At 69.5% G+C, this 114,095-nt stretch carries 93 protein-coding genes, 1 tRNA gene, 1 pseudogene and 1 riboswitch (1 of these 96 running past the window's edge); of the genes and pseudogenes, 29 read left to right on the top strand and 66 right to left on the bottom strand.

Annotation, left to right across the window (positions count from 1 at the left end; translation table 11 throughout):
* The 4 genes in view from ACSFBC_RS00475 to ACSFBC_RS00460 are tightly spaced (at most 4 nt apart) and all read right to left on the bottom strand, a layout consistent with a single transcriptional unit that may run on beyond the window.
* Positions 1-203, bottom strand: the 5' end (the start) of a protein-coding gene (locus tag ACSFBC_RS00475; RefSeq protein ID WP_435508356.1) for a histidine phosphatase family protein. 412 nt of this gene lie to the left of the window's left edge; 203 of the gene's 615 nt are visible here — the first part of the coding sequence; it begins with the start codon at positions 201-203; the stop codon falls past the left edge of the window.
* Positions 200-976 carry an adenosylcobinamide-GDP ribazoletransferase gene (gene cobS, locus ACSFBC_RS00470; RefSeq protein WP_435508355.1) on the bottom strand — a complete coding sequence of 259 codons (777 nt, stop codon included), beginning with the start codon at positions 974-976 and terminating at the stop codon, positions 200-202. The genes ACSFBC_RS00475 and cobS overlap by 4 nt, the downstream gene beginning before the upstream one ends.
* Positions 973-2,022: a nicotinate-nucleotide--dimethylbenzimidazole phosphoribosyltransferase gene (gene cobT, locus ACSFBC_RS00465; protein ID WP_435508354.1), complete on the bottom strand. Its 1,050-nt coding sequence runs from the start codon at positions 2,020-2,022 to the stop codon at positions 973-975. Before cobT ends, cobS begins: the two co-directional genes overlap by 4 nt.
* Before the next feature lie 4 nt (positions 2,023-2,026).
* Entirely contained in the window at positions 2,027-3,496 is a 1,470-nt protein-coding gene (locus ACSFBC_RS00460; RefSeq protein ID WP_435508353.1) for a cobyric acid synthase, read from the bottom strand.
* Between the two features lie 150 nt (positions 3,497-3,646).
* On the opposite strand from ACSFBC_RS00460, the gene ACSFBC_RS00455 reads away from it, so the two are divergent.
* Positions 3,647-3,865 carry a hypothetical protein gene (locus ACSFBC_RS00455; RefSeq protein ID WP_435508352.1) on the top strand — a complete coding sequence of 73 codons (219 nt, stop codon included), beginning with the start codon at positions 3,647-3,649 and terminating at the stop codon, positions 3,863-3,865.
* Here ACSFBC_RS00455 and ACSFBC_RS00450 read toward each other — a convergent pair.
* From ACSFBC_RS00450 to ACSFBC_RS00435, 4 genes are all read right to left on the bottom strand, one after another.
* On the bottom strand, positions 3,793-5,277 hold the full coding sequence (locus ACSFBC_RS00450) for an efflux transporter outer membrane subunit (protein WP_435508351.1): 1,485 nt from the start codon (positions 5,275-5,277) through the stop codon (positions 3,793-3,795). The two genes, ACSFBC_RS00455 and ACSFBC_RS00450, sit on opposite strands and share 73 nt — an antisense overlap.
* 35 nt (positions 5,278-5,312) lie before the next feature.
* Positions 5,313-8,585 carry an efflux RND transporter permease subunit gene (locus ACSFBC_RS00445; RefSeq protein WP_435508350.1) on the bottom strand — a complete coding sequence of 1,091 codons (3,273 nt, stop codon included), beginning with the start codon at positions 8,583-8,585 and terminating at the stop codon, positions 5,313-5,315.
* A gap of 37 nt (positions 8,586-8,622) precedes the next feature.
* Positions 8,623-9,876: an efflux RND transporter periplasmic adaptor subunit gene (locus ACSFBC_RS00440; RefSeq protein WP_435508349.1), complete on the bottom strand. Its 1,254-nt coding sequence runs from the start codon at positions 9,874-9,876 to the stop codon at positions 8,623-8,625.
* A 160-nt stretch (positions 9,877-10,036) separates the two neighbouring features.
* Positions 10,037-10,933 (bottom strand): alpha/beta hydrolase, encoded by an 897-nt coding sequence (locus ACSFBC_RS00435; protein ID WP_435508348.1) that lies wholly within the window; start codon positions 10,931-10,933, stop codon positions 10,037-10,039.
* A 186-nt stretch (positions 10,934-11,119) separates the two neighbouring features.
* Between ACSFBC_RS00435 and ACSFBC_RS00430 the strand changes: the two genes are divergently transcribed.
* The gene (locus tag ACSFBC_RS00430; RefSeq protein WP_435508347.1) at positions 11,120-12,034 is read left to right on the top strand and encodes a LysR family transcriptional regulator; all 915 of its coding nucleotides are present in this window, start codon (positions 11,120-11,122) and stop codon (positions 12,032-12,034) included.
* A gap of 10 nt (positions 12,035-12,044) precedes the next feature.
* Here ACSFBC_RS00430 and ACSFBC_RS00425 read toward each other — a convergent pair whose 3' ends face one another.
* The 5 genes from ACSFBC_RS00425 to ACSFBC_RS00405 form a co-directional block, all read right to left on the bottom strand.
* Positions 12,045-12,671, bottom strand: coding sequence for an RNA polymerase sigma factor (locus ACSFBC_RS00425; RefSeq protein WP_435508346.1), 627 nt, complete (start codon positions 12,669-12,671; stop codon positions 12,045-12,047).
* 21 nt (positions 12,672-12,692) lie between these two features.
* Positions 12,693-25,136 carry a filamentous haemagglutinin family protein gene (locus ACSFBC_RS00420; RefSeq protein ID WP_435508345.1) on the bottom strand — a complete coding sequence of 4,148 codons (12,444 nt, stop codon included), beginning with the start codon at positions 25,134-25,136 and terminating at the stop codon, positions 12,693-12,695.
* 249 nt (positions 25,137-25,385) lie between these two features.
* On the bottom strand, positions 25,386-26,372 hold the full coding sequence (locus ACSFBC_RS00415; protein ID WP_435508344.1) for a FecR family protein: 987 nt from the start codon (positions 26,370-26,372) through the stop codon (positions 25,386-25,388).
* Positions 26,373-26,406: 34 nt separating this feature from the next.
* Entirely contained in the window at positions 26,407-26,922 is a 516-nt protein-coding gene (locus ACSFBC_RS00410; RefSeq protein ID WP_435508343.1) for an RNA polymerase sigma factor, read from the bottom strand.
* 2 nt (positions 26,923-26,924) lie between these two features.
* Positions 26,925-27,593 carry a TonB family protein gene (locus ACSFBC_RS00405; protein ID WP_435508342.1) on the bottom strand — a complete coding sequence of 223 codons (669 nt, stop codon included), beginning with the start codon at positions 27,591-27,593 and terminating at the stop codon, positions 26,925-26,927.
* Between the two features lie 618 nt (positions 27,594-28,211).
* Between ACSFBC_RS00405 and ACSFBC_RS00400 the strand changes: the two genes are divergently transcribed.
* Positions 28,212-29,111: a universal stress protein gene (locus ACSFBC_RS00400; RefSeq protein WP_435508341.1), complete on the top strand. Its 900-nt coding sequence runs from the start codon at positions 28,212-28,214 to the stop codon at positions 29,109-29,111.
* Positions 29,112-29,189: 78 nt separating this feature from the next.
* Positions 29,190-29,366 carry a hypothetical protein gene (locus ACSFBC_RS00395; protein ID WP_435508340.1) on the top strand — a complete coding sequence of 59 codons (177 nt, stop codon included), beginning with the start codon at positions 29,190-29,192 and terminating at the stop codon, positions 29,364-29,366.
* 10 nt (positions 29,367-29,376) lie between these two features.
* Here the strand turns inward: ACSFBC_RS00395 and ACSFBC_RS00390 are convergent, their stop codons facing one another.
* The 16 genes and pseudogenes from ACSFBC_RS00390 to ACSFBC_RS00315 form a co-directional block, all read right to left on the bottom strand.
* A complete protein-coding gene (locus ACSFBC_RS00390) occupies positions 29,377-29,865 on the bottom strand; it encodes a GlcG/HbpS family heme-binding protein (protein WP_435508339.1) in 489 nt (162 codons plus the stop codon).
* 134 nt (positions 29,866-29,999) lie between these two features.
* Positions 30,000-30,596 (bottom strand): response regulator transcription factor, encoded by a 597-nt coding sequence (locus ACSFBC_RS00385; protein WP_435508338.1) that lies wholly within the window; start codon positions 30,594-30,596, stop codon positions 30,000-30,002.
* On the bottom strand, positions 30,593-32,164 hold the full coding sequence (locus tag ACSFBC_RS00380; RefSeq protein WP_435508337.1) for a sensor histidine kinase: 1,572 nt from the start codon (positions 32,162-32,164) through the stop codon (positions 30,593-30,595). Before ACSFBC_RS00380 ends, ACSFBC_RS00385 begins: the two co-directional genes overlap by 4 nt.
* Before the next feature lie 49 nt (positions 32,165-32,213).
* Positions 32,214-33,224, bottom strand: a complete 1,011-nt coding sequence (locus tag ACSFBC_RS00375; protein ID WP_435508336.1) for an aminotransferase class I/II-fold pyridoxal phosphate-dependent enzyme — start codon at positions 33,222-33,224, stop codon at positions 32,214-32,216.
* Positions 33,225-33,249: 25 nt separating this feature from the next.
* Positions 33,250-34,188: an adenosylcobinamide-phosphate synthase CbiB gene (gene cbiB / locus ACSFBC_RS00370; RefSeq protein ID WP_435508335.1), complete on the bottom strand. Its 939-nt coding sequence runs from the start codon at positions 34,186-34,188 to the stop codon at positions 33,250-33,252.
* Positions 34,185-38,216 carry a cobaltochelatase subunit CobN gene (cobN, locus tag ACSFBC_RS00365; protein ID WP_435508334.1) on the bottom strand — a complete coding sequence of 1,344 codons (4,032 nt, stop codon included), beginning with the start codon at positions 38,214-38,216 and terminating at the stop codon, positions 34,185-34,187. The genes cbiB and cobN overlap by 4 nt, the downstream gene beginning before the upstream one ends.
* Entirely contained in the window at positions 38,216-38,569 is a 354-nt protein-coding gene (locus tag ACSFBC_RS00360) for a DUF2149 domain-containing protein (protein ID WP_435508333.1), read from the bottom strand. The genes cobN and ACSFBC_RS00360 overlap by 1 nt, the downstream gene beginning before the upstream one ends.
* 187 nt (positions 38,570-38,756) lie before the next feature.
* Positions 38,757-39,230 carry a MotA/TolQ/ExbB proton channel family protein gene (locus ACSFBC_RS00355; RefSeq protein ID WP_435508332.1) on the bottom strand — a complete coding sequence of 158 codons (474 nt, stop codon included), beginning with the start codon at positions 39,228-39,230 and terminating at the stop codon, positions 38,757-38,759.
* Positions 39,230-39,913: a 5,6-dimethylbenzimidazole synthase gene (bluB, locus tag ACSFBC_RS00350; RefSeq protein WP_435508331.1), complete on the bottom strand. Its 684-nt coding sequence runs from the start codon at positions 39,911-39,913 to the stop codon at positions 39,230-39,232. The genes ACSFBC_RS00355 and bluB overlap by 1 nt, the downstream gene beginning before the upstream one ends.
* 127 nt (positions 39,914-40,040) lie before the next feature.
* A complete protein-coding gene (gene cobO / locus ACSFBC_RS00345) occupies positions 40,041-40,610 on the bottom strand; it encodes a cob(I)yrinic acid a,c-diamide adenosyltransferase (protein WP_435508330.1) in 570 nt (189 codons plus the stop codon).
* Between the two features lie 30 nt (positions 40,611-40,640).
* Positions 40,641-41,348, bottom strand: a pseudogene (locus ACSFBC_RS00340) (ABC transporter ATP-binding protein); the annotation flags it as partial.
* Positions 41,349-41,407: 59 nt separating this feature from the next.
* Complete coding sequence (locus ACSFBC_RS00335; RefSeq protein WP_435508329.1) at positions 41,408-42,412, bottom strand: FecCD family ABC transporter permease; 1,005 nt, start codon at positions 42,410-42,412, stop codon at positions 41,408-41,410.
* Positions 42,409-43,269, bottom strand: coding sequence for an ABC transporter substrate-binding protein (locus tag ACSFBC_RS00330; RefSeq protein WP_435508328.1), 861 nt, complete (start codon positions 43,267-43,269; stop codon positions 42,409-42,411). The genes ACSFBC_RS00335 and ACSFBC_RS00330 overlap by 4 nt, the downstream gene beginning before the upstream one ends.
* Positions 43,266-43,823, bottom strand: coding sequence for a bifunctional adenosylcobinamide kinase/adenosylcobinamide-phosphate guanylyltransferase (locus ACSFBC_RS00325; RefSeq protein WP_435508327.1), 558 nt, complete (start codon positions 43,821-43,823; stop codon positions 43,266-43,268). The genes ACSFBC_RS00330 and ACSFBC_RS00325 overlap by 4 nt, the downstream gene beginning before the upstream one ends.
* Positions 43,813-45,159: a cobyrinic acid a,c-diamide synthase CobB gene (locus tag ACSFBC_RS00320; protein ID WP_435508326.1), complete on the bottom strand. Its 1,347-nt coding sequence runs from the start codon at positions 45,157-45,159 to the stop codon at positions 43,813-43,815. The genes ACSFBC_RS00325 and ACSFBC_RS00320 overlap by 11 nt, the downstream gene beginning before the upstream one ends.
* A complete protein-coding gene (locus ACSFBC_RS00315) occupies positions 45,144-47,099 on the bottom strand; it encodes a TonB-dependent receptor domain-containing protein (protein WP_435508325.1) in 1,956 nt (651 codons plus the stop codon). The genes ACSFBC_RS00320 and ACSFBC_RS00315 overlap by 16 nt, the downstream gene beginning before the upstream one ends.
* Before the next feature lie 81 nt (positions 47,100-47,180).
* A riboswitch (cobalamin riboswitch) is annotated at positions 47,181-47,421 on the bottom strand.
* A gap of 21 nt (positions 47,422-47,442) precedes the next feature.
* Between ACSFBC_RS00315 and ACSFBC_RS00310 the strand changes: the two genes are divergently transcribed.
* The 4 genes from ACSFBC_RS00310 (at position 47,443) to ACSFBC_RS00295 (ending at position 49,910) form a co-directional block, all read left to right on the top strand.
* Positions 47,443-47,667: a DUF904 domain-containing protein gene (locus ACSFBC_RS00310; RefSeq protein WP_183023534.1), complete on the top strand. Its 225-nt coding sequence runs from the start codon at positions 47,443-47,445 to the stop codon at positions 47,665-47,667.
* On the top strand, positions 47,664-48,008 hold the full coding sequence (locus ACSFBC_RS00305) for a cell division protein ZapA (RefSeq protein WP_435508324.1): 345 nt from the start codon (positions 47,664-47,666) through the stop codon (positions 48,006-48,008). Before ACSFBC_RS00310 ends, ACSFBC_RS00305 begins: the two co-directional genes overlap by 4 nt.
* Before the next feature lie 292 nt (positions 48,009-48,300).
* A complete protein-coding gene (locus tag ACSFBC_RS00300) occupies positions 48,301-49,116 on the top strand; it encodes a sulfite exporter TauE/SafE family protein (RefSeq protein WP_435508323.1) in 816 nt (271 codons plus the stop codon).
* 80 nt (positions 49,117-49,196) lie between these two features.
* Positions 49,197-49,910 (top strand): YebC/PmpR family DNA-binding transcriptional regulator, encoded by a 714-nt coding sequence (locus tag ACSFBC_RS00295; protein WP_435508322.1) that lies wholly within the window; start codon positions 49,197-49,199, stop codon positions 49,908-49,910.
* Positions 49,911-49,958: 48 nt separating this feature from the next.
* Here the strand turns inward: ACSFBC_RS00295 and ACSFBC_RS00290 are convergent, their stop codons facing one another.
* From ACSFBC_RS00290 to ACSFBC_RS00275, 4 genes are all read right to left on the bottom strand, one after another.
* A complete protein-coding gene (locus tag ACSFBC_RS00290) occupies positions 49,959-50,120 on the bottom strand; it encodes a hypothetical protein (RefSeq protein ID WP_435508321.1) in 162 nt (53 codons plus the stop codon).
* A 210-nt stretch (positions 50,121-50,330) separates the two neighbouring features.
* A complete protein-coding gene (locus ACSFBC_RS00285; protein ID WP_435508320.1) occupies positions 50,331-51,191 on the bottom strand; it encodes a cupin-like domain-containing protein in 861 nt (286 codons plus the stop codon).
* 124 nt (positions 51,192-51,315) lie between these two features.
* A complete protein-coding gene (gene dnaE, locus ACSFBC_RS00280) occupies positions 51,316-54,834 on the bottom strand; it encodes a DNA polymerase III subunit alpha (protein ID WP_435508319.1) in 3,519 nt (1,172 codons plus the stop codon).
* 57 nt (positions 54,835-54,891) lie between these two features.
* Positions 54,892-55,953: an Ldh family oxidoreductase gene (locus ACSFBC_RS00275; protein ID WP_435508318.1), complete on the bottom strand. Its 1,062-nt coding sequence runs from the start codon at positions 55,951-55,953 to the stop codon at positions 54,892-54,894.
* A 139-nt stretch (positions 55,954-56,092) separates the two neighbouring features.
* Between ACSFBC_RS00275 and ACSFBC_RS00270 the strand changes: the two genes are divergently transcribed.
* Positions 56,093-56,878, top strand: coding sequence for a sulfurtransferase (locus ACSFBC_RS00270; protein ID WP_435508317.1), 786 nt, complete (start codon positions 56,093-56,095; stop codon positions 56,876-56,878).
* Between the two features lie 184 nt (positions 56,879-57,062).
* On the opposite strand, the gene ACSFBC_RS00265 is transcribed toward ACSFBC_RS00270, so the two are convergent.
* The 4 genes from ACSFBC_RS00265 to ACSFBC_RS00250 form a co-directional block, all read right to left on the bottom strand.
* Positions 57,063-57,980 carry a pirin family protein gene (locus ACSFBC_RS00265; RefSeq protein ID WP_435508316.1) on the bottom strand — a complete coding sequence of 306 codons (918 nt, stop codon included), beginning with the start codon at positions 57,978-57,980 and terminating at the stop codon, positions 57,063-57,065.
* A gap of 13 nt (positions 57,981-57,993) precedes the next feature.
* Positions 57,994-58,548: a flavodoxin family protein gene (locus ACSFBC_RS00260; protein WP_435508315.1), complete on the bottom strand. Its 555-nt coding sequence runs from the start codon at positions 58,546-58,548 to the stop codon at positions 57,994-57,996.
* A 31-nt stretch (positions 58,549-58,579) separates the two neighbouring features.
* Entirely contained in the window at positions 58,580-59,017 is a 438-nt protein-coding gene (locus ACSFBC_RS00255; protein WP_435508314.1) for a DoxX family protein, read from the bottom strand.
* 74 nt (positions 59,018-59,091) lie between these two features.
* Positions 59,092-59,793: a pirin family protein gene (locus tag ACSFBC_RS00250; RefSeq protein ID WP_435508313.1), complete on the bottom strand. Its 702-nt coding sequence runs from the start codon at positions 59,791-59,793 to the stop codon at positions 59,092-59,094.
* 144 nt (positions 59,794-59,937) lie between these two features.
* Between ACSFBC_RS00250 and ACSFBC_RS00245 the strand changes: the two genes are divergently transcribed.
* The 4 genes from ACSFBC_RS00245 (at position 59,938) to trmB (ending at position 63,748) form a co-directional block, all read left to right on the top strand.
* Entirely contained in the window at positions 59,938-60,891 is a 954-nt protein-coding gene (locus tag ACSFBC_RS00245; protein WP_435508312.1) for a LysR family transcriptional regulator, read from the top strand.
* An 89-nt stretch (positions 60,892-60,980) separates the two neighbouring features.
* Positions 60,981-62,051, top strand: a complete 1,071-nt coding sequence (locus ACSFBC_RS00240; protein ID WP_435508311.1) for an NAD(P)/FAD-dependent oxidoreductase — start codon at positions 60,981-60,983, stop codon at positions 62,049-62,051.
* 24 nt (positions 62,052-62,075) lie between these two features.
* Positions 62,076-62,972, top strand: coding sequence for a tRNA glutamyl-Q(34) synthetase GluQRS (gene gluQRS / locus ACSFBC_RS00235; protein WP_435508310.1), 897 nt, complete (start codon positions 62,076-62,078; stop codon positions 62,970-62,972).
* A complete protein-coding gene (gene trmB, locus ACSFBC_RS00230; protein ID WP_435508309.1) occupies positions 62,969-63,748 on the top strand; it encodes a tRNA (guanosine(46)-N7)-methyltransferase TrmB in 780 nt (259 codons plus the stop codon). Before gluQRS ends, trmB begins: the two co-directional genes overlap by 4 nt.
* A gap of 13 nt (positions 63,749-63,761) precedes the next feature.
* Here the strand turns inward: trmB and ACSFBC_RS00225 are convergent, their stop codons facing one another.
* Genes ACSFBC_RS00225 through ACSFBC_RS00215 form a run of 3 tightly spaced genes read right to left on the bottom strand, consistent with a single transcriptional unit; the run spans position 63,762 to position 66,203 of the window.
* Complete coding sequence (locus ACSFBC_RS00225) at positions 63,762-64,241, bottom strand: energy transducer TonB (RefSeq protein WP_435508308.1); 480 nt, start codon at positions 64,239-64,241, stop codon at positions 63,762-63,764.
* A 31-nt stretch (positions 64,242-64,272) separates the two neighbouring features.
* Positions 64,273-65,463: a sensor histidine kinase gene (locus tag ACSFBC_RS00220; protein ID WP_435508307.1), complete on the bottom strand. Its 1,191-nt coding sequence runs from the start codon at positions 65,461-65,463 to the stop codon at positions 64,273-64,275.
* Positions 65,448-66,203 carry a response regulator gene (locus tag ACSFBC_RS00215; RefSeq protein WP_435508306.1) on the bottom strand — a complete coding sequence of 252 codons (756 nt, stop codon included), beginning with the start codon at positions 66,201-66,203 and terminating at the stop codon, positions 65,448-65,450. Before ACSFBC_RS00215 ends, ACSFBC_RS00220 begins: the two co-directional genes overlap by 16 nt.
* A 187-nt stretch (positions 66,204-66,390) precedes the next feature.
* On the opposite strand from ACSFBC_RS00215, the gene ACSFBC_RS00210 reads away from it, so the two are divergent.
* From ACSFBC_RS00210 to ACSFBC_RS00170, 9 genes are all read left to right on the top strand, one after another.
* Positions 66,391-67,839, top strand: coding sequence for an efflux transporter outer membrane subunit (locus tag ACSFBC_RS00210; RefSeq protein WP_435508305.1), 1,449 nt, complete (start codon positions 66,391-66,393; stop codon positions 67,837-67,839).
* Positions 67,836-68,969 (top strand): ABC transporter permease, encoded by a 1,134-nt coding sequence (locus ACSFBC_RS00205; RefSeq protein WP_435508304.1) that lies wholly within the window; start codon positions 67,836-67,838, stop codon positions 68,967-68,969. The genes ACSFBC_RS00210 and ACSFBC_RS00205 overlap by 4 nt, the downstream gene beginning before the upstream one ends.
* Positions 68,966-69,718, top strand: coding sequence for an ABC transporter ATP-binding protein (locus ACSFBC_RS00200; RefSeq protein WP_435508303.1), 753 nt, complete (start codon positions 68,966-68,968; stop codon positions 69,716-69,718). Before ACSFBC_RS00205 ends, ACSFBC_RS00200 begins: the two co-directional genes overlap by 4 nt.
* On the top strand, positions 69,715-70,644 hold the full coding sequence (locus tag ACSFBC_RS00195) for an HlyD family secretion protein (RefSeq protein WP_435508302.1): 930 nt from the start codon (positions 69,715-69,717) through the stop codon (positions 70,642-70,644). The genes ACSFBC_RS00200 and ACSFBC_RS00195 overlap by 4 nt, the downstream gene beginning before the upstream one ends.
* Positions 70,637-71,359 (top strand): MtnX-like HAD-IB family phosphatase, encoded by a 723-nt coding sequence (locus ACSFBC_RS00190; protein WP_435508301.1) that lies wholly within the window; start codon positions 70,637-70,639, stop codon positions 71,357-71,359. The genes ACSFBC_RS00195 and ACSFBC_RS00190 overlap by 8 nt, the downstream gene beginning before the upstream one ends.
* Positions 71,360-71,426: 67 nt before the next feature.
* Entirely contained in the window at positions 71,427-72,326 is a 900-nt protein-coding gene (locus ACSFBC_RS00185) for an alpha/beta hydrolase (protein ID WP_435508300.1), read from the top strand.
* Positions 72,323-72,697, top strand: a complete 375-nt coding sequence (locus ACSFBC_RS00180; protein ID WP_435508299.1) for an EamA family transporter — start codon at positions 72,323-72,325, stop codon at positions 72,695-72,697. The genes ACSFBC_RS00185 and ACSFBC_RS00180 overlap by 4 nt, the downstream gene beginning before the upstream one ends.
* Before the next feature lies 1 nt (position 72,698).
* Positions 72,699-73,148 carry an EamA family transporter gene (locus tag ACSFBC_RS00175; protein WP_435508298.1) on the top strand — a complete coding sequence of 150 codons (450 nt, stop codon included), beginning with the start codon at positions 72,699-72,701 and terminating at the stop codon, positions 73,146-73,148.
* A complete protein-coding gene (locus ACSFBC_RS00170; protein ID WP_435508297.1) occupies positions 73,141-74,373 on the top strand; it encodes a DegT/DnrJ/EryC1/StrS family aminotransferase in 1,233 nt (410 codons plus the stop codon). Before ACSFBC_RS00175 ends, ACSFBC_RS00170 begins: the two co-directional genes overlap by 8 nt.
* On the opposite strand, the gene ACSFBC_RS00165 is transcribed toward ACSFBC_RS00170, so the two are convergent.
* The 5 genes from ACSFBC_RS00165 to ACSFBC_RS00145 all read right to left on the bottom strand — a co-directional run bounded on the left by ACSFBC_RS00165 (position 74,363) and on the right by ACSFBC_RS00145 (position 79,900).
* Positions 74,363-75,616, bottom strand: coding sequence for a class I SAM-dependent methyltransferase (locus ACSFBC_RS00165; RefSeq protein ID WP_435508296.1), 1,254 nt, complete (start codon positions 75,614-75,616; stop codon positions 74,363-74,365). The genes ACSFBC_RS00170 and ACSFBC_RS00165 overlap by 11 nt on opposite strands.
* 30 nt (positions 75,617-75,646) lie before the next feature.
* Complete coding sequence (locus ACSFBC_RS00160; RefSeq protein ID WP_435508295.1) at positions 75,647-76,567, bottom strand: hypothetical protein; 921 nt, start codon at positions 76,565-76,567, stop codon at positions 75,647-75,649.
* Positions 76,564-77,622, bottom strand: coding sequence for a GNAT family N-acetyltransferase (locus tag ACSFBC_RS00155; RefSeq protein WP_435508294.1), 1,059 nt, complete (start codon positions 77,620-77,622; stop codon positions 76,564-76,566). Before ACSFBC_RS00155 ends, ACSFBC_RS00160 begins: the two co-directional genes overlap by 4 nt.
* 16 nt (positions 77,623-77,638) lie before the next feature.
* Positions 77,639-79,006: an aspartate aminotransferase family protein gene (locus ACSFBC_RS00150; protein WP_435508293.1), complete on the bottom strand. Its 1,368-nt coding sequence runs from the start codon at positions 79,004-79,006 to the stop codon at positions 77,639-77,641.
* Positions 79,007-79,192: 186 nt separating this feature from the next.
* A complete protein-coding gene (locus tag ACSFBC_RS00145) occupies positions 79,193-79,900 on the bottom strand; it encodes a Crp/Fnr family transcriptional regulator (protein WP_435508292.1) in 708 nt (235 codons plus the stop codon).
* A 126-nt stretch (positions 79,901-80,026) separates the two neighbouring features.
* On the opposite strand from ACSFBC_RS00145, the gene ACSFBC_RS00140 reads away from it, so the two are divergent.
* The 4 genes from ACSFBC_RS00140 (at position 80,027) to yghU (ending at position 83,357) form a co-directional block, all read left to right on the top strand.
* The gene (locus tag ACSFBC_RS00140) at positions 80,027-80,635 is read left to right on the top strand and encodes an HD domain-containing protein (protein WP_435508291.1); all 609 of its coding nucleotides are present in this window, start codon (positions 80,027-80,029) and stop codon (positions 80,633-80,635) included.
* A 17-nt stretch (positions 80,636-80,652) separates the two neighbouring features.
* Positions 80,653-81,420 (top strand): class II aldolase/adducin family protein, encoded by a 768-nt coding sequence (locus ACSFBC_RS00135; RefSeq protein ID WP_435508290.1) that lies wholly within the window; start codon positions 80,653-80,655, stop codon positions 81,418-81,420.
* Between the two features lie 7 nt (positions 81,421-81,427).
* On the top strand, positions 81,428-82,339 hold the full coding sequence (locus tag ACSFBC_RS00130) for a bile acid:sodium symporter family protein (RefSeq protein ID WP_435508289.1): 912 nt from the start codon (positions 81,428-81,430) through the stop codon (positions 82,337-82,339).
* 157 nt (positions 82,340-82,496) lie between these two features.
* A complete protein-coding gene (gene yghU, locus ACSFBC_RS00125; RefSeq protein WP_435508288.1) occupies positions 82,497-83,357 on the top strand; it encodes a glutathione-dependent disulfide-bond oxidoreductase in 861 nt (286 codons plus the stop codon).
* Positions 83,358-83,389: 32 nt separating this feature from the next.
* On the opposite strand, the gene ACSFBC_RS00120 is transcribed toward yghU, so the two are convergent.
* The 8 genes from ACSFBC_RS00120 to urtA all read right to left on the bottom strand — a co-directional run bounded on the left by ACSFBC_RS00120 (position 83,390) and on the right by urtA (position 90,439).
* Complete coding sequence (locus ACSFBC_RS00120) at positions 83,390-83,731, bottom strand: FmdB family zinc ribbon protein (RefSeq protein ID WP_435508287.1); 342 nt, start codon at positions 83,729-83,731, stop codon at positions 83,390-83,392.
* Between the two features lie 16 nt (positions 83,732-83,747).
* Complete coding sequence (gene fmdA / locus ACSFBC_RS00115) at positions 83,748-84,980, bottom strand: formamidase (protein ID WP_435508286.1); 1,233 nt, start codon at positions 84,978-84,980, stop codon at positions 83,748-83,750.
* A gap of 175 nt (positions 84,981-85,155) precedes the next feature.
* On the bottom strand, positions 85,156-85,845 hold the full coding sequence (gene urtE / locus ACSFBC_RS00110; protein WP_435509234.1) for an urea ABC transporter ATP-binding subunit UrtE: 690 nt from the start codon (positions 85,843-85,845) through the stop codon (positions 85,156-85,158).
* A 215-nt stretch (positions 85,846-86,060) separates the two neighbouring features.
* Entirely contained in the window at positions 86,061-86,804 is a 744-nt protein-coding gene (gene urtD / locus ACSFBC_RS00105; protein ID WP_435508285.1) for an urea ABC transporter ATP-binding protein UrtD, read from the bottom strand.
* Between the two features lie 19 nt (positions 86,805-86,823).
* Positions 86,824-88,002 carry an urea ABC transporter permease subunit UrtC gene (urtC, locus tag ACSFBC_RS00100; RefSeq protein WP_435508284.1) on the bottom strand — a complete coding sequence of 393 codons (1,179 nt, stop codon included), beginning with the start codon at positions 88,000-88,002 and terminating at the stop codon, positions 86,824-86,826.
* The gene (locus ACSFBC_RS00095; protein WP_435508283.1) at positions 87,999-88,142 is read right to left on the bottom strand and encodes a hypothetical protein; all 144 of its coding nucleotides are present in this window, start codon (positions 88,140-88,142) and stop codon (positions 87,999-88,001) included. The genes urtC and ACSFBC_RS00095 overlap by 4 nt, the downstream gene beginning before the upstream one ends.
* An 8-nt stretch (positions 88,143-88,150) precedes the next feature.
* Positions 88,151-89,065 carry an urea ABC transporter permease subunit UrtB gene (gene urtB / locus ACSFBC_RS00090; RefSeq protein WP_435508282.1) on the bottom strand — a complete coding sequence of 305 codons (915 nt, stop codon included), beginning with the start codon at positions 89,063-89,065 and terminating at the stop codon, positions 88,151-88,153.
* Between the two features lie 126 nt (positions 89,066-89,191).
* Positions 89,192-90,439 (bottom strand): urea ABC transporter substrate-binding protein, encoded by a 1,248-nt coding sequence (urtA, locus tag ACSFBC_RS00085; RefSeq protein ID WP_435509233.1) that lies wholly within the window; start codon positions 90,437-90,439, stop codon positions 89,192-89,194.
* Positions 90,440-90,737: 298 nt separating this feature from the next.
* On the opposite strand from urtA, the gene ACSFBC_RS00080 reads away from it, so the two are divergent.
* From ACSFBC_RS00080 to ACSFBC_RS00070, 3 genes are all read left to right on the top strand, one after another.
* On the top strand, positions 90,738-94,124 hold the full coding sequence (locus ACSFBC_RS00080) for an ATP-binding protein (protein ID WP_435508281.1): 3,387 nt from the start codon (positions 90,738-90,740) through the stop codon (positions 94,122-94,124).
* Positions 94,102-95,001, top strand: coding sequence for a response regulator (locus ACSFBC_RS00075; protein ID WP_435508280.1), 900 nt, complete (start codon positions 94,102-94,104; stop codon positions 94,999-95,001). Before ACSFBC_RS00080 ends, ACSFBC_RS00075 begins: the two co-directional genes overlap by 23 nt.
* 84 nt (positions 95,002-95,085) lie before the next feature.
* Positions 95,086-95,850 carry a transporter substrate-binding domain-containing protein gene (locus ACSFBC_RS00070; RefSeq protein ID WP_435508279.1) on the top strand — a complete coding sequence of 255 codons (765 nt, stop codon included), beginning with the start codon at positions 95,086-95,088 and terminating at the stop codon, positions 95,848-95,850.
* 13 nt (positions 95,851-95,863) lie between these two features.
* Here ACSFBC_RS00070 and ACSFBC_RS00065 read toward each other — a convergent pair whose 3' ends face one another.
* From ACSFBC_RS00065 to ACSFBC_RS00005, 13 genes are all read right to left on the bottom strand, one after another.
* A complete protein-coding gene (locus ACSFBC_RS00065; protein ID WP_435508278.1) occupies positions 95,864-97,438 on the bottom strand; it encodes a phospholipase D-like domain-containing protein in 1,575 nt (524 codons plus the stop codon).
* Between the two features lie 24 nt (positions 97,439-97,462).
* Entirely contained in the window at positions 97,463-100,087 is a 2,625-nt protein-coding gene (alaS, locus tag ACSFBC_RS00060) for an alanine--tRNA ligase (RefSeq protein ID WP_435508277.1), read from the bottom strand.
* A gap of 142 nt (positions 100,088-100,229) precedes the next feature.
* Positions 100,230-100,769, bottom strand: a complete 540-nt coding sequence (locus ACSFBC_RS00055; RefSeq protein ID WP_435508276.1) for a hypothetical protein — start codon at positions 100,767-100,769, stop codon at positions 100,230-100,232.
* Complete coding sequence (locus tag ACSFBC_RS00050; protein WP_435508275.1) at positions 100,766-101,191, bottom strand: hypothetical protein; 426 nt, start codon at positions 101,189-101,191, stop codon at positions 100,766-100,768. Before ACSFBC_RS00050 ends, ACSFBC_RS00055 begins: the two co-directional genes overlap by 4 nt.
* A 270-nt stretch (positions 101,192-101,461) precedes the next feature.
* Positions 101,462-103,150 (bottom strand): AGE family epimerase/isomerase, encoded by a 1,689-nt coding sequence (locus tag ACSFBC_RS00045; protein ID WP_435508274.1) that lies wholly within the window; start codon positions 103,148-103,150, stop codon positions 101,462-101,464.
* Complete coding sequence (locus ACSFBC_RS00040; protein ID WP_435508273.1) at positions 103,137-104,201, bottom strand: hypothetical protein; 1,065 nt, start codon at positions 104,199-104,201, stop codon at positions 103,137-103,139. Before ACSFBC_RS00040 ends, ACSFBC_RS00045 begins: the two co-directional genes overlap by 14 nt.
* The gene (locus ACSFBC_RS00035) at positions 104,198-105,598 is read right to left on the bottom strand and encodes a UDP-N-acetylmuramoyl-tripeptide--D-alanyl-D-alanine ligase (RefSeq protein WP_435508272.1); all 1,401 of its coding nucleotides are present in this window, start codon (positions 105,596-105,598) and stop codon (positions 104,198-104,200) included. The genes ACSFBC_RS00040 and ACSFBC_RS00035 overlap by 4 nt, the downstream gene beginning before the upstream one ends.
* Positions 105,599-105,606: 8 nt before the next feature.
* Positions 105,607-106,293 carry an aspartyl/asparaginyl beta-hydroxylase domain-containing protein gene (locus ACSFBC_RS00030; RefSeq protein ID WP_435508271.1) on the bottom strand — a complete coding sequence of 229 codons (687 nt, stop codon included), beginning with the start codon at positions 106,291-106,293 and terminating at the stop codon, positions 105,607-105,609.
* A gap of 250 nt (positions 106,294-106,543) precedes the next feature.
* The gene (locus tag ACSFBC_RS00025) at positions 106,544-106,891 is read right to left on the bottom strand and encodes a hypothetical protein (protein WP_435508270.1); all 348 of its coding nucleotides are present in this window, start codon (positions 106,889-106,891) and stop codon (positions 106,544-106,546) included.
* Positions 106,892-107,268: 377 nt separating this feature from the next.
* Complete coding sequence (locus tag ACSFBC_RS00020) at positions 107,269-107,661, bottom strand: helicase SNF2 (RefSeq protein WP_435508269.1); 393 nt, start codon at positions 107,659-107,661, stop codon at positions 107,269-107,271.
* A gap of 203 nt (positions 107,662-107,864) precedes the next feature.
* Positions 107,865-110,417: an ATP-binding protein gene (locus tag ACSFBC_RS00015; RefSeq protein ID WP_435508268.1), complete on the bottom strand. Its 2,553-nt coding sequence runs from the start codon at positions 110,415-110,417 to the stop codon at positions 107,865-107,867.
* An 18-nt stretch (positions 110,418-110,435) separates the two neighbouring features.
* Positions 110,436-113,585 (bottom strand): cytochrome P450, encoded by a 3,150-nt coding sequence (locus tag ACSFBC_RS00010; RefSeq protein WP_435508267.1) that lies wholly within the window; start codon positions 113,583-113,585, stop codon positions 110,436-110,438.
* A 287-nt stretch (positions 113,586-113,872) separates the two neighbouring features.
* Positions 113,873-113,946, bottom strand: a tRNA-Gly gene (locus ACSFBC_RS00005).
* Between the last annotated feature and the right edge of the window lie 149 nt (positions 113,947-114,095).

Raw genomic sequence — 114,095 nt, 5'->3', positions numbered from 1 at the left:
GGCCGCAAGACTTCGACCGCCGCGGCGAGTGCGCGACAGCGCTGCAAGGGCGAACAGTGCAGCGCGATGCCGTCGGGCAGTTGCGCGGCGATGGCCTGCGCAGCCGCCAGTGTCGGCTCGGCATGGACCGCGAGATCGGTCGCGCCGTAGCAAAGGCCGGGCTCGGCCACGACCGGTGCATGGCGCAGCAGCCAGAGCTTCACAGCCGTGCCGCCAGCGCGAGGTAGATCGCGAGTTCGCTCAATTGCTGGGTCGCGCCCAGGCCGTCGCCGGTGAAGCCGCCCAGGCGGCGCCGCAACAGCCGGACCATGAACAGCGCGACCAGTGCCGCCGCGACCAGGGCCGCCGCGCCGTTGAGACCGCCCACGACCACCAGCAGGGCCGCGGCCGGCAGCGACCACAGCAGCGCGATGCCCACCGACGCGCCGCTCACCGCATCGGCCAGCGGCTTGGCCTTGCCGCCGTCGCCGCCCACGTAGGGCGCCGCGCGCATCACGGCCAGCGGCGCGAGCCGCGACAGCACGTGCGCGGCCAGCACCACGGCACAGGCCGTGAGCGCGCCCTGCCCCGCCAGCGTGGCGAGCAGCGCGAACTTCAGGCCCAGCGCGAGCACCAGCGCGATCGCGCCGAAGGCACCGATGCGCGAGTCCTTCATGATCTCCAATGCGCGTTCGCGCGAGGCCGAGCCGCCCAGGCCGTCGACCACGTCGGCCAGGCCGTCTTCATGGAAGGCACCGGTCACGAGCACCGTGACGACGGTGCACAGCACCGCGGCCACGATCGGCGGCCACAGCGCGAGCGCGCCCGCCAGCGCCAAGGCGCCGATCAGCCCCACCACCCAGCCGACCGCCGGAAAGTGCGCGGCGCTGGCGCGCAGCATCGCAGGGCTGTAGCCCACCCACTGCGCGAGCCGGCCCGTGACCGGGATGCGGGTGAAGAACTGCAGGGCCAGCAGGAAGTGGCGCAGGCCGTTCACTCGGCATCCTGTCGCGACACATGGGCGGATTCGAAGCTCGCCATCTCGCGCAGGATCAGGCACGCCGATTCCAGCAGCGGCCAGGCCAGCGCCGCCCCCGAACCTTCACCCAGGCGCAGCCCCATGTGCAGCAGCGGTTCGAGCCCCAGGTGCGCGAGCAGCAGCGCATGGCCAGGCTCGGCCGACACGTGCGCCGCCACGCAGCGCTGCACCACGTGCGGCCGCAGCGCCTGCGCCACCAGCACCGCGGCGCTCGCGATGAAGCCGTCGAGCACGATCACGCGGCGCTCCTCGGCGGCCTGCAGCACCGCGCCGACCAGCGTCGCGAGCTCGAAGCCGCCGAACGCGGCCAGCGCGTCGAGCGGCGCGGTGGCACCGGCATGCAGGGCCAGCACCTCGCGCAGCACCTGCGCCTTGCGCGCGCGGCCCGCGGCGTCGAGCCCGGTGCCGGCGCCGGTGCAGGCCTCGATGTCGTGGCCGACCAGGCGCGCCAGCAGCATCGCCGCGGTCGAACTGTTGCCGATGCCCATCTCGCCCAGCAGCAGCGCGTTGCCGGGCAGTTCACGCACGACGGCCCGGCCGTTGGCGATGGCCTCGGTGCATTGCGCGGCGCTCATGGCCGGGCCCGCCGACGCGTCGGCCGTGCCCGGCGCGATCTTGCGCAGCAGCAGCCCGTCGCGGGGAGTGAAGTCGCGGCGCACGCCGCAGTCGACCACGGTCAGCGCCAGGCCGTGCTGGCGCGCGAGCACGCTCACCGCCGCGCCGCCGGCCAGGAAGTTCTCGACCATCTGCCAGGTCACATCGCTGGGATAGGCCGACACGCCGCGCGCCGCGAGGCCGTGGTCGGCCGCGCACACCAGCATCTGCGGCTGCGCCAGCACCGGCGCCTCGCTGCCCAGGATGGCACCGATGCGCAGCGCCAGCGCTTCGAGCTTGCCCAGTGCGCCCAGCGGCTTGGTCTTGTTGTCGATCAGGTGCTGCAGCCGCGCCGTCAGCGACGCGTCGTGCAGATCGGAAATGACGGGGATGGCCGGAAGGGAGGTCATGGAATCACGCGATCAGAGAGGAAAGCACACCGGGCGCGAAATGCGCGTCGATGAAATCGGCGAGGCCGTCGAACACGGCGTCGAGCGTGGGCACGGTGGCGCCGAACAGCGCCTGCAGCGCGGCAGGGTCCTCGAACAGGCCGTGCAGGTAGAGGCCCAGCACATTGCCGGCCTCGTTCTGCCAGGCCAGGCCGTCGGGCATGGCGACGCGCGCGTGGTCGCCGGCCGCGGCCATCGCAGGATGCGCGTCGGTCTGGCCGTGGTGGATTTCGTAGCCGCGCACGGCCACACCCGAGAGCGCCGACCAGGCGCCGGTCAGCGCGCCGAAGCGGGCTTCGCGCTGGCGCACGGTCTTGTCGGGTGCGAACACCGTGACCAGCGGCAGCAGCCCCAGGCCGGGCGCGTTGCCGTCGATGCCGTGCGGGTCGATCAGCGCCTCGCCCAGCATCTGCAGGCCCCCGCAGACGCCGAGCACGCGGCCGCCGCGCGCCGCATGCGCAGCCACCGCGCGGTCCAGGCCCTGCGCGCGCAGCCAGGCCAGGTCGCCGCTGGTGTGCTTGGAGCCCGGCAACACGATCCAGTCGGCATCGGCCACGTCGGCGGGGCTGCGGGCCCAGCGCAGGCGCACGCCCGGCGCGTTCTTGAGCGGCTGGAACTCGTCGAGGTTGCTGATGCGCGGATAAGCGATCACCGCGACCGTGCAGCGCACCTCGCCGGTGGCGGTGCTTCGATCATCAAATACACCGTCTTCCTCGGGCAGCCCGTGCTGCCACCACATCGGCAGCACGGCCACGGTGGGCACGCCGGTGAGTTGCTGCAGCATCTCGGGGGCCGGGGCGAGCAAGGCGGCATCACCGCGAAAGCGGTTGAGCACGAAACCCGCGAGCAAGGCGCGATCGGCCTCGGGCATCAGGGCCCAGGTGCCGTAGAGGTGGGCGAAAGCGCCGCCGCGGTCGATGTCGGTCACGAGCAGGCAGCGCGCCTCTGCGTGGCGCGCCACGCGCAGATTCACGATGTCGCTGCTCATCAGGTTGATCTCGGCCGGCGAGCCCGCGCCTTCGATCACCACCACGTCGTTCTCGGCCCGCAGTGCGTCGAGCGATTGCGCGATCTGCGGCCAGACCCGCTCGCTGCGTCCGCGCCACGACAGGCCCGTGAGTTCGGTGCTCACCTGCCCCAGCAGCACCACCTGGCTGTGCGTGTCGCGCTCGGGCTTGAGCAGCAAGGGGTTCATGCGGACCTCGGGCATCGCATGCGCGGCGAGGGCCTGGAAGTACTGTGCGCTACCGATCTCGCCCCCCTCCACCACCCGGGCGTTGTTGCTCATGTTCTGCGCCTTGAAGGGCGCCACCTTGAGCCCCTGGCGCGCATACCAGCGGCACAGCGCGGTGGTCACCCAGCTCTTGCCGGCGCCGCTGGTGGTGCCGAGCACCATCACGCATCGGGCGTTTGTGCCTGTGTCCCGTTGATTCATGCCCGCATTGTCGCGGAGGACGCCATGAAGGCGCCGCCGCCTACAGCGGACAGGGCATGCGGGTCACATCGATCCGGCGCAGTATGAGACGCGGCACATGCGCACTGCCCGCTACCTTCGAACATTCCCCGATCCCGACCCCGCTCATCGATGCCGATCCTCCGCGACATGGCGCTCACCATCCAGGAGCGCGCACCGGGGCAGTTCCACTGGGTGCTGCTCGAGGCGTTCGAACGCCACAACTCCGACGCGTTGCACTACCGCCTCTGGCGGATCGCGCCGGCGCCGCAGCGCAGTTATTCCAGCGCCTTGGCGCTGGGCGTCGCCGAGCTCAAGCGGGTGGCCGACACCGAAGACGCGACGGCCTGATCGCCGCCCCAGCCGCCACCCAGTGCGCGGATCAGGCCCACGGTCGCCTGGTACTGCGCCGACTTGACCTGCAGCGCCTGCCGGCGGTTGCGCAGTTCGCTGCGGCGCGCGTCCAGCAGGTCGAGCTGGCTCACCAGCCCGTTGCGATAGCGCGAATCCGACAGCGAAGTCGCGCGCTGGGCCGAGGTCACCGCCCTGCCCTGCACCGTCGACTGCGCGTCGAGCAGGCGCAGGGAGGCCAGCTGGTCTTCCACTTCGCGGAAGGCCGTCAGCACCTCGGTGCGATAGCTCGCGAGCGCACCGTCGAGCTGGGCCGAGGCGCTCTGCACGCCGGCCTCGCGCCGGCCGCCATCGAGGATCGGCAGCGACAACAGCGCGCCGATGCCCCATGAGCGGGCCGACCACTTGAACAGGTCGCCCAGGTCGGTCGAGGCGTAGCCACCCCCACCGGTCAGCGCGATGTTCGGGAACCAGGCGTTCTGCGCCACGCCCACGCGGGCCTGCGCCGCCATCACGGTCCGCTGGGCCGCGGCCACGTCGGGCCGGCGTTCGAGCACGGTCGACGGCAGGCCGGCCGGAATGCTGGGCAGCGCGCTGGTCCACGCGGTCGGCGGCAGGCTGAAGTCGGAGGCGACTTCGCCCAGCAGCACCGCGAGCGCGTGCTCCGCCACCGCGCGTTGCCGATCGAGCGCCAGCGCGTCGGATTCGGTGGATGCGAGTTCGGTCTGCACGCGCGCCACGTCGAGCTCGGCCAGATCACCGGCGCGTTCGCGACGCTCGGTCAGGTCCAGCGTGCCGCGGTAGGCCTCGACGGTCTCGCGCACCAGCGTGCGCTCGTCGTCGATGGCGCGCAATGCCAGGTAGCTCTGCGCCACCTCGGCCTGCACCAGCAGCTTGGCGCTCTGCAGCAGCGCCTCGCGCGATTGCGCATCGAGCGCGGCCGCGTTGCTCGCGCCGGAGAGCTTGCCGAACAGGTCGAGCTCGTAGGACACGCTGGCGCCCGCGTTGAGCAGCGTGGACGGGCGGTTGCTCTGGTTGCGGTCCAGGCCCTGGCCACGGCTCGCGCCGCCGTTCAGGCCGACCTGCACCGAGCGGTCCGCATCGACCGTGCGGGCCAGCGCACGCGCTTCTGCCAGCCGGGCCGCGGCCTGCTGGATGCTGGTGTTGCGGGTCGCGGCCCGGTCGACCAGTTCGTCGAGCACCGGGTCGTTGAACACCCGCCACCAGGCGCCATTGGCCTGGACCGGTGCGCCGGCGCGGGTGGCGGCGGCCTGTTCCTTGAACTGCAGCGGCGGCACCGTGGAAGGCGCCTGCACGGCGCTCGATGCGCAGCCGGCCAGCACCAGGGCCGCGACCAGCGGCAGCCAGGCGGCGCGCAGCGCCCCCGCTGCAAGAGAAATGGAGCTTGTCATGATGAAGATTCCTGTTTCCTGTGAGGAGACCGTGCTCACTCGTGGGGATGGCGCGGTGCCGAGGGCTGCGGATGCAGCGCACCGCCGCCACCGACATGGGACACCGAAAGGTCGCCTGCCGGGGCGAAGGCCTCGACGTCGTGCGGCACTTCGCCGTGCTGCTTGAGCGGCTTGTTGCCCGCCAGGCGGCGCAGCACCACGTAGAACACCGGCGTGAGGAACAGGCCGAAGGCCGTCACCCCGATCATCCCGGCGAACACCGCCACGCCCATCGCGCTGCGCATCTCGGCGCCGGCACCGGTGGAGAGCACCAGCGGCAGCACACCCATCACGAAGGCCAGCGAGGTCATCAGGATCGGGCGCAGCCGCAGGCGGCTGGCCTCGATCGCGGCCTGGATCGGCGTGCGCCCGGCAAATTCGAGTTCGCGGGCGAACTCCACGATCAGGATCGCGTTCTTCGCACTCAGCCCCACCAGCACGATCAACCCGATCTGCGTGAAGACGTTGTTGTCACCCCCCGATATCCATACGCCGGTCATCGCGGCCAGGATGCCCATGGGCACGATCAGGATGATGGCGATCGGCAAGGTCAGGCTCTCGTACTGCGCGGCCAGCACCAGGAACACCAGCAGGATCGCCAGCGGGAAGACCAGGAAGGCGGAGTTGCCGGCCAGGATCTCCTGGTAGGTGAGCTCGGTCCACTCGAAGCTGATGCCCTTGGGCAGCGTCTCGGCGGCGATGCGCGCGATCGCGTCCTGCGCCTGGCCCGACGAATAACCGGGGGCCGGGCCGCCGTTGATGTCGGCCGCGAGGTAGCCGTTGTAGCGCATGGCGCGTTCCGGGCCGAAGGTCGAGTTGACCTTCATCAGGGCCGACAGCGGCACCATCTCGCCGGTGGTCGAGCGCACCTTGAGCAGGCCCACGTCTTCGGCGCGTGCGCGGTACGGCGCATCGGCCTGGACGCGCACCGAGTACGTGCGGCCGAACTTGTTGAAGTCGTTCGCGTACAGGCTGCCCAGATAGATCTGCATGGTGTCGAAGATGTCGGTCACCGGCACGCCGAGCTGGCGCGCCTTGGTGCGGTCGATGTCGGCGTACAGCTGCGGCACGTTGACCTGCCAGCTGGTGAACATGCCGGCCAGCTCGGGCGTCTGGTAGGCCTTGGCCATGAAGGCCTTGACCGCCGAATCCATCTGGTCGTAGCCCAGCGAGGCACGGTCCTCGATCTGCATCTTGAAGCCGCCCGTGGTGCCCAGGCCCGCCACCGGTGGCGGCGGGAACATCACGATGAAAGCGTCCTGGATGCTCGCGAAGGCACCGTTGAGCTGGCCCGCGACCGCACCGCCGCTCTGGTCGGCCTTCTTGCGTTCGGCGAAGGGCTTGAGCGTGACGAACACCACGCCCGAGTTCGAGCTGTTGGTGAAGCCGTTGATCGACAGGCCCGGGAACGCGATCGCGTCTTCCACGTTCGGGTTCTTCTTGACCAGCTCGCCCATGCGATGGATCACGTCCTCGGTGCGGTCGAGCGTGGCGCCGTCGGGCAGCTGCGCGAAACCGATCAGGTACTGCTTGTCCTGCGCCGGCACGAAGCCGCTGGGCACGGCCTTGAACAGGCCGAAGGTCACGCCGATCAGCGCGAGGTAGATCACCAGCATCAGCGCCTTGCGCCCGATCACGTTCTTGACGCCGCCGCTGTAGGCCTCGGAGCCGCGATGGAACAGCCTGTTGAAGCCGCGGAACAGCCAGCCGAGGTAACGGTCCATGAAGCGCGTGAGCGCGTCCTTGGGCTGGTCGTGGCCGCGCAGCAGCAAGGCGGCGAGCGCGGGCGACAGCGTGAGCGAGTTGATCGCCGAGATCACGGTCGAGATCGCGATGGTCACCGCGAACTGCTTGTAGAACTGGCCGGTCAGGCCGCTGATGAAGGCGAGCGGCACGAACACCGCGACCAGCACCAGCGCGATGGCGATGATGGGCCCCGACACTTCGCGCATCGCGCGGTAGGTCGCGTCACGCGGACTCAGGCCGGCCTCGATGTTGCGCTCGACGTTCTCGACCACCACGATCGCATCGTCCACCACGATCCCGATCGCCAGCACCAGCCCGAACAGGCTCAGCGCGTTGATCGAGAAGCCCAGCAGATGCAGCACCGCGAAGGTACCGACCACCGACACCGGCACCGCCAGCAGCGGGATGATCGAGGCGCGCCAGGTCTGGAGGAACAGGATCACCACCAGCACCACCAGCGCGATGGCTTCGAGCAGCGTGTGGACCACCGATTCGATCGAGGCGCGCACGAACTGCGTCGGGTCGTAGGCGATGCGGTATTCCACGCCCTCGGGCATGTTCTTGGCGAGGTCGTCCATGGTGGCACGCACGTCGCGCGAGATGTCCAGCGCGTTCGAGCCGGGCGACTGGAACACGCCCATGCCGACGGCCGGGTCGTTGTTGAGCAGTGAACGCAGCGAGTAGTCGGCCGCGCCCATCTCGAGGCGGCCGATGTCGCGCAGCCGGGTGACCTGCGTGGAGGCGCCGTCGGTGCCGGTCTTGACGATGATGTCGCCGAACTCTTCCTCGCTCTGCAGCCGGCCCTGGGCGTTGATCGACAACTGCATGTCGACGCCCGAGAGGCCCGGCGAAGCGCCGACCACGCCGGCCGCGGCCTGGATGTTCTGGCCGCGGATCGCCGCCACCACGTCGCTGGCCGACAGGCCGCGCTGCGCCACCTTCTGCGGGTCGAGCCAGACGCGCATCGCGTAGTCGCCGCCGCCGAAGATCTGCACCTGGCCCACGCCCTGGATGCGCGCGAGGCGGTCCTTGACGTTGAGCACCGCGTAGTTGCGCAGGTAGTTGATGTCGTAGCGGTTGTTGGGCGAGACCATGTGCACGACCATGGTCAGGTCGGGCGCGCTCTTGATGGTGGTGATGCCCAGACGGCGCACCTCCTCGGGCAGACGCGGCTCGGCTTGCGAGACGCGGTTCTGCACCAGCTGCTGCGCCTTGTCGGGGTCGGTGCCCAGCTTGAAGGTCACGGTCAGCGTCATCACGCCGTCGGTGGTCGCCTGGCTGCCCATGTAGAGCATGCCTTCGACGCCGTTGATCTGTTCCTCGAGCGGCGTCGCCACCGTCTCGGCGATCACCTTCGGGTTCGCGCCCGGGTACTGGGCCCGCACCACGACCGAGGGCGGTGCCACTTCGGGGTACTCGGAGATCGGCAGCGCGCGCATGGCGATCAGACCGGCAATCAGGATCAGCACCGACAGCACGCCGGCAAAGATCGGCCTGTCGATGAAGAATTTGGAGAGATTCATGATGTTCTTTCTTCTACGAAGCGTCGCGGGTCCGGGCTCAGCCCGCCGCGACCTTGGCGCTGGCCTGGGCCTTGGCCTGGGCCGCGTCCATCGGCACCGTGGCCGGCGCCACCAGCGCGCCGGGGCGCACGTGCTGCAGACCGTTCACGACCACGCGCTCGCCCACCTTGAGGCCCGTGGTCACCACGCGCAGGCCGTTGGCCGGTGCGCCCAGGGTGACTTCGCGGTACTCGGTCTTGTTGTCGGCATTCACGACCATCACGAACTTCTTGCTCTGGTCGGTACCGATGGCGCGTTCGCTCACCAGCATCACGCTGTGGGTGTGGGCCTGGCCCATGCGGATGCGGGCGAACTGGCCGGGGATCAGCGCACCGTCCTTGTTGTCGAAGGCGGCGCGCACGCGCACCGTGCCGCTGCGGGCGTCGACCTGGTTGTCGATCAGCTGCAGCTTGCCTTCGAAGGGCGTGCCGGTGCTCGCGGCCGTGCCCATCTGCACCGGGATCTGCTCGATCGGCATGCGGCCGTTGGAGCCGCCGGCGATGTCCTTGAGCGCCTTGCCCACGATCTGCTCGTCGGCGTCGAAGCTCGCGTAGATCGGGCTCACCGAGACCAGCGTGGTCAGCACCGGCGCGCCGGGACCCGCGGCCACCAGGTTGCCCACCGTGACTTCGAGCCGGCCGATGCGACCCGCCACCGGTGCCCGCACTTGCGTGTAGCCCAGGCTCAGCCGCGCCGTCTGCAGCGCGGCCTGGGCGGCGCGCAGGTTGGCTTCGGCTTCGCGGCCGGCGTTGGTGCGCTCGTCGAGTTCGCGCTGGGCGATGGCCTTCTCGTCCCACAGGCGCTTGGCGCGTTCCTGCTCGCTGCGGCTGAAGGCCGTGCGGGCCTGGGCCGAGGCGACCTGCGCTTCGGCGCGCTCGACCTCGGCCGCGTAAGGCGCGGGGTCGATGGTGATCAGCAGGTCGCCCTTCTTCACCAGCGTGCCTTCCTTGAAGTGCACCGACTGCACGGCGCCCGCGACGCGGGAGCGCACGTCGACCCGCTCGACGGCTTCCAACCGCCCCGAGAACTCGTCCCAGGCCGTGATGTCGGTCTGCACCACGGCGGCGACGGACACCGGCGTGGCCTGCGGCGCAGCCGCGGGCGTGTTGGCCTCGGCTTCGAGCGGGCGCAGGCCGAACGCGGCGGAGACGATGGCGGCAGCCGCCGTCAGCGCGGTGACGGCAGGCCAGACATCGCGGCGTGTGACGGCGGAAAGGGGCTTGGCGGAGGGGGTGGCGAGTGGCTTGGTCATGATGATTTCCGTCCTCTTGGGATGTTTCTGGAGATGCGAAGCGCCACCCGGCGCGGTACGTCGGGCGACAAAGGGGTTGGCCGCCGGGGTCGCCGGCTGCCGAAATCGGGTCAGTGGGGTTCAGAGCCGGTGTCTTGCGTCAGCAATCACCGGCCAGCGCCTAGTGCGGCGGTTGCGGCGTGACGGGTGCGCGCGTTGCCTCGAAGAAGTCGCGGAACTGCTGCGTCACCGCGGCGGCACACGGACATTCGCAACCGGTGGCGGGATCGGCCAGCGCATCGGGCCAGCCCTCTGCGCCGCTCAGCACCTCGAAGCGCACCGGAATGCCGGCGCCTTCGAGCCGCTTCGCATAGGCCACGGCCTCGTCGCGCATCGGATCGTCCTTGCCCACCAGCACCAGCGTGGGCGCCAGGTCGGCCAACCGGCGCGACGAACCCGGCACGGCGTACGGATGCTCGGCATCGCGCGGACAGCGCAGGTACTGCTGCCAGCCCTCGGTGTACTTGCAGCCGGTGGCGTCGCCGGTGGCCTCGCGCAGCGACGCGGTGCCGGCGCAGGGGTCGAGCATCGGCGACAGCAGCACCTGGCCCGCGAGCGGCGGATGGGCCCGGTCGCGGGCGATCAATGCCAGCGACGCCGCCAGGTTGCCGCCGGCCTCCTCGCCCGCCAGGTAGACGCGGGCGCCCTTGCCGGCCAGCTTGGTGCGCTGCTTGTAGAGCCATTCCAGGGCCTCGTAACCCACCTCGATCGCATCCGGGAACGGGTGCAGCGGCGCCAGCGGATAGGCCATCGACACCACGGTCGCGCCCGCGTCCACCAGCATCCGCGCCACGCTGCGGCCGTCGTCGAGGTCGCCGCAAGCGAAATTGCCGCCGTGCAGGTGCAGCACCAGCGGGCGATCGGCCTCGGCCGCCGCGCCGCGCTGGCTGCGCACGCCATAGGTGCGGGCCGCTACCGGCTCGCGCCCCGGCAACTCGATGCTGATATCGCTTTCGACCGCCTGCAGTGCAGCAGTGGCCGGCAGTTCGGTGGCGCTTGGCGATGAACGGGTGGACATGATGGACCTGTAGGCGGAGGTGGAAGAACGATGGGATTGAATGTACCGGCCAATGGCCAGCTTGAATCAGGCACTTTGCCACCTCACCGTTTCCATCGGAACAACAATGAGGGCTCGTGTGCGTGTGAGAATTCCCCCACGCAGCGGGGGCTGCGCCCCCATAAGTAAGACAGAAGAGGAAGTCCAATGGATCAGATCCAGGCCATGCGGGTGTTCTCGCGCGTGGTGGAAACCGGGAGCTTCACGCGCGCGGCCGATTCGCTGGCACTGCCCAAGGGCACGGTCACCAAGCAGATCCAGGCGCTGGAGGCGCGCGTGCGCGTCAAGCTGCTCAATCGCACCACGCGCCGCGTCACGGTCACGCCCGACGGCGCCGCCTACTACGAGCGCGCCTCGCAGCTGCTGACCGACCTCGACGATCTCGACGCGAGCATGACCAATGCGCAGGCCAACCCCTCGGGCCGGCTGCGCATCGACGTGGGCTCGTCGACCGCCACCCTGCTGCTGATTCCCGCGCTCGACACCTTCTACGCGCGCTTCCCCGAGATCCAGATCGACATGGGCGTGAGCGACCGGGTGGTGGACCTGCTGACCGACAACGTCGACTGCGTGATCCGCATCGGCGAGATCACCGACCAGTCGCTGGTGGCGCGCCGCATCGGCCAACTGCCGCTGATCACGGTGGCCTCGGCCGCCTATGTAAAGCGCTATGGCGCACCGCAGCATCCGCGCGACCTGGAGCGCAGCCACCGCGTGGTCAACCACTTCTTCGGCAACACGCGGCGCATGTTCCCGATGGAGTTCAACAAGGACGGCGAGAACTTCGAGCCGGCCGCCCCCTACAGCCTGGCGGTGAACGAGAACATCGCCCACACCGCGGCCGTGGTGGCCGGCCTGGGCGTGGCGCAGATGGCGACCGTCATCGCGCAATCCTATCTGGACAGAGGCGAACTGGTCGAGGTGCTGCCGGACTGGACCCGCGATCCGATGCCGATCTACGTGGTCTACCCGCCCAACCGCCACCTGAGCGCCAAGGTGCGCGCCTTCGTCGACTGGGCGGCCGAGCTGTTCGCCAAGAACCCGCAGATGCAGCGCGGCTGAACTGCTCCCGTCAGCGCGGCGCCCGCAGCGCACGCCGGGGCGTGCTCACGCCGGCCAGCACCGCGCGGCCGCTGCCTGCCGCGCAGTGGTCCAGCGCCTGGCGCAGCGCGGTGTCCACGCTGCGCAGCGAGATGGCCTGCCGGCGCGCGACCTCGTCGCGGCTCAGTTCGTCGATGCGCAGCGCGACCAGCACCGCGCGATGGCGGCGCGGCAGCCGTGCCATGGCCCGGTCCACCGCGGCCAGCTCGGAGCGGTCCGCCGCAATGTGCTCCGGACCCGGCGCCTCGTCGGCGACATGGTCGAGCGCATCGTCCGCGATGCCGGCGTACTGCCAGGGCCGGTGGCTGCGCATGCGGTCCATCGCGACATTGCAGGCCACGCGGTAGACATACGCCTCCGGGTTCTGCACGGCCGCGCGCACGTCCATCTCGCCCAGGCGCAGCCACGCGTCGTGCAGGCATTCGCTGGCCAGCGCCGGGCAGCCCAGATGGCGCACCAGCCGGTGCCGCAGCCGCTCGTAGTGGCCCGCGATGAAGGCCTGCAGCGCGACGCGGCGCTGCGCTTCGTCCAGCGGCTCGTTGGCCGCCTCGTCGCCGCCGGAAGGCGCCGCCGGCGCGTGCAGGATGCTCGATGCCATGACGTTGCACCTTCGCCGGGCTCAGCGTTCCTGCCGCAGCTGGCGCCGCTGGTCGGCGCTCAGTCGCGCCAGCTGGGCGGCATCGAAGTCCTGGCCCACGCCGACGAACTGCACCGGGCTCGCGGGGTCGTAAGGAAGGCCGCGCGAGGGTTGCAGCGCAGCCCGGGGCGAAGCCGGGGCCTGTTCGGCACCCGGGGCCGGCTCGTTGCCGAAGCCCAGCACGCGCACGGTGAACACCGAGGGCAGGCTCTGGCGCGCCGCCACGCGTTCGCGCTGCAGCACTTCCTGTGCCGCGCCCGCGGCCTGCGCGGCGGCGGCACTCGCGTTCGTCAGCGCGCCCACGTTCACCGCCGCCACGGTCGGGATGCCGGTGGCCTCGCCCTTCACGGCGACGTTGGCCGCGTTCACCACCTGCAGCGCCGCGAGGTTCACGTTGCCCGAGACGCGAATGCCCGCCTCCCCTGCGTCGATGGTGCCCAGCGGCGCGATCAGGTCGATGTCGCCCGCCGGCACTTCCGGAATCGGCGCCAGCGTCGCGATGCCCGCGCCCGTGCTCGGCACCACCGATGACACCGTGACGTTGCCCCACTGGTCGTACACGCGCTTGGGCGGCGTGTACACCACCGTGGTCTTCGAGCCCCGGCCGGCGTTGATGTCGCCCGCGGCCGACCAAGCCTGGATGCCGCCGCCGAAGGTGGTCATGATCCGGCTCTGGCCCAGCAGGATGCTGCCCAGCGAGTAGACCGCGATGTCGCCAGCCCCCTGGGTGATCACGCCGGCAGTCGACGGTGGCGCTGCGCCTTCGATGCCGAAGGTCTGGGCGCCGCCCGGCGTGAGCATCTGGATGTCGCCCCCGAAATCGGTGTGCACGCCGGCGCCGCCGAACAGGGTGATGTCGCCCTTGTAGGCGAGGGGGCTGCCGGCCACGTCCTGGTCGGGGAACAGCGCGGCGATGGCCGCCCTGCCGCGCACATAGCTGCCCTGGCGCACGCCGCCGTCCTGGGTGTACTCGCGGCCGGCGGCCTTGAGTTCGGCGAAGTACACGTCACGCGCGAACACGCGCTGCTGTTCGGCGGGCAGCGCGGCGTAGTAGGCCCGCGCTTGTCCGCTGTCGCCGACGAAGCCGAAACGTTCGGCCAGCCAGGTGACCAGCTCGTTTTCATAGGTCTTGGCGACTTTGCTGCTCTGAAGCGACAGCGGCTCGCCCGCCTGCACCACCTTGGCCGGGTCGAGATAGCCCTCGACGAAGCGCCGGTAGTCGGGGCCCTGTGTGCCCGCGCCCGCCTGCATCACGATGCTTGCGCCGGGCCGCTTGTCCCCAGAGGCCACGGCGCCGAGGCTGGTCACGCCCACCTTGTCTTCCATGCGGATGTCGCGGCCCGCCGTCAGTTCCAGGGTGCCCGGCCCCGCGACGTTGAAGGCGCCGTAGATGATGTCGCGTCCGGCGCTGACGATGGAAATGTCGGTAAGGCTGTTGTGGACGAACAGGTTGCCGGCAACCTTGTACTGATTCCCGACGGCACCGACGCTGGTGCCGCCCAGTCCGGTGCCGCTGCTGACGATATCCCGGCCAGCCAGCATCCATACCGGACCGGCGCCTTCGTGAAGGGTCTGTCCGACACGAGGGTTCTCCGGGTTGATGATGTTCACCGTACGTCCACTGTTGACCCCCAGCAGGTCACCGCTCAGCGCATAGAAGCGCGCCGGATCCAGCACATCGCCCCCCGACAGGCTGGCGCTGTTGGGCCCGAAGGCGAACAGCGGCGAGAGCCCTAAATCGGCCATATTGCCGTCGCTGGAAACATTGCCGCTGCCCGCGATCAGGACGCCGCTGGCGAAAGCCTGGAAGGCGGGATGCAGGATGGTCGCCAGCGACTCCGGCGCCGCACTGGAACGGCTGACGACCAGCTCACCGCCGTAGATCGAACCCCCGGCCAGGAATTCCAGCTGACCGTTGGCCGACGGCGCCAGCACCAGCGCGCCGTGCGTGGGAAAGGTGCTGGGATCCATGGCCGCAGCGCGGCCGTAGTACAGGTTGCCGCTGGCGGCGACCGCGCGCAGTGTCGCGGGGTAGACCATCGCCATGTCGGTTGCCGTGCCCTCATCGCTCACCGGCGTGAGGTTGCCCCCCAACGACATCAGGTCGATCGCCGTGCGCCCGGTCCAGAGACTGAACCAGCTTTGTCCCACACCGCTGACGCCAGCGTCGCTCACATAGAGCGAGCCATTCGTCTGCTCTGCGCGCCCGGGATCGGCCACCTCCTGCACCACCAGATCCCCGCGGGTGGCCAGGCTGACGGTGGCGTCGCCCGGCAGCAGGCTCAGGCCGCCGGCTGCGCGGGCCGTGCCGGAGCCGATCGGATCGAAGGCACGGACTTCGCTGGGGTTCTTCTCCCCATTGCGGATGCCATAGCGCAGGGTCAGGCTGCCGAGGGCGCCGCCCGTCAGCTGCACATGTCCCCGCACATCGACCAGCGCGCCATTGAGATGGCCGCTGGTGATCTGGCTGCCAGGGTTCACCGCGCCGCCGACCCGCAGGTTCAGGTCGCCGCCACCCGTCAGTTGCAGGCTGCCATCGGCCGCGACCCTTCCGGTGCTGCCCACCGCCAGCACCAGCCCCTGGCTGCGCGCGTTGACGTTTTGATCCGCGTAGCCCGATGCCAGTGGCCGGACGATCCCGGCATCGCCTCGGACATCCACATCCAGATTGCCGCCGCCCAGGGTGCCGAAGCCGGTGAAGCCGACCATCTGGTCGGCGCCACCGGTCAGGCTCGCGGTGTAGGAACCGAAGTTGATCCACCAGGCGGTGGCTTGCGCCTGGTCGCCGCTCAGGCCATTGCCTTGGCGCCACAGCCAGTTGCCGACGTTGGCGGTGTCGTGTCCACGGTCGGTCGCCACCGGACGTCCGAAGGGGCTGAATGAAGGACTGACGATGTTGCCGCTCAGGTTGCCGCCCACCTTCAACAGCAGGTTGCCACCGCCCTCGGGATACCACGCGCGGTACAGGCTGTCCGGCCCGCCGTTGACCAGCTTCTCGTTGCCGCCGGCGTTGGCCAGCACCTTGCCATTGGCGCCCAGAGCCCGACCCAGGTTGTACGGATCGTTGGCCGAGGTGGCGCTGGAGGAACTGCCGGCCGTGTAGACGCCGTACAGCGACTCCATGCTCAGATTGCCCGCGGCCAGCAGGTCCAGGTCGGCCGCGCCGGTGCGGACCACGCTGAAACGGGTGCTGGCCCCCGCCACCAGGGTGTACGCATCGCCGCTCAGGACGCAATGAGTAGGCGCGTCATCACAGACACCGGGGTAGGCGTCGGCATCCCGGACCGGCTGGCCCACCATGCTGTCGTCGCCGAACCAGTCGAGGGAACCCTCCTCGGTCCACACCATCATCCCCTTGCCGAAGGAGCCGTAGTGGCTGTCGGCCAGCCGCAGGTTGCCGGACACCGGGTGCGGCTGCAGCTGACGGCTGTCGGCCGCCTGGGTGTCGGCGCCGGCCACCAGCCGGATCGACCAGGACTGGGCGCCGTCGGCCAGCATGGGCGCGACCGCCCAGTTCTGTCCCTGGCGGCCGGCCTCCTCCACCCGCAGCTGGACGAAGGCCGCGCCACCCGGCAGCTTGACGTTGGTGCGCGTGGGCAGGATGGCGCCGCGCGGCAGGACCTTGCTGCCATTGAGGCTCACGGTGGCGATGGTGCCCAGGTTCCCGGGCAAGGGAACGCCCTTGGGCCAGACCATGGCCTTGACGCGCGCGAGGCTGACCAGCAGGCTGCCGGCGTCCAGCGTGCTGTTGACCGGCAAGGTCACCCTTTGACTCAACAACGTGCCCGCGGGGTACAGCACCTTGCCTGCGGCGTCCCGCACGGCCGCCGCCAGCACCGTGCCGGCCGGCAGCACCAGCGCCGCGGTGAGGGATGCCGGCACCGGCAGCCGGGTGCCGGCGATCAGGTTCACGGCCTTGATCGGCAGGTCGAAGTTGAGGGTCGCGCCGGCCGGGAAGGTGGTGCCGTCGGCCAGGGTCACGCCACTGCCCGGCACCACCACGTTGCCGCCGGTGTAGTCGATGCCGGCGCGCAGGATCCAGCCCTTGTCGTCGTCGGTCGGCGGCGGCGGCGCGAAGCCGTCGTTGATGCTGCCGTAGATGTTCAGGTCGCCACCCGCGCGCAGCGTCAGCCGGCCCACCTCGCCGGAACCGTAGACCGCGTCGTTCTTCGGGGTGTGGGGGTTGACGCTGGCATAGCGGTAGCCGGACAGATCGATGTCGCCCTGCACCACCAGGTCGCCGTCCGGCGTCCTGCTGACGATCTCCACGCCCGGGCGCAGATGGAAGGCATCGGCATAGCGGGCATTGTTCAGGCCCGCGAGCCGGTGGCGCATCAGGTCGTCGTTCCGCAGCGCGGCATCGATGAACCGTTCGCTCAGCGCATGCTTCTGGTCGAGGTAGGACTGGTCGATCACCTGGTACGGACGCCCGCTGGCGGTGGCGTCGGTCCGGGTGGGTGCGTCGTCGTAAAGGGCCATGCCGTTGAGCGCGATCGAGCGCGCACCCTCGATCTCCAGGCGGCCGCGGGCGTCGATGGCGATGTCGTCGCTGCTGCCGTCGGGCTTGAACACGCGTGGCGCGTCGAGCTCCAGCGTACCGCGGCTGCGGCCGTCGTTCTGGCCTGCCGCGCTGCCCACGGCCACGTCGGTGCCGTGGCGCAGGTCGATGCGCACGCCGTCGGCCAGCGTCAGCGGGCCGGTGCCGGAAGCCAGGTTCACGATGGCGCGGTTGGGCGCATCGATGATCTTGCCGTAGCTGTCCACGCGCAGCCGGCTGCCATGGGCGTCGAGCACCGCGCTGCTGTCGAGGCTCAGGCCGTTCCTGCCGGCCAGCGTGATGCTGCCGACGCGCTCGCCGCTGGCGTCGACCCGCCCGGTCACCCGCAGGCGGCCGTTGTCCACCGAGACGCTGACGGTGCCGGCCTTGACGTCGTTGCCGATGCTGAGGTCGCCCTGCTTGAGCTGGAAGCTGCGCGCGCCGTGGACCTGGCCCTGGTTCAGGCGCTGGTTGAGGGCCGCGAACTGGTCGTCCAGGCTGCCGCTCGTGCCCAGCCGCTGGGCCTGGACCTCCACCGCGCCGGCGAGGTAGGGCATCAGCGTGCCGCCGGCGTCGTAGTCGCCGCTGCTGCCGCCGAGGATCGCGCCCGCCAGATCGACGATGCCGGCAGCGCCGTCCACCGCCACCACCCGCAGCCTGCCCGCCTGGTTGTTCCGCGCCGACAGGTCGATGGTCGCGCCCGCCGCCTGCATCACGTTGCCCGCGCGGCTGTCCAGCAGCACCTCGCCGCCCGCGCTGTACTTGGTCAGGTCGTTGAAGGCGATGGCGCGGCCGGACACATCGACCGAGGCCGTGTCCGTCAGCACCACATCGCCGCGCGCATCCAGCGCGAGCTTGCCGCTGGGCAGCACCACGGCGCTGGCCAGGCGGATGCTGTCGCCCTGCAGGGACAGTTCGGCGCCCAGGCCCTCGGCCTGGCCGACCGGGCCGCCCGAGGCCGCGATGTCGATGGCGCCGCCGGCCCTGATGCGATTCACCGAGGCGGCCTCGCCGGTCATGAGCGGGGTCGTGATGTGCAGATTGCCGCCGCTGTAGGCAAAGCCCTGAAGGGGGTCGTAGGCGCCCTTGCTGCCATAGACCGAGAGGCTGCCCTTGTGGTTGGCGGTGATGCGCTCGCTGGCCTGGAGGTTGACATCGGCAAAGCCCAGGGCCAGGCGGTCGAAGGTGGTCGTGGTGCTGGGCTGGGCGAAGTCGCCATAGCCGAAGTCGATGCGCTCGGTGCGGATGTCCAGGCGCCCGCTGCCGGTGCCGGCGCCGCCCGCCACCACCGCGACAGCGGGCGCCGCAGCGCCCTGCCAGATCAGGTTGGCGGTGTGGATGGTGGCCACGTCGTTGGCATCACCGGCACCGTAGATCGCCGGCGTGGAGAGCAGCAGTTTGCTGAGCAAGGATTTGCCGGTCGTCGCGTCGTAGGTGTCCAGCGCGGCGGTGCCGTAGAAATTGAAGCTGTCGCGCGCCGAGAGCTGCAAGGTTTCCAGGGCCGGCGCGCCGAACTGCGTGTCGCCACGCAGCAGGCGGTCCAGCACGGGTTGGGTCAGGGTCAGGCCGGTGGGCAGGCGGTTGCCGGCCGCGGCAGCGGCCAGGGCTTCCGCGCTGCCGACGTTGATGCTGGACACCCCCAGGTTGAGGTGACGGGTGCCGTAGCGCACCGCCTCGCCCATCTCCAGGGTCTTGTCGGTGATGGCGACGATGCTGCCCTCGGAGTACAGGGCGGCCGGCCCGCTGCACGGCGCGCTGCTGCACACGCCCAGGCGGATGCCGCCACTGTCTTGCACGACGGTGGGGCTGATCACGTTGAGCAGACCGTTGGATACGGCCAGCATGTTGCCGACCTGGTAGACAAAGCCGTTGCGCGCGTCGTAGCTGGCCTTGCCGCGACCGATGGTGTTGATCGAAGCGCCCTGCTCGACGATGACCGCGCCGGAATCCCCCTTGCTCACCATGAACACTTCCGGCGCCGCCAGGTGCGCGCCGTCCCGCAGGATCATCGAGCTGTTGCTGGCGTTGAGGCCCTGCACGAGGTTGATGTAGTTGCCGGTCTGCCCATAAAGAACCACGGTCATGCCGCCGATCATCAGGCGCGAGGCGCCCAGCGCGTTGAGGCTTTCCGCCGCCACGGTGATCCCGCCGAAACCGCTGGTGGCGGCCTTGCCCGCCGCCACCACCTCGATGCCGTCGTAGTCCATGTTCAGCAGCGCCACGGTGCCGCCGTAGCCGCCGGCCGCAGCCTCGAAGCGGCCGATGCCTTCGAAGGAGAAAGCGTCCGCCCCGGCACCCTGCCTGAGGCCCAGCTTCAAGGTCCTGGCATCCACCGGCAGCAGGGGCCTGGGCACCCCCAGCCGGGCCGCATCGGCCATGGCGAAGGGCGCATAGCCGGTCTCGTTGTACTGGGCGTAGCGGCGCAAGGTGTCGGCCGGCGTCAGGGTCAGCTGGCTGGCGACGGCGTCGGCGATGCCGGTGTGGGCGACGGACAGGCGCCCTGTCGCGGACCAGGAGCCGTTGCGCAGCGCCTGAGCACCCGCCCCGGTGCCTGGACCGGCCAGGCCGTTGATCTCCACGCGGAAGGCGCCCGGCATCAGCGCATAGGTGGAAGGCATCAGCGTGTAGGTGCCCGCAGGCAGCCCCGGCACCCCGGCGCCGATGGTGACCTGCTGCCCGACCAGCGCAGCGGATGCGCCGCCCTCGGGCGCCACCGGCGCCTGGCCCGGCTGCACGCCGGGCACGAGCGCGTAGACCGGGTTGGTGCCCAGGCCAGGCAGCACGAAGCCGCCCTGGGTGCCGGTCTGCACCAGCGGGTGGTAGCGCGCATCGGTCGAACCGCCGCGCCCCGAAACGAAGCCGGCGCCAAGCAACTCGCCGCCGCCGGACAGGTCCACGGTGGCGCCAGGCTGCACCACCACCGACCGGCTGCCCAGGACCATGCCGACACCCAGCTCGCCATTGGTGTTCCCGCCCTGGCCGAGGAAGGTCACGGGCTTGCCGTCATAGCTGTAGGCCTGGCCGTCGACCGTGCCGCCGTACGGCAACACCAGGCCCTTGCCGCTGACCGAGCTCAGGCTGCCTGGCTGCAGCACGATGTCGCTGCTGCCCAGCGCGCCGATCTCGAGCCGCCCCAGGGGCGCGCGCACCACACCGCCCTGATGGATGGTGGGGCCGCCCAGCTGCAGGCGACCGAAGGCGGAATACGGCACGGCGGCATCGCCCTCGCCGCTGCGGGCGATGGTCAGGGTGCGCGTGCGGTCGTAGTCGAAGCCGGTGAAGTCTTCGGAGACGGCGCTGAGGAAGCCTGCCACCACCCGGGCGCCGACGTCGGTCGCCGGGTACAGCTGCGCCGCCCGCAGCGTCATGTCGCCCTTGGTCAGCAGCTGGGTGCTGATGCCCAGGGCGATCGCGTCCGGGCTGGCCCCGGTGAGGAAGCGCAGGTCGCCCTGGCTGTTCAGCTGCACGTCGTCGAAGCCGCGGCGCTCGACGCTCACATCGCTGCCGTTGGCCTGCGGCAGCTTGCCCAGCGCACCGAACAGCACGTTGCCGCGCACGTCGATGAGCTTGGCGCTGGCCTCGAACACGGCCTCGGTCTCACGCTGCGACATCGTCGGCAGGCTCAACGCCGGACGCAGGTACCAGTCCCGGTTGGGTTCCGGCGGCGCCATGATGCCCGCCAGTTGCAGGTAAGGCGCCGAGAGCGTGACGCGCGCATTGGCGGCGGAACCCTCGCCGAGGCCCATGGCGCCGCTGTACAGACGCAGGCTCTGGCCCATCTCCAGCGCCACGTCGCCGTCGAAGCTCAGCAAGCCGTTGCTCAGCACCGCAAGGTTGTCGAAGCCGCCGGCGCGGACCTGGTCCACGCCGAGCCGACCATGACCGTAGGTGAGGCTGTCCGCAGCCGCTTCGGCCGTGCCCGGCAGCATGCTGCCCTGGTGCACCTGGCCGAGCACCAGTTCGCGGACAGGGGTCACGCGGTCGGTGACCGCTTCCTTGATGTAGTAAGGACTTTCCAGCGCCACGGACAGGCTGCCGCCCGCCGCGCCGGCGCCGCCGGCCCGGGCCGTGAAGCGTCCGTCCAGGTACAGGCCGTTGTTGGAGGCCAGGCTGATGCTGCCGCCCTTGCTGGCGACCTGCACCCGGCCCTGGCCCGGAATGTCCAGCGCCGCCTGGTCGCCGGACGCGTCCAGCCGCGCGCCCTCGCGCACCACCACGAACAGGTCGCTGGCCGTCGCGATGCCGGTGACCGGATCGATCTCGCCGCCGATGACGATCTTGCCGCCGTCGCGCACCTGGCCGTAGCTGCGGCCATGGTCGTCCACCGCGCTCACGGCGCGGGCCGCCACGTCGATCAGCGCCTCGCCGCCGAGCCAGATCGAACGGCCGTGGCCGGCGGCCTGGGCCGCTTCGAAGCCGCGGGCCGTCAGGCCGGTCAGGCCGACGCTGCCGCCCCAGGCATGGAGCGCCCCGTCCAGCGTGAGCTGGCCGACGCTGCGCAGGTCGATGGACTGGCCGGGGTCGACGGCGATCACCGCGCCCTGGCCCACCACGGCCCGCACCGTCGACAGGTCCTCGGCACGCGTGCCGACCGTGCCGGCCTGCAGCGACAGGCTCGCACCCTTGCGCTGGGTGAGCACGCCCTTGACGGGGTCCTCCTGGTAGAGCGGCGGCGTCCACAGGGTCAGCGCCTCGGCGGGCCTGCTGCCGGTGGCGGCGTTCAGCGCCTCGGTGCCGAAGCGGAACACCGGCATCGTGACCTCGACCTGCGCGCCTTCGGCCACGGCAAACCCGTGGTTGCCGATGAGTGCATAGCGGCCGAAGCCCTTGTCGAAGAAGTCCGCGCCGAGCCGCAGCGTGCCGGCCGGCGCCGTTCCCACGGTGTCGCCGATGGCGATGCGATGGGTCTGCAGCGTGAGCGTGCCGCCGCCGTCCACACCGTGGCCGCGCAGCACGGCGCCGTCGAGCACCACCTGGCCGTCGCCGACGTTGAAGCCGTCGGCCTCGAGGGTCACGCTGCCGCCCTTGCCGCCTTGCGGCTTCGCCTTGGCCAGCAGCGCGGCACCCGAAGACACATCGATCACGCTGCCCTCGCCCAGCACCACGTCGCCGCTGCTGCGCGCCGACACGGTGCCGCCGTTGCGCCAGGCCACGCCGCCGCTGTCGACCGGGTCCTTCGACAGGTTGGTCCACAGGCCGCTGGTGTCGAGCGCGGCGCCGTCCGCGAGCACCACCGAGGCGATGCTGCCGGTCGGCGCGGCGAGCGTGCTGGTGTCCTTGAGGCTGTTGGCGCCGATCTGCTCCAGCACGTTGCCCAGCTGGATGCTGCCGCCGTGCGCCACGAGGTCGGCTGCGACCGTCACGCTCGGCGCGTACAGCGTGATGTGGCCGCCCTGGCCCGCCTGCAGCGCGCCGTCCACAGCGATGCTCTCGCTGGCCGCGATGCGCACCGCGCCCAGGCGGAAGCCGCCGAGCAGTTCGGTGTCGAGGACCAGCGTGTCGCGCCGTTCGGCCGGCAGCACGGTCGACAGATCGAGCCCCGCCGCGATGGCCTGCACCGCGTCGTCCAGCGCCACGTGCTTCACGCCGCCGGCCTCGAGCCGGCGGTACAGCGCGTCGCTGTTCCGGTCGAAATAGCTGTCGTAGCTGCCGACGACGAGCTGCCCGCGCTGCGAGGCCGCGAGGGCCGACTGCCGGTAGCCGTCGAGTCCCGCCTGCGGCGCCTGCGTCTGGCGCGGGCCCTGGAAGGCCTCGGCGACGATGTCGCCCTCGAGCACCGCGGCCTGGGTGCCGACGATCAGCAGGCCCGCATCGCGGCCGACCGTGTAGCCGCTTTCCAGCCGCTGCTGCGGCCCGATGAGCGGGCTGTAGAAGAATTCGGTGGTGTTCTTGCCCCAGCGCGCATGCGCATCCTCGAAACCCCGGTAGACGCCCGTGTACAGCAGGTCGCCCGGCGCCTTCGACACCTCGTGGAGCCGGCCGTCCGCGCCCTTGAGCCAGCTCTGGTTGATCTTGCCGGTCTGCACGTCGAGCGTGCCGCCCGACAGGTTGATGCTCGAACCGCGCTGCGTGACCAGGTCGCCGCCGGTGAAGCTCAGCGCGCCCCCCTGCGCCATCCACTCGCCCACGCTGTGCCCTTGCGTGCCCAGGTAGCCACCCACCTCCAGCAGGCCGCCGCCCGTGTACCAGCGCTCGCCCGCGTAGCCGTTGGTGCCGCCGGGCACGAAGACCAGCGAGCGCCGGTCGATCCACAGGTCGCTGTTGGCGAGCTGCTGGCTGTCGCGGTTCTGCGGCGCGTCGCGCTGCTCGTTGCCCTGCACGTTGATCTTGACGTTGTTCGATGCCATGGTGAGCTTCACGCCCACCGCGCCCGACACGTCGATGCGCGCACCCTCGCGCACCAGGCTGCGCTGCTTCGCATCGACGATCACCTGGCCGCCCGTGGCCAGCGTGAGCGAGTCGCTCTCGAACGCCACCGTGCCGCCGCTGCTCACCTCCACGCGCGACAGGTCGCGCCGGTCGTTGCCCGCGCGCATGATGCCGCTGGTGCTGTCGATCTGCACGGCCGGTGCCATCAGGCCGGTGCGCTGGCTGTCGAGCGCGGTGGCGCCGCTGTCGTCGAGCACGATGGCGGTCACGCTGCCGGCGCCGAAGGCGACCGCGCCGCCGGCACCGCTCGCGGCCAGGTGCACCGTGCCGCGCGTGTTGACCGAGGTGCTCGACAGGACCGTGCCGTTCTGCCGCAGCTCGCGGCCCGCCATCGTCACGTCGCCTTCGCGCGCCACGATCAGGCCGGTGTTCGTCGCCAGGCCTGCGGGGCTGTCGGCGAGGAACTGCGGCGTGATCTCGTTGCCGCGCGTGGTGGACGCCTGGTTGCCGCCGGTGCCGACGCCCTTGCGGATCAGGAAGCTGTCGCCCGCGGCCAGCGCCGTCTGGCCCTTCGGCGTGGCGATCTCGCCGGCGTTGTGCACCTCCTGGCCCAGCAGCAGCACATAGCCGCCGCCCTCGGTCGAGGTGCGGGGGGCCAGTGTGGCGATCCGCGCGCCGGCCCGGACCTCGACCTTGCCTTGCGCATCGGTGACGCTCGGCGTGCTGTCGGCGCTGTAGAGGCCGTTGGCGCTGAACTGCGCGTCGGCGATGTGCGCCGCGGCCGCCACCAGGTTGCGCGTGTCGACCTGGCTGCCGCCGTGGAAGACCACCCCGTTGCGGTTCACCACCATCACCGTGCCGTCGCCCTTGATGCGACCCTGGATCTGCGAGGGCCGCGCCTTCGGGTCGTTGACGCGGTTGAGCACGGCCCAGTCGGCTTGCTGCCTGAACTCGACCGTGGTGTTCTTGCCGACGTTGAAAGTCTCCCAGTTCAGGATCGCCTTGTCCGCGGTCTGCTGGATCGCAACGTGGCTGCGGCCATCGACCTGCGATGGCACCGGCGCATTGGCGTGGAGCCAGCCGGCCGTGAGGCTGTTCGTGTCGACCTCGAGGCCACCCTCGGCCATGCCGTCGGGCACGCCGCCGCCGGCCGCGAGCGCCGCCGCGCGTGCCGCGGCTTGGGCCGCCTGCTGCGCCGCGATGCCGCGCGCCGCGAGGTTCAGGTTGTCGATCGAGCGTGCCAGCTGGGCGTTGGCCTGCTGCTGTTGAGCCTGCGGGTTGGTGAGCGAGGACACGGGCATGCCGTTGGGCAGCCGGCCCGTCTGCGCAGCCGTGTTCTGGACCGCGCCCTTGGCGGCGAACCATGCGCCGCCCAGGGCCCGCTGGGCCTGCGCGTCGACCATGACGCCGCTCGCGACCAAGGCCACGGCGATGGCCTGTGCGATCGGCGCCCGCCGGAATCCTCGTCCCTGCATGCCCGTGCCTGGAAGGTTCTTGTCGCTGCGTCCGCGTGTGTTCATGTGAGGTTTCCGCCCGGTGATGGTGTCGCTGCCATGCGGCTGTCCGTCTCGTCGCGGCCAGCCGGATTCATGGGGGTGTCCACGGCACCAACGCTGCGGAAACTTCCCCCCTCTGCAGGGTTGACGAGTGGGCCAGGGCCGATACCGCAAACTTTTTTAGAAGCGCGTCAGCGGAGAGCGCGGATGCGGTGCGCAACACCCTCCAACGCACGCGCCAGCGCAGGCCGCCGACGCCGGCGCGCCGTGTTCTCAGCTCAGCAACAGCAACCCGCCCGGCAGCGATCGGGCCTGCAGACCGAAGGCCTCCTGCACCTGCCACAGCGCGAGGTCCAGCGCGGCGATGGCGAAGCGCCCGCTGACCGGCTTGCCGCGCAGCGCGTCGTTCATCAGCACCACGCGGCCGGCGCGGTAGCGGTTGATCTCGGCGAGCGCGTCCTCCAGGCGGGTCTGGTCGAACACCAGCATGCCCTCGCGCCAGGCCGAGACCGTCCGCGGGTCGATGTGGGCGATGCCGCTGATCGCACTGGTGCTGTAGACCGTCTGTTGGCGCGCCGTCAGCGAGCGAAGCCCGGCAGGATGCTGCACGCGCACGGCACCCTCGATGCAGGTCACGCAGACCTTGCCCTCCAGATGGCGCACCTCGAACTGCCCTGACATCGCCTGGCTGCGGCCCACGCCCGCCACCACGGCGAACGGAGGGCCCCCGGGCTTCAGGCCGATGGCCGCTTCGCCGACGATCAGGTCCAGGCCGACCGGCTGGCCGTCCTCGGTCTGGCGGCGCACGCTGGTGCGCGTGTTCAGCGTGACCTCGATGCCGTCGGACAGCCGCAGCGGCCGCTGCTCGCCGGCCGCGGTGCGGTCGTCGGCCGCCCATTCATCGGGTGCCGGCCACAAGCCCATGGGCGGGCGCAGCACCGCCATGCCGGTCACCGCCGCCGCCGCCATCGCCGCGCCGAGGAAGACCCGGCGACCGCGCACCGGCAGGCCCGACGCCCGTGCCTGCACCGTCGCGGCGTCCGGCTTCAGCTGCAGCAGCGCACGCGCCGAAGGCTCAATCGCGTCCCAGCGCAGCTTGACCTCCTGGTAGGCCGCCCGGTGCGCGGGACTGGCCTGGACCCAGCGGCGGAAGCGCTGTGCATCGACGTCGCGGGCGTCGCCCGAAGTGAGCAGGCGCAGCCAGTTCCACGCCTGGTCTTCGAGACCGGCCGGCGGCGTGGGTGCGTTCTGTTCTCTCATAGGGGATGACGAATGGCGGGCCGGTAAACCCGCATTATTTTTTATCCGCGGCCAGACTGGCGTCCAGGCGCTCATGGCAGCGCTTCAGTTCGTACTCGACGGTACGCAACGAAACGCCCAGGTGCAGGGCCACTTCCTTTTGCGTCATGCCTTCGGCATGCACCAGCAACGCGATCGCGCGACGTCGCTCGGGCATGCGGTCCAGCAGCTGGCGCACGGCTTCGAGTTCCGAGCGCGCCTCGGCGGTCTGCGCCGGGCCGGGGGCCGGGTCCATCACTTCCTCCAGCAGCTGATCGATGGCGTCGCCCGACAGCAGGCGGCTGTGCCGGCGCTGGACGTCGACCGCGATGTTGACCGCCATGCGCGACAGGTAGGCACCTGGATTCTGGATCGGCCCATGGTCCTCGCTGCCCTTGAGCCGCAGCCAGGTGTCGTGCAGCGCGTCGCCCGCGTCCTCGGCGTTGCCCAGCGTGCGTGCGAGCCGCTGCTTGAGCGCGGCGTAGTGCTTGCCCAGATAGTCGAGCAGCACGACTTGCGTGTCGTCGGCCATGGCTATCCCGCTTCCTGCTGCACGCAGGATGGCCCGACGCCCTGGTGCGCAGGCGCGATCCGTACCGTGAGCGGCTGCCGCGCGATCGCCGCCGGCGGCGCGCGTTCGACGCGAACACCGCGCAGCGCCTCCAGCAAGGCCGCATCGCGGCGCCCATCGCCGCTGCTGCCGACGAGCCGGGTGCGGCCGACACGGCCGTCGGCCTCGAGCTCGAAGCGCAGCACGGCGCTGTAGTCGCCCGGCCGGCTGCGTCGATCGGCGCACAGGGCCTGCCAGACGCGCGCCTGCACCAGGCCCGCATAGCCTTCCGCACCGAACAGCGCCGCCATGCCGGGCGGCGGCGGCGTGGCGTCCGCGCCGAGCCTCTCCTTGAGCACGAAGGTCTGGCCCAGGTGCGAGCTGCGCCGGTCCGCGACCAGGCCCGAACCCTCGAGCAGGATCTGCAATGCCGTCGCGGCCGAATGACGACCCCTCACGGCCGAGGAAACGCGGCGCCCCAGGGTCTCGCTGGGCAACAGCACCGGCTGGCCGGTGGTCTCTGCATAGGCGTTCAAGGCCGCGCCCAGGGGCTGCGCGGGGATGTCGAAATCGAACAGCGGCGCCGCGCCATCGGACACGACACTGCCGCCCGCCACGCCGACAGGCCCCGGCGCAGGCGCGGCGTGAAGCACTTCATCTGCACCCCATGCCGACGCGGCAAGCCCGCAAAGCACCATGTGCAGGATGACCCCATGGCGCCTCACGCCGGCTGCGTGGGAGCGCACCGCGAAACGTCGTCGCGCCCTGCCTGGCCGCGGGCGCGCGCAGGCCCGCAGGCTGGCCGCAAGGACCGCGAAGGGAGGACGATTCGAATCGACAAGGTCTGCGCACCATTCCAGTAAACATCGCATGGTGGCGCCCCATTGCGACAGCCTCGTTACATCGACGCCGCGAGCTCATATCGGCAAACGCCGCATGGCCTTTGCTTGCCCCACCCGCGCGCGCTTCCTACACTCGGGCGCGTGCAAACCTCCTCCTTGTCCCGCCGTCGTCTCGACGGCCTGCGTCCGTCCCTCGCGACGGGCCTGTTGCGTGGACGCCGCAGCGCGGGCACGCCAGATGTCCGGCCGACGCCCGGACATCCCTGAGCCCGGCGGTCCGCCTCTTTTTCATCCTTTGCGCAAACCATCGACCGCCGGGCATCCGCCCCGCGCGGCAGCGGCCGTCCCGTGGGTTTCGGGGCCGCCGCATGCGATGGTCCATGGCGCGTTCGAACGCGCACGCCGTCCGTCGCCGAAAGAGAAAAGACGATGCACCACATCCAATCGATCCTGGCCGTGACCGACCTGTCGATCGACGGCAACCTGGCGATGGAGCGCGCGGCGCGCCTTGCGCTGGCCCATGGCGCGACGCTCAAGCTGATGCACGCCGGGCCCGCCGGCAGCCCGCCGCGCCTGGGCGCCGCCAGCCACCTGGCCCAGCTGGCCCGCGAGATGACCAGCCGGCTGGGCCTGGCGGTGCGCACGGTCGAACAGGCCGTCAATTCCGTGGCGGACATCGCCGCCGAAGCGCGTTCGGTCGACCTGCTGGTGCTGGCCCATCGCCGCGACCGGACGCTGGCCGCGCGCTTCCTCGGCCAGCCGGTGGAGCGGCTGCTGCGGCAATGCCGCTGCATGGTGCTGGTCACGCGCGTGCGGCCACGCCGCCACTACGAACGCATCGTGGTGGCGGTCGATCTGGGTCCCGCATCGCAGCCCCTGCTCGAACGCGCCGGTCGCTTCGATGCGCACGCCGAGATCGCGCTGTTCCATGCGCTGGGCAGCGGGCACGAAGCCAAGCTGCGCTATGCCTCGGTGTCCGAGGCGGTGATCGATGCCCACCTGCGCGAACGACTCCACCGGGCCCGCGCGCGCATGGCCGGCCTCGGCAGAGGATCGGACGCGCGGCGCAACCGCGTGATGTCGGCCATCGGCCGCGGCGACCCGGCGCGCCAGTTGGCGATCCAGCAGGACTACCTGCGGGCCGACCTGGTGGTGATCGGGCGGCAACGGCGCTCGCTGCTGGCGGATTGGCTGTGCCCCGGCATGGCGCAGCGGCTGCTGGCCTGCGCGGGCAGCGACGTGCTGGTGGTGCCGGACGACGCCGTGGCCGCGACCCGGCCGCGCGCGAAGCAGCGTCTGGAAGCCGAGCGCGCTGTCGGCTTTGGCTGACGGCCATCGGCGCGATGGCCTGAAGCGGGCTGGCGTCGGAAGCTGCCACCTTGGTGGTTTCCCCGTTTGGAGACCCGCATGACGAACAGCCCCGCCAGCCCCAAGAAGCCCGCCACCCTGCACGAAGAGCCCGAGATCACCCAGGAGGAAGCGGTGCCGAGCGACGGCAAGGACACCGAGGGAGAAGAACTGATGAAGAAGGTGCGCAACCCGAAGCTCAAGGAAGCGCCGGGCGAGGAGCGCACCGAGGACTGAGCCGGCTCGCTTACTTGAGCTTGTCCTTGGCCAGCTCGAGTGCAGCCACGGCGCATTCCGCGTCGGTGCTGCCGGCCGGTGCGCCTCCGATGCCGATCGCGCCGATCACGTCGTTGCCCGCACGGATCGGCACGCCGCCTGCGAGCAGCAGGAAACCCGGAATGTCGTTCAGGAACTGCGCACCCGGATTCTTCTGCGCGTTCTCGCCCAGGTTGGCCGTGGGCGCGCGGGTCGAGGCCGAAGTGAAGGCCTTGGCGCGGCTGGCCTCGACGGTGTGCGGGCCGGCGTTGTCGGCGCGCAGCACTGCGCGGATCAGCCCGGCCCGATCGACCACGGTGGCCGTCACGTTGACGCCCTTCTGCGTGCAGGCGGCCACGGCCGACTGCGCGATTTCCTGCGCGAGGGCCAGCGAGATGTTGCGCTCCTGCAGCACCTGGGCCTGGCCCAGCAGCGGGGTGGCGACGAGTGCGGCGGCGATCAGAAGACGGGACGTGTTCATTGGATTTCCTTGAAGGGAAGCCGGGACATCCGGCTCAGCAAGGAATCTAAATTTCGCGCGTCGCGCTGAACAGCCGTGGCGCTACCCGCGCGGCTGGGTAGTTCTACCCAGTTCTCTGCGCGGCCTCGGCCCCGTCAGTGCGACAGCACCGCGCGCACCATCTCCGCCACCGAGCCCGTGCCGAGCTTGAAGGCGATGCCGGCGCGGTGCTTTTCCACGGTGCGCGGCGAAAGATCGAGCCGGCGCGCGATTTCCTTGGTCGACAGGCCGTCGGCGATCAGCCGCAGGATCTCGTCTTCTCGCGCACTCAGTTGTTCGAGCTTCGCGCTGGCCTGCGTGCGCTGCGCCTGCAGCGTCGCGGTCTCTTCGAGCCGCGCCATGCCGGCCTGCACCGCCTCGAGCAGGGCCTGCTCGTCCACCGGCTTGGTGAGGAAATCCACCGCGCCGCCGCGGAACGCGCGCCGGCACACCGACACGTCGCCATGGCCGGTGATGACGACCACCGGCAGCGGCTGCGGATCGGCCTGCAGGCGCTCGAGCAATTGCAGCCCCGAGAGCCCGGCCATGCGCACGTCGGTCACCACGCAGCCTTGTGCGCCGGCCGGCTCGCGCTGCAGGAAGGCGGCGGCGCCGTCGAAGGCCTGCACCGCATAGCCCAGCGTGCGCAGCAGCAGCGCCAGGGCCTCGCGCACATCGGCGTCGTCGTCGATCAGGAACACCGGGTATGTCATCGCGCGGCCTTCTTCAGATGCACGGTGAAGACGCTGCCCTCGCCCGGCGTGCTCTGCACTTCGATGCGCCCGCCGATGTTCTCTACCAGCCGTTCGCACAGCGACAGGCCCAGCCCCATGCCGCCTTCCTTGGTCGTGAAGAAGGGCTGGAACACGCGCGCCAGCTGCTCGGGTGCGATGCCCGGGCCGTTGTCGATGACCGCGACCTGCGCGCCGGCGGCATCGGTCCGCGTTCGCACCGTGATGCGCGCACCGTCCCGCCCCTGCAGGGCCTCGGCCGCGTTGCGCACGAGGTTGTGCAGCACCTGCTCGACCGAGATGGCGTCGATGCGCACCACAGGGCCCGCGGGATCGAGCGCCAGTTCGAGCGCGATGCCGCGCGTGTGCAGGTCGGCCTGCACCAGCTCGGCCACGCCGTCGACCAACGCATTGAGCGCGACCGCTTCCTCCGCCGGCTCGCGCTGGCTCACGTAGGAGCGGATGCGCTCGAGGATGTCGCCCGAGCGCCGCGCCAGCCGCACGTTGGCCTGCAGGATCGGCACCATCGCCGCCGCATCGGCGCCCTGCTCGATGAGCCGCAGACCGGCCTGGCTCTGGCTCAACATCGCGGTCAGCGGCTGCGTGAGTTCGTGCGCGATGCCCGAGGCCATCTCGCCCAGGCCGTTGACGCGCATCGCGTGGGCGAGCCGCAGTTCCTGCGCCTGGCGAGCCGCCTCGCGACGCGCGCGCCGCACACGTTGCACGCTGCCGGCGGCCCACAGCAGCGCGGCGCTGCCGATGGCGAGGGCGAGCAGCCCGCCCGCGGGCAGCAGTTCGGCCCCGCCCAGGCGGCGGCTCAGCACCAGCTGGAGCGGCTGGCTCGTGCTGCCCAGGTCCTGCGCGAAACCCAGCGCGCGCGGCCAGGTCTCCTCCGGCTCGGCGGGCCGACCGCCGAAGACCTGGCCGTGCGCATCGGTGAGCCACACGGCCGTGTTCGCAGGGGCCAGGCCGTCGGGCGCGATCAGCTGGGCCGCGTCGACCTGCAGCACCAGTGCGCTCAGTGGTGCATCGCCGATGCGCTTGACCATCGCGTAGCCCGTTCCCACGGGCGCATCGAGCATGGCGGCCTTGCCCGCGCCCAAGGTGGCCGCGCGCTGCGTCACCGCATCGAGCCGCACCGGTGCAGCGCTGGCATTGCGGGTCGACGCCAGCACCTCGGGCGTCGGGACGAGGCGCACCAGGTCGATGGCCACGATGCGCGGGTAGAAGGTCTGGATGGCGGAGGCCACGGCGCGGAAGGTGGCGCGCTGCGGATCGTCGAGCTGCGCGATCGCATGGAGGTTGGTCAGGTGCGCGTCGTGCTGGCCGACCCGCTGCGCGATCGTGCGATGCAGCGTGCGCGCCTCGTCGTCGAAACGCTGGCTCAGCTGGTTGAAGCGCCAGCCCGCGAGCAGCGCGGCGCCCAGCACCATGAGCAGCGCCCAGGCCGCCAGCCAGCGCCAGGACGGCCATGCAACCGACGGCACCTGGGGCGCGGTCAGCGCGACGGTCTTCGCGTCAAGGGTTTCGGTCGTGTGGGAGAAGGCCATGGGCAGGCGATGGTACGCAAGCCCGCGGGCAGTGTCGATTCGCGCGGGCTCAGCCCAGGTTCTGCACTGAGATGCGCAACGCATCCTGCGACGTCGGCGGCAGCACCGCCAGCCGCAGTGCCTCGGGCAGGCCGAAGGAGGCCGCATCGCGCACCTTGACGCCCTGCGCGCGCAGGGCCGCGGCCAGGGCCGGCACACCGTCCCCGGCCGGGCGCGCGCCGAAGAAGTTGCCGACGCTGGGCAGCACGTCCCAGCCCAGGTCTCCGCACAACGCCTGCTGGCGGGTCTTCCATGAACGCAAGGTCTCGCGGCAGTCTGCAAGCCATTGCTGCGCGTCGGGCGTGGCCCAGGCTTCGAGCAAGGCCACGCCATGCACGCCGGTCGGCCACGAGGGCGCCATCTGCAACAGCGCCTCGCGCAGCGTGCGATCGGTGCGCGGCGCGATCGCATAGGCTGCGCGGATGCCGGTCAGGCCCAGCGCCTTGTTGGGCGTCCAGAGCTGCCAGATGCGGTCGCGCTGCGCCGCATCGAGCGCCAGCGCACCCTCGAGGCGCAAGGGCTCGTAGGCCAGGTCGAGCACGCCGCAGGCCGCCGGCGGCAACGCATCGACGAGGGCGCCGAAGGCTGGCTCGGCCTGCCCCAACGGACTCGACGGGTCGCAGCACCAGTGCAGCGCCGCGGGCTCCACCGGCGCCCCGCGTGCCACCGCGGTCAGGCCCCAGGCGCGCGCCGCGCGGCGGTAGTCGCCGTAGCTGTGCGGTGGCAGCACCACGTAGCGGCCGCCCTGGGCGGCAAAGGCCGCGGTGATGCGGAAGATGAATTCGCTGGCACTGGCGGCGACCACGATGCGCGTGGGCTCGACACCGTGGAAGCGGCCCAGGGTCCCGCGCAGCGCCGTGTAGTGCGGATCGGGATAGTGCACGGCATCGGCGGCCTGCAGCGCCGCCAGCGCGACCGGGCACGGGCCGCAGGCATTGCCGTTGGTCGAGAAGTCGTGGGCCGGCACGCCTTGCGCATCGGGGCCGCCGTGCACGATGGGTGGGAAGGAAGAAGAAGACATCGGGTCGAGGATACGCAAGCGCGCCTCAGCAGCGGATGGCCAACGCGGCCACCACCGCCAGCGCGGCCAGCACGCGCACCGCGCGCCCACCCAGGCGCGCCGCCTGTGGCAGGTCCGCCGGCAGCGGCGCACGGCCCTCGGCGTGCAGCACGTAGACACCCGGCTTGCCCAAGCGCACGCCCAGCCGCAGCGCCATCGCCGCCATCGGCCAGCCGCTGTTGGGCGACGGCGTGCGTGCCGCCTCGCGACGCAGCGCGACGCCGGGCCACGGCCCGTGCAACAGCAGTGCCGTGATGCGCGCGGGCACCCACGACAGCACGTCGTCGGCATGCGCGGCCCACTTGCCGGCCCATTCCCAGACCCGGCCACCGCGTTCGCCGCGGTAGCCCCACATCGCATCGGCGGTGTTCGCGAAGCGGTACAGCGCGGCACCGGGCAGGCCCCCCAGCACGAACCAGAAGATCGGCGCGACCACCGAATCGTTGAGGTTCTCGGCCAGCGACTCGATCGCGCTCTCGCGCACCTCGGCCGCGCTCAGCGCGCTCACGTCGCGGCTCACCATGCGCGCGAGTTGCGCGCGCCCCGCCTCGAGCGATTCGCCCAGCGCGGCCTCGACCGCCAGCACCTCGTCGCGCAGCATGCGCCAGGCCAGGAGCGGCTTGAGCAGCAGGCCCAGCAGCAGCGCGGCAACCACCGGCCACAACTGCGCGGCCAGGCGCTGCAACAGATACGCGATCAGCACCACGACCGCGGCGCCCACGCACCAGGCCACCGCCCCCGCGATGAAAGGTGGGGCCCGTGGCGCATCGGACGTGCCTGCAACGGGCGCGATCCTGCGGCCCATCGCGCCCAGGTAGCGGCCCATCCACACCACCGGATGCCAGCGCGCGGGCGGCTCGCCGAGCGCATGGTCGATCCACAGCGCCAGGAGCAGCGCAGCGGCCATCACGATCGCGGTCGTCATGCGCGCGCCTCCGCAGCGGCGATGCGGCGACCGCGTCGCCATTGCGCGATCGCGCCGAACGCGAGCAGCAGCGCGACGGCCAGCGCGGCCCACAGGCCCTGCACCACCGGCGGCACGGGCGGCGGTGTGGGCGCGACGGCATCGAGGCGCAGGCCCTGCACGCGCTGGGGTGCGTCGGGGTCGGCGGGTGCAGCGCTCGGTTCGGCCTCGGCACGGGGCGCGACTTCCACCGGCTGCACCGGGGCGCTGCCCGACGGCGCGGCCGCAGGCGCCAGCACCGTCTGCGCAAAGCGCTGCACGCCCGCATGGCGTTCGATCATGCCGCTCGCCTTCGCGGCCTCGGCATAGGCCTGCGCGAGCTCGCGCCGGGTCGCGGCATCGGGCCGCCAGTAGTCGAGCCGGATCGCATCGAGCATGCGTTCGAGCGTCTGCGCGAAGGCCGCGCGGTTCGCGCCTTCGAGCCAGGCGCGCGTGCCGAGCCGGTAGCGGTCGCGCACGTAGACCTCGTGCAGCGACTGCCACTGGTCCTGCCGCACGGCCGCGGGTGCGGTCACCTGCCAGCCCCAGAGGAACTGCGCGGTCTTGAGCACCTGCAGCGTGCCGCTGTAGCCCTCGGCCTGCTGCGCCGCGATCCATTGCGGGTGCAGGTAGCGCGTCTGCATCTCACGCGCGATGGCGCCGGCGGCGGTGTCGGTGCGCACCACGCCGCCCTCGCCCGCCGCGTTGCGCAGGTTCTGCACGTAGAGCGCCGGGTCCTTGCCTGTGAGTTGCCGCACCGCCTGCGCGATGCCGCCCAGGTACTGGAAGGGGTCGTCGTTGGTGAGCACGCCATAGAGGTTGGAGGTGCGCGACATCAGTGCGGCATCGACCTGCCGCAGGTTGTCGGCATAGGCGCTCTGGCGCAGCGCGCCCTCGAGGCCGGCGCCGTAGGCGTGGCCCATGCGGTCCATGTAGAGCTGCGCCATCTGCGCATCGCCGCCCGCGCGTCGCTGGCCGGTCCAGAGCTCGGTGGCGAGCGCGGCTTCTTCCAGGCCCGCGCCGTAACTGCCCTGCGCGTTGGAGAAGATGCGCGCGGTGGACCAGCGCTGCGCCTGCTCGGCCGAAGCGCCCTGGGCACGCAGGCGCTGCGCCATCGCCGCGGCGTGGCGGGCCACGGCGTTGTCGGCTTCGTTCAATGCCGCGACCTGCCGCACCGCCTCGTCGATCCAGCGCATCACGGCCGGGAACTGGTCGCGGTAGGAGCCGGTCACGCTCAGCAGCACGTCGATGCGCGGCCGGCCCAGGCGAGCTGCCGGCACGACGTCGATGCCGACGATGCGCCCGCCCTCGTCCCAGCGCGGCTGCACGCCCAGCGCATGGAAGACCTGGCTTTCCATCATCCCCTGGTGGCGCAGCGTCTCGCCGGCCCAGAGCGTGAAGGCGATCTTCTCGGGCGCGCGGCCGCCGTGCGTCTTGGCGTGCTCGGCGGTCCACGCATCGAGCGCGGCCGTGCCGACCGACCAGGCGGCCTGCGTCGGCACGCGGCTGGGGTCGAAGCCGTGCAGGTTGCGTCCGGTCGGCAGGCTGTCGGGATTGCGCACCGGGTCGCCGCCGTAGCGCGAGGCCAGGTAGCGGCCGTCGAGGGCAGTCAGCAGGCCTTCGGTTTCCTGGTTGTCGGCGAGCAGTGCATCGAGGCGCTGGGCGCGCAGCGCGAGCGCCCGCAAGGCTTCGACCTCGGCCGGCCCCTTGCCTTGCGCGGCCGCGGCTTCCGGATCGCGCACCGCGGCTTCGAGCCAGCGCGCCGATGTCGACGCCGCGAGCTGGCCGCCCTCGACGAACACCGCCTCCTCCGGGTCCTCGCCCAGCGCGGCCAGCAGCGGCTTGTGCAGGATCTGCAGCAGCGTGAGCCGGCGGCGTTCGGGGGAAGGCGTCTCGCCGAAGGTGGCCAGGCCCAGCGGCTGCGCGGTCTGGGCGAGTTCTTCGAGGTAGGGGTGCAGCACCGCGACGAAACCCGCGAAGTCGGCGCGCAGCCGCGCGGGCGTCCATTGCAGATCGCGGTCGTAGTGCTGCGCCGCAAAATCGGCGGCCAGTTGCGCTTCGAGCGCGCGCTTCACCGGGCCGGGTGCCAGCGTTTCCCAGTCGTGCAGGCGCTCGTGCAGGGCCTGCACGCCGGGGCGCAGGCCGGCCGGCGAGAACAGCGGCGTCGAATGGCTGACCATGGTCGCGCGGCCGCGGCGCTTGGCGGTGGTGGCCTCGCCGAGGTTGTCCATCACGTAGGGATAGACGTTGGGCAGGTCGCCCAGCGCGAGCAGCGGATCGTCCTGCACCGACAGCCCGCGTTCCTTGCCGGCCGACCATTCGACCGTGCCGTGCGTGCCCACGTGCACCACCGCGCCCGCGCCGAATTCCGTGCGCAGCCAGAGGTAGGTCGCGAGGTAGCTGTGGCCGAGCGGCACGGCCGAGCGATGGTAGACCTGCGCGGCCTTGTCGCGCACGACGGTGCCGGGCTCGAAGCGCGGCGGCTGGCGCAGCACCACCACGTTGCCGAAGCGCACGCGCGGGATGACGAAGGCCGGCGCGCCATCCACGGTGCGCAGCATGGTCGATCTGTCGGGCGGGCCCCAGTAGGCCTCGATGCGCTGCTGCGTGGCGGCCGGCAGCGCGCGAAACCAGGCGAGGTAGCGCGACAGCGGCAGGCTCGCGGCCAGGTCCCGGGCCAGCAGGGGCTGCAAGGCATCGCTGCGGTAGTAGGCCTGCATCGTGGCCTGCACCTGCGCGATCAGCGCCTCGCTGCCGGGCGCGCCGGTGCGGTAGCCGGCCGTCTGCATCGCGGCCAGCATGCGGTCGATGCTGCGCGGCACGTTGAGGAAGGAGGCGCCGAAGTTCGCCTCGCCCGGCGGGTAGTTGTAGACCAGCATCGCCACGCGGCGCTCGGCCGGCGGCGTGCGCTGCAGCCGCACCAGCGCGGCCGCCTTGTCGGCCACCGCGTCGATCTGCGCGGGCAGCGGCTGCAATGTGCCGGTGGCCGGATCGCGCGCCGAAACCAGCATCGCGTCGGTCATGCCCGCGAGTTCGCTGGGGCTGTAATAGGAGGCGACGTCGCTGGGCGCCAGGCCGTCGGCGCTCACCTCCCACTGCGCGGCGCTCATCGCCAGCGCGGGCAGCGTCTGCAGCACCGGCACGCCGATGCGTTCGAGCTCGGCCTTGCGCTCGTTCGGGTTGAACACCAGCGCGGCATTCACGATCACGTCGGCGATGCGGCGCGCACTGCCGTCGGCGGCTGTGGCGTGGGTCATGCGGAAGTACAGGTCGGCCTGCTGGCGCGGGCCGTAGAAGGCATAGGCGCGCAGGCCGCGCCGGGCCAGGCTGCCGATCAGCCGGTCGAGCCAGGCGGTGTCGTCGCCGGTCAGCGTGGCGCTGTGGACGGCGATGGCGACGGTGCCGCCGGCAGCGGCGGGCAGCATGTCGAGCGCTGCGATGTCGGGCTCGACGCGCGGCCAGCCCGGGTGGTAGAAGCCGGCCAGCGGCAGCTCGACCGGCGGCGGCAGGCCGGCCATGTCGCCGACCCGGCCCAGCGCGCTCATGGCCGCCGCGAGGTTGGCCGCGCCCGAGAAACGCCAGTAGGCCCGCAGCCGCTGGGCCCAGACGGGGTCCACGCCGCGCTCGGCGGCCAGCGGCGCGGCACCGAGGGCCTGGCCTTTCGCGACCCCGCCGAACTCGCCGATCAGCACGTAGGGCGTGCCGCTGCGCGAAACCATGTCGCCGAAGCGCGCCGCCGCGGCCTGTGCCACGCTGGCATGCGGTGCGTCGATCACGAGCAGGCGCGCGCCGATCAATGCGGCGCTCAAGCCCTCGGGCGTATCGCGCGCGGCCGACACCACCTGCAGCGCGAGTCCGGCTTCGGCCGCGGCCGCCTGCAGCCGCGCGAGCCGTGCGGGCGAGACCAGCGGCGTGCTCAGCAGCACGACATGCGAGGGCGAAGGCTGCGCCAACGCCGGCTGCAGCGCGCCCAGCAGCAGCCACAGCACCAGCGCCAGCCCCCACCGCATCACTTCGTGCCCTGCACCGGCGTCGCATCGGCCGGCACGTAGACCATCGTGCCGTCCTTGAGGCGCCAGGCGGTACCGGCCTTCTCGCCGTCGCCCTGCCCCGTCGCGCCGCTGGCCTTGAAGCGCGTGAGCTTCTGGCCCTCCTTGGTGAGGATCTCCATGTCGGGCTGGCCCTCGTGGCGAATGATCGTCACCTTGTCCTGTGCGAACGGGTTCATCGGGTTGTCGATCACCGCGATCATCAGCATGCCGATCACGACCAGGAACACGTCGATCAGGTTGATGGTCGACAGCACCGGGTCGTCGTCCTCGGCGTCGAGGCTGTTCAGGATGCTGAACTGGCGGCGCGTCATTCGAGAACCTCCGCGCTCCGCGCTGCGGTGCGAGCTTGCTTGGGGCGGCCCGGCGCTGCGCATTCGGAAACCTCCGCGCTCCGCGCTGCGGTGCGAGCTTGCTTGGGGCGGCCCGGCACTGCGCATTCGGAAACCTCCGCGCTCCGCGCTGCGGTGCGAGCTTGCTTGGGGCGGCCCGGCGCTGCGCTCATACGTTGACGTCGCGTGCGTCCAGCACCGTCACCAGTTCGCGCATCAGCCAGCGCCGGCGCACGGTGTAGACCACGAAGGTGATCGAGGCCGAGGCCAGCGCCACGATCACGGCCGCGAAGGCCGGTGCCAGGCTTTGCGCCACGCCCTGCGACTGGCCCGAGGCCACGGCCACCAGCGCAGGGCCCATCGGGATCATGGTCGCGATCAGGCCCAGCATGGGCGCGACGCGGCTGCACAGGCGAACGCCCTCGAGCGACTTGAGCACCGCCAGTTCCATCTGCTCCTGCCCCTGGTCGGCCACCGCGCGCAGCACCAGCACGCGCGCGGGGTCGCGCCGGCGCTGCAGCCCTTCGACCACGAACGCACCCAGGCTCCAGACCGCGTAGACGAAGGACAGCAGCACGCCCAGCGTGACCGGCCAGAGGAACAGGCGCGCGAGCTCGAAGAGCACGCTATCGAAGGCCAGCATCAGGAATTTCCTTTTTCTTGGGAAGCCGGGAACAAGCTCGACGGCATGCCCCAGCGGTCGTCGAACACCATCGACGCCAGCGGCTCGCGCTTCGCCCAGCGTTCGCGCTGCAGCATCGGTTCGTCGTAGAAGCCGTGCACCGGCCCGAGGCACAGCAATGCGATGGGCTCGGCGCCCGCGGGCAGCCCCAGCAGCGACGCGACCTGGGCCGGATCGAACAGCGAGACCCAGCCCATGCCGAGCCCCTCGACACGCGCGGCCAGCCACAGGTTCTGGATCGCGCAGGCGGCCGAGGCCAGATCCATCTGCGGCAGGGTGCGGCGGTCGAACACATGCTGTTCGCGGCCATCGGCCAGCGTCACGGCGATGAGTTCGGCCGCCTCGCGCAGGCCCTCGACCTTGAGGCACATGAATTCGTCTTCGCGCGCGCCCAGCGCCTGCGCGGTGCGCACGCGCTCCTGCTCGACCACCGCATGCAGTTGCGTGCGCAAGGCCGCATCGCGCACACGGAGGAAGCGCCACGGCTGCATGAACCCCACGCTCGGTGCGTGATGGGCCGCCTCGAGCAGCCGCCGCAACACCTCGGGCGCGACCTCGCCGCCCGCGAAGTGCCGCATGTCGCGACGCTCTCGGATCGCGCGGTAGACGGCTTGCGCCTCGTCAGCCCCAAATGACGTCGTCACGCGCCGCACCCGCGCTTTCCCCTTCCAGGAACACCGCGGAACCGGCTTTGCCGGGCCGCCGGTGTTGCCCCCTGCAAGGGGGAGGGAGGCCACACGACGTGGGCAAGCCTGGGGGTGTGCAACATGTCTAGTCCTCGATGCCGCGTTGGGCGGGGATGCCGGCCTTGAACGCGTGCTTGACCATGGTCATCTCGGTCACGGTGTCGGCCAGCTCGATGAGCTCGGGCGGGCAGCGGCGGCCGGTGAGCGCCACGTGCACGTGCTTGGGCCGTTCGCGCAGCGTGGCCAGCACGTCGTCGAGTGGCAGCCAGCCGTAGATCAGCGGGTAGGTGATCTCGTCGAGCACCACGAGGAAATACTCGCCCGACAGGATCGAGGCCTTGGCGCGCAGCCAGCCGTCGCGCGCGAGTTGGCCCGAGTGTTCGAGGTCCTGGCTCTTCCAGCTGAAGCCGTCGCCCAGGCCTTCGATCGGGATGCCCAATTGCTCGAACATCCGGTGCTCGCCGAAGCGCGCGGTCGGCACCTTCATGAACTGCCAGATCTTCACGGCCTTGCCGCGGCCGTGCGCGCGCAGCGCCAGGCCGAAGGCCGCCGTGCTCTTGCCCTTGCCGTCGCCGGTGTTGACGATCACGATGCCGCGGCGTTCGCCCTCGGGCTTCTCGTAGGGCTTGGCGCTGGGTGGGGTTTCGATTTGCATGACGTTCTTCTTTCCGATTCGGGAATGGGTTCAGCGGGGCAGCGCGATCCACTGCTGGTCGACGCGGTGCACCGCCACGCGCCGGTCGAACACGGCTTCGAGCGCACGGTGCGTCGAGGCCTCGGCACAGGCGCCGTGGTGCAGCACACGGCCCTGCGCCATCACGACCAGCGCATCGGCGGCGAGCGCCATCGAGAGTTCGTGCAGCACGCTGACCACCGTGCGGCCCTCGGCCACCAGCGCGCGCATGGTCTGCATCCAGTCGGACTGGTGCGGCGGGTCGAGGTTGGCGAGCGGCTCGTCCATCAGCAGCACCTCGGCCTCGACCGCGAGCGCGCGCGCCAGCAGCACGCGTTGGCGTTCGCCGCCCGAGAGCTGGCCCAGCGGCCGGTCGCGCCAGTCCCAGGCCTGGGTGCTGCGCAGCGCGCGCTCGACCGCGGCGCGGTCGGCGGCGCTGGGCGGCGCGAGCCAGCGCTGGTGCGGCATGCGGCCGAGCATTGCGAGGTCGTAGACCAGCAGGTCGTCGGCGCTGCTCTCGCCCGCCCCGCCCTGCCCCAGCCACGACAGGCGCCGCGCCCGCACGCGGCCCGGCAGGCCGTGCAGCGAGGCGTCGAACAGACGCACCTCGCCGCCATGCGGCAGCAGCCCGGCCAGCACGCGCAGCAAGGTCGACTTGCCCGCGCCGTTGGGCCCGACGATGCTGGTCCAGCGACCGGCCTCGATGGCCAGGTCGATGGCGTGCAGCACCGGCGTGCCGCCCAGCGTGGCGTCGACCTGGCGCGCTTCGAGTGCCGCGCTCACCGGACGCCTCCACGCCCGCGCCTGTGCATGAGCCAAAGCAAATAGCTGCCGCCCAGCACGGCGGTGAGCACGCCCACGGGCAGTTCCTGCGGCGCGATCAGCCAGCGCGCCAGCAGGTCGGCCGCCATCAGCAGCAGTCCGCCCATCACGGCAGACAGCACGATCAGCCAGGCATGGGTGGTCTTCACGATGGAGCGCACCAGGTGCGGCGCGGCCAGGCCGACGAAGGCGATCAGCCCCGTCTGGGCCACGGCCGTGCCGGTGGCCAGCGCCAGCACCGCGACCAGCGCCGCGCGCATCGCGCCCAGCGGCAGGCCCAGGCTGGCGGCGGTCGCCTCGCCCAGCGCCAGGCCGTCGAGCACCGGTGCCAGCGCCCAGCCCGCGAGCAGGCACAGCGCGCCGAGCCCGGCCATCACCGCACAGGCGCTCCAGCCGACCAGGCCGGTGCCGCCGAGCATGAAGCCCTGCAGCGCCTGCAGGATGTCGGCCGAGCCGATGGTCACCAGGTCCTTCGCTGCGCCCAGCACCACGCCGACGATCACGCCGGCCAGCAGCAGCCGCAGCGTCTGCTGCACACCGCGCGCGAGCGTCAGCGTCAGCATCACGGCCAGCACCGCGCCCACGAAGGCCGCGCCCGTGAGGCCCAGGCGCACCAGCCATTGCGCGGTCGAGGGCGCGGCACCGAACAGGGCCAGCGCGAGCGCGACGCCCAGCGAGGCGCCCGAGGCGCTGCCGAGCAGGTAGGGGTCGGCCAGCGGATTGCGGAACAGCCCCTGGGCCACCGCGCCCGCGAGGCCGAGCAAGGCCCCGGCCAGCCAGGCGCCGAGCGTGCGCGGCAGCCGGATCTCCCGCACGATCTGCAGCGCGACGGGGTCGTGGCACGCGGCCAGCACGCTCTCGAAGCCGGTGCTGCCGATGCCCACGCCCAGCAGCAGCAAGGCGGCGCACAGCAGCATCAGCACGGCTGCGAGGAGCCAGATGCGTTGCCGGTGACGGATCATCGCGGCGCCTTGTCGGCCAGGCAGCGCGCCATGATGCGCGCGGCCTCGCCCATGCGCGGACCGGGGCGCACCAGCACGTCGGACTCTTCCGCGGCGAAGCGGCAGATGCGGCCATGGCGCACCGCGCGAATGCTCGGCCAGCCCGGGCGCTGTTCCATGTCCGCGGCGCTGCGCACGCTGACCATGATCAGGTCGGGATTGGCGCGCACCACGAACTCGGGGTTGAGCTTGGGGAATGGGCCCAGCGCCGCGGGCACGATGTTCTTCACGCCCAGCCGCGTCAGCGTCTCGCCGATGAAGGAGCTCTCGCCCGCGCCGTAGGGGCCGCCGTCGACTTCGAAGTACACGCGCGTCGCCTTGGCCGCCGGCGACAGCGACTGCGCCGCCGCCGAGACGCTGGCATCGATCGCGCGCCAGACGCGCTGCGGATCGTCGGCCTGGAGCACGCGGCCCAGCTGGTCGAGCACACGTTTCACGTCGGCATGGGTCTTGGGTTCGAGCACCAGCACCGTGAGGCCCAAGGCCTCGAGCCGCTGCGTGACGCGCGAGGACTTGGCGAGCAGCACCACGTCGGGCTTGAGCGCGACGATGGCCTCGACGTTGGGGTCGATGCCGCCACCGAGCTGCGGCAGCGCGCGCACCGAGGCCGGCGAGTTCGAATAGCGGTCGACGCCGATCAGGCGCTCGCAGGCACCCAGCGCGCAGACGGACTCGGTGAGCGAGGGCAACAAGGTGACGATGCGCTGCGGCGGGCGCGGCAGCGTGACCTGCGCGCCGCGTTCGTCGGTGACGACGATGGGCTGCGCATGCGCAAAGCCGATCAGCAGCAGAAGAAGCCAGGGCAGGAAGCGCGTCACTTCGGTTCCTTCAGCGTCAGGGGCAGGCCCGCGGCCATCAAGGTGACGCGGTCGCACTCGGCCGCGATGTCCTGGTTGAGCCGGCCCAGCGCGTCGACGAAGGCGCGCACCTCGCGACCCAGCGGGATCACGCCCAGGCCGATCTCGTTGCCCACCAGCACGACCGGACCGCGCGCCGCGCGCAAGGCGGCCCGCAGCGCCGCGATGGCCGGCGCCGCGTCGTGCGTCACGCCCTCCATCGGCATCGTGAGATTGGTGAGCCACAGCGTGAGGCAGTCGACCAGCACCATCGTGCCGGGCGCGCTGTGGGCGGCGATGGCCTCGGCCAGCTGCACCGGCTCTTCGACGGTGCGCAGGCCCGGCACGCGCGCAGCCCGATCGGCCTGGTGCCGCGCGATGCGTTCGCGCATCTCGTCGTCCCAGGCGGTGGCGGTGGCGATCAGCACCGCGTCGTGCGCGGGCGAGGCGGCCAGCCAGGTGGCCGCGCGTTCCTCGGCGCGGCGCGACTTGCCGCTCTTCTGGCCGCCCAGCAGGTATTCGCGATCAACCCTCATCTGCAAATCCGATCGGCGCGGCATCGAACAGCCGCGCAGTGGCTTCAGGGCTGGAGGCGAACCAGGCGTGGAAGTAGCTCGCGCGGACCGTGCCGCGCACATAGACCGCTTCGCCTGCCGCCTCGGTGTGGGGCCGCGTGGTGCGCGCGGCCACGGGCTGCGGCGTGTCGCAGACCGAATAGTGAAAGGTGTGGCCGCGCAGGCTGTGCCCGGCCAGGGCCAGCTGCTGCGGTCCGAGCGCCGCGAGCCGCTTCTGCACCGTCACGCGGCCTGGCATCAGGCCCCACATCGCATGGGCTTGCCCGTCGGCCGTGACCAGCGTGTCGTACAGAGCCATCATGCCGCCGCACTCGGCCCAGATCGGCTTGCCGGCCGCGGCGTGGGCGATCAGTGCATCGCGCAACGGCGTGCGAGCGGCCAGCGTTTCGGCATGCAGTTCGGGATAGCCACCGGGCAGCCAGACGGCATCGCATTCAGGCAATGCATCGCCGGCCAGCGGCGAAAAGAATGCGAGGCGCGCTCCGAGTGCATCGAGCACGTCGAGGTTGGCCGGATAGAGAAAGGCGAAGGCGGCGTCGCGCGCGATCGCGATGGTGCGGCCGGCAAGCAGCGGCGCAACCGTTTCCACAACAGGGGCCTCGAAGCGCACCTGCGGCAGTTCCGCGACCGACAGCCGGCCCAGCGGCGTGGCCGCGAGCGCGTCGGCGGCGGCATCGAGCCGGGCCAGCGCGTCCTGCGTCTCGTCGGCCGCGACCAGGCCCAGGTGCCGTTCGGGCAGGGTGAAATCCTCGCCCTTGGGCAGGCCGCCGAGCCAGTGCGCGGGATCGCGCAGCGCGCCTTCGAGCATGCCCGCATGGCGTTCGCTCGCCACGCGGTTGGCCAGCACGCCGAACCACGGCAGGCCGGGCTTGAAATGCTGCAGCCCATAGGCCAGCGCACCGAAGGTGCCGGCCATGGCGCGCGCGTCGATCACCGCCAGCACGGGCAGGCCGAAATGCACCGCGAGGTCGGCCGCACTCGGCGTGCCGTCGAACAGGCCCATCACGCCCTCGACGATCAGCAGGTCGGCCTCGCCGGCCGCCGCGTGCAGGCGCGCACGGCAGTCGGCCTCGCCGTTCATCCAGAGATCGAGAGAATGCACCGGCGCACCGCTGGCCAGCGCGAGCCAGCGCGGGTCGAGGAAATCGGGCCCGCACTTGAAGACGCGCACGCGCCGGCCGGCGCGCGCATGCAGGCGCGCCAGCGCGGCCGTGACCGTCGTCTTGCCCTGCCCGGAAGCGGGCGCGGCCACGAGCACGGCGGCGCAGGCGGCGCTGCGGCTTACTGGGGCGACCACTTGAGCCCGAGGTAGGCGGTACGGCCCGCGGTGGCATAGATGCGGGCGAAGGAATAGTCCTTGTCGCCCGCGTTGTCCAGCCGGCCGATCAGCGTCAGCGAGGGCGTGAGCTTGGTGCTCGCGACCAGGTTGAGCACGGTGTAGCCGCCGAGTCGGCGCAGGTTGGCGGCATCGTCATAACGCATGGACGAAGTTTGCACCTCCGCGCCCAGCGTCCAGCCGGCCACGTTCCAGTCGGCGCCCAGCATGCCGTGGCGGCGCGCGCGGCGGGCCAGCAGCTTGTCGGTGCCGAGGTCGCGCGGGTCCTGGAAGTCGGCCGAGGCGCGCAGCGCCACGTCGCCGATGCGGTGGCCGGCGGTCAGGGTCAGGCCCTCGTACGCGGCGCGTGCGGTGTTGGCGTAGCAGCCGAAGGTCGAGACGCAGCCGCGTGCGCTGCCGTCGTAGGTGATCAGGTTGGTCACCTTGTTGCGGTAGACCACCACGCCGGCGTTGCTCGCGCCCGAGGTCCAGTTCAGGCCCAGTTCGACGTTGCGGCTTTCCTCGGGCTTCAGGCTTGCGAGCCCGTACTCGCTGAAGCGCTGGTAGAGCGTGGGCACGCGGAAGGCCGTGCCGACCGACGCGGTGGCGCGCCACTGCGGCGTGATCGCGTAGCCGTAGGCTGCGCTGCCGGTGGTCTTGGCGCCGAATTCGCTGTCGTCGTCGCGGCGCGCCTGCAACTGCACCGTGTGCGGGCCCTGCACGAAGCCGTAGCCCAGCGACACCGCGTTCTGCGAGCGGTCGCGCGCCAGCAGTTTCGCCGTGGCGGTGGCGGCGTTCTCCAGGTCGTCTTCCCGGCGCTCGAGCGCGGCCGTGACACGGTGCGCACCGAAATGCAGCTCGTTCTGGAACAGGTAGCCGCGCAGCGCGGTCTCGGTCCGGTAGAAGCTCGGATCGGTCTGGTAGGTGGTCTTGCTGTCGGTGATCTGCAGCCGCGTCGTGTAGTTATCGGTCCACTTGGCGATCCAGGCCAGGCCCGCGGTGCGCAGCGTGTTGGTCGAGGTGTCGTCGGGGAACACGGCCGGCGGCCGCGCGCCCGATCTGGAGGCGTCGTACTTCGCCTCGATGTCGCTGTACAGGAAGGTGCCTTCGAGCCGGTGCGCCGGGTTGATCTGGAAGCCCAGGCGCGCATTGGCCGCGGTGCTGCGGTAGCCGTCGCGGTCGGGGCTGGTCCAGCCGTCGGCCGCGTACTGCGCGGTCCTGACCGGGTTGCGCTTCGCGAGCGGCTGGATGTCGAAGCCGTCGCTCTCCTCGTACGAGATGCCCAGCGCGTAGTCGAAGGCACCGCCCACGCCCGCCGAGCCACTCACGCCGGCTTCGGCCTTGCGCAGCTGGCGGCTGCCGATGCCCACGCCGACGTAGGGGGTCGCGGCGCCTTCACCGCGCTTGGTGAACAGCTGGATCACGCCGCCGATGGCATCGGAGCCGTAGACCGCCGCGGCCGGGCCGCGCAAGACTTCGATGCGGTCGATCTGCCCCAGCGGGATGCCTTCCCAGCCGGCGCCGCCGGTGGACTGCGAGTCGATGCGCACGCCGTCGATGTAGACCGCGGTGAAGCGCGATTCGGCGCCGCGGATGAACACGCTGGTGGTGTTGCCGATGCCGCCGTTGCGGCTGATCTCGATGCCGGGCAAACGCGCCAGCACGTCAGCCACGCCGGTGGCGCCGCTGCGCTCGATGGTCTCGCGGTCGACGATGGACACGTCCGAGGTCAGGTCCGACAGCGGCTGTGCCACGCGGGTGGCCGTGACCACGGTCTCGGGCAGGGACCGCTGCTGAGCCAGTGCCAGGCCCGGGAGGGCCACGGCGATGGCGGCGCTCAGGGCGGCCAGCGGCAACGTGGCGTAGCGCACACGCACGGACACCGGCGCGCAGACGCCGTGGGGAGAGAAACGATTCTTCATGGGAACGAACTTGAGAACAAAACCCTGTCCGGCTTCCCCGCCGGACGTGTGGGCGTCACGAAGGTGGCCGCGACACGCGCACCCACCCTCACCTCGTTGGCCGGTATCCGGGCTGGCAGAACAACTGTCGTCGCCTTCCCAGGCACCTGTTTCAGGGCGCCCAGTGGCTGATTGACGAAAGCGGCGCGAGTGAATGCGCCGTCTGCTGGACCGTTGCGGGGGCAGCGCAGGCTGACCGCGGCCCGAGGGGCTCTGGTTTCTGCTTCCCGTTGAACTGTGCCGCGTGAACCGCGGCGCGAGCACCAACGCGGGCGATTCTAAGGGGCCCCTACAATCTGCAGCCATGTCCGCACAGAGCCCCATCGATCAGATTGCCGAGCGCGTTGAACGTCTGCTCGTGCGCCACGAAGAAATTCAGCGCACCAACACGCTGCTGCAGGAACAGGTCGATGCGCTGACGCGCGAACGCGACGCGCTCAAGTCGCGCCTCGCCGCCGCACGCACACGCATCGACGCGGTCCTGGAACGGCTGCCCCTCGACCCGCCACAGGATCCCGCCACCCCATGAAACAGCTCGAAGTCCAGATCATGGGACAGAGTTATCTGCTCGGCTGCCCCGAAGGCGGCGAAGCCCAGTTGCGCGAGGCGGTCGAACGCGTCGACGTCGCCATGTGCAAGATCCGCGACGCCAACAAGGTGAAGGCCCGTGACCGCATCGCGGTGCTCGCGGCGCTGAACCTCGCGTTCGACCTGGGCCAGCAGCCCGAGCCGGCCGAAGCGGTCGAGGCGGCCGCAGCGGCGCCCACCGAGGCCACGCCCGCCGTCGACGCGGCACACGACGCCGAGCGCGCAGCGCAATTGCTGAAGCGGCTCGACCAGGCGCTCGCGCGCGACGACCACCTGCTCTGACAAAAAGCCCGTGCGTTCACACGGGTGACAGCGATGCGGGCGTAAAATCGCACCTGTCTGCAGTGCGCGTCGGGCTTAATATTTCCTTGTTCCAATGCTCTCCGGAGCCGGGCTTGGTACATCGCTGGACGGGCGTGATCATCTCGCGTCAGATGAACCCGAAGTCCTGCTGCCCTCGCCCACCTGAACCCTGGTTCAGGATGCGGGTCCGGCGCATCCCACTGCAGACACCTTCTTCGCTCCGCGACGGCCCCCTGATCGGGGCCGTCGTTCTTTCTGCCGGACCGCCCCCATGCTGCTCGAACCGCTGTTGATCGTGGAACTCGCCCTGTTGGGCATCGGCACGGGTTTCCTCGCAGGGCTTCTCGGCATCGGCGGCGGCATGGTCATGGTGCCCTTCATCACCATCCTCCTCGGCCACCGCGGCGTGGCGCCCGACCTGGCGGTGAAGATGGCGATCGCGACCTCGATGGCCACCATCATCTTCACCTCGGTCTCGAGCGTGCGTGCACACCATCGGCGCGGCGCGGTGCGCTGGGACATCGTGAAGCGGCTGTCGCCCGGCATCGTGATCGGCAGCCTGGTGGGCAGCCTCGGCGTGTTCGCGCTGCTCAAGGGCACGGCGCTCGCGATCTTCTTCGCGCTGTTCGTCGGCTTCTCGGCCACGCAGATGTTCCTCGACAAGAAGCCCGCGCCGACGCGCCAGATGCCCGGCACCGGCGGCCAGTTCGCCGCGGGCGGCGTGATCGGCTTCATCTCCGGCCTGGTCGGCGCGGGCGGCGGCTTCATCAGCATCCCGTTCATGACCTGGTGCAACATCGCGATCCACAACGCTGTGGCGACCAGCGCGGCGCTGGGCTTCCCGATCGCGGTGGCCAACGTGGTGGGCTACATCCTCAGCGGCACCGCCGTGCAGGGCCTGCCGGCCGGCGCCTTCGGCTACATCTGGCTGCCGGCGCTGGTCGTCATCGCCGCCTGCAGCGTGTTCACCGCGCCGCTGGGTGCCAGGGCCGCGCACAGCCTGCCGGTGAAGAAGCTCAAGCGGGTGTTCGCCAGCGTGCTGTACCTGCTGGCCGCCTACATGCTCTGGAAGGGGCTGAGCGGCTGAGCCGCCGCTCCGCTCGATCCGGCGCGAGAATCTTTCATGCGGGCGGCCCGGGCCGTTCGCCCCAACTCAGGAGCACGACCATGGGCGCACAGTGGAAAGCAAAGCACAAGGACCTGGCCGCCAATGCCAAGGGCCGGGTGTTCGGAAAATTGGCCAAGGACATCATGATCGCGGCGCGCAGCGGCGCCGATCCCGCGTCCAACGCACGGCTGCGGCTGGTGGTCGAGCAGGCGCGCAAGGTCTCGATGCCCAAGGAAACGCTCGACCGGGCGATCAAGAAAGGCGCGGGCCTGACCGGCGAGGCGGTCCATTTCGAGCATGTGATCTATGAAGGCTTCGCGCCGCATCGCGTGCCGGTGATGGTCGAGTGCCTGACCGACAACGTGAACCGCACCGCGCCCGAGATGCGCGTGCTGTTCCGCAAGGGCCAGCTCGGCACCTCCGGCTCGGTGGCCTGGGATTTCGACCACCTCGGCATGATCGAAGCCGAGCCGGCCACCGCGGGTGCCGATCCCGAACTGGCGGCCATCGAAGCCGGCGCGCAGGATTTCGAAGCCGGCCATGAGGAAGGCGCCACGCTGTTCCTCACGGCACCGGCCGACCTCGACCTGGTGAGCCGCGCGCTGCCGGCGCAGGGCTTCACCGTGCTGTCGGCCAAGCTGGGCTACAAGCCCAAGAACCCGGTCGATCCGGCCAGCCTGAGCGCCGAGGATCTGGAAGAAGTCGAAATTTTCCTGGCCGCGATCGACGCCAACGACGACGTGCAGAACGTGTACGTCGGGCTCGCCGGCTGACGGGCCGGGGCGGCGCTCGATCACCCGAACGCCCCCGCCGCGCGCGGCTCAGGCCTCGAGTTCGGCCGTCTCCACGAAATCGAGTGCGCGGATGTTCTCGGCCAATTGCCGAAGCCGTGCCCAGGTGCCGCCCTCACCCATGGAAGCGGTCAGAAGCAGTTGGGCGTACTCGTCGGTCATGGCGGTCCATTGCTCGAATCTGCTGTCCATGTCTCGGCTCCTTCTGCTGGTAGAAATCACAGCTCGGAGACAAGGAATGCAAAGCGCGTGCCACGACCTGCTGCGGTCCGGGCCGACTGTAGGGCTCACCTAAGTCATTGAGATGAATCGGCAGCGCCCGTCGCCGCCGATGTGCGTGTCACGTTACGGCCAATGGCTTTGTACCCGTAACACCAAAGACAACACCGTGCTGCCGAAGGCTCAACGGCCCCGAACACGGCTGGCCGCCTGCCACAGGCTCGATTTCGCGCTGTCGCGCCAGGCCTGGGCACCGATCGGCGCCGGCGCCATGCCGAAGCGGCCGAGCACCTTGCGCGAGGCATGGTTGAAGTTGAGCGCGCGGCGCCACGCCATCGACTGGCGCGTATTGAAGATGATCGACATCGAAATCGACACGTCGTCCGGCCCATTGCGCACGTGGTGGCCCGCGACGAAGGGAATGTGGATGGCCTCGCCCGGCTGGAAGGCGAAGCAGGTGCCGAGCGCGTCGGTTTCCTTCGACCAGTTGAGCCGGGTGTTGGCATAGGACACATAGGCTTCGCGCTGGACCGCTGTCACGACCCGCTCGTCCCATTGCGGGAACACGGTCACTTCCTTGCTGCCGCGGAACTGCATCAGGAAGGTGGAATAGCGGTCGATGTGGAAAGGCGTCACGCTGTTCGGCGAGGCGATGAACAGGTAGAGCTGCGGGTCGACCGCTTCCGTGCCCACGCCGTGGCGACGCATCAGGCTTTCGACGTCGCCGATCAGTTCGCGGTGCAGCGACGCGAAGGACGGATCGATCTCCGGGCCGCTGACCATCACGTACGAATCGCCGACGCGGATGTTCTCGATGGTCTCCTCGATGCTGCGCTCGGCCGGCTTGCGGCTGAACGTGCCCTCGAAGTCGTCGCCCTCCTTGAGGCGCCCCATCGAATACATCACGCGCTTCGGTGGCAACGCCGGAATCACGCGCGCCAGGTTTTCAAGGCTCAGCGCCGGGTGCCCCATGAGCTTGTGCGGAAACTTGAAGGCCTCGCGATCGAACTGCTCGAATGCCGCACCGTCCTCGAAACACTGCATCGCCCACTCCAGTTCTCGCTTGCCGCGGGCATCGGGCCGCGCGGCTGCGCCGAAATGGCGCGGGCTGGAATGTAGTCCTTTTTACTAATTGCAACAAGTTATTTCGGCGATTCGCGCCCGGATTTCACTCGTAGACGATCACGGCCTTCCCGGCCTCGGCCTGCGCGGTCCAGCTGGCCAGCGCCGCATCGTTGGGGAAGAACTTGGCGCGTTCGCCCAACTCGAGTTCGACCTTGGCGCCGCCGCGCGCCATCGTGAGACGCACCGGCAGGCCCTGGCGCAGTTCGCCCACTTCGCTCATCTCGATACGCGGCGGGAAGTCCTTCACCAGCTGCGCGATGTCCGGCGCCTTGCCGTTGACCGCCACGCGCAGATAGCGGCCGAAGCGGCAGCGCGCGGTGGCGAGGTCCCAGACCTGCTGCACCTGGAAGCGGGCCTCGAAGCCGTTGCGCCCAGGCTGCAGCCGACCGCTGACGATGACCAGCTCGTCGTCCTTCAACGTGTTGCGGTTGGCGTTCATCACCGCCTCGTCGGCGGTGGCGTCGATGGCACCCGACTTGTCGTCGAGCTTGAAGATCGCGAGCCGGCCGCGCTGGCCGTTGATCACGCGCATGTCGCTCACGATGCCCGCGATCACCTGCGGCTCGCGGCCGTCGAGCAGGTCGTCGATCTGGCGCTTGCAGAAGCGCCGCACCTCGTGCGCCACCTCGTCGAACAGGTGGCCCGACAGGTAGAAGCCGACAGCGGTCTTCTCGTAGGTCAGCCGCTCCTTCACGCCCCAGGGGGTGGCGTCGATCAGCTCGGGCTCCTGCGAAGCCGAGCCGTGTTCGCAGTCGCCGAAGATGTCGACCTGCGAGGCGTTGGCCGCCGTGGCGGCGGCGAATTCGAAGGCGCGGTCGAGCGAGGCGAGCAGGGACGCGCGGTTCTGCTGGATCGCGTCGAAGGCGCCGGCCTTGATCAGCGCCTCGACCGTTCGCTTGTTGATGCGCTGGCGGTCAATGCGCACGCAGAAGTCGTAGAGGCTGGTGAACGGACCGCCCTCTTCCCGCGCCCGCACCACCGCCTCGACCGCGAGCTGGCCGGTGCCCTTGACGGCGCCCAGGCCGTAGCGGATCACCTTGTCGGTCACGGGCTCGAAGCGGTAGTTGCCGCGGTTCACGTCCGGCGGCTCGAAGGTCATGCCGAAGTTCTTGACCGCGTCCTCGAACAGCAGCTTGAGCTTGTCCGTGTCGTCCATTTCCACGGTCATGTTGGCGCAGTAGAACTCGGCCGTGAAATGGACCTTGAGCCAGCCCGTGTGGTACGCCAGCAGCGAGTAGGCGGCCGCGTGCGACTTGTTGAAGCCGTAGCCCGCGAACTTCTCCATCAAGTCGAAGATCTCGTCGGCCTTGTCCTGCGGAATGCCGTGCGTGGCGAGCGCGCCCGCGCGGAATTTCTCGCGGTGCTCGGCCATCTCCTCGAGCTTCTTCTTGCCCATCGCGCGGCGCAGCAGGTCGGCGCCGCCGAGCGAGTAGCCGCCCAGGATCTGCGCGGTCTGCATCACCTGCTCCTGATAGACCATGATCCCGTAGGTCTCGGAGAGCATCTCGGCCACGGCCGGGTGCGGGTACTCCACGGTTTCGCGGCCGTGCTTGCGCGCCACGAAGCTGGGAATCAGGTCCATCGGGCCCGGGCGGTACAGCGCGTTGAGCGCGATCAGGTCCTCGAGCCGGGTCGGCCGCGCGTCCTTGAGCATGCCCTGCATGCCGCGCGATTCGAACTGGAACACCGCCTCGGTCTTGCCGTCGGAGAACAGCCGGTAGGTGGCGGCGTCGTCGAGCTTGATGTCTTCGTAGTTGAAGTTCTCGCGGCCCTTGTGGCGCTTGACGATGAACTCGCGCGCGATCTCCAGGATGGTCAGCGTGGCCAGGCCCAGGAAGTCGAACTTGACCAGGCCCACGGCCTCCACGTCGTCCTTGTCGTACTGGCTCACGGCCGAGTCGCTGCCCGGCTGTTGGTAGAGCGGACAGAAGTCGGTGAGCTTGCCGGGCGCGATCAGCACGCCGCCGGCGTGCATGCCGATGTTGCGGGTCATGCCCTCGAGCTTCTGCGCCAGCTCGACCAGCATCCGGACTTCTTCTTCCTTCTCGATGCGCTCCTTGAGCTGCGGCTCCATCTCGATGGCGTAGTTGTTCTTGTCGCCCTCGATCTTGGTCGCGGGCGGGTACTGCAGCGTGACCGACATGCCCGGCTTGTTCGGGATCAGCTTGCTGATGCCGTCGCAGAACATGTAGCTCATGTCGAGCACGCGGCCCACGTCGCGGATCGCGGCGCGCGCGGCCATGGTGCCGAAGGTCGCGATCTGGCTCACGGCGTTGCGGCCGTACTTGTCCTTCACGTAGTCGATCACGCGGTCGCGGTTGCCCTGGCAGAAGTCGATGTCGAAGTCGGGCATCGAGACGCGTTCGGGGTTCAGGAAACGTTCGAACAGCAGGTTGTATTCGAGCGGATCGAGGTCGGTGATCTTGAGCGCGTAGGCCACCAGCGAACCGGCGCCCGAGCCCCGGCCCGGGCCCACCGGGCAGCCGTTGGCCTTGGCCCACTGGATGAAGTCGCCCACGATCAGGAAGTAGCCGGGGAAGCCCATCCCGAGGATGGTCTTGATCTCGAATTCGAGCCGCTCGACGTAGCGCGGGCGTTCGGCGTCGCGCTTGGCTGCATCGGGATAGAGGTGCTTCAGGCGCACCTCCAGCCCTTCGAAGGACTCCTGGCGGAAGAAATCGTCGATCGGCATGCGCACGCCTTCGGACACGAAGGGCGTCGGGAAATCGGGCAATTGCGGCTTGCCCAGCACCAGCGTCAGGTTGCAGCGCTTGGCGATCTCGACCGTGTTGGCGATCGCACTGGGCACGTCGGCGAACAGCGCCTCCATCTCGGCGGCCGACTTGAAGTACTGGTCGCGCGTGAACTTGCGCACGCGGCGCGGGTTGCCCAGGATCTCGCCCTCGGAAATGCAGACGCGCGCCTCGTGCGCCTCGTAGTCCTCGGCGGCGCCGAACTGCACCGGGTGCGTGGCGACCACCGGCAGCTTGAGCCGTGCGGCCAGTTGCACCGCGGCCATCACATGCGGCTCGTCCTCGGGCCGACCGGCGCGCTGGAGTTCGATGTAGAAGCGGTGCGGAAACAGGCTGGCCAGCTGCAGCGCGAGCTCGGCCGCGCGTTCTTCCTGGCCTTGCAGCAGCGCCGCGCCCAGCGGCCCGGCCTGCGCGCCCGACAGCGCGATCAGGCCGCCGTTGAGCTCCTGCAGCCAGGCCAGTTTGCAGGCCGGCTGGGACTGGCCCCGGCCGACGTTCTGCGTCCAGGCCCGAGCCAGCAGCTCGGACAGGTGGAGATAGCCCTCGGTGTTCTGCACCAGCAGGATGACCCGGGTTAGCGCGCCGGGCTCGGCGCCCAGGCCCTCGATGACGACTTCGGCACCCAGCACCGGCTTGATGCCGGCGCCGCGCGCTTCCTTGTAGAACTTGACCGCACCGAACAGGTTGTTCAGGTCGGTGATGGCCAATGCGGGCTGGCGGTCGGCCTTGGCAGCGGCAACGACTTCGTCGATGCGGTTGGTGCCGTCGACGACGGAGAATTCGGTGTGCAGACGCAGGTGGACAAACATCGCGTCATTGTAGGAAGCCGGGCCGCCCGCGCCGACGCCGGGCCTCCGTGCAATGTGCTAGGGCGCGCCGTCCACGCCCAGCCGCGCCGCCAGGTCGGCCAGCGCCTTCCAGCCGCCCTCGCCCAGTTCGATGTGCGTGGCGTGGCGCGCGCGGTTGCGGGCTTCGTACTCCCCCGGGTACTGCACCCCCTGCTCGCCATCCGCGCCCGGCTGCGGCGGGCAGGACAGCAGGTAGTCGATGAACGCGCCGGTCTCGTGGGCCTGCCAGGCCGCCGCGCCCGCACGCGCGGGGTCGAACACCAGCGCGAACAGGTTGTTGGTCGCCAGTCCGCCGCGCGGGTGCTCGGGTTGAATCGTGCCGCCACCCGACAGCACGCCCGCCAGCAGTTCGGCCACCACGCCCAGCGCATAGCCCTTGTGGCCGCCGAAGGGCAGCAGCGCGCCCGGCGGGTTGGCGAACATCACGGCCGGGTCGGTCGTGGGATGGCCCTGCGCGTCGATCAGCGCGCCGGGTGGCGCCGCCTCGCCTTCATCGGCCAGCACCCGCGCCTTGTTGAGCGCGATGGTGCTGGTCGCCATGTCGACGATCAGCGGCGGCCGGCCGTCGGGCAGCGGGCTCGCGAAGCACAGCGGGTTGGTCGTCATGCGCGCCGCGGCGCCGCCAAAGGGCGCGACCATCGGCGGCCGATGCGTCACGTTGGTGAAGGCCATGAAAACCATGCCGGCGGCCACCACCTGCTCGCCGTAGTGGCCCATGCGCCCCAGGTGATGGCTGTCGCGCAGCGTCACGATGCAGTGGCCGTGCCGGCGGGCGGCCTCGATGGCCGAGGCCATGACCTGTTTGCCCACGAACTGGCCGAAGCCGTGGTGGCCATGCCAGGCCTGCAGGCTGCCGGTGTCGTTGAGCAGTTCGGGCCGGGCCGTGCCGTCGAGCTGGCCATCGGTCAGCGCCTTGGCGTAGCCCGGCAGGATCGAGATGCCGTGGCTGGCGTAGCCCACGCGGTCGGACTCGACCAGGTGCAGCGCCACATCGCGCGCGATGTCTTCTGGCACGCCCTGCTTGCGCAGCAGGTTTTCGACGAAGCGCAGGGCGGCGGGAATGGCGAGGCGGAAGCTCATGCGGTGGTCTTCCAGGAAATGGCGCCGGACGGGCAAAGGCCCATGGTAGGCCGCACGAAGACCGCACAGCTTGCGCCAGGTCAATGACGGGCGATGCGGGCGGCGACCCCGCGGCCCCGGCGCTTCTACAATTCCGCCCGTGCTTCCCATCCTCAACATCGCCGCCTATCTCTTCAGCGCCATTGAAGACCCCCTCACCCTGAAACCCGTGCTGCTGGCCAGCGCGCAGGCCCGCCAGCTGATGGGGACCATCCTGCTGGCGCCCGAGGGCATCAACCTGTTCCTCGCCGGCGCGCCGGAGGAAGTGCGGGGCTTCGTAGGCGAACTGCGCGCGGACCCGCGCTTCGCGGCGCTCGAGACCAAGGAGAGCTGGTCTGCCACGCAGCCCTTCCGCCGCATGCTGGTGAAGGTCAAGCGCGAGATCATCCGCATGGACCATCCCGCGATCCAGCCGGCCGCGGGCCGCGCGCCGGGCGTCGAGGCGGCCACGCTCAAGCGCTGGCTCGACCAGGGGCATGACGACGCCGGCCAGCAGGTCGTGCTGCTCGACACGCGCAATGCCTTCGAGGTCGACCACGGCACCTTCGAAGGCGCGATCGACTGGCGCATCGAGAAGTTCACCGAGTTCCCGCAGGCGCTGCTGGACCACCGCGACGAACTCGCGGGCAAGACGGTGGTGAGCTTCTGCACCGGCGGCATCCGCTGCGAGAAAGCCGCGATCCTGATGCGCGAACAGGGCGTGGAGAACGTGCTGCAACTCGAAGGCGGCATCCTCAAGTATTTCGAGACCATCGGCGGCGCGCACTACCGCGGCGACTGCTTCGTGTTCGACGGCCGGCGCACGCTGGCGTCCGACCTGAGCGCGACCGGCAATGCCGCGAGCGCGCGGGCAGCGGAAGACCCGGATCTGGCGATCAAGGGCTGAGAGTCTTGCTCCCTCTCCCTCTGGAACAGGGAAAAAACGGGTTCAAGCGTCGGTAGGAGGTCTTGCTCCCTCTCCCTCCGGGAGAGGGTTGGGGTGAGGGCTCGCAGCCCTCGACGAGGCCCATCGTCGAACGACCACCGCTGCCCTCACCCTGCCCTCTCCCGGAGGAAGAGGGAAAGAAACCTCAGGCCGGCGTGGTCCCCGTGTCCGGCGCCGGGCTCTGCACCTGGAACGGATGCCCCGGCAGCGGAATGAACTCGGTCTCGCCCGGCACCTGGCCCATGCGCTGGGCAGCCCAGTCCTCACCCGCCTGCAGGATGCGTTCGCGCCGGCTCGAGACGAAATTCCAGGTGATGTAGCGCGGGCCGTCGAGCGGCTCGCCGCCGACCACCATCAGGCGCACCGCCGTGTCGGCGCGCAGCGTGGCGCCTTGACCTGCCGACAGCGACGCCATGGTGTGCGCCTCGACCGCCACACCGTCGATGCGCACGTCGCCATCGACCGGATACACCGCCAGCTCGGGCGCCAGCGCCGGCAGCACGAAGGACGCGCCCGCGGGCAGCGCGATGTCGAGGTACAGCGTGGGTGCGAAGGTCTTCACGGGCGAGCGCACGCCGAAGGCCTCGCCGATCAGCACACGCACCCGCACACCCTGTTCATCGACCTCGGGAATCGCATCGCTCGCCGTGTGCGTGAAGCTGGGCTCGACTTCCTCGAAGGCCTGCGGCAACGCCGCCCACAGCTGCAGGCCATGGTTGACGTATTCGTCGCCGCGCAGGCGCTCAGGCTTGCGCTCGGAATGCACGATGCCACGCCCCGCGGTCATCCAGTTGATGGCGCCGGGCAGGATCTCCTGCACGCTGCCGAGGCTGTCGCGATGCATCATCGCGCCCTCGAAGAGATAGGTGACCGTGGCCAGCCCGATGTGCGGATGCGGGCGCACGTCGTGCTGGGTGTCGGGCGTTTCGGTGGCCGGACCGAAATGGTCGAAGAAGACGAAAGGCCCCACCGAGCGGCGCTGCGCGGCAGGCAGCAGGCGGCGGACCTTGAAGCCGCCACCGAGGTCTTTGTCGTGGGGGCGGAGCAATGTGGGTGCGGTCATTTTTTTCTTTCGTTCAGCGCGTGCGCGCAGCGGTCACCTCGGCCACGCGTTCGCCGAAGGCGCGCGCGGTGTCGAAGTCGCCCTTGGACATTTCGGCCGGGCTCGCGTCGGACGGCGAGACGGTCAGCAGGCCGCCGTAGCCGCCCACGTAGTTGAGCGCGTCGCGGCGCGCGGCCTTGTCGTTGGCCGGATGGATGCCCATGCTGATCCACAGGCCTCCATGCTGCATGGCCAACGTCCACAGATAGCTCAGCGTCGCGACCTTGTCGCCGTTCATGGTCGCGCTGTTGGTGAAGCCGGCGAAGAGCTTGTCCTTCCAGCCTTCCGCGTACCAGACCTTCGACGAGGCATCGGCGAACTTCTTGAACTGCCAGCTCACGCCGCCCATGTAGGTCGGCGAGCCGAACACGATCGTGTCGGCCTCGGCCAGGGCTTCCCAGCCGCCGGCGGCCAGGTTGCCGTCGGCGTCGATGGCGATCAGTTCGGCACCCGCAGCGTCCGCCACCGCCTGCGCCACGCGCTGGGTGTGGCCATAGCCGGAATGGAAAACGACGGCGATGCGGGGCATGCGGAATCCTCTTGAAAAAAGAAGTCGCAGCTTAGCGCTTGTCGATGCTCAGGCGGCCCGGACCGAAGGCCCAGACGACCAGCAGGCCGCCGACCACGGCGATGTTCTTGAAGAACATCAGCTGGTTCACGAAGGCCTTGTCGGCCGGCATGGCCCAGTAGTTGTGGAAGGCGAAGGTGGCGACCAGCGTGAACAGCGCGATGCCGATGGCGGCCCAGCGCGTCTTGAAGCCGACCAGCAGCGCCAGGCCGAGGCCGAGCTCCACCAGGATCGCGACCGCCGCCGCGACCTGCGGCAACGGCAGGCCGACCGAGGCGATGTAGCCGACGGTACCGGCAAAGCCCATGAGCTTGCTGAAGCCGGCCGGCACGAACAGCGCGGCCAGCAGGATGCGGCCGACGAGTGCGGCGACGTCCTGGCTGCCGGAGGTGGAAACGCCCGTCGAACGGGTGGCGGAAATGGTGGACATGGAAGAACTCCTCGGGTTTGGAATAGAAAAGAACAGACAAAAAGAGGCCGCCCGTAAGCAGCCAGAGGGGGAAATCAAGCAGCCAGGTCGAACACCAGCACTTCGGCATCCTTGCCGCCGGCCAGCGCCAGCTGCGCCTCGCCTTCGAGCAGCGCGGCGTCGCCGGTCACCAGCTTGCGGCCGTTGACCTCGAGCTCGCCGCGCACCAGGTGCACGTAGCTCTTGCGTGCCGGGTCGAGCGTCAGCGCGGCGCTTTCGTCGCCGTCGAGCAGGCCGGCATAGAGCCGCGCATCGGCGTGCACCGTGACCGAGCCGTCGCTGCCGTCGGGCGAGGCCACCAGCCGCAGCCGGCCGCGCTTGTCGGCCGCGTCGAACTGCTTCTGCTCGTAGCCCGGCGCGATGCCGCGTTCGTTGGGCAGCAACCAGATCTGCAGGAAGTGCGTGGTCTCGTCCTTCTTGTGGTTGAACTCGCTGTGCATCACGCCGCGGCCCGCGCTCATGCGCTGCACGTCGCCGGGCGGAATGCTCTCGACGTTGCCCATGCTGTCCTTGTGCGCCAGTTCGCCCGACAGCACGTAGCTGATGATTTCCATGTCCTTGTGGCCATGGGTGCCGAAGCCGGCGCCCGCCGCGACGCGGTCTTCGTTGATCACGCGCAGGTTGCCGAAGCCCATGTGGGCCGGGTCGTGGTAGCCGGCGAAGGAGAAACTGTGGAAGGACTTGAGCCAGCCGTGGTCGGCATAGCCGCGTTCTTGGGATTTGCGAATCGTCAACATCGTTGAACTCCTGGGCCCTGAGGCCTCTTTCGAAGAGCCGCGCCGTGTGCGCAGCGGATGTAGGTAACTTTAGGGCGCCGCATCGGACCTGCAGTGGCCCGCATTTGATGGCACCATTCAATTTTTTTGAATGAACGAGATGCCATGCCCAACGCCCGTGACGTGCTCACCCCGGAAGCCCTCGCCATGCTGCAGACGGTGGTCAGCGCCGGCAGCTTCGCAGGCGCGGCCCGCGTGCTCGACCTGGTGCCCAGCGCGCTGAGCTACCGCGTGCGCCAGATCGAAGACGCGCTCGACGTGCTGCTGTTCGACCGCAGCGCGCGCCAGGCTCGGCTCACCGAAGCCGGCGCCGAGCTGATGCGGGAGGCGCCACGGCTGCTGGGCGACGTCGAGGCCGTGGCCAACCGCGTCAAGCGCGTGGCGACCGGCTGGGAGCCGCTGCTCACCATCGCGATGGACAGCGTGATCGCGCGCGATCCGATGCTCGACCTGGTCGGCGCCTTCTACGCGCTCGAGCCGCCGACCCGGCTCAAGCTGCGCGACGAGACCCTGCTCGGCACCATCGAGGCGCTGGCCAGCGGCGAGGCCGACCTGGCCGTCGGCTCGGTGCTCGACGCGGCCAGCCTGGGCTTCACCGCGCCCTCGATCCGCACGCGGCTGCTGGGCGAGCTGCACTTCGTCTATGCGGTGGCGCCACACCATCCGCTGGCCGCATTGCCGCAGCCGATCGACGACGCCACGCTGCGTGCGCACCGCGCGGTGGCCGCGGCCGACTCCTCGCGCGCCGGCCCGCGCATGACGGTCAACCTGATCGGCGGGCAGGACGTGCTGACCGTGCCCACCATGCAGGCCAAGCTGTCGGCCCAGTTGCACGGGCTGGGCGGCGGCTTCCTGCCCGAGCCCATGGCGCGGCCCTACATCGAGGCCGGCCACCTGGTCGAGCTGCGCACCGAACGCGTCCAGCCGGTCGGGCAGATGCATCTGGCCTGGCGCGTGCGCAGCAACGCACAGCCGGGCCGCGCGCTCGAGTGGTGGCTCGCGCAGTTCGAGCACGAGGGCACGCGGCGGGCTTTGCTCGAGCGGCATCGCGGCCGCTGACGCTTCGGAACGCCGCCCAAGCCGAGGTAGAGTCAGCTGCCCATTCGTCATCGTCGCGTCATCGAACGCCATCCAGAAAGAGACCTGCCATGACCACCACCCTGCCCGCCGACCGTCACCGAAGCCCTGTCACCGGACCCCGTCACTTCGCCATCGTCGGCGCCGGCATGGCGGGCGTGGCCTGCGCCCGCACGCTGCTGCAGGCCGGCCACGAGGTCACCGTGTTCGAAGCCGAGGCGGGCGCCGGCGGCCGCATGGCCAGCGAGTCGACGGCCTTCGGCCGCTTCGACAGCGGCGCCCAGTACTTCACCGTGCGCGACGAGCGTTTCGCGCTGGCTCTGCAGACCGCGACCAAGATCTGCCGCCCCTGGAGCGCCAACCTCGTGCGCGTGCTCGATCCGCACGGCCGCGTGGCCGAGGCCGCCCTGCCCGCGCGCGACCCGCACTACGTGGCACAGCCCGGCATGGACGCGCTGGTGGCGCATTGGGCCGAGCCGCTGGGCAAGCGCCTGGTGACCGGCGCCCAGGTGCTGCAGATCGAGCCCGATGCGCTCGACCGCAGCCGCTGGCAGCTGCGCACCGAAGGCGATGCGGCGCCGGTGCACTCCGGCTTCGACGCCGTGCTGCTGGCCGTGCCACCCGCGCGTGCGCGGCTGCTGCTGGGCCGCAGCAAGATCGCGCCTGCGCTGGAGCGCAACATCGCCAAGGTCCAGGCCTCGCCCTGCTGGACATTGATGATCGCCTTCCCGCAGGCCAGCCAACCCACGCTGCCGCACCTGGGCCCGCAATGGAATGCGGCGCGCAGCACCCACCACCGCGTGGCCTGGCTGGCGCGCGAGTCGTCCAAGCCCGGCCGCGAGCCGGTCGAGCGCTGGACGCTGCAGGCCAGCCCGACCTGGTCGCAGGAACACCTGCGCGACGATGCACCGCGCGTCGAGGCCAAGCTGCTGCGCGCCTTCTCGGAGATCACCGGCATCTACGCCACGCCCAGCTATGCACGCGCCCGCTGCTGGCCCGAGGCCCAGACCCAGGCGCCGCTGGGCAAGCCGCACCTGTGGGACGCCAAGACCCGCATCGGCCTGGCGGGCGACTGGTGCATGGGGCACCGCGTCGAGGACGCGTTCCTCTCCGGCCTGTCGCTGGCGCTGGCCGTCGCCTAGCCGGGCCCACGCCGTACCGACCGCATGCGCGGCCGCTTCGCCCCCTCCCCGACCGGCCCGCTGCATGCGGGCTCGCTGGTCGCCGCGCTGGCCAGCTGGCTCGACGTGCGCGCCCGCGGCCCGCAGGCGCAATGGCTGGTGCGCATCGAGGACGCCGACACCGAACGCTGCCTGCCCGGCATGGGCACGCACATCCTGCAGCAACTGGCCGCCTGCGGCCTGCGGCCCGATGAAGCGCCGGTGTGGCAGACGCAGCGCACCGCGCACTACGCCGCGGCGCTGGAAACACTGCATGCGAAGGGCCTGGCCTATCCCTGCGGCTGCTCGCGCAAGGACATCGGCGAGGCGCTCGCGCAGCGCGGCCAGACGCCCGAGCGGCATGGCGAGCGCGTCTATCCCGGCACCTGCCGCCACGGCCTGCAGGGCAAGCCCGCGCGCGCTTGGCGCTTCGCCGCCTTCCAGGTCGAGGCCGACGTCCGCTGGACCGATCGCCGGCTGGGTCCGCAACAGCAGGACGTGGCAGCCGAGGTCGGCGACTTCGTGCTGCGCCGCGCCGACGGCCCCTGGGCCTACCAGCTCGCGGTGGTGGTCGACGACGCCGCGCAGGGCGTGACCGACGTGGTCCGCGGCGAGGACCTGGCCGACAACACCGCGCGCCAGATCCTGCTGCAACGCGCACTCGGCTTCCCGGCACCGACCTACCTGCACACGCCGCTGGTGCGCGGCGCCGACGGCGACAAGCTGTCGAAACAGAACGGCGCCACCGCGATCGACACCGGCACGCCGCAGGCCGCATTGGCCGCGCTCGACCGGGCCGCACGCGTGCTGGGCCTGCGCCCCACCACGGCGTTGAATTGCGCGGCCGCGTTGACCGGCTGGGTGCCCGAATGGCGCGCTCTCTACAATTCGCGGCCCTCATGAACTTCCCCGACACCGTGCCCCACGACCTCCCGCCCAGCGAAGACGCGCCCGCCACCGACGACGGCGAGCCCGGCGACAGCCCCCCCGACGCGTCCAAGCCGCACCCGCTGCACCGTCGCCTCAAGAGCTTCGTGAAGCGCGCGGGCCGCACCACCGACGGCCAGGCGCGCGCGTTCGCCGAGCTGGGCCCGCTGTTCCTGCTGCCGTACACGCCCGAGCCGCTGGACCTGATGGCAGCCTTCGGCGGCCGTGCCGGCCCGACCGTGCTCGAGATCGGCTTCGGCATGGGCGAAGCCACCGCGCACATCGCGACCGTGCTGCCCGAGACCAACTTCCTGTGCTGCGAAGTGCACGAACCCGGCGTGGGTGCGCTGCTCAAGCGCATCGGCGAGCAGTCGATCCCGAACATCCGCATCTGCGCGCACGACGCGGTCGACGTGATCGACCACATGCTGCGGCCCGGCACGCTGGCCGGCGTGCACATCTTCTTCCCCGATCCGTGGCACAAGAAGCGGCACAACAAGCGCCGGCTGATCCAGGCCGAGTTCGTGACCAAGCTCGCGCAGCACCTGCAGCCCGGTGGCTACCTGCATTGCGCCACCGACTGGCAGCCCTACGCCGAGCAGATGCTCGAGGTGCTGTCGCAGGAAACGCTGCTGCGCAACACGGCCGAGGCCTACGCCGAGAAGCCGCACTACCGCCCGCTGACCAAGTTCGAGAATCGCGGCCTCAAGCTGGGCCACGGCGTCTGGGACCTGGTGTTCACACGGGTCTGACCCGCGCCTGCCTTCAGTCCTCGAGACGGAAGCGGAACGGCATCTGCACCGGGTGGCGTACCGCCCGCCCGCGGGCATCGCGCGCCGGCTCATAGCGCCACTGGCGCACCGCCTCCACCACGGCCGCATCGAACAGCGGATGCGGCGTGCGCACGATGCGCACGGTCTCGGGCACGCCATCCGTGCCGATGAAGAAACGCGCGACCACCGTGCCATCGATACCGCGCTCGGCCAACGCAGGCGGATAGGCCGGGGCCGGTCCACGCAGCGGCACGGGCAACACGACGGCCACTTCGATCTGCGGCGGCGTGGGGACCGCGGCGGCCACTGGGCGCGCGGGTGGCACGACGGTGATCGCCGGCGGCACGGCGACCGCGCCGGCGGACGGCGCGGCCACATCGTCGCTCGGGGGTTTGCGAGGCATGGTGCAGCCGGCCAGCGTGAGCACGAAGGCCGCCAGGATCGGCGCTGAAGCAAGGGAACGCGGTGTCATCGCCCCATTGTCGGGGAGCTCGCGGCCGGCGTCAGGGGCCCGACGGGGCACCGCGCCGAGCGGCCGCCAGCAGCGGCAGGCGGATGGTGAAGCGGGTACCGCCGCGCGAGGAGCGGTCGACGGCGACGCTGCCGCCCTGGCGCACGACCAGCATGTGCACGATGGACAGGCCCAGGCCCGATCCGCCCGTGGCGCGCGACCGCGAGTTGTCCGAGCGCTGGAAGCGCTGGAACAGGTTCTGGCGCACGTCCTCGGGCAGCCCGCTGCCGGCGTCGCTGATGGTCAGCACCACCATGGCCGCGCCGACATCCGAGCGCAGGCGGATGCCCAGCCAGGCGCCGTCGCGCGCATAGCGCAACACGTTCTCGGTCAGATTGGAGATCACCTGCCGCATCCGGTCCGGGTCGGCATGGACCCAGGCATGCGCCTGCCCGATGTCCAGCTCCGGCACGATGCCGTGTTCGGCCAGGCGGCTGGCATAGCCGGCCACGGTGTCCTGCACCAGCACCGCCAGGTCCACCTTGGCGGTCTGCAGGGACAGGCCGCCGGCCTCCGCCATCGACAGCATGTGCAGGTCGTCCACCAGGCGCCCCAGGTGTTCGACCTGGTCGAGCAGCGTGCGAAACTCCGCACCGTCGGCTGGAATCACGCCGTCGCACACCGCATGCAGGCGCGCGCGCAGCACGGCCAGGGGGGTGCGCAACTCGTGCGAGACCGCCGCCGCCGTGGCCTTGCGTTCGCGCTCCAGTTGCTCCAGCGCATCCGTCATGTGGTTGAAGTCGTTCACCATGTCGGCCATCTCGCCCCGATCCCGGCCGGGCTCGGCACGCACCGAGAAGTCGCCCAGCGCCACGCGCTGCGCGGCCTCGGCCATCGAAGCCAGGGGCAGCGTCACGAAGCGCGAGACCCAGAAGCCCGCCACCAGGCCGAAGGGCAGGCACACCAGCAAGCCGATCAACAGCGACCACTTCTCGCCGAACAGCAGGTCGCCCCGCCAGTACTGGCCATAGATCTGCATGGCGCGCGGGCTGTCCTCCAGGGCCTGATCCTGCAGCACGTCGAGCTCCTGCCGCACGTTCTCCGGCAGGCTGCCGTAGAAGCCCCGGTACTGCACTTCCGAGAAAAGCATCACGCTCAAGCCCAGGATCGCAATGGTGACCAGCACCGTGGCGGCGATCCAGAGACCGAAGCGGATCCAGATGCGGTCTAGGGGCCGGGACATAGTCGGTAGCCGATGCTGCGGACCGTCTCGATGAGCCCTTCCTGGCCCGCGTCATGCAGCTTGCGTCGCAACTTGCTCAGATGCGAGTCGATCACCCGATCGAGCGCGTCGCTCTCGGGCAGGCAGGTCTCGATCAGGTGACCGCGCGAGAAGCAGCGGCGCGGCTGGGCCGCGAGGCAGGCCAGCAGGCGGAACTCGGTGAGCGTCAGCGGCAGCGGATGCAGCGTGCCGTCGTCGTCGACCGTCGAGGCGCCATGGGCCTCCAGGTCCACCACCAGGCGCCCGACGCGGATCGGCACCGTGCGCGCTTCGGCCGGACGGGCCCCGGTGCGCCGCAGCACCGCGCGCACCCGCGCCACGACTTCGGCCGGGCTGAAGGGCTTGACCACATAGTCGTCGGCCCCCATGCGCAGGCTCAGCAGCTTGTCGAGGTCGTCGGCGAGCGCGGTGATCATGATCACCGGGGTGTCGCTGTCGCTGCGGATGGCCTTGAGCACATCCACACCGTCCATGCCGGGCAGATGGATGTCCAGCAGCACGATGTCGGGCCGGTGCTGACCGAACAGACGCAGCGCCGAAGGGCCGTCGACCGCGCGCTGGGTGCGCATGCCGTCGCGCTGCAGGTAGGCCACCAGGATGTCGGCGATGCCCGACTCGTCCTCGACGACCAGCGCCAGCGGCCCGGGGTCGGAAGCCGTGCGGGGGGGAACGGGGAGCGCGGCGGGTCTGGGGTCGGTCACGGGGAAGCGGGGTCGCGGACGCGTTGGAGCACAAGGACCGCGATTATCCATTCCGCCGCAGCCCCATGCGCAAGGCCTTGCAACGACCATTCCCCGAGGTCGTCTCCACGCGTTCTCCACACAAACTGCAAAGCCACGCAAAGTGGCCGCGGTTCAATTCCGGGTGGTCTTCTCACGTCCTGCCGTTTTGCCCCGTCCCTTCCCTGCCGCCCCGCTTCTTGCCTGCCAGGCCCTGCTGCTTGGCGGCCTGGTCGGCTGCGCCGCCGTGGATGTGCCGCCGCTGCCCGACGGTGTGCCGGGCGCCTGGCGCCAAGCCCCGCAAGCCACAGACAAGGCGCTCGCGCCCGATCTGCACAGTTGGTGGAAGGCGCTGGGCGACCCGCAGCTCGACGCGCTGGTCGACCGGGCTCTGGCACAGAACCTCGGCGTCGCACAGGCCCGCGCCCGGTTGCGCGAAGCGCGGCTGCTGGCCGGGCAGGCCCAGGCGCAGTTCAAGCCGGCGCTGTCGGCAAGCTCGCGCTCCGTGCAGGACATCTCCGCCACCGACACCTATTTCCAGGCCAGCCTCGACGCCGTCTGGGAACTGGGCCTGTTCGGCGGCCGCGAATCCGCCGAGAAGGCAGGTCAGGCCGGCATCGACACCGCCACGGCGAACAGCATGGACGCGCGAGTCACCACGGTGGCCGAAGTCGTGCGCCGCTACACCGAGCTGCAAGCCGCGCGCACCCAGCAAGCGCTGCTGGACCAGGTGGTCGCGCTGGACCGGCGCACGCTGGAGCTGATCGACCTGCGCGGCCGCCAGCGCATCGGTGCGCCCGACGACCAGCACCAGGCCACGGCCCGGCTGGCCCAGGCGCGTGCCCAGCAGAGCCAGCCCCGGCAGGCCGCCAACCGCGCCGCGCAAAGCCTGGCCGTGCTGCTCGGACAGGCCGAGCCCGACAGCGCCTGGACCACCCGGCCCGCCGCCGCGCCTCGGCCGCCCCTGCAGGCCTTCGCGCTGCAACAGGTACCGGCCGACCTGCTGCGCTACCGCCCCGACGTCCGCCGCGCCGAAGCGGAGGTTGTCAAGACCGCGGCCGCCCTGGGCAGCGCCACCGCCGCGCTGTACCCGCGCGTCACGCTGGGCGCCTCCTTCCTGTATGCGTACAACCTCACGCAGCACCGCCCGCGCAGCACCGTCAACGACGTGCCGGCGCTCGGTCCCTCCATCGACATCCCGCTGTTCGACTGGGGCCGCCGGCGCGCCGCCGCCGACGCGCAGAAGGCCGCGCTGGAGGCGTCGCTGCTGAACTACCGCCAGACCGTGCTCGAAGGCGTGGCAGAGACCGAATCAGCCCTGGGCGCCTTGCAACAGGCCCGCGAGAACAGCGACCGGCTGCGCGAGGCGCAGCAGGCGCTGGCGCGCAGCGTGCAGGCCCAGGCCACGCGGGTCCGGTTGCGCCTGGGCAGCGAGCTGGAGCACATCGCCACCGAGCGTGCGGCGCTGCAGGTCGCGCTCGAACAGTCCAGCGCCGAGAGCAGCCGGACCCTGGCCTTCATCGCGCTGTACAAGTCGCTGGGCGGCGCGCCGCTGCCGACCGACGAAGAGACCACGCCCCTGGTCAGCGCTCCGCCGGCGCAGGCGCGCACCCCATGATCGCGCTGGCCCGCAAGACCATGGTCTACGAATGGCGGCGCTTCGCGCCCGCCGTGTTCGCCGTCGGCTTCTCCGGCGTGCTGCTGGCCGTGCAGGCCGCGCTGGTGCTGGGCATCTTCGGCAGCGCCTCGGTCTACGTGACCGCCTCCTCGGCCGACCTGTGGGCAGGCTATCCCGGAACGCAGAGCGTCAATTTCGGGCGCGACATCGGACCCGACATGGAGATGTACCTGCGCATGGACCCGGACGTGGTCGACGTCGAGCCCTACCTCTGGGTCGAAGGCGACTGGCACGGCAGCACGCGCACCGGCGGCGTGCCGGTCTTCGTCTCGGGCATCCGTACCCACGACGACGCCATGATGTTCTCGCATCTGCTGCCGCTCGCGCGGCGCGCCCAGCTGCGCGAGCCGAATGCGGTGATCGTCGACCGCTCCGATCTCGAACAGCTGGGCACCACGGTGGGCGGCCATGCCTGGATCAACGGCCACCGCGTGCAGGTCGTGGCCACGCTGTCGGGGCTGCGCGCGCTGGGCGGCGTCAACGTGCTGGCGTCCCAGGACACGGCACGCCGCCTGCAAGCCGCCGAGTCGGCCGCGGGCACGCCGTATTTCGTGGCCCGACTGCGCAATCCGGCGCTGGCCGTCGCCGCACAGGCGCGTCTGGCAGCCGCCCCGCCCGCCTTCGGCCCGCTGACCGTCTGGACCTCCGAGACCTTCGCCAAGCGCTCGCGGCTCTACTGGATCTTCGACACCGGCGCCGGCATCGCCGTGCTGTTCATGGCCGCCATCGTCTGCCTGGTCGGCGCGGTGCTGACCAGCCAGGCACTGATGGCCGTGGTGGCCTCCTCGGCGCGCGAGTACGCGATGCTCAACGCCCTGGGCGCCAGCCTGCGCGCCCTCAGCAAGGTGGTGCTGGAGCAGGCCTGCTGGATCGGCGGCATCGGTCTGCTGATGGGCACCGCGGCCAGCGCGCTGCTGCTTTGGATCGCCTCGCGCTACGACGTGCCGGTCAGCATGAACTGGACGGTCGCCATCGGGTGCGCGGTGCTGGTGATGGGCCTGGCCGTGCTCTCCGGACTGTTCGCCGTGCGCGGCCTGCAACGCGCCGAACCGGCCATGCTGCTGCGATGAAAAGCCCCGCGCGCCCCCACGCGAGCCCCAGCCTGGAAGCACGCCAGGTGAGCAAGTCCTTTCTGTCGGGCATGGTGCGCGTGCACGTGCTGCAGGCCCTGTCGATCGACATCTATGGCGGCGAACTGACGCTCATCTCCGGTCCTTCGGGTTGCGGCAAGAGCACCCTGCTGTCGCTGCTCAGCGGCCTGCAGTCGCCCGACACCGGCCAGGCCTGGGCGCTGGGCGAAGACCTCGGCACGATGACCCAGCGCCAGCTCGAGCATTTCCGCCTGCAGCACACCGGCTTCGTGTTCCAGGGCTTCAACCTGTTCGCCGCGCTCACCGCCCACGAGCAGGTGCAGCTGCCGCTGGGCTACCTGGGCCTGGACAAGCGCCGCTCGGCCGCGCTGGCCCTGCAGGCGCTCGACGAGGTCGGCATGGCGCACCGGGCCGGCGCCTATCCCGCACAGATGTCGGGCGGCGAGAAACAGCGCGTCGCCATCGCGCGCGCGCTGGCCAAGGAGCCGCAGCTGCTGTTCGCCGACGAACCCACCAGCGCGCTCGACGCCGAGAACGGCCAGAAGATCATCGACATCCTGCACCGCATCGCCCGCAACCACGGCACCACCGTGCTGTGCGTGAGCCATGACCCGCGCCTGGTGCGGCACGCCGACCGCGTGCTGACCATGGAAGACGGCCTGATCCGCAACGACTGGCAGTCCGCCGGCGCCCCTCTTTCCGCCGTGCCCACGGCAGCCTCCGCATGAAGTCCTCCCTACACCGATACGCCTTGCCTGCCTCGATGCTGGCGCTGGCCCTGGCCATGGCCGGCTGCTCGGACCACGGCAGCACCAGCATCACCGCAGCCGCGCCGGCACCCGCAGCGGGCCCACGCGACGTGGCCATGGCGCGCGGCAAGGTCGACGTCCAGGGCGGCCTGCTCGACGTGCTGCCGCAGCAGGACGGCGTGGTCGAGAGCGTGGCCGTGCGCGAAGGCGACGAAGTGCGGCGCGGCCAGACGCTGCTGAAGCTGGTGTCCGACCAGGCCCGCCTGGACGTGGGCATGGCCGAAGCCGAGCTGAAGCTGGTCCGGGCGCGCCAGCGTGCCCAGTCGGCGCGCCTGCCCGCGGCGCGCCAGCTGGCGCTGCGCACCGGCGAGGCCGCCAAGGCCGGCGCGCTCGATCCGCAGCGCGCCGACGAGGCGCTGCAGGCGCGCAGCGACATCGAATCAGCGATCGCCGTGCTCGAGGCCGAGGCCGCGGTGGCCCGGCAGAAGCTGGTGCAGGCCGAACGCGCCGTCCAGCGCCAGACGCTGACCGCACCGGTCGACGCCCGCGTGCTCCGGCTCCATGTGCAGACCGGCTCGCGCGTGGCCTCGCAGGCCACGCGGCCGGTGCTGGTGCTGCTGCCCCACCGCCCGCTGACCGTGCGCGCCGAGCTCAACGAAGCCTATGTCGCCAACGTCAAGCCCGGCATGCACGCCAGCGTGCGCATCGACGGCGACACGCAGGGGGCGTCGCAGACCGTCTACGCCGCGCGCGTGGTGCGCATCAGCCAGGCCTACGGCGCGAGCCGGCTCGACGACGACGCGGCCGCGCGCAACGTGCGGGTGGTGGAGTGTTTTCTGGAATTCGACCCGCCGGTGCCTGTGCTGCGCCTGGGTCAGAACGTGAGGGTGAGTTTTCATGAATAAGGTCATCAGGATTCGGCCATCGGCCACGCTGCAACGCACCGTCCCGCCGCCGGGCTGGACGGTGCAATGCGACTTCGACGGCACCATCGCCGTCGACGACGTCACCGACACGCTGCTGCAGCGCTTCGGCCGCCCCGGCTGGGAGGCGCTGGAAGCCGCGTGGGAGGCCGGCGAGATCGGGTCGCGCGAATGCATGAAGGGCCAGGTCGCGTTGCTCGACATGAGCGCCGCCGAACTCGACGCCCACCTCGACGCGCTGCCCATCGACCCGCATTTCACCGCCTTCGTCGAAGCCGCCCAGCGCCGCGGCATGCCGGTGCAGGTGGTCAGCGACGGCATCGACTACGCGATCGGCCGCATCCTCGGCCGCCACGGCCTGGGCAACCTGACGGTGATGGCCAACCATCTGGTGCAGACCGGCGAACGCAGCTGGCAACTGCAGTCGCCCCATGCCAGCGCGGCCTGCGTGCGTGCCAGCGGCAACTGCAAGTGCGAGCGCCTCGCCGAGCAGCGCCCGGTGCACGGCAAGGTGCTGTTCGTGGGCGACGGCAGCTCCGATTTCTGCGTCTCCGGCAAGGCCGACTTCGTGCTGGCCAAGGCCCGGCTCATCACCTACTGCCAGGAGCAGCACATCGCCCACGCGGCCTACGAGCACTTCGGCGAGGCCCTGGCCCTGATGGAAGACATCACGGCCCCCATCCGAATGACGGCATAGCGGCATGCGCACTGCGCCGGGTCGGCCACGAGCCCGTCCGCACGCCGTGCAGCACGAAGGTATTTCCATGAACCCGGACATCTGCATCACCCCTCACGAATTCTTCCTCCCCGGCCACGGCGCCCATGCGTCCACCGGGGTCCTGCTGGTGCATGGCCTGACCGGCACGCCCAACGAGATGCGGCTGCTGGGCAAAGGCCTGCAACGCGCCGGTTTCACGGTCTACGGCGTGCAGCTGGCCGGCCACTGCGGCACGCAGGAGGACCTGGTGCGCACCCGCTGGCAGGATTGGGCGGCCAGCGTGCACGCCGGCGCCGACCGCCTGCACACGCAGGTCGATCGCCTGGTGGTGATGGGCCTGTCGATGGGTGCGGTGCTGGCGCTGGAGCTGGCCGAGGAGCGGCCGGAGCGGGTCGACGGCGTGGGCGCCTTGTCCACCATGTTCTGGCACGACGGTTGGAGCATCCCCTTCTACACGCGGCTGTCCTTCCTGCTGCGGCCCTTCCGCGCACTGGGCATCGGTCGCCACAAGCTGTTCATGGAACAGCCGCCCTACGGCATCAAGGACGAGGCGCTGCGCAGGCGCGTGGTCGAGCAGATGCAGTCCGGCGACAGCGCCGCCGCGGGCCTGCCCGGCAACCCGTGGTACTCGATCATCGAGATGCGCGCCCTGTCGGACCAGGTGCGCCGACAGCTGGGCCGCGTGCGCGCACCCTGCCTCGTGGTGCATGCCACCCACGACGACATCTCGAGCCTGGCCAACGCACGCCTGATCGAGCGCAAGGTCCAAGGTCCGGTCGAGATGGTGCTGCTGCACGACAGCTACCACATGATCACCATCGACCGCGAGCGTCGCACCGTGACGGCGCGTGCCGTGGACTTCGCGGCACGCATCGCCGCGCCACGCAGTGCGACCGCGCCGCAGTCGCATGCCCACCGGGCGACCAACGGCTCGCTCGCCACATGAGCAGCGAACTGACGCCGCTGGTGCTCACGCTCTGGGTGCTGAACGTGCTGGTCGACAGCGGCGGCCAACTGGCCTTCAAGGCCGCTGCCGGCGACCCGCGCGCGGGCGACGGCCTGGCACGCTGGGCCTTCATGGCGCGCCGCCCCTGGCTGTGGGTGGGCGTGGGCTGCTACGTCGCCGAGTTCGTGCTGTGGCTGGCCTTCCTGTCGCTGGTGCCGCTGTCCGAAGGCGTGCTGCTCGGCTCGATCAACATCGTCGCGATCATGATCGCCGGGCGCTATCTGTTTGCCGAGAAGCTCTCTCGCATGCGCGTCGCAGGCATCCTGCTGATCTCGATCGGCGTCACCATCGTCGGCTGGCACGGAAGCTGAAATGGCCGACAAACGACGTTTCTATGTGATCGGCTTCCTGATGCTGATGGCCTTCGACACGCTGGCGCAGATCAGCTTCAAGGTCGCCGGCACGCAGGCCCTGCCGCTCGAGTTCAGCACCTCCTGGCTGGCGCGGGTGTTCGGCCAGCCCTGGATCTACGGCGCCTTCATCGGCTATATCGGGGCCTTCTTCGCCTGGATGACGCTGCTCAAGCACGCGCCCATCGGGCCGGCCTTCGCCGCGTCGCATCTGGAGATCGTGTCGGTGTTGCTGCTGTCCTGGCTGCTGTTCGACGAGCGCGTCGGGTGGCCGCAGATCACGGGCGGCCTGTTCATCATCGCGGGCATCGTCTGCCTGGCCTTCAGCGAAGAGCAGGACGCCGTGCCCGAGACCCTGCATGCGACGCCCCCGGACATCCTGGCCGGCGCCGCGCGCGGCCCACATGGCTGAACGCCTGGCCGTCGTGCCGCCCACGGCGGGCCTGCCGCTGCGCGCGCGCGATCTCGCCTGGCCCGGCACCGACGCCGACCTGGGAACGGCGCTCGCACGTTTCCTCGGTGTGCCGCAGGTACAGATCGAATGTTCGGGCACGGCCTGCATGGTGGTGGCGCTCACCGCGCTGCGGCGGCTGGCCCCCACGCGCACCGAGGTCGTCGTGCCGGCCTACACCTGCCCACTGGTGGCGCTGGCGGTCGCGCATTGCGGGCTGCAGCTGCGGGTCTGCGACCTGAAGCCCGGCTCGCTCGACCTCGACCCGGTGCACCTGCGCCAGCTCTGCGGCCCGTACACGCTGGCGGTGGTGCCCACGCACCTGGGCGGCCGCCTCACCGATGTGGCCGCGGCCCAGGCCTGCGCGCGCGAGGTCGGCGCCTGGACGCTCGAGGATGCGGCGCAGGCGCTGGGCGCGCGCGTCGGCCGGCAAAGCGTGGGCGCCCACAGCGACGTGGTCTTCTTCAGCCTGGCCGTGGGCAAGGGACTGACGCTGTTCGAGGGCGGCGCACTGGTGGTGCACGACCCGGCCCTGCGCCGGGCCTGCGAACAGGCCAGCGCCGAGACCGTGCCGCGACACCGGGGCTGGGAGCTGCGGCGTTCGATCGAACTGCTGGGCTATGCGCTGTGCTACCGCCCCGCCGGCCTGGGCCTGGTCTATGGCCGCCCCCTGCGCCAGGCGCTGAAGCGCGAGGACTGGGTGGCCGCCGCGGGCGACGACTTCGATCCGGAGATTCCGTTGCACCGCGTGGGCCGCTGGCGCCAGGCGGTCGGGGTGCGCGCGCTGGAACGCCTGCCCGACTTTCTGGCCCAGGGCACGGCACGTGCGCTGCAACGCCGCGAACAGCTGAGGCGCGTCACCGCACTTTCGGTGCTGGGCGACAGCCCCTCGATGCCCGACGCGGCCGGCACCTGGCCGGTGCTGATGGTGTCGATGCCCAGTGCTGCACAGCGCGACGCGGCCCTCCGCGCGCTCTGGGGCGCGGGCTGCGGCCTGAGCCTGCCCTTCGTCCACGCGCTGCCCGACTATCCGCGCTATGCGGGCGTCGTGCCAACCGCCAGCGCCGGCGCGCTGCCCCATGCACGTGACCTGGCGAGCCGCCTGCTGGCCATCAGCAACAGCCCCTGGCTCGACGATGCGCGCTTCGAACGCGTGTGCGCGGCGCTGGCGACGTTCAGCCGCTGAGCGCAGCCTCGCGTTCGCGCAACCCCGCCTTGCGCGCCTCGATGTAGTTGCGGGTCAGGGGCACGGCCTCCTGCCTGCGCGCCAGCTGGATCTGGAAGATCGCGATGTCCTGGTAGCGGAAGGCCGCTTCGGACATCGACAGGTAGAACTCCCACATGCGGCAGAAACGCTCGTCGTAGAGCGCCAGCGCCTCGTCGCGCCGGGCCATGAAGCGCTCGCGCCACAACCGCAGCGTGCGCGCATAGTGCAGCCGCAGCACCTCGATGTCGGTCACCACCAGGCCTGCGCGCTCGATGGCCGGCGTGACCTCCGACAGCGAGGGCAGGCTGCCGCCGGGAAAGATGTACTTCTCGATCCACGGGTTGTTGAAGTCCGGCACGTCGGAGTTGCCGATGAAGTGCAGCAGCATCACGCCGTCCTCGGTCAGCAGGTCGCGGCATTGCCGGAAGAAGGCGTCGTGGTTGCCGCGGCCCACGTGCTCGAACATGCCCACCGACACGATGCGCTCGAACGGCCCTCGGGTGGCGCGGTAGTCCTCGAGCCGGTAGTCGAGCGACGCGCTGACGGGCGACGCGGCGCCCAGCCGTTGTGCGGCCTCGAGCTGTTCGGTCGACAGTGTGACGCCGCTCACATGGCCCGCGCCGGCCACCTCCGCGAGGTAGCGCGACAGGCCGCCCCAGCCGCAGCCGATGTCGAGCACGCGATGACCGGGTTCGACCAGCAGCTTGGCCGCGATGTGACGCTTCTTGGCCAGTTGCGCGGCCTCGAGGCTCTCGCTGCCGGTCTCGAAGTAGGCGCAGGAATACTGCCGGTCGCTGTCGAGGAACAGCCGGTAGAGCCGGTCGTCGAGATCGTAGTGATGGGCCACGTTGGCGCGCGACTGGTTCGGTCGGTTGCGCTGCAGCAGCGGACGCAGCGCCATGCGCCAGCGATCGAGCAGCCGCACGAACGGGCCGGGTCGCACGTCCTTGGCGTCGCGCAGGAACAGCGCCAGCACATCGTAGACCGTGCCCTCCTCCACCTGCAGCCGCTCCTGCATGAACAGCTCGCCGAACTGCAGGTCAGGGTCGCGCAGCAAGGCCCAGACGGCACGCCGGTCGGTGAAACGGATGCCGGCGCGGGGCTGGCCCTGGTCGCCGAAGACCAGCGTCTGGCCGTCCGGCAGCCGCACGTTCAGGCGGCCTCGGCGCACCAGCGGGCCGAAGGCCCGGCGCAGCAAGGCTGCGGTCAATCGATCGAACATGAATGCCTCCCGAAGACTGGGAAGGAAGATCTAATCGACGCTGCCCTGCGCCTGCATCTGTGTCCGCATCGGTGTCATGTACCCGAGCAGTCGCTGGTTGAACGCATGCTGCCCGGCCTGCCAGTCCGTGAGCTGCGCCGGATCGATGGCCGTGTCCTGCCCGTCCTGCGCGCTGAGCCAGCGCTTCCAGGCCGTGCGATAGCGGTAGGCGGAGACTTCCCCGGTGACGTCGCTGCCCACGATCTGGCCGCGCAGGGCCTCGAGGATGCGCAAGGCCTGCGGTTCCCGCAGCCGGCCCTGGTCCCAGTTGGTGCGCACGACGTCGGGTGCGAACACGTCCTTGTCGATCGAGAGGTAGGTCGGTGCGGGCTGGTCGCGCAGCTGCAGCGCCAGCGCATCGCTCAGGGCTTCGGTGTCGGCAAAGGTGCGGAAGGCCGCGCCCAGGCCCAGCCAGCGCGACCAACCGGTGTCCACGCCCACGCTCCAGTACTGCAGCTTGCCGGCGCGCAGCGGTGCCAGCTGGTTCTCCCAGGCGTGGCGCCAGCCGATGTCGCCCGAGGTGATGCCCACCACCAGCACCTGGCTGACCTCGGGCAGCAGCGCCACGCGCCGCACCCACGAGCCGCAATGCACGCCGAAGGGGAAGCGCATGTTGTCGGGATGGTTGTCGAACACCACCACGCGCAGGCTCGCGCGGTCGCGACCGCGCGCGCTGCGCGCCACCAGCGGCCAGCTCAGGTGGTGGAAGTCGCCGCTGCCCATGAACACCGTGCCGTGCCGATCGACCGCGGGCAACCGGGCGTCCAGCACCTTCGCCAGGTCGCGCATCACGCCCAGGCCGCAGCCGAAACGCAGTGCCTCCTGCCGGTCCCGCAGGGGAATGCGCAGCTCGCCGGCCAGCGGGCCGATCGAGTCGTCGAGGTCGAGCACCACCGGCAGCAGTGCATTCATGGCGTGCCCTCGTGCCACTGGCGGTCGCTCTCGAAATGGCCAACGAAGCGCTTCGCGAGCCGGCGCAGCAGCGGGTTGCGCACGTACACCGCATGGCGCGTGAAGGTGAAGCGCGCGCCGAGCTGGGCCTTGACCTCGGGGTCGGTCCAGCCCGCGACGTAGTGCGTGAGACCGCGTTCGATCGCGTATTCGAGGTTGACCATCCAGCTCACGAAGTACAGGTTGCACGCGCGTGCCGCCGGGTAGGAGAAGCCGATGTACTTGTCGACCAGCTTGCCGCCGGCCTCGAAGCACAGGTTCCAGCCGACGAGGACGCCGGCTTGCCGGTATTCGAACACGATGCCGCCGGCGGACGCATCGCGCAGCACCCGCGCGAAGAAGGCGCGCGTAAGCCGGTCGAAATGCACGTCGCTCTGCGCGTAGACGGCTTCATAGAGCCGGTAGTACGCATCGATGGCGGTGTCGCTCCCGACGGCCTCGTCGCCGGTGGGCAGGCGGCGGATCTCCAGGCCCGCGCGGCTGCGCAGCTTGCGGCGCAGGTTCTGCCGGCGGCTGGACGACAGCCGGCCCAGGTAGGCATCGATGTCCGGAAAATCGATGGGCACATAGGCCAGCGCCTGCCCTTCGACCAGCACGCAGCCCGCCGCCATGCAGACCTGCACCAGCGCCTCGGCCTGCCGGTTGTCGGCCGCGTCGAGCAGCGGCGATGCGGCCGGGATGTCCTTGACGATCAGCAGCCTGAAGCGCGGCCCCCAGCGTTGCAGCAGCGCGGTCAGCCAGGCGGCCGGCGCCGCGTCGCGCGGCACCAGCGCGTACTCCGACACCGTGGTGCCGACGAAGACCGTGCGGATGCGCAGCCAGCGCGACCAGTGGCGAAACAGCGGCAAGGCCTTCGCGCGCTGCTTGAGTGTGTCGTCGGCGGTGGTCAGCAGATCGAAGGCGGCGGTGAACACCGGCGCCTGCGGAGCGCTCTCGATCACCGCGAAGCCCTCGGGCGGATGCGCGGCAAAGGCCGCGATCAGTGCGTCGGGTTCGAGTTGATGCGCGAACTGCACAAGCGCCGGAAGTCCGTCAGCTGCGCTTGGCGCGCGTCAGCAGCTGGTCGAGCAGCACCATGGCCTGGTCGATCTCCGGACGCGAGATTTCGAGCGAAGGCGCGAAGGTGATCACGTTCTTGTAGTAGCCGCCCACGTCCAGCACCAGGCCCATCTTGCGGCCTTCGAATTCCAGGTCGCCCGACAGGCCGATGTCGACCATCTTGTCGAGCAGCTCGCGGTTGGGTGTGAAGCCGTCCTCGGTGCAGATCTCGGCGCGCAGGGCCAGGCCCATGCCGTCGACGTCGCCGATTTCCTTGTGGCGCTTCTGCAGTTCCTTCAGGCCTTCGAGGAAGTAGGCGCCGCTGTCGCAGACCTGCTTGCCGTAGTCGATCTCGGCCGTCATGCGCAGCACTTCCAGGCCCAGCGCCGTGCCCAGCGGGTTGGCGGCGAAGGTCGAGTGCGTCGAGCCCGGCGGGAACACCTGCGGGTTGATCAGCTCTTCGCGGGCCCACAGGCCGCTGAGTGCGTTCAGGCCGTTGGTCAGCGCCTTGGCGAAGACCAGCACGTCGGGTTGCACGCCGAAGTTCTCGATCGCCCAGAGCTTGCCGGTGCGCCAGAAGCCCATCTGGATCTCGTCGACCACCAGCAGGATGCCGTGCGCGTCCAGCACCTTCTTCAGGCCCTTGTAGAAGTTCGGCGGCGGCACGACATAGCCGCCCGTGCCCTGGATCGGCTCGACGTAGAAGGCCGCGTACTCGCACTGCCGGGTTTTCGGGTCCCAGACGGCGTGGTATTCGTTCTCGAACTTGCGCGCGAACTCGCGCACGATCGAATCCGAGTACTCCTCGGCCGTCATGCCCTTGGGGCGACGGAACGGGTACGGGAAGGGAATGAATTGCGCACGGTCGCCGAAGTGGCCGAAGCGGCGGCGGTAGCGGTAGCTCGAGGTGATGCTCGAAGCGCCCAGCGTGCGGCCGTGGTAGCCGCCTTCGAAGGCGAACATCAGGCTCTTGCCGTTGCTGGCGTTGCGCACCACCTTGAGCGAGTCCTCGATGGCCTGCGCGCCGCCCACGTTGAAGTGCACGCGGCCGGCACGGCCCCACTTCTTCTCGGCGTCCTGGGCGATCCACTTGGCCAGTTCGATCTTGGTCGGGTGCAGGTACTGACTGGCCACCTGCGGCAGCGTCTCGAGCTGGCGCTTCATGACGTCTTCGAGGCGCTTGTTCTTGTAGCCGAAGTTCACGGCCGAGTACCACATCTGCAGATCGAGGTAGGGCGTTCCCTCGGCGTCGTACATGTAGCTGCCGTCGCAGCCGGAGAAGATCTTGGGCGGGTTCACGTAGTGAACCGTGTCGCCGAAGGAACAATATTTCGCCTCGTCAGCCAGCAGCTGTGCACTCATGGAAAAGGAACTCCAGAACTCTGAACATTCGGCGGCGGTGTCACGGCGCGAACCGTGGCGCCGAACGCCGTCAGGCCATTCCGGGCACGACGCGCCGGAGATGGATGAGCGGAGTCTGCGCGGGCAACCTTGAAGGACTGTTGCGCGTTTGTGTGCGGCTTGTGGAGAGCCGAATGGCGGGCGGGGCTAACCCGCCGCGGCCTGCAGCGCCTCGAAGGACTCGATCTCGATGCGCCCGTAGCCCACCGTGAGCACGCCCTGCCCGGCCAGCGCATGCAGTTCCTTCGACAGCGTCTGGCGCGTCACGCCCAGCATCATCGCGATCGCTTCCTGCGGCAGCGCGATCTGCCTGCGCATCTGCGACGACTGGGTCGCATCGCCCCGGGCCAGCGCGAGCAGCCGACGTGCCACGCGCGAGCGCAGGTCGCGCAGCGTCGCGTCTTCCATCAGGCTGTAGAGGCCGCGCACACGGTTGGCGAGCAGCAGCGCCATGGCCTGGGCGAAGGCCAGTTCACGCATCTGGCGCGCGAAGGCGGCGTGCGGCACCACCAGCACCTCGGCATCGGCCAGCGCCGTGGCGTCGTGCGATCGCAGCGAGCCGTCGATCAGCGAGATCTCGCCGAACCAGTTGCCGGGTTCGAGCATCGCGAGGATCGCCTCGCGCCCGTCCTGCCGCAGCGTCGACACCTTGATGAAGCCGCTGGCCAGCCCGTAGAACCCGCCCGAGAGGCCGTCGCCCTGCCGGTAGAGCATGGCGCCCCGTGCCAGGCGGTGCACCTCGGCCACGGACAGCAGGCCGTCGCGCTGCGCACGCGGCAAGGCGGCGAACCAGGGGTTGGCCTCCATCGCATCGCGATGGGCGGAGGTCACGTGGGTCGGTGCACGAAGGGACATGGCGGCGGAGCGGCGTCGGGCCGCCGGGGGTAAACGAGAGGGCCAATTGTTCGCTATTTGACAGTTGAATGGCATCCAGCTGCCTAAAGTGAGCCTCGGCCCCCACGGCCCCAAGGAGACATACGAATGAATCAACGAGCGACCTTCGTCCGCATGCAGGACAGCACGCGCGAGGACTGGCAGGCCATCGGCGGCGAATTCATGCAGTTCGCGGGCAGCCTGCCGCAGCGCGTCGTGCGGCATCTGCAGATCCTGCAGGGCGACTACGGCGGCTTTCCGGTCGACCGCTACACCCACTCGCTGCAGACCGCCACCCGCGCGCTGCGCGACGGCCGCGACGAGGAGTACGTGGCCTGCGCGCTGCTGCACGACATCGGCGACACGCTGGGCACCTTCAACCACCCGGACATCGCGGCCGCCATCCTCCAGCCCTTCGTGAGCGAGGCGAACCACTGGATGGTGCAGCACCACGGCATCTTCCAGGGCCACTACTTCTTCCACCACCTGGGCATGGACCGCGACCTGCGCGAGCGTTACCGGCAGAGCCCGCACTACGAACGCACGGCCGAGTTCTGCGAGCTCTACGACAACCCGGCCTTCGACCCGAAGGGCGAAACGCTGCCGATCGAGGAGTTCATGCCGATGCTGCAGCGCCTGATGGCGCAGCCCCGGCAGAGCCTCTACAAGTCGGTGCTGCAGAAGCCCGCCGATGCCACGGCAACCGCCACCGTCTGAACACCGAGGAAACCACCATGAACGCCACCACCCCTTCCGAAATCCAGCAGCTCGTGTCCGCCGAGGAATGGCAGTTGCGCGTCGACCTCGCCGCCTGCTATCGCCTGGTCGCGCTGTACGGCTGGAGCGACCTGGTCTTCACCCACGTCAGCGCGCGCGTGCCCGGCCCCGAGCACCATTTCCTGATCAACCCCTACGGCCTGATGTTCGACGAGATCACGGCCTCGAGCCTGGTCAAGGTCGACCAGCAATGCAACAAGGTGATCGAGTCGCCCCACCCGGTCAACCCGGCCGGCTTCGTGATCCACAGCGCCGTGCACGCGGTGCGCGAAGACGCGCAGTGCGTGCTGCACACCCACACCCGCGCCGGCATCGCGGTGAGTGCGCAGAAGAACGGCGTGCTGCCGATCAGTCAGCAGTCGACCTTCGTGCTGGCCTCGCTGGCCTACCACGGCTACGAGGGCGTGGCGATCCGCGACGACGAGAAGGCGCGGCTGCAGGCCAACCTCGGCGAAGCCAACTTCCTGATGCTGCGCAACCATGGCCTGCTGACCATCGGCAAGAGCGTGGCCGACGCCTTCCTCTCGATGTACACCTTCGAGAACACCTGCCAGATCCAGATCGCCGCGCAGTCCGGCGGCGGCGAGCTCACGCAGGTCGACCCGCGCATCGTCGAAGGCGTGGGCCATGCGATGAAGGTGCAGACCGGTGGGCTCGGCGGGGCCTTCGTCTGGCCCTCGCTGATCCGCAAGCTCGACCGCATCGACCCCGGCTTCCGGAACTGAGCGTCGCATGGACGGCACCGTCGTCATCACCCGCGCGCTGTTCGGCGCGCTGGCGCTGGTCATGTTCGGCCTGGGCCTGTCGCTGTCGGTGGCCGACTTCCGGCGGCTCGCGCAGCATCCCAAGGCCGTGGCGATCGCGCTGCTGCTGCAGGTGGTGGGCCTGCCGCTTGCCTGCTATGCCATCGTGGTCGCCTTCGGCATGCCGCCGGTGTTCGCGGTCGGGCTGATGCTGCTGGCCGCATCGCCGGGCGGCATCTCGGCGAACCTGTTCTCGCACCTGTTCGGCGGCAACGTCGCGATGAACATCTCGCTCACCGCGGCCAACACGGTGCTGTCGATCCTCACGCTGCCGCTGATCGCCAACTGGTCGATCGCGCATTTCATCCAGAGCGGCCAGCTGGTGCCCATGCAGACCGGCAAGCTGCTCGAGGTGATCGCGATCGTGCTGGTGCCGGTGCTGATCGGCATGGCGGTCGCGGCGCGCCGGCCGGCCTTCTCGGCACGCATGGAGAAGCCGGTGAAGGTATTCAGCGCCGTGGTGCTGGCCGTGGTCACGGTGCTCGCGATCGCCAAGGAATGGAGTTCGATTTCGGTCGCCTTCGCCCAGATCGGGCCGGCCGTGCTGCTGTTCAACCTGCTGAGCCTGGGCGCGGGTTACGGGCTGAGCCGCGTCGCAGGGCTCGACCGGCCGCTGGCCACCGCCATCAGCTACGAGATCGGCATCCACAACTCCACGCTGGCGATCTTCGTCGCGCTCAGCGTGCTGGGCAGCTACCAGCTCGCGCTGCCGGCCGCCATCTACTCGGTCGTGATGTACCTGACGGCGCCGCTGTTCGGGCTGTTGCTGCGGCGCGGCGCGCGCGCGGCCGCCGCCGCCCAGGCGGCGCGTACGGCGGTCGCGCGGCCCACGCCGAACTGAGTCACGGACACCTCCACCGCCGACCCTTCGGCGGTCCGTCGTCTCACGGGCGCGCGCTCGCGAGTCCCTCCCGAACGCCTGGAAAATGAGATCCGCCTAAGCTCGAGTGGTTCGTCAATTTCCAGCGCATTGCGCTGCGCACACGGAGCACTCACACGTGACCGACTCATCCGAATACAGCCCGCCCAGGGTCTGGACCTGGGACAAGGCCAGCGGCGGCAAGTTCGCCAGCATCAACCGTCCGATCGCCGGACCGACGCACGACAAGGAACTGCCCGTGGGCCGGCATCCCCTGCAGCTCTACTCGCTCGCCACGCCGAACGGTGTCAAGGTGACGGTCATGCTGGAGGAACTGCTGGCGCTCGGCCATGCAGGCGCGGAGTACGACGCCTGGCTCATCCGGATCAACGACGGCGACCAGTTCGGCAGCGGCTTCGTCGGGGTCAATCCCAACTCGAAGATCCCGGCACTGCTCGACCGCAGCGGCCCGACGCCGATCCGCGTGTTCGAGTCGGGCGCCATCCTGGTCTACCTGGCCGAGAAGTTCGGCGCCTTCCTGCCGACCGAGCCCGCGCGCCGCGCCGAATGCCTGGCCTGGCTCTTCTGGCAGATGGGCAGCGCGCCCTACCTCGGCGGCGGCTTCGGCCATTTCTACGCCTATGCGCCGACGAAGATCGAATACGCGATCGACCGCTTCGCGATGGAGGTCAAGCGCCAGCTCGACGTGCTGGACCGGCGCCTCGCGGAATCACCCTTTGTGGCGGGCGACGACTACACGATCGCCGACATTGCGGTGTGGTCCTGGTATGGCGCGCTGTCGAAGGGGCTGCTCTACGAGGCGGGTGAGTTCCTGCAGGTGCAGGAATACACCCATGTGCAGCGCTGGACCGATGCCATCGCCGAACGGCCGGCAGTGCAGCGCGGCCGCCGCGTCAACCGCACCTGGGGCGACGCGGCGAACCAGTTGCCCGAGCGGCACGAGGCCAGCGACTTCGACGTCCAGCCGCCGCAGGCCTGAGCGAGGCGCCGCCGCCATGCCGCGGCCGGCGCTCAGTGGCTGATCATCCAGGGCCGCCGCCCCGGTGCACTCTTCGCGCCGTTGGGCGCCGTCACCGTGGCGCCGCGTTTCGCGCCGCTGCAGCAGCCGCAGCCCGAGGGGTGCCTGAGCCGCGCATAGTCGCCCGAACGTGTCGGCTCGTGCGCGGCGCGCTCGTTGCCGGCAATGGCGCGGCGCGTGCCGTCGGCCATCAGCGCCAGGCGCGGCGCGCCCGACATCACGCGCGGCGCATCGGCGCCGCAGTCGGGGCACGCGGCCGGCACGTCGCGCTGGCTCACGCTGCGGATGGCATCGAAGCCGCCGCAGCCGCCGCACTGGTAGTCGTAGGTGGGCATCGTGGCGCCTTCGTCGTCAGAGGATGTCCTGCGACAGCGGCATGTCGATGCTGCCGTCGATGAACTTCGTCGGCCCGCTGGCGTTCGGGTTGATGTCGAAGTCGAAGATCTCGGTCGGCAACCACAGCGTGGCGCAGGAGTTGGGCACGTCGACCACGCCGCTGATGTGACCCTGCACCGGGGCCGTGCCCAGGATCGAATAGGCCTGCGCGCCCGAGTAGCCGAACTTCTTCAGGTACTCGATGGCGTTCAGGCAGGCCTGGCGGTAGGCCACGTTCACGTCCAGGTAGTGCTGCTTGCCCGACTCGTCGACCGAGATGCCTTCGAAGATCAGGAAGTCCTTGTAGTTGGGCGTCATCACGCTGGGCTTGAAGATGGGGTTCTTGATGCCGTACTTGGCCATGCCGCCCTTGATCAGCGTGACCTTCATGTGCACCCAGCCGGCCATCTCGATCGCACCGCAGAAAGTGATCTCGCCGTCGCCCTGGCTGAAGTGCAGGTCGCCCACCGAGAGGCCCGCGCCGTCGACGTAGACCGGGAAGAACACCTTGGAACCGCGCGACAGGTCCTTGATGTCGCAGTTGCCGCCATGCTCGCGCGGCGGCACCGTGCGGGCCCCCTCGGCCGCGGCCTTGGCACGGGCTTCGCCGGTCATCTTCCCCATGTGGGCGGTGCCGGCCGAGGGCGGGTTGGCCAGGCCGGGCACGCGGTGGGGGTCGGTGTCGATGAGCTTCTGCTCGCGCTCGTTCCACATGTCGAGCATCGGCTTGTCGGGCAGGCAACCGATCAGGCCGGGATGGATCAGGCCCGCGAAGTTCACGCCCGGGATGTGGCGCGAGCTGGTGAACATGCCCTTGAAGTCCCAGATCGACTTCTGCGCCAGGGGGAAGTGGTCGGTCAGGAAGCCGCCGCCGTTCTTCTTGGAGAAGAAACCGTTGAAGCCCCAGAGGCTGTCCTGCTTGGCGCCGATGTCGAGCAGGTCCACCACCAGCAGGTCGCCCGGCTCGGCGCCCTTCACGCCCACCGGTCCCGAGAGGTAGTGCACCGTCGTCAGGTCGATGTCGCGGACGTCGTCGGCGCTGTCGTTGTTCTGGATGAAGCCGCCGGTCCAGTCGAAAGTCTCGAGGATGAAGTCGTCACCCGGGTTGACCCAGCAGGCCATCGGGATGTCCGGGTGCCAGCGGTTGTGGATCATCTCGTTCTCGGTGGGCGACTTCGTCAGGTCGACCTTGATCAGCGTGTCTGTCATGCGTGTGCTCCAGGGTTGGTTTGTGATGGATGGCGTGAGTTGCACTGAAATTCAGCGGCAAGCGAAGAGAAGACCGTTCGGGGGACACCGTGGAACCGGCTTTGCCGGGCCACCGGTATCGCTCCCTTGAGGGGGAGTCGGCTACACGAAGTGAGCAAGAAACGGGGTACGCATGTCATACCGAGAGGTAGGTCTTGATGTGGGCGACATCGGACTTGTCGCGTGCGGTCTCGTGCACCAGCCGACCGCCCTCGATCACGAACAGGCGGTCGGCCACGTCCATGGCGAAGCTCAGCACCTGCTCCGACACGACGATCGTGATGCCGCGCATCTTCCGGATCTCGTTGAGCGCCTTGGCGATGTCCTTGATGATCGAAGGCTGGATGCCCTCGGTGGGTTCGTCGAGCAGCAGCACCTTCGGGTCGGTGACCAGTGCGCGCGCGATCGCCAGCTGCTGCTGTTGTCCCCCTGAAAGGTTGCCGCCCTTGCGCCGCTTCATGTCCCAGAGCACCGGGAACAGCGCGTAGATTTCCTCGGGGATGCGTTTGACCTTGGCGTTCTCCAGGCCGGTCTGGATGTTCTCCTCGACCGTCAGCGTGGGAAAGATCATCCGGCCCTGCGGCACGTAGGCGATGCCCTTGGCCACACGCCTGAAGCTCTCGTCGTGCGACACGTCCTGGCCCGCGACGCTGATGCTGCCGCTCTTGATCGGCAGCACGCCCATCAGGCTCTTGAACAGCGTGGTCTTGCCCATGCCGTTGCGGCCCATGATGGCCACCGTCTCGTTCGCCATGGCCTCGAAGGAGATGCCGTGCAGCGCCTCGCTCTGGCCGTAGGCGGTGTGCAGGTCTTTCACTTCCAGCATCACGTTGCTCATCTTTTGGACTCCTTGGTTATGCATCCGAAGCGGTGGTGATCGGGGCGCGTGCACGGGCCACCGGGCACTCCCCTCCACTCATTTCCCCCGCCTTCGGCTCCCGCAGCTCCTCCTTTGCTTCGCTGCGGGGAGCACCCGATGCCCCGAGCACGTGGACAGGCTGGGGTTCGGCCGTCGATGCGGGTTGAAGGGTCGCAACGCATTCAATGCCCCAGGTAGACGTCGATGACGCGTTCGTCGGCCTGCACCTTGTCCATCGGCCCCTCGGCCAGGATCTTTCCCTGGTGCATGACCGTGACCTTGTGCGCGATCTGCTTGACGAACGCCATGTCGTGCTCGATCACGATCACCGCGCGGTCGGCGCAGATGCGCTGGAGCAGTTCGGCCGTGAGCTCGCGCTCGCGCGCGCTCATGCCGGCGATGGGCTCGTCGAGCATCAGCAACTCGGGCTCCTGCATCAGCAGCATGCCGATCTCCAGCCACTGCTTCTGGCCGTGCGACAGCAGGCCTGCTTCGGTGTCGAGCCTGTCGGCCAGGCGCACGTCCGTGGCCACCTCCTGCACCTTGGCCTTGACCGCGTCGGTGCACTGGAAGGCCAGCGCGCCGAACACCGAGCGGCCCGAGGGGTACGACACCTCGAGGTTCTGGAACACGCTCAGGTTCTCGTAGATCGAGGGCGTCTGGAACTTGCGGCCGATGCCCAGGCGCACCCGCTTGTGCTCGGCCATGCGGGTGAGCTCGGTGTTCTTGAACTTGATGCTGCCGCCACTGGCCTTGGTCTTGCCGCAGATCAGGTCGAGCAGCGTGGTCTTGCCCGCGCCGTTGGGTCCGATGATCACGCGCAGCTCGTTCTTGTCGATGTAGAGCGTCAGGTTGTCGATGGCCTTGAAGCCGTCGAAGGAGACCGTCAGGTCTTCCACGGCGAGGGCGAAGTCGGTGTTGCTCATGGCGTGCTTTCGGGAGGGTTCAGACGCGCTGGCTGCTCACGCCGTCGGGCAAGGCGGCGTCGGCGGCGCGGGGCACGGGCGGCGCGGCCGGCTGTGGCGCTGCGGCCTCGCGCAGCGCCTGCCTGCGGCCCTTCCACCAGGGCACGATGTGGCTCTCCCACAGGCCGGCCAGGCCCATCGGGAAGGCCATGGTCACGCCGATGAACAGCGCCGCCATCAGAAACAGCCAGAGGTCGGGGAAGCTCTCGGAGAACAACGTCTTCCCGGCGTTCACCAGCAGCGTGCCGTAGACCGCGCCGACCAGGCTCATGCGACCGCCCACGGCGGCGAAGATCACCATCTCGATCGACGGCACGATGCCCACGAAGCTGGGCGACATGAAGCCCACCTGCAGCGAGAACAGCGCGCCACCGATGCCCGACAGCGCGGCCGCCAGGCAGAAGGTGAAGACCTTGAAGTTCGACACGTCGTAGCCCGAGAAGCGTACCCGGTCTTCCTTGTCGCGCATGGCCAGCAGCAGCGTGCCGAGCTTGCTGACCTGGATCCATCGACACAGCAGGATGCTCGCCACCAGCAGCGCGACGCAGACGTAGTAGAGGATGTACTTGGCGCTGTCGGTGCGCGTGTCCCAGCCCGCCAGCGTCTTCAGGTCGGTCATGCCGTTGACGCCGCCGGTGTAGCCCTGCTGGCCGATGATCAGCACCGTGACGATCAGCGCCACCGCCTGCGTGATGATCGCGAAGTACACGCCGCCCACGCGTCGCTTGAACATCGCGTAGCTGATGATCCAGGCCAGCAAAGTCGGCACCGCGATCACCAGGATCAGCGTGAGCGTGAGGCTCTTGAAGGGCAGCCACATCAGCGGCAGCGCGGTGATCTGGTTCCAGTCCATGAAGTCGGGAATGCCGGGCGTCGACTGGATCCTGGTGGTGACGGGGTCCGAGGCTTCCAGCTTGAGGAACATGGCCATCGCGTAACCGCCCAGCCCGAAGAACACGCCCTGCCCCAGGCTCAGCACGCCGCCGTAGCCCCACACCATCACCAGCCCGACGGCGACGAAGGCATAGGTGAGGTACTTGCCCACCAGGTTGAGGCGGAAGATGTCGAGCGTGAGCGGCAGCACCACGGCCAGCAGCAGCACCAGCAGCGCGAGGCTCCAGAGCTTGTAGCGCAGGATCGAGGCCTTGATGAAATTCATCGATGACTCCAAAGCAAACAGAGGAAATCGAAGGTGCGCGGGAACCGTAGCGAGCGGCCCGAGGTCGCGTCGAGGACCGCAGCCGCACTCCCGTGCGGCGAGGACCGCAGATGCGGGATCGGGTCGCGCAGCAGGTTCATGCGTTCCTTCAACGGCGGACCTTGGAGGCGAACAAGCCCTGCGGCCGCATCATCAGGATCAGCACGATCAGCGACAGCGTCAGCACCTTGGCCATCGAGCCGGTGATGAAGAACTCCGCGATCGACTGGGTCTGGGCGATGCCGAAGGCCGAGACCACCGTGCCCAGCAGGCTGGCCGCGCCGCCGAAGGTGACGACCAGGAAGGCGTCGACGATGTAGAGCTGGCCCGAGGTCGGCCCGGTCGAGCCGATGGTGGTGAAGGCGGCGCCGGCCATGCCGGCGATGCCGCAGCCGATGGCGAAGGTCAGGCGGTCGGTCTTTTGAGTGTCGATGCCGGTGGCGTTGGCCATCACGCGGTTGGCGACCGTGGCGCGCACCCGCAGGCCCCAGCGGCTGCGGTGCAGCGCCAGCAGCACGGCAGCGGTGGTGAAGAGCGTGAGGGCCAGCACGAACATGCCGTTGATCGGAATGTCCAGGCCCTCGGCCGGTGACCACGACCCCATCAGCCACTCGGGCAGCGTGGGGCTCACTTCCTTCGGACCGATGAAGGTGCGGAAGATCTGCTGCAGCCCGAGGCTGATTCCGAAGGTGGCCAGCAGCGTGTCGAGCGGCCGCTTGTAGAGGTGCCGGATCAGCGCCCACTCCACGCCCCAGCCGACGATGAACGCGAACAGGAACGCCAGCCCGATCGCGAAAGGAAAGTAGTAGGGCATCAGCGAGGGCGCGAGGCTTTCCGTGAGCCGCGCCGCCATGTAGATGGTGTAGGCCCCGATGGTCATGAACTCGCCGTGCGCCATGTTGATGACGCCCATCTGGCCGAAGATGATGGCCAGGCCCAACCCCATCAGCAGCAGCACCGCGAACAGGCTCAGCCCCGCAAAGCCCTGCATCAGGCCGATGTTCCACATGTCTGAAATGCTCATGGCACTGCGTCCGGTAAGAGTCGGGAACAAGTCGTGGGACACCGCGGAACCGGCTTTGCCGGGCCGCTGGTGTCGCCCCCCTAAGGGGGAGGCGGCTACACGAAGTGAGCCGCTTCGGGGGTGGGCTTACTGATAGCCTTTGGGGAACGGATCGGGCTTGATCAGCTCGGCCGATTCCGCGACCACCTTGAAGCTCCCGTCCAGCTGCCCCTGCCCGATGCGGGCCTTGCTCCACAGGTGGTGGTTGGCGTCCAGCTTCACATAGCCTTCGGGTGCGGTCTTGAGCTCGATGCCCGGCGAGGCGGCGACCACCTTGTCGATGTCGAAGCTGCCGGCCTTCTCGACCGCGGCCTTCCACAGCCAGGGGCCCAGGTAGCCGGCCTGCGTCACGTCGCCGATCACCGCGTCCTTGCCGTACTTGGCCTTGAAGGCCTCGACGAACTTCTTGTTGTTCGCGTTGTCCAGTGACTGGAAGTACTTCATCGACGAATAGAAGCCGGCGAAGTTCTCGCCACCCACGCCGGTCATTTCGTCTTCGGTCACAGCCAGCGTCAGCAGGAACTGCTTGTCGCCGGTGATGCCCGCGGCCTTGAGCTGCTTGTAGAAGGCCACGTTGGAGCCGCCCACCACCGCCGCGAAGATGCAGTCCGGCTTGGCGACCTTGATCTTGTTGATCAGCGAGTTGAAGTTGGTGTGGCCCAGCGGGTAGTACTCCTCGCCCTTGACCGAGCCCTTCTGGAAGTTCTCGATGTGCTTGCGCGCGATCTTCATCGAGGTGCGCGGCCAGATGTAGTCGGAGCCGACCAGGAAGAAGGTCTTGGCCTTCTTCTCCTTCGCGCCCCAGTCCAGGCCCCAGATGATCTGCTGGGTGGCCTCTTGCCCCGTGTAGATCACGTTCTTGCTCTGCTCCAGGCCTTCGTAGAAGGTCGGGTAGTACAGGAGGCCGTTCTCCTTCTCGAAGATCGGCAGCACCGCCTTGCGCGAGGCGCTGGTCCAGCAGCCGAACACCGCCGCGCAGTGGTCGTTGACCAGCAGCTTCTTCGACTTCTCGGCGAAGGTGGGCCAGTCGGAGGCGCCGTCTTCCTTGATCACCTTGATCTTGCGGCCCAGGATGCCGCCCATGGCGTTGATCTGGTCGATGGCGAGCTGTTCGGCCTGGATCGAGCCGGTCTCGGAGATCGCCATGGTGCCGCTGGACGAGTGCAGCTGGCCGACCGTGACCTCGGTGTCGGTCACCGCCAGCTTGGTGGTGTTGACCTTGGCGGTCGGGAACTGCTGGCCGAAGCTCAGGCCGCTCAGGCCCATGACCGGCAGCACGGCCGCGCCCTGCAGCAGGCGCCGGCGGCGCAGCGCGAGCTGCTGCTGTGGCGACATCGAATCGACGGACGGATCTTGATCGCGGTCATGGGCCATTGAGGATCTCCAGGCAAGGATGGAAGGGTTGAAAGACGGGCAAGCACCAGGGCCGGGGTGCACCAACGCCGTGCGGCGCCCGGCACACCGAGCACCATGGCCGTGACTGTAGGAAGGGATGGCGCATCGCCGAATACGTCAATCAACGTAGCCGCGCCCTGCCCCTGTGCGGCGAGACTCACGGACCGTTTTCATCGGCCGGACGGACAAGGAGCGCTTCTTGCAACGACTGGGCACATTCCAGAAGAAAGAACGGAACATGCCGCCCGTCACCGGTCAGAAGATCTTTCGCATCCGCCGCGAATACAACACCTGGGTCGCCAACGAGACGCTGGAGGACTACGCGTTGCGCTACACGCCGCGCAGCTTCCGCAAGTGGTCGGAGTTCCGCGTGGCCAACGCGGCCTTCGGCGCCACTTCCTTCCTCGCGCTGGAGGCCATCGGCGGCGCGATCGCGCTGAGCTACGGCTTCGAGAACGCGTTGTGGGCGATCCTGGTGGTGGGCCTGATCACTTTCCTGACCGGGCTGCCGATCTGCTACTACGCCGCCAGGTACGGCGTCGACATGGACCTGCTCACCCGCGGCGCCGGCTTCGGCTACCTGGGCTCCACCCTCACCTCGCTGATCTACGCCAGCTTCACCTTCATCTTCTTCGCGCTGGAGGCCGCCATCCTGGCGCTGGCGCTGCAGATGTACTTCGACTGGTCGCTGGCGGTGTGCTACCTGGTGTCGTCGATCGTCATCATCCCGCTGGTGATGCGCGGGGTCACCATGATCTCGGCGCTGCAGCTGTGGACGCAGCCGGTCTGGCTGTTCCTGTTCGTCTGCCCCTTCGTGGCGGTGCTCTGGAAGAACCCGCAGGCCGTCGTCGACTTCACCGGCCTGGTCGGCCGCATTTCCGGCGGCAACACCTTCGACCCGCTGATGTTCGGCGCCGGCGCTACCGTGGCCTTCGCGCTCGTGGTGCAGATCGGCGAGCAGGTCGATTACCTGCGCTTCCTGCCCGAGAAGACGGCCGCCAACCGCGGCCGCTGGTGGGCCGCGGTGCTGGTGGCAGGGCCGGGCTGGATCGTGCCGGGCATGCTCAAGATGATGGGCGGCGCCTTCCTGGCCTTCCTGGCGCTGCAGCACGAGATCCCGGCGGCGCACGCGCTCGAGCCGACCCGCATGTACCTGGCCGGCTTCGCCTACGTCTTCAGCGACCCGGCCTGGGTGCTGGGCATCACCACGCTGTTCGTGGTGATCTCGCAGATGAAGATCAACCTGACCAACGCCTACGCCGGCTCGCTGGCCTGGTCGAACTTCTTCGCCCGGCTCACGCACAGCCACCCGGGGCGCGTGGTGTGGCTGGTGTTCAACGTGCTGATCGCGCTGCTGCTGATGACGCTGGGCGTGTTCGCCGCGCTGGAGAAGGTGCTGGGCCTCTACAGCAACATCGCGATCGCCTGGGTCGGCGCGCTGGTGGCCGACCTGGTGATCAACAAGCCGCTGGGCTGGAGCCCGAAATCGATCGAGTTCAAGCGCGCGCACCTCTACGACATCAACCCGGTGGGCCTGGTGTCGATGCTGGTGGCTGCCACGGTCGCGATGGTGGCCTATGCCGGCCTGCTAGGACGCTGGCCCGAGGCCTTCGCGCCCTTCATCGCGCTGCTGACCGCGCTGGTGGTCTCGCCCCTGCTGGCCTGGAAGACGAAGGGCCGCTACTACCTGGCGCGCACCGACATCCGGCACTGGCAGCCCGGCGAGATGGTGCGCTGCTCGGTCTGCGACAACCGCTTCGAGTCGGAGGACATGGCGCATTGCCCGGCCTACAGCGCGCCGATCTGTTCGCTGTGCTGCACGCTCGAATCGCGCTGCCACGACGGCTGCAAGAAGGACTCGCGGGCTTCGCAGCAGATCGGCCTGTGGCTCAAGGCGCTGCTGCCGCCGGCGCTGGCGCTGCGCCTGAACTTCCGGGTCGCGCACTACGTGCTGGTGGCGGCCTCGCTGGTCGCGCTGCTGGCCACGGTGATGGGCATCGTGTTCGCGCAGGAAGGGCTCTTGAACGCGCACGCCGCCGACGTGTACCTGCGCGCACCCTTCCTCAAGGTCTTCGCGCTGCTCGCCATGGTGGCCGCGGTGGCGGCCTGGTGGGTGGTGCTGGGCAGCGAGAGCCGCAAGATGGCGCAGGAGGAATCGAACCGCCACAACCACCTGCTCACGCTGGAGATCGAGGCCCATCGCCGAACCGACGCGGCCCTGCAGAGCGCGAAGGAAGCGGCCGAGGCGGCCAACCAGGCCAAGACCCGCTACGTGGCGGGCATGACGCACGAGCTGCGCACGCCGCTCAACAGCATCCTGGGCTATTCGCAGATCCTGCTGAAGAACGACAACGCCGCCCACCCGCCGCGCGCCGCGGTGCAGACCATCCACAAGAGCGGCGAACACATGCTGGGGCTGATCGACGGGCTGCTCGACCTGGCGCGCATCGAGGCCGGCCGGCTGCAGCTGGAGCCGATGCCGCTCGCCCTCCCCGGCTTCCTCGACGAGGTGGTGCGCATGATCCGCCCGCAGGCCGAAGGCAAGGGCCTGGCCTTCGTCTACACGCAGAGCGGGCGCGTGCCAGCCTGGGTGCACGCCGACGCCAAGCGGCTGCGCCAGATCCTGATCAACCTGCTGACCAACGGGGTGCGCTTCACCGAGGCCGGCACCGTGACGCTGCATGTCGACGCCCGGCGCGAGGTGCTGCGCTTCGACGTGGTCGACACCGGCATCGGCGTGGCGCCGCAGGACCACCAGCGCATCTTCCTGCCCTTCGAGCGCGGCGCCGCCGGCCGCCGCCACGGCGAGCCGGGCACCGGGCTGGGCCTGACCATCACCGGGCTGCTGACCTCGCTGATGGGCGGTGAGCTGCGCATGAGCGCGACCTCCAGCCAAGGCAGCACCTTCAGCGTGCGGGTCTACCTGCGCGAGGTGGCCGACCCCGGGCCGCAGGCCGAAGCGCAGCGCCCGATCTCGGGTTATTTCGGGCCGCGCCGCACCCTGCTGGTGGTCGACGACCAGCCGGTGCAGCGCCAGATGCTGGCCGGCATGCTGACGCCGCTGGGTTTCGACGTGCAGGAGGCCGCCAGCGGCACCGAATGCCTCGACAGCCTGCGCGAGAACGTGCCCGCGGCGATCCTGCTGGACATCAGCATGGACGACATGGACGGCTGGGAGACGGCCATGCGGGTGCGTGCCGCCGGCTTCGAGCAGGTGCCGATCGTCATCGTGTCGGCCAACGTGTTCGAGAACCAGGCCGAGCGCCTGCGCGCCACCGGCTGCCAGGCCTTCATCGGCAAGCCGGTGATCGAGTCGGAACTGATCGCCACGCTGGAGCGCCATCTGGGCCTGCAATGGCTGCAGCACGCCCCGCCGCCGGCGGCGCACGACCTGCCGTCGCTGCCTGCCGAGCCGATCGCTCTGCCCGAGGACGCGCGCCTGGAGCTGATGCGGCTGGTACAGGTCGGCCATGTGCGCGGGCTGCAGCAGGCGCTCGACCGGATCGCCACGGGCGACCCGGCGCTGGCGCTCGCCTGCACGCAGTTGCGCGGCATGCTGACCCGCTTCGAACTCGAGGATTTCAAGAACGCGCTCGCGGAGGATGCCGATGCACCCAGTGCCTGAGAACGACCGTCCCGTGGTGCTGGTGGTGGACGACGCCCCCAGCAGCCTGGGCATGCTGTGCGACACGCTGGAGGCCAGCGGCTACACCGTGCTGGTGGCGGCCGACGGCGAATCGGCGCTGCAGCGGCTCGAGCTGGTGGTGCCCGACGCCATCCTGCTCGACGGGATCATGCCGGGGCTGTCGGGCTTCGAGACCTGCCGCCGCATCAAGGCCAACCCGGCGCTGGCCCACATCCCGGTGCTGTTCATGACCGGCATGTCCGAGACGCAGGACGTGGTCGAGGGCTTCGCCTGCGGCGGCGTCGACTACGTGGTGAAGCCGATCCGCGCCCAGGAAGTCCTGGCGCGGCTGCACACCCACGCGCGCAACGCCCGCATCACGCGGATGGCGCGCGATGCGGTCGACGTGGCGGGCATGGGCGTGGTCTTCGTCGACACCCGCGGCCGGCTGGCCTGGCGTTCGCCCCAGGCGGCCCTGTGGCTGCATGCGCTGGGCGAGCCGGCCGCCCCCGGCCAGCTGCCCGGCGTGCTCGACGCCGCACTGGCGGCGGGCGGCAGCGTGGTGGTGACCACCGCCGCCGGCACGCGGCTGTCGGTGCGCAACCTGGGCTCGGCCACGCTGGGCGAGACCATGCTGCTGCTGGCCGTGCACCGCGAGGGCCCGGCCGCCGCCGCGCGGGTGAGCGAAGCCGCCCTCACCCCGCGCGAGACCGAGGTGCTGTCCTGGCTGGCCAAGGGCAAGACCAACCGCGACATCGGCGACATCCTCGGCATGAGCCCGCGCACGGTGAACAAGCACGCCGAGCACATCTTCGAGAAACTGGGCGTGGAGACCCGATCCGCCGCGGCGGCACTGGCCAGCGGACACCTGGTCTGACGATGCCGGCGACCGGAAACGGCGCGTCCGACCGCATAGACTGGCGTCCTCCGAAGCTTTGCGCCCGCCGGGCCGCCCGATGCCATGGACCGTTCGCCCCTCTCCACTGCTTTCACTGCTTCCACCGCCGCGATGCGCGCGGCCTTCGCGCCCACCGGCACGCTGCGTGCGTCCATCAACCTGGGCAACCCGATCCTCGCCGCGCGCGACGCGACCAGCGGCCTGCCGGTCGGCGTGTCGGTCGATCTGGCGCAGGCGCTCGCGCAGCGCCTCGAAGTACCGCTCGAGTGCGTGGTGTTCGACAAGGCCGCGCAATCGGTCGAGGCGGTACGCAACGAGCGCGCCGACATCGGCTTCTTCGCCATCGATCCGGCGCGCAGCGAGGGGCTGGGTTTCAGCGCGGCCTATGTGCTGATCGAAGGCAGCTATCTGGTGCCGGGCAGCGCCTCGCTGCAGGACAACACCGAAGTCGACCGCGCCGGTACGCGCGTGGGGGTGGGCTCGGGCAGCGCCTACGACCTGTTCCTGACCCGCGAGCTCAAGGCCGCGCAAATCGAGCGCTTCTTCAACGCCGAGGCGGTGACCCAGGCGCTGAAGGACGGCCACATCGAGGTCGCGGCCGGCATCCGCAAGCAACTGCAGACGCTGGCCCAGTCCGACGCGGGCCTGCGCCTGCTGCCCGGGCGCTTCATGGTGATCCAGCAGGCGATGGGTCTGCCGGCGAGCCGGGGTGCGGACGCGCGGGCCGCACTGGCCGCCTTCGTCGAGGAGATGAAGGCCAGCGGCTTCGTCGCCGATGCGCTGGCGCGCCACCGCATCGACGGCGGCAGCGTGGCGCCGGCAGCCTGAGCGGCCAAGGCCGCTACAGCAGGTCTTCGGGCAGCAGTTTCAGCAGCAACCAGTCCTTGAAGCTCCCCAGCCAGCTGCCGCCGGGTTCGTCGGTGATGCGCTTCTGGCTGCCGTCAGGGTCGTGCTCGATCCATTCGACGCCCTCGCCCTCTCCGCTCAGGCTCAGTTCGTAGGCCCCCAGCGAACGCAGTGTCATGAGCTTGCCGAACTGCTCGGCCAATGCCGGGCTGTCGACCAGGATGCCGATCTCGGTGTTGAGCCGCGCGGAGCGGCCGTCGAGGTTCATCGAGCCCAGGAAGATGCGGCGCCGGTCGACCAGGGCCACCTTGGCGTGCAGCCGCCCGGAAGAGCTGCGGAAATCGCCCAGCCCGGCCTGGCGCGGCGCCAGCTTGGACCCCAGCTCGAACACGCGCACGCCGGCCTTGAGCATGCGGTAGCGGTACTTGGCATAGCCGGCATACACCAGCGATTCGTCGGTCGCATCGAGCGAGTTGGTGAGCACGATCACCTGCACCTGGTTGTCGACCGCCAGCTTCAGCAGCTTGACACCCTCCTCGCCCGGAATGAAATAGGGCGAGACCATCACCACCTCGGAACGCGCACCGCTGAGCATGGCGATGGTGCGCTGGGTGACGCTGTCGGCAAAGCTGGCCTCCGGGTCGTCCATCGCGACCTTCTTGGGCGTGTCGGCAATGGCGCGGCCGTCGCCCGGGATCTGCACGAGGCGGCCGGCCTGCAGTTGGCGTTCAATGGGCGCATGGCCGAGGATGTCGGTGCGGCCTTCGGTGGCCGCCGGGGCGGCCCCGGCCAGCCGCGCCTGCAGCCAGTCGCGTGTGACCTCGCCGTCGGCCGGGACCTGCATCAGGTTGCCGATGGGGCGCGCCTGCGAACTGTTCCAGAAGTCGTCGAAGGTGTCGGACAGCTCGGGCACCACCGGCCCGCTGACGAGCACGTCGAGGTCGATGAAGTTCGCGACGTCGCTGCGCATGAAGTATTCGTCGGCGATGTTGCGCCCGCCGGTGATGGCCAGGCTGTTGTCGGCCACGAACAGCTTGTTGTGCATGCGCCGGTTCACGCGGCGGAAGTCGGCCAGCGACAGGGCCAGCCGCAGGCCGAGCGGCCCGCTGCGCACCGCCAGCGGATTGAACAGGCGCAGCTCGAAGTTGGGCTGCGAGGCCAGCGCGGCGAACAGGTCGTCCTTGCCCGCGGTGTAGAAGTCGTCGACCAGCAGCCGCACCCGCACGCCGCGCCGCGCGGCATCGAGCAGGGCAGCCAGGAACTGCTTGCCGCTCGCGTCGTCCTGCAGGATGTAGTACTGGGCGTCGAGCGTCTTCTCTGCCGCGCGCGCCAGCGCCAGGCGCGCGTTGAAGGCGGTCGGGCCCTCGGGCATCAGCTGGAAGCCGGAGAAGCCGGTGGGCATGTCCTGCCCGCTGGCCAGCGCGATCTGCGCCAGCCGGGTGTCGGCGACGTCGGTGAACGCCGCCGAGAACCGCTCGGGCTGCGGCGGCGGCAGCCCGGCACAGCCCACCCCCATCACCGCCACCAGCAGCGCCGTGGCACGCAGGAGTCGCTGAAAGGTCAGCGGCATGATGGCGTCACCACCGACGCGGGATCAGACCCGCTCGGCCACCCAGCCCTGTACCGAGGCCAGCGCGACCGCGAGGCCGCTGGCATCGGTGCCGCCGGCCATCGCCATGTCGGGTTTGCCGCCGCCCTTGCCGCCGACCTGCTGGGCCACGAAGTTGACCAGCTCGCCGGCCTTGACCTTGCCCAGCGCGTCGGACGTGACGCCCGCGGCCAGCTGCACCTTGCTGCCCTCCGCGATCGCCAGCACGATCACCGCGCTCTTGAGCTTGTCCTTGAGTTTGTCCATGGTGTCGCGCAGCGTCTTGGCGTCGCCACCGTCGAGCTGGGCCACCAGCAGCTTGATGCCCTTGAGGTCGATCGCCTGCGTGATGAGTTCGTCGCCCTTCGACGACGCCAGCTTTCCCTTGAGCGTGCCGACTTCGCGTTCGAGCACCTTCATCTGGTCGAGCAACTGCGCCAGGCGCGCCTGCAGTTCGGCCGGGGCCGACTTGAGCGTCTGGGCCGCGGTCTGCACCGCCGATTCGAGTTCCTGCAGGTAGGCCAGCGCGTTGGCGCCGGTGATCGCCTCGATGCGGCGCACGCCCGCGGCCACGCCGCTCTCGCTGGTGATCTTGAACAGGCCGATGTCGCCGGTGCGGCTCACATGCGTGCCGCCGCAGAGTTCGCGGCTGGAGCCGATGTCGAGCACGCGCACGCTCTCGCCGTACTTCTCGCCGAACAGCATCATCGCGCCGGTCTTCTGGGCCGACTCGATGTCCATCACACGCGCCTGCGTGGCCGCATTGGCCAGGATCTCGGCGTTCACGCGCTTCTCGATCTCGAGGATCTGCTCGCGCGTGACCGCGGCGTTGTGCGCGAAGTCGAAGCGCGTCTTGTCGGCGTCGACCAGCGAGCCCTTCTGCTGCACGTGCGTGCCCAGCACCTCGCGCAGCGCCTTGTGCATCAGGTGGGTCACGCTGTGGTTGCGCATGGTCGCGTGGCGGCGCTCGCCGTCGACCGCGGCCTTGACCGCGTCGCCGACCTTGAGCGTGCCCTGGGTCTGGGTGCCGTGATGGCCGAACACGTCGGCCTTGATCTTCTGCGTGTCGTCGACACCGAACTGCACGCCCTCGGCAATCAGCACGCCCTGGTCGCCGACCTGGCCGCCGCTCTCCGAATAGAAGGGCGTGGTGTCGAGCACCACGATGCCAGGCTGGCCTTCCTTCAGTTCGGACACCGCCGCGCCTTCGAAGTACAGCGCCTGCACGGTCGCCTGCGCCTCGAAGTGCTCGTAGCCGGTGAAGGTGTTGCCCGCACCCGCGTACTCGACGTTGCGGTCCATCTTGAACTTGCCGGCTGCGCGGCCAGCGGCCTTCTGCTTTTCCATGGCGGCGTTGAAGCCGGCCTCGTCGACGCTCACGCCGCGCTCGCGGCAGACGTCGGCCGAGAGGTCGAGCGGGAAGCCGAAGGTGTCGTGCAGCTTGAACGCGACCTCGCCCGGCAGCGTGGTCGCGCCGCCGGCCAGGGCCGTGTCGAGGATGTCCATGCCGTTGGCCAGGGTCTCGAAGAAGCGCTCTTCCTCGGCCTTGAGCGTGTCGGTGATGTGCTTCTGCTCGGCCACCAGCTTGGGGTACGCGTCGCCCATGATGGCCACGAGGTCGGGCACCAGCTTGTGGAAGAAGGGCTTCTTTTGGCCCAGCTTGTAGCCGTGGCGGATGGCGCGGCGGATGATCCGGCGCTGCACGTAGCCGCGGCCCTCGTTTGAGGGGATCACGCCGTCGGTCACCAGGAAGGCGGTGGCGCGGATGTGGTCGGCGATCACGCGCAGGCTGTTGTTCGCCAGGTCCTTCTCGCCGGTCTCGCGGGCCGCGGCCTTGATGAGCGCATCGAACAGGTCGATCTCGTAGTTGCTGTGCACGTGCTGCAGGATCGCGGCCAGCCGCTCCAGGCCCATGCCGGTGTCGACGCAAGGTGCGGGCAGCTTCTTCACGCTGCCGTCGGGCTGCATGTCGAACTGCATGAACACGTTGTTCCAGATCTCGATGTAGCGGTCGCCGTCTTCGTCCGGGCTGCCGGGAGGGCCGCCCGCGATCTCGGGGCCGTGGTCGAAGAAGATCTCGCTGCACGGGCCGCAGGGGCCGGTGTCCGCCATCATCCAGAAGTTGTCGGACATGTAGCGGCCGCCCTTGTTGTCGCCGATGCGCACCACGCGCTCGGGCGGCAGGCCGATCTCTTTCGTCCAGATGTCGTAGGCCTCGTCATCCTCGATGTAGACGGTGGCCCAGAGCTTTTCGGCCGGCAGCTTGTAGACCTCGGTCAGCAGTTCGAAGGCCCACTTGAGCGACTCGCGCTTGAAGTAGTCGCCGAAGCTCCAGTTGCCCAGCATCTCGAAGAAGGTGTGGTGGCGTGCGGTGTAGCCCACGTTCTCGAGGTCGTTGTGCTTGCCGCCGGCGCGCAGGCAGGCCTGCACCGAGGTCGCACGCTGGTAAGGACGCTTGTCCTCGCCGAGGAACACGTCCTTGAACTGCACCATGCCCGAGTTGGTGAACATCAGGGTCGGGTCGTTGCCCGGCACCAGCGGGCTGGACGGCACGATGGTGTGGCCCTTCGAGGCGAAGAAATCGAGGAAGGTCTTGCGGATGTCCGCGACCGTGAAGGTGGGCTGGCTCATGGGATGAAGGGGCTGGCGCAGCGGGACAAGGCGCCCGCTAACTGCTTGATTTGATTGGCCATTCGATTATAGGTTTGGGGGCGGCGCTTCACCCGCGCCGGCCCATTCCGATGGCGGCACCGCGCCCTCCCCCGGCCAGGCCCTACTTCAGGTCCATGAAGTTGCTCTCGATCCAGACCCGGCCTTCCTCGTTCAGCGCGAGGTCGAGCGCCTTGTCCTTCGAGATCTTCTTTTCCTTGATGGCCACCGACAGCGGGTTCTCGAACGAGTCTTCCTTGCGGTGGTTGTAGATGCGCTCGTTGCCCTCGGGATCGTTGTAGATGTAGGACACGCTGATGCCGTCGAGGTCGGCGAAGGGCTGCAGGAACTCCATGAATTGCGAGGCGGTGATCCCCTCGGCCCTGATGGCCTGCCAGTGCTTGAAGTAGATCGACTGGCCCAGCACTTCCTCGCGGCGCTGGATCTGCCGGGCGAGCTGCGGGTCGGGGTCGGGCGCCTTGCGTGGCCATTCGCGAGGGGCGATCGGGACGACCTTGGGCGGCGCGGACGGCGGCGGCGGAACGGGTGGCGGCGGCGGCGGCGCCACCGCGGGCGCCGGGAAGGTCGGCGGCGCGATCGCCGTGCTCGGCCTGTTCGCCATGGGCTCGCGACCGCGCAGCAGTCGCCGCAGGCGATCGATCATGGGGAGCCCGCTTGGGTCCGCTCGTTGGCCGCCTGGTGCGCCACGGTCGGATCCGACAGGATCAGCACGGCACGGTAGGCCGCGCGCCCGGCCAGCTTGGCGTCCTCGGCCAGCCGCTTCCAGCTGCGCTCCTGCTCCTGCGGCGAAAGCGCCGCCGACTGGCGCAGCAGCGTGCGGCTGATCTCCAGCAGCGCGTGCGCCGAAGTCAGGCACAAATGCACGGCCGACAGTTCGGGCCGGTCGCGGTAGTACGCCATTTCGGTCTGGCGCACGTCGACCTGGTCTTCCGCCGAGAGCATGCCGAAGTCGGTCGACCGACAGAACGGCACGCTGCCGAAGGCACCGCCGAAGCCCTGCATGGCCGCCTCGATGGCGGCCGATGCTTCGTCGACAAGCAGGGCCTCGCGCTCCCTCAGATCCATAAGTGTCTTCCGTACGTTTGCATGTTTCCCCCACGAAGGAAGGCGTCTGGCTCCGGCGCCCTCACCGGGTCGGACCTCGATGAACGGGCGAGCAGCGGATGGGGCCGGATGCTACCGCGCGCCTTTCCGGCGTCCGCAAGCGAAAGGATGAATTCGATGCCGCCAGTGTCAAAAGTAACAAATTATGCAAAAAAGTACTGAATTGTCTCAGCATTGTTACCTGACTGTGCAGTCCATGGCGGGCGCCGCCACGCCGCGCGCCCCCGCCGTTCAAGCGGCCAGCGCGGAGGGGTGTTTCAGGTTCAAGTACCTCCAGTACGCGACGTAGCCGGAGAGGTAGTGCTCCACGTCGTCGATCCGCACCCGAAAACTGTGATGCCGGATGAAGAAGCTCCCCACCACGCGGGCGGGATTCCTGAAGAACATCGCCAGTTCGGGGAAAAAGTGGCCAGTCATCAGGTACCTCGCCCGCTGCTCCAGCGCCAGGTAGAACTTGTCCAGATCGAAGCCCTCCAGCAGATGAGAGAGTTCGGGCGTCGACTGCAGCCGGGCGATCATTCGTTCGGCCGCCATCATCAGTTCCAGCAAGGTGGGGAAAGTGGTGATGCGTTCGAGCACGAAGTCCAGGTGGTCCCGAACGTTGTCCAGACCGAAACGGTAGTAGCGCGCCTCCGGCTTGTAGAGCGTGAGTTCGTTGACGCAGTAGCTCAGCCAGTGGTCGTGCGCGCGCCAGTGCTCGGCCTCGATGAAATGATCGAAGGCAAGCTCGGCACTTCGCAGCCATCGCGGATCGCGCGTCAGGCCGTACAGGCGCATCAGGCCGAAGGCGGCCTCGCCGTCGTAGTAGATGATGCGGCTCTCCTGCTTCACGGTCAGGCCGGGATGGTGGAGCACGTGCACGAAGCGCCCCGTCGAAGGGTCCTGCATGTGGACGATGCCGAGCGCCAGCGCCTCGAGCAATGGGAGGTACTGGGCGTCGCCGGTGAGTTCGGTGTACTTCGAGAAAGCGAGCACGCAGACAGCGTTGCCGCCGAGCTTGATCTCGTCGCCTTCGTCCACGAGGAAAGCAGCGCGCTCGCCCGAGGGCAGCGTCGCGTGATGAATGCAATGCCCGACCAGGTGGCGAAGCGCCTGATCGATCGCCACCTTGTGGCCGGGGTCGCGGGTGAGCTCCCACCCTTCAAGCAGCGCGTAGGTGGAGCTCGCGTGCCGCAAGGTGTTGTACGTGGGAATGGCGCGGTCGAAGCAGGGAAACCAGCCGTAGTGGTACTTGCCCGTGGGCGTGACCTGCCGGGCCAGGTAGGCCGTGCCCGTGTCGATCACTTCTCGCACCTGCACCCGATCCCACCGGGGCAACACGCGATGACCGCGGTTTCGGCCCTGGTGCTCCACACGGTGCAATGCCTTGCCGTCGGTGAAGATGGCACGGGTCTCGAACAGCCAAACGGGGTCCTGTGGCCGTGTCGGCCATGTCAGCTCACGCCCGAAGCGACGCTGACCATAGAGCTTGAGATTGGTATCGTTTGGCGTTGCTTGGTCCTTGGTTCCGTCGTAGAGCACCGCATTGGCGCCGATTTCCGGCTCGAGCATTGCCACGGCAAATTCCTCGTCGAACGCGATGCCGAAATGAAAGTAGTTGCGCTTGGTGGCGCTCAGCCCCTGGGTCAGGGTCTCCCAGTTCATCGGATGCACCGTGTGCACGACGTCGATGCGCAGCCACAGCACCGGCAGCGCCGCGCGCTGGCGGTGCCACGCACCGAGCAGCTGCGCGCCGCGCCGCCAGGCGGCGCCGAACTCCTTGTCCCGCGCGACCACGACATGCGCGCGCTCCTTGCCGGTGGACGCGGACATGAAGAGGACGCCGGGTTTTTCATCGGCGCCCGAGTGCGCGGCGCGGCACTCGTTCCATGTGTCGGCGACCGTCGGGCGGGCCTTGGCCAGCTGTTCACTCAAGCTCATCGGACGTGTCTTTCTGCGGTAGGGAGGGCAATGTCAAGAACGCTTCTATTTCGGCGGCATTCACCGGACTCGCGCGGGGAGCCTGGAGGCGTACCACGCTCTGGACCTTGCTGAAGATTGCAGCGTCGTGTCGAGCGGAGCGCTGATCGGATTCTCTCCAATGGAACGCGGGCCATCCGCGCTGCACGCCGACGTCGCGATCGAGCGACGCCAGCGATTCCAGCACCGCTTTCATGAAGGTGGCACCGTGCAATTCGTTGTCATGGATCACGCGACTGCCGTCGACGTAAGCGAGTTGCGACAGCTCCGGCGGCAGGTTCATGCGACCCACGGGGTCCAGCAGGAATGCCAGGCGATTCCAGAAGTTGCTTGCCGCATACGTCGTGGCCAACACCTGCTCCTGCAACGCAGCCGAAGACTGCGGCAGCGCGCGCTGTGGACCGCTGCCCGGGCGCAGTGCGTACTCGGCCCAGCGCGCCGTTCCTTCCAGGAACCAGCGTGGCTTGAACATGGTGTAGCCGTACTGGTGCAGGTGAAAGAGTTCGTGGATCGGTGTCGGGTTCTGGTTGGAATGGCTGTTCAGCAGGTCGATGCGCAGCGCGCACCGGCCCGAGGCACCGTCGAAGCCGAGGCGGTAATTCATGACCTCGTCGTACGCAACACCATTCCCTTTTTCCATCTTGAGCATGAAAACGTCGATGGACGTGGCTTGCGCGTAGCGCGCTTGCCGGAGCGGCGCCACGAATCCCATCACGTCGCTGAACAGGCGCCTGCCCGCCACCAGTTGGGTGGCGACGTCTTCCACCTTGTCGGGAACGCCATTGGCATTCAGGTCACGCGGGTCCGCCAGCGCGTGGGGACCCGTCACAGAATAGACGACGCGGAATTCATCGCGTACATGAACCCGATCGAGTGTTGCGAATGCCGCGCTGTTGCCGGCGCGGCAGGACCCCGAAGCAGGTTGCTGCGCACTGGCGGCCGAACCCGCGCATGCCACGCAGAGCATTGCCGCCACATGGAGAAGCTGATTCAGCTTGCGCAGCGCGGTCATGCGGCACCCTCGATCGCAGGCTGCCGCAGGCGATCAACAGCCCGCTTCAGCCCGATGCCGTTCGAGCTTTTGACCAACACCACGTCGCCATCCTTCAGCCATTCGTCCAATGCCGGCAGCAGCGCATCCACATCTTCGAACCATTGCCCCTTGACGTCCCCGTGCAACCGCTCGGAGAGCGCCTGCATGAGCTTTCCGCAGAGCAAGACCCGATCGGGGCGCAGTGCCCGCACCTCGGCCTCCAACGCCAGGTGCATCGCTTGTGCATCCGCGCCGAGATCGAGCATGTCGCCCAATACCAGCAGGCGCGAGGCGTAGGGCACGGCCTGGGGCCCGGCGTCCAGCAGCACCTGCAGCGCGGCGCGCATCGATGCGGGGTTGGCGTTGTAAGACTCGTCCCAGACCTCGATGCGCCGGTTCTCGTGGACGGCGCGCACTCGCTGGCCGCGTCCGGGCAGGGGCTCGAAGGTGGCAAGCTGCCGCGCCGCCACCGAGACCGGCAGGCCCAGCGCCGCAGCGGTTGCGAGCACGGCCGTTGCGTTCATCGCCATGTGTCGACCCGCGGCACCGAGCTCGAAGGTGTGGACCACGCCGAGAACTTCCGCGCGAACCGTCCTACCGTGCATCTCGATCAGCCGCGCATCGCAGTCGCCGGTGCTGCCGAAGCGCACGACGCGCAGCCGTGCGGTCCGCGCGGCTGCCTCGAAGATCTCGAACTCTGGCATGTCGGCATTGATGACCGCGATGCCGCCGGGCGCCATGCCGGCGTAGACCAGCGCCTTTTGCCGCGCGATCTGATCGGTGCTGCCGAAACGCGCCACATGAGCAGGCGCAATGGCCGTGACGATGGCCACGTGCGGGCGGACCAGCGCACTGCATGTGTCCATGCGCGTGGCGGCAACCTCTTGAACCCAGAAACGCGCATGCACGTTCATCGAAGCGAAGTTCCATCCGATGCCATAGGGCGAATTCGCGGTCGTGCGACTGCAATCGCTCGGGCCGATGCCGCCCAGTGCATGCGCGGCCATGGCGACCGTGGAGGTCTTGCCGACGCTGCCAGTGACAGCGATCACCTGGCCGCCGAAACGGTTGCGATTGTCGATGGCCAATGCGGCCACCGCCTCGCGCAGATCCTGCACCTCCATCACAGGACGATGCCAATGGGCCTGGGCCCCACCGGCTTGCACGATGATGCCCGCCGCTCGGCGCATGAGCCGGTCGAGCGCTGCGGGTCGCAAGCCCGCGGCGCCAGCCGGTGCGAGCAGCATCTGGCTCTCGTGAAACCGGCTTGGCTCCGCGCAGATGCCATCGCATCGCCAGTCGGGTGAAGGCGGGGCAACCGTCCAATGCCCGCCCGTCACTTGCGCGAGTTCTTCGGCGCTCCAGCCCTTTGGCATGTGCACGCTCAGTCCCGCATCGAATGCGAAAAGAGGCCCAGGGCGGAGGCCTGCCCTTCCTCGCGGGGCGGCGGACTTTGTTCGCGCGTGACGGGCAGCCAGGGTTCGGCAAGCTGGTCGAAGGCGGGACTCACGCCCAGCCCCATCAACAAGTGCACACGATGCGACGGCTCGTTGCTGCGATTGACCGCGCGATGATCCACGTCGACGCGCACCAGCCACGCGGAACCGTCTGCCGGCAGATGAACGCTTTCGATCGTTCCATCCGCACGTTGCCATTCGAAGAAGCAGTGGGGGTTCGTGATGATGGGGATGTGCAGCCGCCATGTTTCCTTTTTGGCGTCGGTGTGCAATGGCATCTCCGCACCCTCGCTCTCCAGCTGCATGATTCGGGCCCTGTAGGGTTTCAGCCCGGTAGTGGCCAGGGTGTCCATGACCTGCGCCAGGCTACCGCTGCAAGCATCGGTGGGATTCACGCCACGCACGTTGGGTCCGTTCGTTGCAATGCGTCGGATGCCGTCGTTCAGCGTTCCGTCGCGACTGGTGACCGCCCAGCCGACGTAGTCGACCCGGTTGTCTCTGAAGGGCGTCGAAGGCATCTTCTGGACATGGTCCAGAAAGTGCGCACGCAGCGCTTCGGGATCCGTCTTGAAGCTGTTCAGGCGCGCGAACATGACGTCTCGGGAATGGTTCATGAATCTTCCTGCCAGCGGCGTCGGGGACCGTGCGCCCCTGGTGGCCGCACGTGCGGGACTTGCCGCTGCAATGGGTTGGTGAAAGGCCTTCCAATGGCCAACGCTCCGAGGTCTGCAGGCAAACGGCGGCTCCACAGAGGTGCCGGAAGGCAGCGCAGAGAACGCGCAAGCGCTTGGCGCAACGCCAGACCGCATGAGCCCGTTGGCAGCGAACGCGGGGCTCGAACCTCGCCGTCGCCTCCCATTGGATCTACGCGAGAAGCGCCGCCGGACGAGGCGGCCGCATCGGACATTCCAGCCATCGAAACGGCAAGAGCTCGGGGCTTCTGGTGCGATGGCGGTAGGCAGTAAAGACAGCCTCCGAACCCGAACGAGGCATCCCGACAATGGCCGCGTTGTCGAAATCGCTCGCCTCGGACGAGTTGTCGTACTGCAGGCTCGAACCCTCAGGGTCCAGGTCAAGGGATGACGCCTTCCAAGTAGCTTCCTGCCCGACGCGCTCGGTCGCGCTCACCTGCACGTCGTGCATCACGGCGACCCAACCATGACCACACAGCATGAGTGCAAGGCTCAGCAGCAAGAAGGATATTCGGCTCATGAGGACATCGTCAGGTGGCGGTGCACCGGTCACGGAGTCTATCCAAATAGCTGTTCGCCATCACGGGACGACGGCACGGCCACCCGCTCCAGATGCCACATGCGTGCCCGCTGCCGAGCGAAAAGAAAAGCGTGCACGCAGGCGGTTCGGCTCGCGGCAAGGCAGACGCTTCACGCGCGTCCCAGACCGTCGCCAATGCGGGCTTCGCCAACGCCAGTAGATCGTTCGTATTCATATCTTGCGGGACCCATGGATCGCCGCCGCGAGAAGATCGTCGGCTGGCGCGCCGCCAATTCTGAATGCAATCTTTCTCAGCGTGACGCCTCGCGCCGACACCCGGAGATCCGTGAGAAAGGATGCCGCGGTGTCGGATCGTTTCAGCGTTGCCTGGCGCTCAGGACGACTTCCCCGCAGAGCCGGTGTCCGTGGCCTCGTCGGCCAAACGCGTGTTGATCGCGCTGCCGTTGAACTGCGGCGGAAGCGTGCTGTTGAAGAACGCGATCCAGGTTCTGGTTGGGCGCGCGTGCGGCGTCGACCGCCTCGCGTTGCACGATCGCGCGTTCGGTCGGCGAGCGCAGCGCAGGCGCAACGCCCGACGAAGCACCTTCCTCGTACGGGTTGGGGGCGGCGGCGGCGGCCATCGCCTCCAGCACGACGTCGGCACGCACGCGTTCGGTTGTCAGCGGCTGCACGCCTTCGTACGTTTCGGCGACCGCTGCGCCAGCGCAGAGGACAACGACGGCGGCCATGAGTTTCGGGAGGGAGTTCATGATGGTTCCTTGGAAGTGAAGAAGAGGAGAAACGCTGTCCGGCCCGAGGGCCGTTCAACAGACATGCCGGATTGCCTGCCTGTGCTTTCACTGTCCTCTTTGCGGCGCCGCAAATCCTTCAGCGTTGTGAAGGGTTCCAAAGAATTGCTAAAGCCATCGGCGTCGGCAAGCGAGCGCGGGAGCCGCACGCACGCAGCGGCGACTCAGATGTCCCAGGCCATCGGCGCGATGGGGGGTATCGGGCCCGTGGCGAGCGCATCTTCCAGCAGCCGGGCCAGCGCGGCTTCGTCGGCCTGCCGTCCCTGGGCGGCCCAGAACGCCACGTCCGTGGAAGCCAGCGCGACCTCAAGCCCGCGCAGCGTTTCGGCCTGGGCATGGCGGCTCACGCGATCGCGACGCGTCTCTCCCTGCTCGTGAAACCGGTCGGTGGCGCCCATCACCTGCGCCGCCACATGCGGATGCCCGCTCGCAAGCGCCAGCCATGAAAAGATGTCGCCGCGCGCGAGCAGCATGCCACTCGCACGCAGCGCGTCGATCGTGCGCGGGGCGCCGGCGCGCGCCTCCTCCAGGCGCCCGGCGGCCGTGAGCGATGCGGTCAGGCCCGCGAGCGCATAGGCGCGTGTCAGGCCTTCACGAGGGCTCGGTTCGATCAGGCGCAGCAGGTCCTGCAACTGCGCCGCGGCCGCGTTCGGCCGGTCCATGCACAACTCGACCCATGCCATGTCTGCCATCAGCATCAGTCGGTAGCGATGGATGCGCTGGGCCTCGGCGATGACCAGGGCCTGTTGCGCCAGCTGCAATGCCGCGGGATGGTCGCCGGCGGCATCCGCGAGCAGGCCGGCGATGCGCAGGCGACGCATCCGGTCGGCCGGTGCCGATGCCCGGCTCTCCAGACGTTCGGCGCATGCGAGCTGTTCGGTCGCGGACGCCAGGTCGCCCGTGTGCATGAAGGCCTCGGCGATCATGCGATGGCAGGCGTGGACATGCCGATGGTCGCCCAGCGACCTGAACATCGACGCCGCGCGCTCCAGCGCCTCGATGCACTGTGAGCTCGGCATGCGCCCGTCGATGCCCAGTCGGCCCATCCATTGCCAATACCGCGCAGCCAGGGCGGGTGGCGTTTCGGCGTCCAGCAGGTGCCGCACGCGCACCAGGTAGTGCATGGCTTCGGGCACCGGGCCGGCGGTGGCGAGCAGCACCGCGATGTGCGTGGCGATGGTCACGGCGACGATGCCTTCGCCGGGCCTGCCGACGGCCCAGGTCAGGGCGATGCGCGCATTGTTCATCTCTGCCCAGAGCCATGCACTGTCGCGCTGACGGACCGCCAGACCGCAGATTTCGCTCATGGCCTGCGCATGCCGGCGTGCGGTGGCCTCGGCTTCTCCCGCGGCCTCGAGCTGCTCGAGTGCGAACATCCGCATCGACTCCAGCATGCGATACCGGGGCCGTGCACCAGGCTCGATGGTCAGCAGCGAACGGTCCACCAGCAGCCCCAGTTGCTCGATGACATCGATCTTCTGCCCGTTCGCATCGCCCGCCACGCGTTGCGCGCCTTCGAGGCTGAACCCACCGGTGAAGACACCCAGGCGGCGCAGCATCGACTGGGTCTCCGGGACCATCAGCTGATAGCTCCAGGCCAGCGCCGCATGCAGCGTCTGGTGGCGGTCCAGCGCGATGCGCGTGCCTCGGGTCAGCAGGTGCAAGCGCTCGCCGAGTCTGCTTCGTACGCCGGCCACGCCGAGCAGCGGCACACGCGCCGCAGCCAACTCGAGCGCCAACGGGATGCCGTCGAGGTGCCTGCAGATTTCGACCACGTCGGCGAGCTCGGCGCCGACCGGTCGGAAGCCGGCCTGCTGCGCGCGCACACGCTCGATGAACAGGTGCACCGCACCGAAGCGCTCGGCCGTCGCGAGTTCGGTCGGCGCCGGCACCGAGAGCGGCGCGAGCCGGTGCACGTTCTCGCCGACGACACGCAGCGGCTCCTGGCTCGTGGCAAGAAGGCGGACCCCCGGCGCGACGCGAAGGAGCAGATGCGCGAGTGGTGCCACGGCCCCCAGCATGTGCTCGCAGTTGTCCAGCACCAGAAGCAACTGGCGGGTCTGCAGGGCATTGGCCAGCTCCTGCAACGCCGCAGCATGGCCCGGCAGCGTGATGGACAGACATTCGGCGACGGCGGGCACCACCATGGCCGGGTCGCGCACCGCGGCGAGTTCGACGATCCATCCGCCGTGCAGGCATCGGGGTGCGAGATCGCGTGCGACCGCTGCGGCCAGGCTGGTCTTCCCGATGCCACCGGCGCCGCAGAGCGTGACCAGCCGCGCGCCGTTGCATGCGGCGAGGACCGCGGCGGTGTCGTCAGCGCGGCCGTACAACGGTGGCAACGCAGCGGCCAGATTGCCCGGCACCGTCGAGGGCACCGCCGTCGCTGTCGCCATGGGAGTGGCTGCGCCCTCGCCTTCGCGCACCACCCGCTCTGCGGTGAAGCGATAGCCACGACCAGGCACCGTGGCGATGGCCTTCGCGCCCAGCAGCTTGCGCAGACTGGACACCTGGACCGTGAGGTTGTTGTCCTCGACCACCAGACCGGGCCAGGCCGTCGCCATCAATTCTTCTTTTCCCACTACGCGATCGCGGCGCTGGACCAGCGCCAGCAGCACGTCGAGCGCACGTGCGCCGATGGGCACGGCTCGCCCGTCCTTCCACAGTTGCCGCTCGTCAGCGCGGAGCTCGAAACGCCCGAAGAGAAAGGGTTCCATGCCGGTCCGCGCCCCCTTTCATCGCATCACCATCAGCTGGGTGAAGGAGCGGAAATAGGGATCGGACAGCCAGGGCGGCTGCGCATTCGAGGCCAGCCGCAAGCCCGGAAAGCGGGCCAACAGGGTCTCGAAGGCCAGCGGCAGCACCTGCGCCTGCAACGGCAGACCGATGCAGGCATGGGGGCCGCGGCCGAGCGCCAGTTGGGTCTGACCAGAGGTCGGCGTCGCGCGCCGGATGTCGAAGATTTCCGAGCTTGCGCCGAACACGGTCGGGTCGTGGTTGGCGGAGCCGATCAGGCCGATCAGGCGATCGCCTGCCTTCAGGTCGACGCCGCCCAGCGTCTGGTCATCGGCCGCGAAGCGCTCGATCACGCCCAGCGGCGCATCGAAGCGCCGCATCTCCTCGATGGCGTCGGGCAGAAGGCTCGGCTGCTGCGCGACATCGCGCCAATCGCGACCGCCGTCCAGCAGCAGGTTGCGGGTGCCGGTGCACAGCAGGAACTCCATCGACAGGTAGCCTCCCAGCGTGAATTGCAGGAGCGTCATGCCGGCTTCGATGACCGTCAACTTGTGGGTGCCCGGCAGCGTGATCTTCGCGATCTCGTGCAGCAAGGTGCCTTGAAACCCGCCCTGGAAGAGCGCGCGCGCCATCAGCAGGCCCAGCGCCAGGATGAGTTGCACCGCCGCCAACTTGCCGATGAGACGCTGCAACGGATCGAGCGTGTGATCGGCATGCATCATCACCGTGCGCGCCAGCCGGTCGATGTGAGCGCGATCCGCTGGTGGGACCCCCAGCACATCGAAGAAGACCTCGCGTGGCACACGTCGCCCGAAATGCTCGACGAAGTCGAAACAGCCTGCGGGCATGCGCGCGATGTCGTCCGCCGCCGCCACGGCCTGCGTGCGCGCTTGCGTCTGGGCACCCTGCATCGCCTGCTGGAATGCGGTGTCGAGCCAGGCGCGAACCTGCAGATGCCGCGGCGGGTCCATCGTGAACAATCCGCGCGGACCGCTGTCGCCCTTCGGACGCTTGAGAAAACGGCGCTGGTCCTGAAGCAAGGCCTCGACCTGCGGGTACTGGAAGACCCAGCAGGCATCGTGCTCCGGCACATAGCGTACCGGGCAGGTTTGGCGGAACCGGGCGAATGTCGGATAGGGATTCGCCAGGAAACCTCTGTCGTGGGGATCGAAGCTTTCCATGCCGCAGCCCGCGCGCTGAGCGGCGCTTGCCCGCTCGCTGGCGTCGCCGGTCGGCAATGGCGCAATCACGGATTCGGCCATGCCCTCCAGCACCGGCTTCGTCAGGATGCCCTGGATCCAGCGCTCGGCGTGTGCGAGGTCTAACAGGATGCCTGGACCGGCTTCCCGCAACGCCGCTGTGTGGGGCACCGCGGAATCCAGGTGGCGCAAGGCGTGAAGCCCCGGGAAGAAGAGATAGAGGCTGCCGCGCGTCGTCACCAGACGGGGGACCGTGAGCGTCGCCGTTCCGCCGTCGATCGCCATGCCGGGCAGGTTGAACGCGCCGCAGGGCGTCAGCATGCCGGCGATCGGATCCCGCGTGCCGCGAATGCCGGGGCTGAAGATGTCGCCGTTGATCCACTGCTGCTGGATGAATTCGAACTGACGCTCCAGGCTGCCGCAAAAGAACAGCCCGAACAGGCCCACCTCGGCGACTGCACTGCCGGTGGCCGGCAGTTCGCAAGGCATGCCACGGCGCAACAGGCGCCGGCTGTAGCGCACGCCGGTCGCTTGCGAGGTGCGCGGATTGGCGCGACGGATGTGCGCGCCGATCGGGCAACGCCGGCCCTCGTGGTCGTCGACGTTCGCGGGAAATTCGTAGGACGGCGCGTAATCGAAGGCGTTCGTGCGCCATTGGGAAGCGGGCGCTTTCTTGATTTCCTCGTCGTCGGGGTAGAGCGAGACCGGATGGCCGTCGAACCAGCGCCCGAGCAGCTTGGCAGCGACCAGTTCGCGCGACACGCCCAGGGCACTGGCGCCGTCGTCGAGCGTCTGGTCGAAGGCCTGCACGTCTTGCGCCAGCATGCGCACGGCGCAGAAGCTGCCGTTCCGAGCGAGGGCCGGTGGCATTTTTCCGATCGAGGGACCGCCGTAGATGTCCTGGTAGTCCGGGCCCAACAGGAACTCGCCCGGACTGGCCGCCGGCTGGAGATCGGTATCGGCACTGTCCACGGGCGAGGCGCCACCGCAAGAAGGTGTCGCGATGCGCGGCTGGCCCATGCCTTCGCGGTAGCCGAAGTGATCGCGGTTGTCACTCAGCGCCTTGGCATCCTGCTGCAGCACCAGGTCAACGCCCTGGTCGACCGGCGTCCAGGCACCGATGGCCGCCGCAGCCGCGTCGAAGGCCGGCGTTTTCCCCGCCGCACCGTAGAGCGAGAGCATCAGGTGGATCGGCACGCCCGGTTGACCGAAGCGCCAATGGCCGGGTGCGCTGTCGCCCACGTCGCCGTTCGCCAGCGCCCGCGAAGGCTCGGCCGGTCCTTCGATGAAGGCCGTTGGAAAGTCCGCGAGCAGGCCGGGCTCGATGTCGAGCGCGGTCAGCCCGGCAAAGGTGAGGCCGACGTTCAGCATCGTGTCGGGCTTGGTCGCGCCCCATGGCTGCGCGCTCGTCACCGCCAGGGAGGCCAGCCATGCGCGGGCACGCGCCGGGTCGGTGACCTGGTAGAAAAAATGACGCGCGACCTCGGCGTTGTACGGCAGCAGGATGTTGCCCTGCACATCGGCGCTGTCGATCGGGGCCGCTGCACGATCGAGCGCGGGAGGAGGCAATTGCCGACGCGGGCCGGTGATCTCGAGCACGGTGCGCTGCGGATAGGCACTGAAGAGCGGATAGTCCTCCGGGATGGGCAGCCCGGGGACGCACACGCGGTTGTTGCGCTGGATGAATTTCCAGAACTCGTCCGGATGGTCCTTCACCGGGAGCGCGGTGTATCCATCGACATGGCTCAGGATGAGACTGAACACGTCGCCCAGCTGGATGGCGAAGTCCATCACGTACGGCTCGAGCGGGCCGTCGAATTCGGTGATCACCAGCAGCGCGGACTGGTCGGGCAAGGGCAGGAATCGTGCGAAGTGGATGAAGCCCAGTTCGCTCAGCGCCAGCGAGATTTCCGCGTGACGCAAGCGGATCTCGACGAGCAGTCGGGCCATGGTCGCCGGATGCTTCAACTTCAGGACGAGGTTCAGGCCATGGCTGACCTGCGGGGCCCCGGACTTTGATTCGGAGAAAGCCAGATCAAACTCGTCCATGTCTTGCCCTTGTGATGGTGAAGACCGGCCGTAGCTTAAACATACAACCTTTGTTTCCAGTCATCCCTTGGGACTGCGTGGCAACGAAGTGTTTCCGAAGGGATCGAATGGGCTGCCACTGAGCGCAGTGACCTGGCAGACGGGCAGCGGTCACAGACTTCTCGAACGGTTAGGCACCGATGAGGCTGTGGAGCGGGTGAAGGGAATCGAACCCTCGTCAGTTGCTTGGGAAGCAACAGCTCTGCCATTGAGCTACACCCGCGTCGGGGGCGGATTCTACCGTCTGTCCCGATGGTCACGACCAGCGTCAAGGCCAGCGTGGGACGACTTCCATGACGGTTTAACGGTCTTGAACGCAGCGAGAGCGATCAGAGCGGTCTCGCAGCGGTCAAGAGCGGTCGAACACGGTGT

It is taken from the genome of Variovorax frigidus, from assembly GCF_051216515.1.
Lineage (GTDB): Bacteria > Pseudomonadota > Gammaproteobacteria > Burkholderiales > Burkholderiaceae_C > Variovorax.
Note: the sequence above shows the minus strand (reverse complement) of the source record. Positions and strands in the feature narration are given on the sequence as shown.

Excerpts from the sequence above, each read along its gene's own strand:
- cobT (WP_435508354.1), bottom strand. The coding sequence starts at position 2,022 with ATGACCTCCCTTCCGGCCATCCCCGTCATTTCCGATCTGCACGACGCG.
- ACSFBC_RS00460 (WP_435508353.1), bottom strand. The coding sequence starts at position 3,496 with ATGAATCAACGGGACACAGGCACAAACGCCCGATGCGTGATGGTGCTC.
- ACSFBC_RS00455 (WP_435508352.1), top strand. The coding sequence starts at position 3,647 with ATGCCGATCCTCCGCGACATGGCGCTCACCATCCAGGAGCGCGCACCG.
- ACSFBC_RS00450 (WP_435508351.1), bottom strand. The coding sequence starts at position 5,277 with ATGACAAGCTCCATTTCTCTTGCAGCGGGGGCGCTGCGCGCCGCCTGG.
- ACSFBC_RS00445 (WP_435508350.1), bottom strand. The coding sequence starts at position 8,585 with ATGAATCTCTCCAAATTCTTCATCGACAGGCCGATCTTTGCCGGCGTG.
- ACSFBC_RS00440 (WP_435508349.1), bottom strand. The coding sequence starts at position 9,876 with ATGACCAAGCCACTCGCCACCCCCTCCGCCAAGCCCCTTTCCGCCGTC.
- ACSFBC_RS00435 (WP_435508348.1), bottom strand. The coding sequence starts at position 10,933 with ATGTCCACCCGTTCATCGCCAAGCGCCACCGAACTGCCGGCCACTGCT.
- ACSFBC_RS00430 (WP_435508347.1), top strand. The coding sequence starts at position 11,120 with ATGGATCAGATCCAGGCCATGCGGGTGTTCTCGCGCGTGGTGGAAACC.
- ACSFBC_RS00425 (WP_435508346.1), bottom strand. The coding sequence starts at position 12,671 with ATGGCATCGAGCATCCTGCACGCGCCGGCGGCGCCTTCCGGCGGCGAC.
- ACSFBC_RS00420 (WP_435508345.1), bottom strand. The coding sequence starts at position 25,136 with ATGAACACACGCGGACGCAGCGACAAGAACCTTCCAGGCACGGGCATG.
- ACSFBC_RS00415 (WP_435508344.1), bottom strand. The coding sequence starts at position 26,372 with ATGAGAGAACAGAACGCACCCACGCCGCCGGCCGGTCTCGAAGACCAG.
- ACSFBC_RS00410 (WP_435508343.1), bottom strand. The coding sequence starts at position 26,922 with ATGGCCGACGACACGCAAGTCGTGCTGCTCGACTATCTGGGCAAGCAC.
- ACSFBC_RS00400 (WP_435508341.1), top strand. The coding sequence starts at position 28,212 with ATGCACCACATCCAATCGATCCTGGCCGTGACCGACCTGTCGATCGAC.
- ACSFBC_RS00395 (WP_435508340.1), top strand. The coding sequence starts at position 29,190 with ATGACGAACAGCCCCGCCAGCCCCAAGAAGCCCGCCACCCTGCACGAA.
- ACSFBC_RS00390 (WP_435508339.1), bottom strand. The coding sequence starts at position 29,865 with ATGAACACGTCCCGTCTTCTGATCGCCGCCGCACTCGTCGCCACCCCG.
- ACSFBC_RS00385 (WP_435508338.1), bottom strand. The coding sequence starts at position 30,596 with ATGACATACCCGGTGTTCCTGATCGACGACGACGCCGATGTGCGCGAG.
- ACSFBC_RS00380 (WP_435508337.1), bottom strand. The coding sequence starts at position 32,164 with ATGGCCTTCTCCCACACGACCGAAACCCTTGACGCGAAGACCGTCGCG.
- ACSFBC_RS00375 (WP_435508336.1), bottom strand. The coding sequence starts at position 33,224 with ATGTCTTCTTCTTCCTTCCCACCCATCGTGCACGGCGGCCCCGATGCG.
- cbiB (WP_435508335.1), bottom strand. The coding sequence starts at position 34,188 with ATGACGACCGCGATCGTGATGGCCGCTGCGCTGCTCCTGGCGCTGTGG.
- cobN (WP_435508334.1), bottom strand. The coding sequence starts at position 38,216 with ATGCGGTGGGGGCTGGCGCTGGTGCTGTGGCTGCTGCTGGGCGCGCTG.
- ACSFBC_RS00360 (WP_435508333.1), bottom strand. The coding sequence starts at position 38,569 with ATGACGCGCCGCCAGTTCAGCATCCTGAACAGCCTCGACGCCGAGGAC.
- ACSFBC_RS00355 (WP_435508332.1), bottom strand. The coding sequence starts at position 39,230 with ATGCTGGCCTTCGATAGCGTGCTCTTCGAGCTCGCGCGCCTGTTCCTC.
- cobO (WP_435508330.1), bottom strand. The coding sequence starts at position 40,610 with ATGCAAATCGAAACCCCACCCAGCGCCAAGCCCTACGAGAAGCCCGAG.
- ACSFBC_RS00335 (WP_435508329.1), bottom strand. The coding sequence starts at position 42,412 with ATGATCCGTCACCGGCAACGCATCTGGCTCCTCGCAGCCGTGCTGATG.
- ACSFBC_RS00325 (WP_435508327.1), bottom strand. The coding sequence starts at position 43,823 with ATGAGGGTTGATCGCGAATACCTGCTGGGCGGCCAGAAGAGCGGCAAG.
- ACSFBC_RS00315 (WP_435508325.1), bottom strand. The coding sequence starts at position 47,099 with ATGAAGAATCGTTTCTCTCCCCACGGCGTCTGCGCGCCGGTGTCCGTG.
- ACSFBC_RS00310 (WP_183023534.1), top strand. The coding sequence starts at position 47,443 with ATGTCCGCACAGAGCCCCATCGATCAGATTGCCGAGCGCGTTGAACGT.
- ACSFBC_RS00305 (WP_435508324.1), top strand. The coding sequence starts at position 47,664 with ATGAAACAGCTCGAAGTCCAGATCATGGGACAGAGTTATCTGCTCGGC.
- ACSFBC_RS00300 (WP_435508323.1), top strand. The coding sequence starts at position 48,301 with ATGCTGCTCGAACCGCTGTTGATCGTGGAACTCGCCCTGTTGGGCATC.
- ACSFBC_RS00295 (WP_435508322.1), top strand. The coding sequence starts at position 49,197 with ATGGGCGCACAGTGGAAAGCAAAGCACAAGGACCTGGCCGCCAATGCC.
- ACSFBC_RS00290 (WP_435508321.1), bottom strand. The coding sequence starts at position 50,120 with ATGGACAGCAGATTCGAGCAATGGACCGCCATGACCGACGAGTACGCC.
- ACSFBC_RS00285 (WP_435508320.1), bottom strand. The coding sequence starts at position 51,191 with ATGCAGTGTTTCGAGGACGGTGCGGCATTCGAGCAGTTCGATCGCGAG.
- dnaE (WP_435508319.1), bottom strand. The coding sequence starts at position 54,834 with ATGTTTGTCCACCTGCGTCTGCACACCGAATTCTCCGTCGTCGACGGC.
- ACSFBC_RS00275 (WP_435508318.1), bottom strand. The coding sequence starts at position 55,953 with ATGAGCTTCCGCCTCGCCATTCCCGCCGCCCTGCGCTTCGTCGAAAAC.
- ACSFBC_RS00265 (WP_435508316.1), bottom strand. The coding sequence starts at position 57,980 with ATGACCGCACCCACATTGCTCCGCCCCCACGACAAAGACCTCGGTGGC.
- ACSFBC_RS00260 (WP_435508315.1), bottom strand. The coding sequence starts at position 58,548 with ATGCCCCGCATCGCCGTCGTTTTCCATTCCGGCTATGGCCACACCCAG.
- ACSFBC_RS00255 (WP_435508314.1), bottom strand. The coding sequence starts at position 59,017 with ATGTCCACCATTTCCGCCACCCGTTCGACGGGCGTTTCCACCTCCGGC.
- ACSFBC_RS00250 (WP_435508313.1), bottom strand. The coding sequence starts at position 59,793 with ATGTTGACGATTCGCAAATCCCAAGAACGCGGCTATGCCGACCACGGC.
- ACSFBC_RS00245 (WP_435508312.1), top strand. The coding sequence starts at position 59,938 with ATGCCCAACGCCCGTGACGTGCTCACCCCGGAAGCCCTCGCCATGCTG.
- ACSFBC_RS00240 (WP_435508311.1), top strand. The coding sequence starts at position 60,981 with ATGACCACCACCCTGCCCGCCGACCGTCACCGAAGCCCTGTCACCGGA.
- gluQRS (WP_435508310.1), top strand. The coding sequence starts at position 62,076 with ATGCGCGGCCGCTTCGCCCCCTCCCCGACCGGCCCGCTGCATGCGGGC.
- trmB (WP_435508309.1), top strand. The coding sequence starts at position 62,969 with ATGAACTTCCCCGACACCGTGCCCCACGACCTCCCGCCCAGCGAAGAC.
- ACSFBC_RS00225 (WP_435508308.1), bottom strand. The coding sequence starts at position 64,241 with ATGACACCGCGTTCCCTTGCTTCAGCGCCGATCCTGGCGGCCTTCGTG.
- ACSFBC_RS00220 (WP_435508307.1), bottom strand. The coding sequence starts at position 65,463 with ATGTCCCGGCCCCTAGACCGCATCTGGATCCGCTTCGGTCTCTGGATC.
- ACSFBC_RS00205 (WP_435508304.1), top strand. The coding sequence starts at position 67,836 with ATGATCGCGCTGGCCCGCAAGACCATGGTCTACGAATGGCGGCGCTTC.
- ACSFBC_RS00200 (WP_435508303.1), top strand. The coding sequence starts at position 68,966 with ATGAAAAGCCCCGCGCGCCCCCACGCGAGCCCCAGCCTGGAAGCACGC.
- ACSFBC_RS00195 (WP_435508302.1), top strand. The coding sequence starts at position 69,715 with ATGAAGTCCTCCCTACACCGATACGCCTTGCCTGCCTCGATGCTGGCG.
- ACSFBC_RS00190 (WP_435508301.1), top strand. The coding sequence starts at position 70,637 with ATGAATAAGGTCATCAGGATTCGGCCATCGGCCACGCTGCAACGCACC.
- ACSFBC_RS00185 (WP_435508300.1), top strand. The coding sequence starts at position 71,427 with ATGAACCCGGACATCTGCATCACCCCTCACGAATTCTTCCTCCCCGGC.
- ACSFBC_RS00180 (WP_435508299.1), top strand. The coding sequence starts at position 72,323 with ATGAGCAGCGAACTGACGCCGCTGGTGCTCACGCTCTGGGTGCTGAAC.
- ACSFBC_RS00175 (WP_435508298.1), top strand. The coding sequence starts at position 72,699 with ATGGCCGACAAACGACGTTTCTATGTGATCGGCTTCCTGATGCTGATG.
- ACSFBC_RS00170 (WP_435508297.1), top strand. The coding sequence starts at position 73,141 with ATGGCTGAACGCCTGGCCGTCGTGCCGCCCACGGCGGGCCTGCCGCTG.
- ACSFBC_RS00165 (WP_435508296.1), bottom strand. The coding sequence starts at position 75,616 with ATGTTCGATCGATTGACCGCAGCCTTGCTGCGCCGGGCCTTCGGCCCG.
- ACSFBC_RS00160 (WP_435508295.1), bottom strand. The coding sequence starts at position 76,567 with ATGAATGCACTGCTGCCGGTGGTGCTCGACCTCGACGACTCGATCGGC.
- ACSFBC_RS00150 (WP_435508293.1), bottom strand. The coding sequence starts at position 79,006 with ATGAGTGCACAGCTGCTGGCTGACGAGGCGAAATATTGTTCCTTCGGC.
- ACSFBC_RS00145 (WP_435508292.1), bottom strand. The coding sequence starts at position 79,900 with ATGTCCCTTCGTGCACCGACCCACGTGACCTCCGCCCATCGCGATGCG.
- ACSFBC_RS00140 (WP_435508291.1), top strand. The coding sequence starts at position 80,027 with ATGAATCAACGAGCGACCTTCGTCCGCATGCAGGACAGCACGCGCGAG.
- ACSFBC_RS00135 (WP_435508290.1), top strand. The coding sequence starts at position 80,653 with ATGAACGCCACCACCCCTTCCGAAATCCAGCAGCTCGTGTCCGCCGAG.
- ACSFBC_RS00130 (WP_435508289.1), top strand. The coding sequence starts at position 81,428 with ATGGACGGCACCGTCGTCATCACCCGCGCGCTGTTCGGCGCGCTGGCG.
- ACSFBC_RS00120 (WP_435508287.1), bottom strand. The coding sequence starts at position 83,731 with ATGCCCACCTACGACTACCAGTGCGGCGGCTGCGGCGGCTTCGATGCC.
- fmdA (WP_435508286.1), bottom strand. The coding sequence starts at position 84,980 with ATGACAGACACGCTGATCAAGGTCGACCTGACGAAGTCGCCCACCGAG.
- urtE (WP_435509234.1), bottom strand. The coding sequence starts at position 85,845 with ATGCTGGAAGTGAAAGACCTGCACACCGCCTACGGCCAGAGCGAGGCG.
- urtD (WP_435508285.1), bottom strand. The coding sequence starts at position 86,804 with ATGAGCAACACCGACTTCGCCCTCGCCGTGGAAGACCTGACGGTCTCC.
- urtC (WP_435508284.1), bottom strand. The coding sequence starts at position 88,002 with ATGAATTTCATCAAGGCCTCGATCCTGCGCTACAAGCTCTGGAGCCTC.
- ACSFBC_RS00095 (WP_435508283.1), bottom strand. The coding sequence starts at position 88,142 with ATGAACCTGCTGCGCGACCCGATCCCGCATCTGCGGTCCTCGCCGCAC.
- urtB (WP_435508282.1), bottom strand. The coding sequence starts at position 89,065 with ATGAGCATTTCAGACATGTGGAACATCGGCCTGATGCAGGGCTTTGCG.
- urtA (WP_435509233.1), bottom strand. The coding sequence starts at position 90,439 with ATGTCGCCACAGCAGCAGCTCGCGCTGCGCCGCCGGCGCCTGCTGCAG.
- ACSFBC_RS00080 (WP_435508281.1), top strand. The coding sequence starts at position 90,738 with ATGCCGCCCGTCACCGGTCAGAAGATCTTTCGCATCCGCCGCGAATAC.
- ACSFBC_RS00075 (WP_435508280.1), top strand. The coding sequence starts at position 94,102 with ATGCCGATGCACCCAGTGCCTGAGAACGACCGTCCCGTGGTGCTGGTG.
- ACSFBC_RS00070 (WP_435508279.1), top strand. The coding sequence starts at position 95,086 with ATGGACCGTTCGCCCCTCTCCACTGCTTTCACTGCTTCCACCGCCGCG.
- ACSFBC_RS00065 (WP_435508278.1), bottom strand. The coding sequence starts at position 97,438 with ATGCCGCTGACCTTTCAGCGACTCCTGCGTGCCACGGCGCTGCTGGTG.
- alaS (WP_435508277.1), bottom strand. The coding sequence starts at position 100,087 with ATGAGCCAGCCCACCTTCACGGTCGCGGACATCCGCAAGACCTTCCTC.
- ACSFBC_RS00055 (WP_435508276.1), bottom strand. The coding sequence starts at position 100,769 with ATGATCGATCGCCTGCGGCGACTGCTGCGCGGTCGCGAGCCCATGGCG.
- ACSFBC_RS00050 (WP_435508275.1), bottom strand. The coding sequence starts at position 101,191 with ATGGATCTGAGGGAGCGCGAGGCCCTGCTTGTCGACGAAGCATCGGCC.
- ACSFBC_RS00045 (WP_435508274.1), bottom strand. The coding sequence starts at position 103,150 with ATGAGCTTGAGTGAACAGCTGGCCAAGGCCCGCCCGACGGTCGCCGAC.
- ACSFBC_RS00040 (WP_435508273.1), bottom strand. The coding sequence starts at position 104,201 with ATGACCGCGCTGCGCAAGCTGAATCAGCTTCTCCATGTGGCGGCAATG.
- ACSFBC_RS00035 (WP_435508272.1), bottom strand. The coding sequence starts at position 105,598 with ATGCCAAAGGGCTGGAGCGCCGAAGAACTCGCGCAAGTGACGGGCGGG.
- ACSFBC_RS00030 (WP_435508271.1), bottom strand. The coding sequence starts at position 106,293 with ATGAACCATTCCCGAGACGTCATGTTCGCGCGCCTGAACAGCTTCAAG.
- ACSFBC_RS00025 (WP_435508270.1), bottom strand. The coding sequence starts at position 106,891 with ATGAGCCGAATATCCTTCTTGCTGCTGAGCCTTGCACTCATGCTGTGT.
- ACSFBC_RS00020 (WP_435508269.1), bottom strand. The coding sequence starts at position 107,661 with ATGAACTCCCTCCCGAAACTCATGGCCGCCGTCGTTGTCCTCTGCGCT.
- ACSFBC_RS00015 (WP_435508268.1), bottom strand. The coding sequence starts at position 110,417 with ATGGAACCCTTTCTCTTCGGGCGTTTCGAGCTCCGCGCTGACGAGCGG.
- ACSFBC_RS00010 (WP_435508267.1), bottom strand. The coding sequence starts at position 113,585 with ATGGCCCGACTGCTCGTCGAGATCCGCTTGCGTCACGCGGAAATCTCG.